A 115343-nucleotide genomic window follows, 5' to 3' on the forward strand; every position below is an offset into this window, starting at 1 on the left:
CCGGCCACCAGGAACAGCGCGATCGGCACCGCGGTCTTCTCGAAGAAGGGCGCGCCGATCGAGAGCTGCACGCCCATCGCCTGCGCCACCAGTGGATAGAGCGTGCCGATCAGCACCACGCCTAGGATCACGCTGAGCAGCAGATTGTTGAGCACCAGCGCCGCCTCGCGGCTGACCAGCTGGAAGGTCGCCCCTTGCGTCACCGTGCCGACGCGCGCGCCGAACAGCACCAGCGCACCACCGATATAGAGGCCGAGCAGCGCGAGCAGGAAGCTGCCCCGTGTCGGGTCGACCGCAAAGGAATGGACGCTCACCAGGATGCCCGAGCGGACCAGAAAGGTGCCGACCATCGACATCGAGAAGGCGACCACGGCCAGCATCAGCGTCCAGGCGCGCAGCCCGTCGCGCGTTGCCAGCACGTTGACCGAATGGAGCAAGGCCGTCGCCGCCAGCCAGGGCATCAGCGAGGCATTCTCCACTGGATCCCAGAACCACCAGCCGCCCCAGCCGAGCTCGTAATAGGCCCAGTAGCTGCCGGCGGTGATGCCGATCGTCAGGAAGATCCAGGCAGCCAGGACCCAGGGCCGCATCGCCTTGGCGAAGGCCGGGCCTACGTCGCGCATCAGCAAGGCGGCGACCGCGAAGCTGAACGCCACGGAAAGACCGACATAGCCGAGGTAGAGCGTCGGCGGGTGGAAGGCGAGGCCGGGATCCTGCAGCAGCGGGTTGAGCCCCTGCCCGTCCGCCGGCGCAGGGTTCAGCCGTGCGAACGGGTTGGAGGCGAAAGCGAGAAAGGCGTAGAAGCCGATCGCGATCGCGGCCTGTGCCGCGAGCGTGGCGGACAGCGTCTCGGCCACCAGTCGCCGCTCGAACAGCGCCACCCCGGCCCCTGCCACGGCCAGCACGGTCACCCAGAGCAGCATCGAGCCTTCATGGTTCCCCCAGGCGCCTGCGACCTTGTAGAGCATCGGCTTGAGCGAGTGGCTGTTCTCCGCCACCAGCAGCACCGACATGTCCGAGGTGACGAACAGCCAGATCAGGATCAGGAAGGCGACCAGCGCGAACAGCCCCTGGACCAGCGCGATCTTGCGTACCCCGGGCAGGATCGCCCCGGGATCGGCCGCACGCGCGGCGGCGGCGCCGAGCATCAGCTGCGCGACGGCAAAGGCAGTGGCGAGCCACAGCGCTGCAAGCCCGGCTTCGGCGATCATGGCTCCAGCGACTCGCTCTTGTGCATCTTCCCCGCCATCTGGGGCGGCATGTAGCGCTCGTCGTGCTTGGCGAGCAGATTGTCGGCGGCGAAGCTGCCGTCGGGCTGGAATTGCCCCTCGGCGACCACGCCCGATCCTTCGCGGAACAGGTCCGGCGTGACGCCACGAAAGCGCACCGGCACCACTGCCTTGCCGTCGGTAACCTTGAAAGCGATCGAAACGCCGTCCTTGGCGCGGGTGAGCGAGCCCTTCTCGACCATGCCGCCCAGCCGCACCGCCTTGCCGAGCGGTAACGGCTTTCCGGCAACGTCTCCGGGCGCGTAGAAGAACGCTGCCTGGTCCTTGAGTGCGGAGAGCGCGAGCAGTGCGGCGCCGAGGATGGCCGCGACTGCCAGCAATGCGAGCGTCAGGCGTTGATGCTTGGCCTTCACGAGCGACGCCCGAGCGCGTCTGCAGCGGCCTCGGCGCGGCGCATCGCCCACCAGCTTGCGGCAGCGAGACCGCCGGTGCCGAGGGCCGCCACTCCATAGGCGGCGGTCACGAACCACCAGTGGTTCACTGCGCCGCCCTCCGCCGCAGCCGCGCTTCGACCTTTTGCTGTGCAAGCAATGCGCGCATCCGCATCAGCACGATCGCGCCGAACAACAGGCTGAAGCCGGAAAGCGTGAACCACAACGGCCAGAGCATCGAGGCGTCGATGCTGCTGCGGGTGAGGCCGATGCTCTCCCCCTGGTGCAGCGTGTTCCACCACACCACCGAGTAGCGAATGACAGGCAACAGCACGGTTCCCGCGACGCCGAACAAGGCAGGAATGCGTCCATCGCCGCTGCGCTCGGCATCGGCGCGGGCAAGCGCGATCCAGGCGATGTAGACGAAGAAGAGGAGCAGCATGCTGGTCAGCCGCCCGTCCCATTCCCACCAGGTGCCCCAGGTCGGGCGGCCCCAGATCGATCCAGTGATGAGGCACAGCGCGACGAACACTGCGCCCGCCGGCGCAATCGCACGCGCGGCGACGATCGCCAGCGGATGCCGCCAGATCAGATAGCTGAGGCACGCGACCGCCAGACTGCTCCACCCGCCCATGCCGAGCCAGGCGGTCGGCACATGGATGTAGAGGATGCGCACGCTGTCCTTCTGCAGATAGTCCGCAGGCGTCTGGGTCAGGCCGCCCCATGCGCCGAACAGGGTCAGCGCGAGACCGACCCAGAACAGGGCCGGCGTCAGCGGCCGGGCGATCTTGAGGAAGCGCGCCGGATTGGCGAGGGCGTGAAGCATCGGCACGCGCAGAGGATTAGCCGGGTTTCTCCCCCGATTCCAAGCAGCGATTGCACCGGTCGCGCCTCCTTGGGCACAGGGTTGCAAGGCCGCGCAGGTTCGGCTACCCGGCGGCCGTCATCTGGGGAGTAGCCAGCCGGTGCCGCGCGCACCGGGCGCTTGCGTCAACATACTTGGTCGAGAGGCCATGGCGCAGGCGGAGCCGCAAGGTTCGGGCGAGACCAATGGCGTCGCATCTCCGCTCGTGCCGGGCGGGGAGATGCGATGTCGTTGGATTCGCATCCGCCCGGCCCCGGAGATTTTCTTGGAAGCCCTGCTTACCTCCACCGCGGTGGTCGCGCTCGCCGAAATCGGTGACAAGACCCAGCTGCTGGCGATCCTGCTCGCAACCCGCTTCAAGCGGCCGGTGCCGATCATCTGCGGCATCTTCGTCGCGACCATCGCCAATCATTTCCTCGCCGCGCTGGTGGGCGCGGAGGTTGCCGGGCTGCTGGACAGCGTGTGGTTCCGCTATGCGATCGCCGCCTCGTTCGTCGCGATGGGCCTGTGGACGCTGATCCCGGACAAGCTGGACGAGGACGAAGAGACCAAGCCCGCGCGGTTCGGCGCGTTCCTCACCACCGCGATCGCCTTCTTCCTGGTCGAAATGGGCGACAAGACCCAGGTCGCCACGGTTGCGCTCGGCGCGCGTTTCCACGCGGTCCTGCCCGTGACCGCCGGTACGACGCTGGGGATGATGCTCGCCAATGTGCCGGCGGTGTTCCTCGGCAAGGCGGTGATCGACCGCGTGCCGCTGACGACCGTCCACCGCATCGCCGCGCTGCTGTTCGTCGCGATCGGCCTGTGGCTCGCGGCGCAGACGGCAGGCTGGCTGTAATGGCAAAAGACCCTCCCCGGCAGGGGGAGGGTCTTTGAATCAGCGGCCGATGAGGCGCTGGGCGATCCGGTCGGCGACTTCGCTCGACGGATCGCCGGTCGCGGCGCTCTCGTCCCACACCTGGTTGAGACGCACCGGGATCTTCTCGACCCGCGCATCGACCTCGGAACGGTCGCCCTGCCCCAGATATTCGAGCGCGACGTTGATGATGCCGCCGGCGTTGATCACATAATCCGGCGCATAGACGATGCCCCGCGCGTGCAGGCGATGGCCGTCCTCGCGCGTGGCGAGCTGGTTGTTCGCGCCACCGGCGACGACGCGCACCTGCAATGCCTCGATCGACTGTTCGGTGAGGATCGCGCCCAGCGCACAAGGGCTCAGAATATCCGCCTCGTGGGTCAGGATCGCATCGGCGTCGATCGCTTCTGCGCCCAGCTCGGCGGCCAGCGCCTTCGCGCGGTCGCCATGCACGTCGGCCAGCGTCAGCTTGGCGCCGTCTGCCGCCAGCAGCCGGGCAAGCCCGCCGCCGACCGAACCGACGCCCTGGATCGCAACCCGGACACCCGACATCGAATCCACGCCCAGGCCACGCTTCGCCGCTGCCTTGACGCCGAGATAGACGCCGCGCGCCGTCACCGGGCCCGGATCGCCGCCCGCGCTGCCCGCTGCCACCGGCAGACCGGAGACATGCTTGGTCTGGGTCGCGACGACCTTCATGCGGGCTTCGGACATGCCGACATCCTCGGCCGTCACATAGCGGCCGTGAAGCGATTCGACCGCACGGCCGAACGCCTCGAGCTGTGCCTGGGTCACTTCCGCACCCGGCTTGTCGGCGAGGATCACGCCCTTGCCGCCGCCCATCGGCAGATCGGCCATCGCGTTCTTGTAGCTCATGCCCCGCGAAAGGCGGAGCGCATCGGTGATCGCGGCGCGATGATCGGCATAATGCCAGAAGCGCACGCCACCGGCAGCCGCACCCAGCGCCGTCGAGTGGACGGCGATGATCGCGCTAAGGCCCGAAGCCCGATCCGAGAAGAGGTGAACGCCCTCGTGGTCGTCGAAATCGGGAAAGCCCCAGTCGGTGATCATGGATGGATCCGCGCTGTTATGAAGGGGGAAAGTGGGGCGACCAACGGGGATCGAACCCGCAACCTCTGGTACCACAAACCAGCGCTCTAACCGATTGAGCTATGGTCGCCGTGAAGGAGTGCGCGCTTAGCGGGCTCCGAAGAGGAGCGCAAGATCATTACGCATCATCCTCGCGAAATTCTCACGGCCTCCTCCGGCGTCGTCACCCCGGTCCTCGCCAGCGCCCGCGCAGCGGACCCCAGATTGGGCGTGCTGATGAAGGCGTGTCGCGCGAGAATCGCCGCATCGCCGCCGTCGTTCACCAGCCGCCGAATCGTCGCGTCGCCGCGAATCGATTCGAAAACGCCGATCTGGCCGTCAAATCCGGTGCCCTCGCACGCCCCGCAGCCAGCAGCGGCATAGACGATCGCGCCGGGATCGAAGCCGAGCAGCGCCGATACCGATCCCGTGGCCTGGACCGGCTCGCGGCATTCGGCGCACAGGCGCCGCACGAGGCGCTGCGCGAGCACCAGGCTGAGCGCAGAGGCAAGGTGGAACGCCTCGACCCGCCAGTGCCGCATCTGCTGGATCGCCGCCACGGCGTCCCCGGCCTCGATGCCGGCCAGTACCAGCCGGCCCGCCTGCGCCGCCTGTACGGCGGCGGCGGCGCTGGCACGATCGTTCAGCGAGTCGATCATCAGCACGTCGAAATCCTGCTCGATCCCGGCGCGCAGCGTTTCACCGGCCGGCATGCCCCCTGCATCGGCCCAGGTCACCCCCAGCATGTCGGGCGTGGCGCCTGTCGTCACCGCCAGGCCCAGCCGGGTCCGGGACACGGCGAGCATCAGCAACGTGCGAAGCGCCGTGCTGCGACCATGGCCTGCCGGTGCGGCCACCAGCACCAATCCCGGGCGCTCCAGCACCATGCGTGCCTCGTTCGCCACCGCCGCACTCATCCCCAGCGCTTCGAGCTCACGGTGCCCGGCCTGGCGCGGCGAGCGGCGCAAAACGGCGCGGTTCCCCTGCACCACCGGCAGCAGGAACACGTCCACCACCTCGCCCGCCCAGCGCAGCGTGCCGCGCTGCGGCGTGCGCCCGGAAGACGATAGCCCGGCAGCGGCTGCGATTTGCGCGAGCAGCACATCGCCTTCCCCGCGCGGCAGTTCGCGAAACGGATGGATCAGCCCGGATGCGCGGAAGAAGATCGCGGCGCCGTGCGCGCCCGGCTCGACGTGGAGATGCGATGCTTCGAGCTGGGCCGCCTCTGCGAGCAGCGCATCCAGATGCAGCGCACCGCCTGTTCCCGCGCGCGGGGCTTCACCCGCCGTCCGGGCATGCTGTTCGACATCGATGGGCATTACCGGTCCCCCCTGCTGGACCCCGACGCGCTACGCAGGCTTTGTGACGATCGACCTGCAGATTTATGACGATCGCGCGTCACGCTGGCGCGGCCTGGAGCGTTTTGGCAGAAGCGCCGCCATGCAAGCGTCCATTCTCCCCTCGCTGGGCAGCGGCCACCCGTCCGAAGCGGTGGTAGAGCGTATCCTTTCCTTCCCCGGCGTACAGAAGGTGCCGAGCGCGAAAGTGACGCTGTTCATGGTCCGCAACTTTCTCGATGCGGCGCAGTGCCAGGCGCTGATGGCGCGAATCGACGAGCAGCGCCGGCCCTCCACCCTCGCCAATGCCGGCGACGATTACGCCTTCCGCACCAGCGAAACCTGCGACCTGGCGGCGGAAGACCCGCTGGCGATCGATCTCAAGGCGCGCGTCCTCGCTTTTATCGGCCTCGATCCGGCGCATGCCGAGCCGATGCAGGGGCAGCGCTATGCCGTCGGCCAGGAGTTCAAGGCGCACACCGACTATTTCGATCCGGGCAGCGCGGATTTCGACAAATATTGCAGTGTCGCCGGCCAGCGCACCTGGACGGTGATGCTGTATCTGAACGCCGTTGAAGCCGGCGGGGCAACGCGGTTCAAGGCGATCGACAAGATCGTTCAGCCCGAGGCGGGAAAGCTGCTCGCCTGGAACAACCTCCGCCCCGACGGCAGCGTCAATCCGGCAACGATCCACCACGCCATGAAGGTGCGCGCCGGGACCAAGTACGTCATCACCCAGTGGTTCCGCGAACGTCCCTGGGGATGGTGAGGGGGAGCTGACGAACGGGCCCGAGGCAGGAATGCCCAGGGCCCATCGTCACAACAGGCGGCAGGATCAGAAGGTCGTGCTCAGGCCAATGCTCAGGATGCGGCCCTGGATATAGCGATTGGCATAGACGATCTTGCCGCTGTCGAAGGTCTGCCGCTCGTTGAAGCGCGTGCGGGTCAGGTTCCGCCCCTCCAGCTTCAGTTCGAACGCGGCGCCGCCGATCTCGAAGCCCTGCCGCGCCACGATGTCGAAGCGGATGCCCGGCCGTTCGATGACGTCCGGCTGGAAACCGGTGCCCGACAGGTTCGAGGGACCACGGTTGGTCACCCGGTCGCTCGCATAGTTGAACAGGAAGGTAAGCTGCGAAAGCCGGGTCGTGTCCTCCAGGCTCAGCTGCAGGTTCACCAGGTGGTCCGACTGGCCGGTCAGCGGCGCACCGTCGCGGAATTGCAGCGAGGCCGGACCAAAGCCCGCCGGGCAGGCGCCGATCGTCTGGTTGAGGACGTTCGGCGCGCAGCTGCCGTCGGCGGTGATCTCCGAATGGGTGTAGGTATAGTTCGCAATCGCGGTGATCCGCCGATTGGCGAAGAAGTCGCCCTGCAACCCCTGCAGCGGAATGTGCTTCTGCACCTCCACCTCGCCGCCGTACAGCGTCGCCTTGGGCAGGTTGGTGAAGCCGGTCTGCAGCCGGTCGTCGGCGCCGGTGTAGAAGCCGACCTGCTCGATCGGGTTCAGGATGCGTTTGTAGAAGCCGGCCAGCGTGAAGCGCTGCTCGCGGGCGAAGAACCACTCGTAGCGCGCCTCGAAATTGTCGAGCTTGGAATCGCGCAGCAGCGGGTTGCCGAAGAACAGGCGATCGGAGTCAGGATCGCGGAACTGCTGCGGCGCCAGCTCGCGGAACTGGGGGCGCGAGATGGTCTTGGCGAAGCTGCCGCGCAGCTGCATGTCCGGCGCGAAGTTCCAGGTGAGCGTGAGCGCGGGCAGCCAGTAATCGTTGTTCAGACGAGTTCCCGTGGTGCCGACCGGCGTAACCGACTGCTTGGCCTTCTCGTAGCGAACGCCGCCAACGACCCGCAGGCTGTCGATCGCGCTGGTTTCTGCCTGCAGATAGCCCGCATGGATGCGCAGTGCGGCATCATAGGCATAGGCGCCGAGCGGCGTGTTGAACTGCAGCTGGATGGTGCACGCGCCGGTGCCGACCTGCGGGCAGGCGTTGTTCACCACGTCCGGGCTCAGCAAATAATCCGGGCGCAGCAGATTGTACGGATAGCCCGGCGCAGTGCCCCCGCCCACGCTGGTCTGGTAGTTGAACTGGAGGCGCCGCGAGAAGCGCTTGGTATCGGAGTAATAATAGCCGGTCGACAGCGTCACCGGGATCGCGTCGGGCGTGTAGGAAAGGTCGCCCTGCCCGTTCCACAGATTCTCGTTGAGATCAGAGAAGATGATCGAGGCGAAGGGCGAGAAGCGCTGCGTCACCTGATAGGCGCCGTCGCACTGGAACCCGGTCGCGCCGTTGCCGCCGTCATAGCGGATCGGCTGCCCAGTGGTGGTGCGGTTGGAGCAGAGATAGTCGAACTGCCGCTCATAGGGCGCGTTGCGCTTGGAATTGGCATAGGCGCCGCGCACGTCGAGCTTGAGGCCGTCCAGCGGGCGGAACTCGCCCACCGCCTGGGTCTCGAACAGCTCGCGCTGGAACCAGTTGGTGTTCTGCTGGAAGCGCAGGCCGCTGGCGTTGTTGTAGACCTCGGCCGCCGAGCCGCGCCCCTGCTTCAGGACGTCGCGAATATAGACGTTGGTGAGACGGATCGTGTTGTCGCCAAAGGCATAGCCGATCCCGAGCAGCGCGTTGCCGATCACCCGGTTGTCGGTCAGCAGCGTGCGATAGTCGTTGCGCAGGTCGCCTTGCGCGTTGACGCTGTCCTGCTGGGTGATCAGGCGCGTCCGCCACGTGTTGCTATAGCCCACAGAGGCAACAAGCCCCAATTGATCCGAGCCGAAATCGAGCGCGCCGCCGCCGCTGATCTCTGCCGACCAGTTCGCCGGAAGCTGCGAATTGCGCTGGAGCAGCGTCGTCGATGCGTTGGACAGCTGGAGCACCTGCTCGGCCGGGATGATCCCCGAACCGCCCGGCGCGTTGCGGATGAAGCCGGGCACCGAGCGCGTGCCGTCGTCAAAGCCCAGCCAGTCGTGCTTGCCGCCGTGATAGGTGTAGCCGAGCTCGCTCGTCGTCATGTCGTCGGCCGCCAGCGAGCCGCCGAAGGTCAGGAAATCCTTCTTCGGAATCGCCTTGGTCGTGAGGTTGATAACGCCGCCGCCGAACTCGCCCGGATAGTTCACCGAATAGGTCTTCTGGACAAGCGCCGAGCCGACGATCGTCGTCGGGAAAATGTCGAGCGGGACGGAGCGGCGCAGCGGCTCCGGGCTCGGCAGCGGCGATCCGTTGAGCAGCGACGAGGAGTAGCGGTCGCCGAGCCCGCGCACATAGACGAAGCCCCCGCCGACGACGCTGAGCCCCGTCACGCGGCTCAGCGCGCCGGCGATGTCGCCCTCGCCGGTCCGGGCGATATCGTCGCTCGACAGGACGGAGACGACCTGGGGCGTCGCTCGTACCACGTTGGGGATGTACCGGCCGGTGACGACGATGTCCGCCGGCACCTCGCTGTCGAAGCCCGGGGCCGAAACCTCGACCGGCGGCTGCGCGTCCTGCTGCTGGGCCCTGTCCTGCGCGGCGGGCGCGGGCGTGGCCGGCATCGGGGCGGCGTTGCTCTGGGCGAGCGCCGCGGCCGGCACCAGCTGGGACGTCAGAAGAAGAAGCGTGGCATAGGCGTGGCGTCGCTGCATGGCCGTGTCATCCAGTCAGAAGAAGGTGCAGTGCCGGGGCGATGGCGTGCACCGCCCCGGCAAGGGTTCGCGTCGGTCCGGCGTCAGCGGCCGTTGCAGGCGAAGAACACCGAGTTGAACACCGGCGGGCCCTGGTCCTGCAGCGCGTCGTTCTTGGCGCGAATGGTCGAGCGATCGGTGGCGCTCGTCTCGCCGGCGACCAGGTTAACGCAGGCGACGCCCGACGGCGACTTCACCACGCCGTTGACGAAGGTCATGTCCGCACCACCCCGCAGGCGAATTGCCGCCGGCGCGATGGCCGTCTGGATGAAGGTGAAGTTGGCGTAGCGGCCCCAGGTGCGCGGCAGCAGGTCCTCGGCGTTGTTCGAGTCGATCTCGGTCGAGAAGGAGTCGGCGGTCGCGCCGGAAACCTTCTGCGCCGCGATCATGAACTGCATGAAGCCGCGCCAGCCATTGTCGACATCGAAGCCGTCGTCGTCCGCGCCGGTCACGGCAATATACTTGATGTTCGCGGCGCCGCCGAAAATCTCGATGCCGTCATCGGCCGAGTTGTGGCTCTGGATGTGGTCGAGCACCGTACCCGAGCCGACGCCGCCCAGCGTCAGCCCCTGCAGCTCGTTGCCGTCGGAGATGGCGATGCCCGAATAGCGGATCTGAACATAGGACATCTGGCCGCTGTTGTCGGCGTCGTCGGTGCCGCCGTAGAAGCGGCCGGTGACGCCTTCGATCGCCTGCTGGCACGGCGTCGGGTTGGTGCCGCCGGTGCCGGTGGCGCACACCGCGGTGCGGGCACGGCCGAGCAGGATGATGCCGCCCCACTGGCCCTGGGTCGCATCGCTGACGCCGTTGTTCGCCAGGTTCTGCTGCGAGGTGAAGACGATCGGCGCGTCGCGGGTGCCGACGGCCTGGATCTTCGAGCCGCGGTTGACGAGCAGCAGATCGTTGGTCGATTCGCTCGAGTCCGCGGCGATGACAACCCCGGCCGCGATCGTCAGCGTGACACCGGCGCCGCCGGTCGCGCCCTGATCGGTGCCGACCTCGGTCTGGCCGCGCAGGCGATAGAAGACGCCCGCGATCTTCGGCAGCGAAAGATCGGTGGTGATCGCCGCAGGCAGGCGGCAGGCGCGGAAGGTCTGCACCAGGCCGTCATCGATGGTGCCGGTGGGGCAGGTCGCGGTCGAGCCGCCGGTGCCGACCGCCGGCACCGCGGTGCAGGCCGCGCCGGTGCCGCCGAAGTTCGCCGTGGTCGAGTTGCAGGTCCACTGCTGGAACGACGTGTCGGTGGGGCCGTTCAGCGCGCCGACATAGTTGGTGCTGGTGAAGAAACTGCCGAGTGACGAGGGATCGAGCGCGGTCGTCAGCGACGTCGCGGTCGCCGGGAACAGGCCGCTCAGGCCCGTGCTCGTGCCGTTCACATTGTTGTTGGTGCCGCCCTTCACCAGCGCAAGCTGCTCGTCCGCGGTGATCGAGATGCCGTTGACGGTGGTCTGGGCGGCGAACTGTGCCGCGGTGATGTCGGCCGTCGGCGCCGGGGTCGGCACGGGCGTCGGCGTCGGCGTCGGCGTGACGATCACGACGCTGCCCGCGCCCGGCGATGCCACATTGTCCGCGCCGTTGCAGGCGGAGAGAGCCGCAGTGGCGGCGGTCGTCAGGAACAGTTGGCCGTAGCGCTTGAAGCTCGCCATCGCGCAATATCTCCCGTCATTCGTTGCAATGCGGGCGCTTGGCGATGCGTTGCGATGCCCCTCTTGCGCCCGGCCCGGGCCCTAGACGGCGCAAATGACTCGATCATGCGGTTATCGTGAAGCAACGATGACGGTATTATGACAGTTTAGTGGCACCGCCCCACGCCGGGCCGCCGTTCCAGTTTCAGGCACTTAGAGCGGGAACGTCGCGCTTCCCTATAGCCCTGCGGTGAGTACCACCCCGATACAAACGGCCAGGCCGGCGATGGCCTGCCGCATGCTCAGTGCTTCGCGGAACAGGCGGTGCCCCGCTACCGCGGCGATTGGCATCTCGATCACGCCAAGCGACCGCACCGCCGCTGCCGGGGCAAGATTTAGCGCGAAGAACCAGCCCGAGGAAGCGAGCGCCCCGAAGAGGCCGGCACCCAGCGAGCCGCGCCAGCCGGCAATCACCGCGCGCAACGCGGCCGGATCGCGCCACAGCAGGAAGGCGACGAGGCCGATCGTCTGCACCGCCTGCACCAGCGTGACGCTGGTCATCGCGGCGAAGAAAGGATGCGTCGGCTCCAGCGCCAACCCCGCATGGCGGAAACCGTTGAGCGCAAGGCCGAAGAGCAGACCGGAAAGCGTGCCGAACACAAGGCCCGGCAGCAGCCGCCCCTCCCCGCCGATGTCGCGCGGCCAGACCAGCACCGCCAGGCCCGCCGTGGTGACCCCGACGCCCAGCCAGCCCAGCGGGCTGAGCGTGTCGCCGAACACCAGCAGCCCCGCCAGCGCCGCCAGCGGCACCGAGCTCTGCTGCAACGCCGTTCCTACCGCGAAGCCGGCATGGTGCATGGCCTGAAGCAGCGCCGCGGTTGCCAGCACCTGCGCCAGCGCGCCGAGCAGCGCCGGCCACCAGAACGCCCATCCCAGCTGCGGATGCAGCTGATCGGGCCCAACCGCGGCAATGGCGCCGAGCATCAAGGCAGTCGAGAAAGGCAGACCGAACAGGAAGCGCACCAGCGTCGCGCCCCAGGGGCCGCTCGATGCCATCATGCCGCGCTGGAACGCGTTGCGCGCCACCTGAAATGCCGCCGCCGCGACCGTCGCCCCTGCCCACAACATCGCTACCGTCTCCTCCGCGCCCCTGCACGGCGACCAGCGAGACCGGCAATCGGGATGCGCGTGCGCCTATCGCCCGCCCGCGCATCGGGCAACGAAAAAGCCCGCCGGACCCTGGGGTCCGGCGGGCTTCTCTACATGGTGGGCGCGGCTGGGATTGAACCAGCGACCCCTGCGGTGTGAACACAGTGCTCTACCACTGAGCTACGCGCCCATTGGCCTGTGGGTAAAACCCTGCGGCCGAAACGGGAAGCGGGCCTTTACGGTGCCGATGCGGGCCTGTCCAGCCCCGTTTCGCACCCCGCCCGCATTTTTTCGGTGCTTAGTTCACCGAATCCTTGAGGACCTTGCCGGGCTTGAACTTGGGCTGGTTCGACGCCTTGATGGTCATTTCCTCGCCGGTGCGCGGATTGCGGCCGGTGGATGCCTTGCGCTTGCTGACCGAGAAGGTGCCGAAGCCCACGAGACGGACTTCGTCGCCCTTCTTGAGCGCGCCGGTGATCACGTCGAAGACCGCTTCGACAGCCTTTACGGCGTCACCCTTGGCCAGGCCGGAAACATCGGCGACCTGACCGATCAGCTCTTGCTTGTTCATGCTGGTGCAAACCCCCTGAAACTGTGCGGGATACCGCGTTTGATATGATGGATAGCCGAATGAGTCGCGGCGGCTGCGCTGGCGTGCGAGTCAGCACGGGCGAGCCGCCGGAGTCAAAGCCTTTCGGACGGAATTGCGTCAGAAAAGTTACGGAATGTCAATGATGCAAAGCATCTCCGATCGCCGGCACGCCGGCGGGCGGTTGCGTCGCGAGTTCATCCGCATCCGACCAGTCGATTGCCGTGAGCGGCTCGGTAAGCGCAAGCCGCAAAACCTCGTCGACGTGCGAAACCGGGACAATCTCGAGCCCTTCGCGAATGTTCGCAGGGATTTCGGCGAGATCCTTCTCATTCTCCTCGGGGATCAGCACCATCTTGATGCCGCCCCGCAGTGCCGCGAGAAGCTTCTCCTTCAGGCCGCCGATTGGCAGCACGCGACCACGAAGGGTCACTTCGCCCGTCATCGCCACGTCCTTGCGGACCGCCACGCCGGTCAGCGTCGACACGATCGACGTGACCAGGCCGATGCCCGCCGACGGGCCATCCTTCGGCACCGCGCCTTCGGGCAGGTGGACGTGGATGTCCTTCCGCGCGAACAAGCTCGGCTTGATGCCGTAGCTCGGGCTGCGCGCGCGGACGAAGCTGAACGCGGCTTCCACCGATTCCTTCATCACGTCGCCCAGCTTGCCGGTCGTCTTGATCGCGCCCTTGCCGGGCACGGTGACGCTCTCGATGGTCAGCAGCTCGCCGCCCACTTCGGTCCAGGCGAGACCGGTAACCGCACCGATCTGATGCTCCTCCTCGCCCACGCCGAAGCGATACTTCCGCACGCCGGCATAGTCCGCCAGGTTCTCGGGCGTGACGGTGACCTGGGTCTCCTTGCCCTCCAGGATCTTGCGCAGGCTCTTGCGCGCAAGCTTGGCGATCTCGCGCTCCAGCGTGCGCACGCCAGCCTCCCGCGTGTAGTAGCGGATCAGGTCGCGCAGGCCCGCATTGGTGAGGACGAACTCGCCGTCCTTCAGGCCATGCGCGTCGACCTGCTTGGCTACGAGGTGGCGCTCGGCGATCTCGACCTTCTCGTCCTCGGTATAGCCTTCGAGCCGGATGATCTCCATGCGGTCGAGCAGCGGCTGCGGCAGGTTGAGCGAGTTGGCCGTGCACACGAACATCACGTCCGAAAGATCGATGTCGATCTCCAGATAATGGTCGTTGAACTTGCTGTTCTGCTCCGGATCCAGCACTTCCAGCAGCGCCGAGGCCGGATCACCGCGGAAATCCTGGCCCAGCTTGTCGATCTCGTCGAGCAGGAACAGCGGGTTCGAAGTGCCGGCCTTCTTGAGGTTCGACACGATCTTGCCCGGCAGCGAGCCGATGTACGTCCGGCGGTGGCCGCGGATCTCGGCCTCGTCGCGCACGCCGCCCAGCGACTGGCGGATGAACTCGCGGCCGGTCGCCTTCGCGATCGACTTGCCCAGTGAGGTCTTGCCCACGCCCGGCGGGCCGACGAGGCACAGGATCGGCCCCTTCAGCTTGTTGGTGCGCGCCTGGACCGCGAGATACTCGACGATCCGGTCCTTCACCTTCTCCAGAGCATAGTGATCCTGGTCGAGCACGCCCTGCGCCTCGGCAATGTCCTTCTTCAGCTTCGACTTCTTGCCCCACGGCAGGCCCAGCAGCACGTCCAGATAGTTGCGCACGACGGTGGCCTCGGCCGACATCGGCGCCATCGTCTTGAGCTTCTTCAGCTCGCCCTGCGCCTTGGCGCGGGCTTCCTTGGAGAGCTTGAGCGTCGCGATCTTCTGGGTGAGTTCGGCGACCTCGTCGCCCTCGCCCTCTTCGCCCTCATTGCCCAGCTCGCGCTGGATCGCCTTGAGCTGCTCGTTCAGGTAGTATTCGCGCTGCGTCTTCTCCATCTGGCGCTTGACGCGACTGCGGATCTTCTTCTCAACCTGCAGCACGCCCAGCTCGCCTTCCATGAAGGCGAACACCATTTCGAGGCGCTTCTGGGGATCGTTCTCGACCAGCAGGGCCTGCTTGTCGGCGACCTTAACCGAGATATTGGCGGCGACCGCGTCGGCCAGGCGCGACGGATCCTCCAGCTCGCCCAGCTGCACGGCGGTCTCGGCCGGCAGTTTGCGATTGAGCTTGGCGTAATTCTCGAACTGCTCGACGACCGAGCGCATCAGCGCCTTCAGCTCGGGGCTGAGGTCCTCGGGCTTGAGATTGGACACGGCCTCGTCGACGCCTTCCTGCGCCGCTTCGAGCGACGTGTCGCCCTGTTCCACCGGCTCGACATGGGCGGTAAGATAGGCGCCGGTCTCCTCGATGGAGAGGAGGTTGCCGCGCTCCTTGCCGGCGACCAGCACGCGCACGGTGCCGTCGGGCAGCTTGAGCAGCTGCAGCACTTCGGCGGAAACGCCGGTATCGTAGAGATCCTCGCGGCCGGGATCATCCTCGGCCGGATCGAGCTGCGCGACGAGGAAAATCTCCTTGTCGGCAGCCATCGCCGCTTCCAGCGCCGCGACCGACTTATCACGGCCGACGAACAGCGGCACGATCATGTGCGGGAAGACGACGATGTCGCGAAGCGGCAGGACGGGATAGGACTGCTTCATGAAAACTCCGGGTCGGCCCCCATCTGGGAGCACCATTGCCTTATATATGGGGCCTGGAACGAGCGCATCAATCGCGTGGGGGTATTAACCCAGATTGCGGTGGAAAACTCCAGCCCCTCCGTTCGGGCACGTCTTTGCTCGCCTCGCACTGCAGCAACGCTATCATGGCCGCTCAATGCGTCGATTCGGCCTGGAAACGGAGCGACGCGCAGCCTGGGGATGACGTTGAGCAGATCGACAATGGTACTTGCCCTGCTGGCGAGCGTGGCGACGACGACGGGTGCAGCCGCACAGAAGCGCGGCGAGCCACCGATCACGCCCACCACCCAGGCCTCGGGCGGCCAGATCGACCCCGCCCGCGCCGCACTCCACCTGGAACACGCCGATCTTGCGATCGAAGTGCTCCCGGCACTCTATGCGCTGCACGGCACGGCAACGCTCTCGCTCCGCACCAGCGCGCCGCAGACCGAATTGCAGATCGACCTGGACCGGAACCTGCCGGTCACCGCCGTGCGGATCGATGGCAAGCCGCTGAAGCCGGCGGCGTGGCGCAATCCCGAGGGGCGCCTGTTCATCACCCTGCCCCGCCCGCTCAAGGCAGGCGACCGCGTCACCGCCGAGATCGCCTATGGCGGCACGCCGCACGTTGCGGTGCGCGCGCCCTGGGACGACGGCCTGGTCTGGGCCACCACGCCCGGCGAGAAGAAGCCCTGGATCGCCACCACCACCGAAGGCTATGGCTGCGACCTGTTCTGGCCATGCCTCGACTTTCCGCAGGGCGAGCCCGAGCTGGTCGACCTGCACATCACGGTGCCGGCGGGGCTCAAGGCACCATCGAACGGCAAGCTGCTAAGGGTGGAAACGCTCGCTGACGGCCGCACCACCTGGCACTGGCGTGCGAAGAGCCCCAACCCGTACAACATCGCGCTCAACATCGCGCCCTATCAGGAGCTGACGGCCGAGTATAAGAGCCGCTTCGGCAACAGCTTCCCGCTGCACTATTGGTATCTGCCCGGCCGCGAGGCCAAGGCGAAGGCGCTGTTCGCAGAATTCGCGTCGACGGTCGACTTCTACGAACAGGTGATCGGCCCCTTCCCGTGGGGCGACGAGAAGCTCGGCGTGGTCGAGACCCCGCACATGGGCATGGAACACCAGACGATCAATGCGTATGGCAACAACTACCGCAAGACACCGTCGGGCTTCGACGAGATCTTCCAGCATGAACTCGGCCATGAATGGTTCGGCAACCAGCTGACCGCGGCCAACTGGGACGATTACTGGCTGCACGAGGGCTATACCCAATATATGCAGCCGCTCTACGGCCAGTGGCGCGAAGGCGACGCCCGCTACGCCACGATGATGGACGAGTTCCGCCGCGTCATCCGCAACAAGGCACCGGTCGTCTCCGGCAAGATCCGCACCGAGGAAGAGGTGTATGAGGAGGAGAAGGGCGGGCCCGGGCAGGACATCTACTACAAGGGCGCCTGGGTACTCCACACGCTGCGCTACCTGATCGGCGACGACCGTTTCTTCGAGGTGACTCGCCGCATCGTCTATGGCCGTCCGGATCCCAGGCCCGGCAACTTCAAGCCGCGCTTCGGCACCACGCCCGAGTATATCGGCATCGTCCGCCAGGTGACCGGCGAGGACCTGCGCTGGTTCTTCGAGGTCTACCTCTATGCCGCCGAGCTGCCGGAGCTGATCAGCGAGCGCACCGGGGACCGACTGACGCTGCGCTGGAAGACGCCCGGCGATCGCCCCTTCCCCTTGCCCGTCGACGTGTCGATCGACGGCAAGGTGCAGAAGGTCGCCATGCCCCGCGGCACCGCAACGCTCACCGTACCGGCTGGCGCGCATGTCGTGTTCGATCCGAACGCGCATGTGCTGCGCCGCGCCGAATCGGTGGAGGCACTCCAGCGCTGGTCGCAGCAGCGATGACCGCACTCATCGCGCCCTCACCCATCGGGACGCCTGCGCTAGCCGCGTTGTTCCTCGCACTGGTCGCCCTCTCCGCGGCGGTGCTTTGGGTCCGCTTCCGCCGCGGTCGCAGCGCAGAGGCCGGGGCACAGGCCGGCGGCCGATCCCGCCTCGGCATGGGGCTTCAGGCAGCCGGCTTCTTCGCGGTCGCCGTGGGACCGCTGCGCCCGACGCTGCAGGCGGGATCGGCGGCGGCCCTCGGCCAGGCGGTGCTTGTGGCGATGCTGGCGGGGGCCTGCATTGCCATGTTCCTGTCGGCGGCCATCGCGCTGGGCAGCAACTGGAGCTTCGCGGCCCGCACCCACCGTGATCATGATCTCGTGACCTGGGGCCCCTTCGCGACGATCCGTCATCCCATCTACACGGGGCTGTTCGCGATGCTGCTCGCGGTCGCGCTCGCCTTCGGGCACTGGCGGGGGCTGATCCTGGGCCTGCCGCTGTTCGCCTATGGCAGCTGGATCCGCGTGCAGTCGGAAGAGCGGCTGCTGCAGGCTCGGTTCGGCCGCGAATATGAAGCCTATGCAGCACGGGTGAAGCGGTTCCTGCCCGGCATCTTCTGACGCGCGCGGAGGGCGCATCGGCATGCCGCGGCTTGCATCGGCCGCGGCGCTCTGCGACGCTCCGGCCTCACGACGAGATGCAGAGATGTTGCTGGGGTGAGGAATGAACATGCTTCGCGGCCTGATGTTGGCCCCGGCCCTGTTGCTTGCTGCAGTACCGGCCGTGGCCCAGGAAGACCTGCAGGTCGATGGCGACTGGGTCCACGCGGCGAGCGGCATGGTCTTCCCGGAGCGGCTGGGCAATGCCCTGCGCACCCGCGTCCACGCCTATGACGCCGAACAGCTGGATGTGAGCGCCGGCTACGCCCTGCGCCGCGGCGGCGATCTCGGCTTCGTGACGCTGTACGTTTACCCCGCTGCCCCCGATCAGGATTGCGTGGCGAGCTTCGCGGAGATCGAGCGCAACGTTGCCCAGAACTATACCGATGTGACGCTGGTCGAAAGCGACCGCTGGCCCTCGCCTTCCGGTCGCACGCCGGACGCCGCCTATCATGCCCGCTTCACCATGACGGGCATGCTGGACGGCAAGGAGCAACCGCTTACCTCCGAAAGCTACCTGTTCTGCCCGGCAGGCGGCACCTGGCTGGTTGCAGCGCGGGCGAGCTGGGGACGCAACAAGGACCTGCGCCAGGCCTTTGTCGATCTGCTCCGTGGCCTTGCTTGGCCCACCAAGCTGGACACTGCCGCTCCGCCCAAATGAGGCGTCAGGCCGGCGGCCGCACCATCGACCAGAGCCGAGGCCCGTCCGGCACCCGCCATTCGGCGGTCACCGAAAAGCCGAAGCGCTGGTATAAGCCGATATTCGCTTCCGTCGGGGTTTCCAGATAGCAGGGCATACCGGGCTGCGCGGCGACCAGGCCGGCGCGGATAGCCGCACCGCCCAGCCCGCGCCCCTGCGCTGCGGGATCGCATCCGGCGATATGGAGATAGGTGAAAGGCTGCGCCGGAAACCGTCGCTCGACAGCGGCACTGGTCCGAAGCGCCCGGATCAACGAAGTGCCGAGCGCGTGAACCAGCGCCGGGCTGTTCCACAGCATCTCGAGCCAGCCGACCTTGGCCTGCCCGGGCGCGCGCCATAACGTCGCCGCCGCGCCTTCCTCCACGACGAACCCGCCCCCGCTCCGCAGATCGGATGCAATCAGCAACGAAAAGAGGCGCCGCAGCTGTCGCTGCCGCGCCTCCTGGTTCGGGAAGATGAAAGCGAAGACCGGGTCCTCGGCGAAAGCCCGCGCAAGCATCGGAGCGATGATCGCGCGGTCCTTCTCGGTCGCCAAGCGAACCGCGATCGCCCGCTCCACAGGATCAGGCGGCGCTGCCGGCCTTTTCCTTCTTGGCGTAGATGCGAACCGGCTCCTTGCGGCCCTCGACCACGTCCTTGTCGACCACCACTTCGTCGACGCCGTCCATGCTGGGCAGGTCGAACATCGTGTCGAGCAGGATGCCTTCGAGGATCGAGCGGAGGCCGCGCGCGCCGGTCTTGCGCTCGATCGCCTTCTTCGAGACGGCGGTGAGCGCGTCGTCGGTGAAGCCGAGCTTGACCGCCTCCATGTCGAACAGCTTCTGATACTGCTTGACCAGAGCGTTCTTCGGCTCGGTCAGGATCTTGATCAGCGCCTCGACGTCGAGATCTTCCAGCGTCGCGATCACCGGCAGACGGCCGACGAATTCGGGAATCAGGCCGAACTTGAGCAGATCTTCCGGCTCGGTCTGGCGGAGCAGCTCGCCGGTGCGGCGCTCGTCAGGGGCTGCGACATGCGCGCCGAAGCCGATCGACTTGCCCTGCAGGCGGTCGCCGATGATCTTCTCGAGACCCGAGAAGGCGCCGCCGCAGATGAACAGGATGTTGGTCGTGTCCACCTGCAGGAATTCCTGCTGCGGATGCTTGCGGCCACCCTGCGGCGGTACGCTCGCGGTGGTGCCTTCCATCAGCTTGAGCAGCGCCTGCTGCACGCCTTCGCCAGACACGTCACGCGTGATCGACGGGTTCTCGGCCTTGCGGCTGATCTTGTCGATCTCGTCGATATAGACGATGCCGCGCTGCGCCCGCTCGACGTTGTAGTCGGAGGCCTGGAGCAGCTTGAGGATGATGTTCTCCACGTCCTCGCCGACATAGCCAGCTTCGGTGAGCGTGGTGGCATCCGCCATGGTGAACGGCACGTCGAGGATGCGCGCCAGTGTCTGCGCCAGCAGCGTCTTGCCGCAGCCGGTGGGGCCGACGAGCAGGATGTTCGACTTGGCGAGCTCGACATCGGCACCCTTGGCGCCGTGGTTGAGCCGCTTGTAGTGGTTGTGCACCGCCACCGAGAGGACGCGCTTCGCCTTCTTCTGCCCGATGACGTAATCATCGAGAACGTCGCAGATTTCCTGCGGCGAAGGGACGCCACCGTCCTTCTTCGACACCAGCGAGGACTTGGTCTCCTCGCGGATAATGTCGTTGCACAGCTCGACGCACTCATCGCAGATGAACACGGTCGGGCCGGCGATGAGCTTGCGCACCTCGTGCTGGCTCTTGCCGCAGAAGGAGCAATAGAGCGTGCTCTTGGAGTCACCGCCGCTGAGCTTAGTCATTCAATCCATCCTTCGCGCCTCGGGCGCGCTACGCTCGCCTGCCATCCTACACGCAGGCGAAGTTCCGGCAATCCATAATCGCCCCGCCCGCCCGACGTTCCATGCACCGGGAATCGTCAGGCGGTCGAGGATAAGCATATAGTGTTAATTACCCGCTGCCGCATCCTCGGTCGGCACCGGACGCTTCTCATAGACCTCGTCGACGATGCCGAAGGCCTTGGCCTCCTCGGCTTCGAAGAACGAGTCGCGATCCATCGTCGTCTCGATCTTCTCGATCGGCTGGCCGGTATACTTCGAATACAGCGCGTTCATGCGCGCACGGATCCGCAGGATTTCCTTCGCCTGGATCTCGATGTCCGACGCCATGCCCTGGGCGCCGCCCGAGGGCTGGTGAAGCATGATGCGGGCGTTGGTCAGCGCCACGCGCAGGCCCGGCTCGCCCGAGGCCAGCAGGAACGAGCCCATCGACGCCGCCTGGCCGATGCACACCGTGCCGACGCGCGGACGGATATACTGCATCGTGTCGTGGATCGCCATGCCCGCCGTGACGACGCCGCCCGGCGAATTGATGTACATCCAGATGTCCTTCTTCGGATTTTCCGATTCGAGGAACAGCAGCTGGGCGGTGATCAGCGAGGCCATATGGTCTTCCACCTGGCCGGTGACGAAGACGATCCGCTCCCGCAGCAGGCGCGAATAGATGTCGAAGCTGCGTTCGCCACGGCTCGACTGCTCGATGACGATGGGAACGAGTGCGCCGGTAACGGGATCGATGGTCATCTGACCGGAAAGCGGATGCATGTGGGATGATCTCGTGGTTGTTGTATTGCCCGCGACTACATCGGCGCTCCGGCTGTCCAGCGCAAGAGGGCTTTGCCGGAGGTTACTGCTCAGGCGGATTGCAGCGCCTCCGCCGGTTCCGCCGCCAGCGCCAGGCGCTCGCGCACTTCGGGTGCCGCCGCAAAGTCTTGCAGCGCTGCCGTCAGCGCCGGCATGCGCTGGCTGGCCAGCGGCACGTGCGGCGGGCGAGCGGCGCGCCAGCCGAGGCTTGCGCCCGCAGCCGGCTGGACGCGCGCGGCCGGCAGTCCGCAGGCTTCCGCCACCGCGACGGCGAACGCCGCCCAGCTGAGCGCGCCCTGATTGGCGAGATGCACCGTGCCAGTGGTCCCGTCGATCAACTCGTCGAGCACCGCGTTGCACAGGTCGGGCACATAGGCGGGCGAGACGATCTGATCGCTCGCCGCGGCAACGTCGCGCCCGGCCGCCAGCGCCTCTACCACCTGCACTGCGAAATTGTGCGGGTCCCAGGGCGAGAAGAATGCCGCGGTGCGCACGATCAGGTGCCGCCCCGGCAATGCACCGATCGCAGCCTCCATCGTCGCCTTGCTGCGGCCATACGCGTTCAGCGGCGTGCAGGGGTCGGCTTCGCGATAGGGCCTGTCCAGCCTTCCGTCGAACACCAGGTCGCTTGAAAAGGCGACCGTCGGGATGCCCCGCTCGGAGGCCGCGATGGCCAGTTCGGTCGCGCCGATGCAGTTGGCGGCGAAACAGGCGGCCTCCGCATCTTCGGCATCGTCCACCCGTACCCAGCCGGCCGCGTTGATCACCGCCCAGGGCCGATATTCGTCGAGCGCAGCCGCGATCGAGGCCCCGTCGCCCAGGTCGAGCATCGTGCGGTCGGTCAGCACATGGGGAAGGCCGCGAACGGCACAGGTCCGGGCGAGCGCCCTGCCGAGCGTGCCCGTAGCGCCCGTGATCAGCAGCGGACGCGCGCGCTGCTCCTGTCCTTGCACCGGGGCGCCGGGCTCCGGGTGCGGATGACGATGGAACGGCACCCGCAGGTCGCGCCGCCACCAGCCCTCCCCCGCCAGCGCAGGGTGCGTGGGCGCCTCCCCGCGGACCAGGGCCTGCAGCAGCGGAACCATTGCGGTGGGCCGCGGGCCATATCCGCGCGCGTCGAACACGCCGGGTTCGTAGATGCCGGGCGCGGTGAGCAGGGTGTTCCACCCGGAGGCCCCGAACAGCGACCAGGCGGTAACGGCCTGCACCTCGATGCCGGCGTCGCGTGCCGCCTGCGCGTCCTCCCACGCGTCGCGCATCCACCGCATCTGTTCCTCGCGCGTGCAGCCGTTGTGCACTTCGGTGATCGCGATCGGGATGCGGTAGCGCTGCCACGCCTCGGCCAATGCATTGGCGAGCCCCTTCGGCGCGGGATCCAGCACCCGCACCGCCTCTGTATCGACATAGGCAACCTTGCCGTTGCCGCCCCGCATCCCCTCGGGATAGGCGGTGATCCGCTCGTCGAGGAAGCGATCGCTCGTAAGATAGTGGTTGATGCCGATCACGTCCGGCGGACACGGCGCCTGGGCAAGCGCCTCCAGCTTGGCGCCAAGATCAAAGCCGGTCAGCCGATCCCATAGTGGATGGCCGGGAACGACGCGGCCGCACAGCAGGTCCCACCCCATCCACCGGCGGTGATTGTCATAGGCGACCTGTTCCCGCGTTCCGGCCGTGCCATAGCTTTTGCCGAGGTCGTCGGTCTGGATCAGCCGCGCTCCCGGCCGAACCTGCCGGATCGCCGTCATGGCGTGTGCCACGCCTTCCACCTGGTGCACCAGCGCGCGCCAGAAGCTGCCCTCGTCGCGGGCATGGGGATACCAATGACCATAAAGCGCCGAGAAACGCGCGGTCGTCAGCGGCTCGTTGACCGGGGTCCAGTCCGTGATCCAGGGATAGCGCTCCGCCACCCGCGCGGCATAGTCGCCCAGCTTCGCCCCGAATTCCGGATCCAGCAGATGCGTGCGCCGCGGCCCGCTGCCATGATGGACCAGCCCGGCGATCGGCCGAACGCCGAGGTCGCGCAGCCGCGCCAGCCGGTCGTCGCTCCACGCCCAATCACAGCGATCGGGCGCCTCGGGTGCAATGCGTTCCCAGAGCAGCGGAAAGCGCAGCGCGCGCACGCCCAGCTCGGCGACTCGGTCCAGATCCTCCGGCCGGTCGTGATGGCCGGTTTCGATCGACTGATCGCGATACCGGTCGTGAACGCGATTCACGGTGCACTCGGCACCGCCCCAGAGTTCGAGTGGCGGCATATAGTCCCTCAAAGGCTGCGGCAGGTAGGAAAAGGCCCCGCACACGCGGCGCGAGATAAACCTGGATCAGGAAACGGACTCGGCTCGTCGCAAAAAGCAGCCGGACCCCTCCGATGAAGCGCGTAACGGGTACATCCGCAATTCACTTCTCCGCCTATAAAAACGAAATGGTTAGTGACGTTTATGGACAAAATCCGGCGAGGCCGGTGGCGGAGTGCGGAACGATGGTTGGGCGCTGGACAGAAACCGAAGCCAAGGCGTGGTTCGCACGCCAGCCCTGGGTGATGGGCTGCAACTTCACGCCTTCGAACGCGATCAACCAGCTGGAGATGTGGCAGGCGGAAACGTTCGACATCGAGTCGATCCGCGCCGAACTCAGCTTGGCGGCGGACGTCGGCATGAACGCGGTGCGCGTTTACCTCCACGATCTGCTCTGGGCCGAGGATCCGGACGGCTTTCTGGACCGAATCGACACGATGCTGACGGTGGCAGACAGCTACGGCATCCGCACGATGCTGGTGCTGTTCGATTCCTGCTGGCACCCCGATCCCGCGCTGGGCCCGCAGCCGGCGCCGAAGCCGGGCGTGCACAATTCGGGCTGGGTGCAATCGCCGGGCATTCCGGCGCTGCGCGACCTCAGTCAGCGGCCGCGGCTGGAAGGCTATATCAAGGGCGTGGTCGGCCGCTTCCGCAACGATCGTCGCGTGCTTGCCTGGGATATCTGGAACGAACCGGACAACGGCCCCGAGGTGTCGCTGTGCGACGCGGGCGAGCTGAACGCGAAGGCAGACCTTGTCCTGCCGCTGCTGGTCGAGGCCTTTGCCTGGGCGCGCAGCATGCGGCCGGTGCAACCGCTTACCAGCGGCATCTGGCTGGGCGACTGGTCGTCCCCCGACCTGCTGACGCCGCTGCAGCAAGCGCAGACCGGGCTTTCGGACGTGATCTCGTTCCACAACTACGGCACGGCCGAGGATTTCGCCCAGCGTATCGACTGGCTCGCAGTCTTCAATCGGCCGATGTGGTGCACCGAGTTCATGGCACGCCCGGCCGGCAGCACGTTCGAGGCGATCCTGCCCGTGGCCAAGGCAAAGAATGTCGGCGCCTTCTGCTGGGGCCTGGTGCGGGGCAAGACGCAGACGCACCTGCCCTGGGCAGCCTGGGAAAACCCGAACCTGGCGGGCCTGAAGGACAAGTGGTTCCATGACATCTTCGACGTCGGCGGCGTCCCGTATGACGACACTGAAGTCGAGTTCCTCCGCCTGCTTCGCACGCTGGACGACAAGGCGCCGCATTGGCCGATCATTGCGGTCGAGTCCGCCAAGACCGCCGGCATCGCGACGCCGGACGACGACGCAGAAGCTGCCTGAGCGTCTCACCCCTCCCGCAAGCGGGAGGGGTACCGGGCAACTCACTCCGCGAGCGCCGCCGCCTGCACGGGTGCGGCCTCGCGTTCCTCGGCGATATGGCGGCGGTAGGTGGCGAGCGCCTGTCCGACCACCTGGTCCATATTGTAGTAGCGATAGGTCGCGAGGCGGCCGACGAACAACACCCCCTTCTTGGCCTCCGCCAGCGCTTCATAACGCTTGAACAGCGCCTGGTTCTCCGGCCGCGGGATCGGGTAATAGGGGTCCCCTTCCGCGCTCGGATATTCGTAGGTCAGGCTGGTGTTCGATGCCTGCTGCCCCGTCAGGTGCTTGTACTCGGTCACGCGCGTGTACGGCACCGCCTCGTCGGGATAGTTCACCACCGCCACCGGCTGCGCCCACTCCCGGTCCTCATGGACATGCTCGAAGCGCAGCGAGCGGTAGGGCAGCTTGCCGAACCGGAAGTCGAAATACTCGTCGATCGGGCCGGTATAGACGATCTGGTCGAAGCTGAACCGGCGCTTCGCTTCCTCAAAGGTGACGCCCAGTTCGAGATCGATGTTGGGATGATCCAGCATGTTCGCGAACATCGCGGTGAAGCCGTCCCGCGGCATCGCCTGGAAACGATCGGTGAAGTAGCGATCGTCGGTGTTGGTCCGCGTAGGCACCCGCGCGGTGACGCTCTTGTCCAGCTCCGAAGGATCAATCCCCCACTGCTTGCGCGTATAGCCGCGGAAGAAGGTCTCGTAGAGCTCGCGGCCGACGGCCGAGATCACCACGTCCTCGGAGCTGCGGATCACCGTTACCGGTTCGGCACGCGCGGCGAGGAATTCGGCGGCCTCTTCTTCGGTTTCCAGCGACAGGTCGAACAGCTTGTTGAGCGTCGTCCGGTTGATGGGGATCGGCACCAGCTGCCCGCGCACCTCGGCGAGCACGCGGTGCTCATACTGCCGCCATTCGGTGAAGCGGGACAGATAGTCGAAGATGTCCGCGCTATTGGTGTGAAAGATGTGCGGACCATATTGATGGATCAGGATGCCCGCAGCATCCTTGTGGTCGAACGCATTGCCCGCGATGTGCGGACGCTTGTCGATCACCAGCACGCGCTTGCCGGCATCGGCGGCCAGTCGCTCGGCCATCACCGACCCGGCAAAGCCTGCGCCGACGACCAGATAATCGTAATGCGTGCTGCGAACCGGCTTGAGCAGCGGCTTGTCCGGTTCTGCGACCTGCAGGATCAGCCCCAGCATGCGCGCAGCCACCTGGTCCCAGCTCTGCTCCGCCAGCAGCGCATCGGCTTCCGCACGCCAGGCATCGCCCTGGGAGCGAAGCGCAAGCGCCTGATCGCACGCGTCCAGGAACGCTTCCGCGCCTTCGGCGACGAAAACACCGGCGACGTCGCCATAGTGGCGGATCACGTCGACGATCGGCGTCGAGACCACGGGCAGGCCCGCCGCGAGATATTCAGGCGTCTTGGTCGGGCTGATGAAGCGGGTCGCCTCGTTGATCGCGAAGGGCATCAACGCGACGTCCCAGCCGCCGGCATAGAGCGGCAACTCCGCATAGCCCTTTGCCCCCAGCCACACGATGTTGGAGCGCTGCGGCAGCTCGGCAGAGTCGATCTTCACCACGGGCCCGACCATCACGATGGTCCAGTCCGGCCGCGCGTCTGCGATGGCGGCGATCAGTGCCAGGTCCATCCGCTCATCGATGACGCCGTAGAAGCCGAGGCGCGGGCGCGGCAGGCCCGCCTGGTCCGCGGCATCCTGCACCAGCGCCCGCCCTTGCGCGAAATGCGCGGTGTCGACGCTCGACGGGAAGGGGTGGACCGAGCCATGGCTTTCGCGCTTGGCCTCGTACAGGCTGTAGCCACCGGTGAAGACCAGATCGGCCATTCCGAACAGCTCCTGCTCCAGCGGCATCAGCTCGGGAGGGGCGAAGCGGAAGTTCTTCAGCTCGTCCATGCAGTCGTAGACGGTGCACGACGCGTCGAGATGCCGCGAGAAAGGCAGCATCATCGGCGTATAGTACCAGCGGATGAGTCGTTCGCCGAGGCCCGCGACATGATCGTCGAGCAGCGCCCGCAGCGCCGCCTCCCTCGCCCCACCCTGGAGATCGCCGGACAAATGCGGCACTGCCACCGTCACCCCCGCGCCTTCCTCGCGCAGTTCCAGCCATGGCGTGGGACTGTCATCCTCGATCGGCTCCTCCCAGAACAGCACGTCCATGTTGCGGGCGAACCGCGTCATGAGATGCTGTGGTCGCTGGAAGACGAAGTTCCAGCGAAGATGCGAGAAGCAGATCAGCGCGAAGTTGCTGCTGGGGCGGTCGATGGCTGCGAGTAGGGTCAAGGATGGTTTCCCCGTTGCGTTCAACACCGGATAACCCGCGCAGGCTTCACCCCGTTCCATCAGGCGACTAACAATTCTTTTCTAATCAGCATGATACAAGTTAATGCGCCAGGATGACATTTGCGCATGCCTGAGCGGGCGGTGCGGGTGCACCGCCCGCCACCAGTTCAGGCCGCGTCGACCATCACGATTTCGCTGTCTTCGATTGCAGTGATCTTCACAACTTCCACGTCCTTGATCGCCGCGCCGTCGCGAGCATTTACCCGTGTGCCGTCGATCTCAACAACGCCGGTTGCGGGCACCAGATAGGCGCGGCGATCGCTGCCGAGCACGTATTCGGCGCTCTCGCCGGCGCGGAGCGTCGCACCGACAACCCGTGCGTCTGTCCGGATCGGCAGCGCGTCGCCGTCGCCCTGGAAGCCGCTTGCCAGCACCACGAACTGGCCGGCGCGATCGGTCTTCGGGAAGGGGCGCGTGCCCCAGCTCGGCTTTTCGCCACCGCGGGTCGGCTGAATCCAGATCTGGAAGATGCGGGTAGTCTCGTCCTCGCGATTATATTCGGAATGCGCGATACCCGTACCGGCCGACATCACCTGCACGTCACCGGCGATGGTGCGGCCGTGATTGCCAAGATTGTCCTGGTGCGTGATCGCGCCTTCGCGAACATAGGTAATGATCTCCATGTCGCGGTGCGGATGCGGCGGGAAGCCGGTCTGCGGCGCGATCGTGTCGTCGTTCCACACGCGCAGATTGCCCCAGCTGGTGCGCGCTGGATCATAATAATTGGCAAAGGAAAAATGGTGCTTGGCATCAAGCCAGCCATGGTTGGCGCCGCCGAGGCTGGAAAAAGGGCGAAGTTCGATCATCTTGGGTCTCCCTGTGGGGCGCGCCGGCTCTCGGCGCCGCTTCGATGACCGGGATGTAGGCGGGCTCGACTTCTCCAATCAGTGGGATAAATTGGACGGAAACGTTCCAGGAAATCGAAATGTCCAGCCCCGGCACCCCCACGTTCGACCAGCTCCGTATCTTCCTTGCCGTGGTGGACAGCGGCAGCTTCGCAGGCGCCGGGCGGCAGCTGAACCGCGCGGTTTCGGTGATCAGCTACGGCATCGCCAATCTGGAGGCGCAGCTGGGCGTTCTGCTGTTCGACCGCGAGGGTACCAAGAAGCCGCGGCTCACCACCGCCGGCGAGGCGGTACTGGCCGAGGCGCGCACGGTAGCGCAAGGCATCGACGGGCTCCGCGCCAAGGTGAAAGGGCTGCTCGACGGCCTCGAGGCGGAGGTGCACCTGGCCGTCGACGTCATGCTGCCGACACGGCGACTGGGCGAAGTGCTGCGCGCCTTTCGCGCCGAATTCCCCACCGTGACGCTGCGCCTGCATGTCGAGGCGCTGGGGGCAATCACCAGCCTGGTGCTGGAGGGCAAGGCGGTGCTCGGCATTTCCGGCCCGCTGGCGGCGGGCGTCAACGTCATCGAGTGCGAGTCGGCCGGATCCGTGCCAATGGTGCCTGTGGCGGCCCCCGACCATCCGCTCGGCCGGATGACGCCGATCCCGCCGGGCGCGGGTCGCGACTATGTCCAGCTGGTACTCTCGGATCGCTCGCCGCTCACCGCCGGCCGCGACTTTGCGGTGATGAGCCCGCGCACCTGGCGGCTTGCTGATCTCGGCGCCAAGCACGCCTTGCTCCGGGAAGGCATTGGCTGGGGCAACATGCCGTTGCCGCTGATCGAGCCGGACCTCGTCGCAGGAACACTCGTTCGGCTCGCCATGCCGGAGAGCCCCGGCGGCATGTATCGGTTCAGCGCGATCTGGCGGAGGGACGCGCCGCCCGGCCCAGCCGCGTCGTGGCTGCGCGCGCGGTTCGTCGATGCAGGGCAGGAGGACACGGATCTGGCGGAGTTGGGCGAGGTTTAAGTCGGACGAACCGGCGGAAAAATGGCACCATGAGACCATTGAACGCTACAAGGATCGGGAGAGGATGCAGGCATGCGGGGTTGGTTCGTCGTCGGTGCAGAACGGAAGGCAAACCTCATACGCCTTACGATGGGCGGCTTCTTCGACAGCGCGACGATCCAGCAGTTGCGGGCGGAACTGGTCGAGGCAGTGGCTTCCCTGTCCTGCCCGCCGAACGACCACGTCACGCTGTGCGACATCCGCCAGATGGACATCCAGAGCCAGGAGCGCGTGGGAGACTTCTCCAGGCTGGTAGGCAGCGAGGACCTTCGATCGCGCAAGCTCGCCTTCGTCACCGCGAAGAGCCTTGCCCGCCTGCAGGCGAAGCGGCTGACTTCGCGCGAGGGCGTCGATTTCTTCACCGACATCGACACAGCCCTCGCCTGGCTGACCAGCTGACATCGGGCGACGAGGATGCTCGCCCGCACGCATCTGCTCATGGCGCCCGCATCGGCAGCGTTCGCCCTGGCCTTGCCGCTGTCGCCACAGCAGCTGCATGACGCCCCCTCCCAGGCCGATGCCCGGAGCGAGGCCGATATCGTGGTCACCGCAACGCGCCTGCGCGCGACCAAGGTCGATTACCGGTTTCGCGGGGCCGCCATTGTCTATTGTGGCGCCAGAGACCGGCATCAGGATGCATCGTCAGTCGCGACGATCTGCGACATGCTTGCAGCCTGCGCGCTGGGCGGCGCTCGAAAGCCGGAGGCACTGTCGGACTGCGTGGAGGACAGGCTCGCGGCGCGAACGCGGCGGCGGGAGTAGCGTCCCGCCGGCACGTCAGAACAGCACCGCCCCGCCCGCAACGAGCCGGACGTCCGGCGAATGGTGGTTCAGCCCGGCCACCGCCAGCATGTCGAGCTGCAGCACCTTGGTCGGCTTCCACGCGGTCGATACCGCGGCCAGCGCATGCGTTTCGTGGCCTTCGGGATCATTGTCCCGCTCGAGCGACAGCTCGGCGGTGGTCGTCACCTGCTCGCTCAGCTTGTAGCGCAGGCTGGTGATGCCGCTGTACGCGAAGTGCCGCCCCTGACCGCTCTCGTTCGCGGCAGCGTCGGCCTCTCCGGTGAAGGAAACCGCCAGCTTTTCCGTCAGGTCATATTGGACCGGCACGATCGCACCGGCCGACCAGGTGCCGTCTCCGATCGGAGACTTGCCGGTAGGCGCCGTCACGAACCCCTCTACGCCCGCCGAAAACGGCTTGCCCTTCTCTCCCGCAAGATGCTCACGAACCGCGAAGCGCAGGTCGCCCGTGCCGTGGATGGTCTCGATTGCGCCGGTGGACCTGTCGCGGGTACGGTCGTGGCCATAGCCGGTCCAGCCGACCTGGACCTCCGTCCTGGAGGCCACGCCGACCCGGACCAGCAGATCTGCCGCGAGGATCTGGTCCTCGCGTTCGGTGGCGCGGTCATCGCGCTGCCAGTCGAGGAACGACGCTTCCACATGCACACGGCCCGGCTCGGTGGTGCAGCTCGAACCACCGATGCTCGGCCTGGTCGGGCAGAAGCGCGGGTCGTCCTCTTCGGCATGCGCCGTGCCCGCTGCGAGCAGTGCCGTCGCCGCCATGCCGATCATGCGCATGTTCCGTCGCATCGTATTCCCCCCAATGGATTGCGGGGAGCCAAACGTGGGGATGTCCGAATTGTTTCGGCGAACCCGGCATTCGGGCCAGCGCCCACAACCGCTGGGTGAGCCTGCTAGGTCGCGGGGTTCTGCGCGAGCAGCAGCGCCACCAGCGCCTTCATCTGCGTATCGCCCCGCGCCGCGACCTGGTGCAGCATCGCTGCCTGTTGTTCGGGCGCGCCTTCCAGCACCGGCTTGGGCGCACCTGCATTCATATAGGCGGAAAGGCGAGCCTCGAGTTGCTCGATCGTGACGGGGCCCACGCCCCGAACCGAAATCGTCATCATCAAGGCTCGCCTATACGTTGCTACTTGCCGGTATACCGCCAGATCAGCCCCGAGCGATGCAGCTGGTACAGGTTGTTGCCCGATGCAGCGATCCGGGACGAGGCCGGGTTGCCGTCCAGTTGCTTCCAGCCGGTCAGCGGCGGCGTCACATATTTCCAGATCGCGCCGGTGCGGTGGATCTGGAACAGCGTGCCGGTGCCGGCGGCGATCGCCTTGGTGTCCGGGTTGTTGTCCAGCTTGGTCCAGCCGGTATGCGGCACGCCGGTATAGCGCCAAACCTCGCCGGTGTTGTGCAGCTGGTACAGCTCGCCGCCCGAGGCGACGATGTCGACCGACCGCGGATTATTGTCGATCTCCTGCCAGCCGGTCATCGGCGGGCCGACATACTTCCAGATGTTGCCAGTGGAGTGGATCTGGTACAGCGCATCGCCCGCGGCGATCTTCATCGTGCGGGGATTGTTGTCCAGTTCCTTCCAGCCGGTCATCGGCGTGCCGGTGAACTTCCAGATGCGGCCATCCTTGTGCATCTGATACAGGTCATTGCCTGCCGCGACGATGTCCGAGGTTCGCGGATTGTTGTCGATCTCCTGCCAGCCGCTATGGGGCACGCCGGTATAGCGCCAGATCCGGCCGCTATTGTGCAGCTGGTACAAATGCCCGCCCGCAGCCGCGATCTTCACCGTGGCGGGATTGTTGTCCAGTTCCTGCCAGCCGGTGATCGGCGTGCCGGTATATTTCCAGATCCGGCCGTTATTGTGCAGTTGATACAGCCTGTCGCCGTCCGCCACGATCGATGCCGTGGCGGGATTGTTGTCGATCAGCTGCCAGTCGGCCCATTTGGGATAGACGGATGCGGCGAACTTGGCGTCCGACGCATCGATATCGGTGCCGCCCGGCACCGCCTTGCCGTCCTTCATGATCGAGGCAGGCAGCCAGTAGCACATGATCGAGTTCGGATCGGCCTCGGCTGTCGCGATCAGCGCGGACTTATCGAGCGGCGTCAGCACCTGGGCGATGACCTGGTCGCGCGACCAGCCCTGGGTCGCCATGAAATAGGCGATCGCCTTCTCGCGATCGATCCGCGCGATGATCTCGGCCCGCATATGCTCGTGCGGAAAGCCCAGCGTGTGCCCCGTCTCGTGCCGGACGACGCGGTGGAACTCGCTGTCCGACGTGTTCATCGTGAACGAATCGAGGTTCATCGTCGCGTCGTTCGGCCCGATCGCGAGAACGTCGGTGCCGAGATAGGACCAGTAGCCGCTGCCCGCCGCGCGGGCGATCCGCACCTGGCCGCCCTTGGCGGTCTCGACGAACTGCACGTTCGCCGTCGCGTTCCACGCGTTCATGTGACTGAGGATCCGCGCGCGCAGATCGGCCGGCGGATTGTCAAGGAAGCTGACCGTCAGCTTCACGCCGGTCTTTCCCCAATATTTGGAAGTCAGGATAGAGAGATGCTCGGGCGGCAAGATGCTGGCGACCAGCGCCGCCTGTGGCAGCCGCAATGCCGACCAGTTCGAGGGATTGATCTCGAGCGCGCGGCGGGATGCGTCCACCCATTGATGCTGCGGCAAGATCTTGATCGTGCAGCCTTCTGCGTGGACGTGCGGATCAGCATCACGAAGTTTCGGTTCGACTACAGAAGCCATGTTCAACCTCCAGGACAAGAAGATTTATCCGGAATATCGATCGTCTGGCCGCGCCGAAACCGGCCCGCGCCGGCAACGCAAAAACATGGCAGGCGCACGCACTGCCGCCTACTTCAAGTCGACTCGACGATCATCCATGTATATGCAGCGCCCCAGGACTCGACATACACGCGCGAACGAACGACTTCAACAAGACTCTACTTTGGGATTCGCGCAATCCACCTCCATCTCTACTGCACACCATCCTTGCTGCATTGCAAAACATGTTGTCGCAAGTGGCATGTGCTGAAGCAAAGTGGTCCGCCGCAGAGGCTATTGCGCAAGACTTTTCAACATTTCGTCCGGGGTTTGCCCGTCACCGTTCGCGAATGGCGTGCTCGAGATCCGCAGCATGGGCCGCCGCCGGCTCGGCCGGCGCGGCGGCATCTGCAAGCTCCGTTTCGACGCGCGCGCCGCCCGCCAGGGTGCGGTGCACCGGGCAGCGATCGGCGATCTCCAGCAGACGGGCGCGTTGCACGGAATCCAGTTCCCCTTCGATCTCGATGCGCCGGGTAAACAGGTCCGCCGGCACCGCCCCCGCCTCGCGCCGATGGCCCGCCAACGTGCGAATGCCGGTGACCGGCCAGCCCTTCTGCAGCGCATAGACACGCAGAGTCATGGTCGTGCATGCCGCCAGCGCCGAGGCCAGCATCTGATAGGGCGTGGGGCCGGAGCCAAGCCCGCCCACCGACGCCGGCTCGTCGAGCAACAGGGCCGCGCCGGCGACCTGCACCGCCACCTGGAACTTGCCCGCGCCGGTGTCCCGCGCGATCGCATCCAACGCCAGTTCCGTGCTCATGCCGTCTGCTCCGCCAATTGCGTTTCGATCGCGATACCCTGCTTGAGGGTGAGCGTCACCGGCGTGCGCTCCGCAATCTCGGCCAGGCGAGCGCGACCGGCGTCGTCCGGTCCGGAGAGGGTCAGGATGCGCAGGATGTGCCGCGCCTCGGGCGTGCCGAGGATGCGCAGGTCGACCTCCAGCGTGTCGATCCGCCAGCCCTTGCGATCGGCATACATGCGCAGCGTCATCGCCGTGCACGCGCCCAGCGCCGCGAGGAGCAGATCATAGGGGGCGGGCCCGGCATCACGGCCACCATTGCTGGCCGGCTCGTCGGCCAGCAGAGTATGGCGGCCGGCCTGAAGGCGCGTCTCGAGCAGTTCCGGGCCGATATGGGCGCTTGCATGTGTCATCGTCTTCGCGCCTCAGATCGCCAGCAGCGCGATCGCTTCGATCTGCGCGGGGTTGAAGCCATGGTCGGCGAGAACCGGGGCAAGGTCGGCGGCGGGCTTGCGCTGCCGCCGGGTGGTGCAGACAAACTGGCGGATCGCCTCCAGCCGCGGATCGGCGAGCGGCGTCGGCCGGCGGGATCCGAACAGCGTATCGGCGATACGGCCCAGCATGGAAGGACGCGCGGAGGCGGAAACGGCCACGCAGCCACACGCGGCGGCATCCTGAAATGCCACCGACACCGCGGCCCATTCGGTCTTGCTCAGTTCTGGCGTTGTGAGACGGTCCATCGAAACCTCCTGTGTTCAGCACCTGCTACCGCGACGCGCACGTTCGGATCAGCGGGATAGTCTTGACGATTTCGTTCGAGATTCCGGAAATGCCGCTTTTCTATTCCATCGAACGTTTCGAGCTGATTTATTCCACTGCCAGGGCACAGCCCGGAAGCGCATCTCTCCGGCACCAGGCGAGGCAGCATTGTCCCCGCCACCATCAGGAGACACGTCATGGCTACCGCACCCTTCCCCGCCGCCGCCACCCCTACCATGGTTCAATCGGCACTGCCGCTGGTTGGCCGGATCGGGATTGCCGCGATCTTTGTGCTGAGCGGCATCGCCAAGCTTGCCGCGCCCGGTGCGACCATCGGCTATATCGCCGCGTCCGGCCTGCCGCTGCCGCAACTGGGGTTTGCCATCGCACTGCTCGTGGAACTGGCGGGCGGCACCGCGCTGATCCTCGGCTATCGCACGCGGATGGTTGCAGGCATTCTCGCCGCCTTCTCGGTGGCGACTGCGCTCGCGTTCCACGGGGCGCTGGGCGACCAGAACCAGTTCATCCATTTCTTCAAGAACATCGCCATGGCGGGCGGCCTGCTGCAGGTGGTCGCGTTCGGCGCCGGCGCCTGGAGCCTCGACGCCCGGCGCTGAAACGCCCCGTCGCCCACCGGCAAGGGGCCGCAGCCGATGGCTGCGGCCCCTTTTCGCATCCCATCCGTACGTACAGGCGAAGCGCCTGCGCCGGGCTGCTAGGTCACGGGTCGAGGAGATCGCCATGACCCGCTGCACCCACATGAATGCCGAAACCGTCCGCGCGGTAACGCCGAGCGCGCAGGGATGCGAGGAATGCCTGAAGACCGGCAGCTGGTGGGTCCATCTGCGGCTGTGCCGGGAATGTGGCCATGTCGGCTGCTGCGACCAGTCGCCCAACCGCCATGCCACCGCGCATTTTCGCGAAACCGGCCATCCCATCATGGAGGGCTATGATCCGCCCGAAGGCTGGGGCTGGTGCTATGCCGACGGCATCGAAGTCGACCTGCCGGACCAGACGCCGCAGCGCGGACCGATCCCCCGCTTCTTCTGAAGGCCCGCGTGGACAGGCGCGTGGCGGCCGCTAAGACAGCGGCCATGCCTCTTGCCGCCATGCCCCGATGAGCGAAACGCCCATACCGGCGCCCCGCGCGGCCTTGCTGCTGTTCGGCGCCGGAGACTTCGCGTTCAATCTCTACTGGCAGGCGGTAAACCTCTACCTGCTGTTCTTCTACATCGACACGCTGCGCCTCGCACCGGCGCTGGCCGGCACGCTGTTCCTGATCGGCGCGGCATGGGACGGCGCGGCAGACTTCGTCGCCGGCGTGGTGGCGGAGCGGATGCGACGGCCCTATCGCTGGCTGATCGGCTGGGGTGCGCTGCCGCTGGGGCTGGGCTTCGTCGCGATGTTCGCCGCGCCGCCGGGCGCGTGGCAAGGGGCGCTGGCGGCCCAGCTCGGCTTCCGCACGCTCTACGCCTTCACCAACATACCCTATTCGGCCTGGACGACGCGGCTTGCCGGCACCAGCGCGGAGCGATCCCTGCTCGCGGGGCTGCGGATGATCTTCGGCGCCGTCGCCGCAACGTTCGTGGCCGGCACCTTCCCCCAGCTGGTGCGGATGCTCGGCGGCCATTCGGCAGCAAGCGCGCTTCTCGCGCTGCTGGCCGTGCCGCTGCTGCTGGCGATCGCCTGGAAAGTACCCGAACGGCGCCCACCGGTTGCCGCCAGGGCCGTCACCCAAATCGGCCCGGCGCTAGCCTTGCTGGCGCGCAACCGCGCATTCGTCGCGCTGAACCTCGCCGCAGCGGCAGGCGCTGCTGCGGCGGCGCTCACCACCCAGTCCGTCCTCTATTACTTCCGCTACGTGCTGGCGGACGATCCGGCCGGCCCGCGGGCGCTGGCGGCGATGGCCTTTGCCAGCCTGATCGCGACGCCGCTCTGGACGCTTGCAGCGCGCCGCGCGGGGGCGCGGGCAGCGTGGCTGGCTGCCTGCGGGCTGGCGCTCACCCTGCCCGCCATATTCGTGCTGATGCCGGCGCCGGGAGTCGCGGCAGCAACGCTGTTCCTGCTGGGCATGCAGGTTGCCTTTGCCGGATTCGGCCTGGCCGCCTGGACCTTGTTGCCGGACAGCGTCGACTGGGGCGCGGCACGCACCGGGGTGCGGGTGGAGGCGATTGCCTTCGGTGCCTTCGCGCTCGCCCAGAAAGCGGCGCTGGCAGCGGCCGGATTCGCGATCGGCGCAATCTATCAGGCAAGCGGGTTCGTCGCCGGCGCCCCGCAGGCCGCGACGAGCGTTGCCGCGATCCGCTGGCTGATGCTGGCCGGCCCCGCGCTGCTGTTACTGGCGGCACTGGCTGCGATCCTGGCCCTCCCCCTCCGGAGGGACACGCTGGTCAAACTGGCCGCCTAGCAGCCCCTGCCCACGAAGGGCAGAGGCCGCTATCGTTTTGCATTAGCCGTCAGATCAGCTCGAAACTGCCAGACACGCCCTCCGCTTCGGCGGACGGTGCGATCCACAGTTGGAAGCGCCCGGGCTCCACGACAGGCTTGAGCGCCTGGCCGACGAACAGCAGGTCCGCGCGGGTGAGCGTGAAGGTCACGCGCTTCCGCTCGCCGGGCTTGAGCGCCACGCGACGGAACGCCTTCAGCTCGCGCACCGGGCGGGTGACGCTCGCCGCGACGTCGCGGATGTAGAGCTGCACCACTTCCTCCGCGGCGTGCCTGCCGTTGTTGGCGATCGCCGCCGAGACGGTAAGCGTGCCATCGGCGTTGAGCTTGCCCCCGCCCAGATCCAGGTCGCCATAGACGATCTCGCCGTAGGTCAGGCCGTGGCCGAACGGGAACAGCGCCTGGTTCGGAAACTCGCGATAGTGCGTCTTGTATTCCTGGAGCGGCCCGGCCGGATTGGGGCGACCGGTGGGCTTGTGGTCGTAATGATAGGGTGCCTGTCCGGTTGCTTGCGGAAACGAGACCGGCAGCCGCGCGGACGGACCGACGGCGCCGAACAGCACGTTGGCGATGGCGGGACCGTCCTGCGAGCCGAGGAACCAGGTGACGAGGATCGCCGACGCCTTCAGCACCGCGCCTTCCAGCGCCAGCGCGCGGCCGGTGCGAAGGAGCACCACGATCGGCTTGCCCGTTGCGGCAACGGCTTCCGCCAGCGCCATCTGCGCAGGCGGCGCGACGATGGCGGACCGCGACTGCGCCTCGCCCGACATGCGGGCGTGCTCGCCGATCGCCAGCACCACCACGTCCGCCGCGCGCGCGGCCGCCACCGCCGCCTCGATCCCGCCAGGAACCGGCCCCTCAAGACCCGCGCCCTCGGTGACGGACACCAGCGCCGGATCCTGGACCAGCGCCTTGACGCCGGTCGCCAGATCCACAGCTTCGGCGTCGGTGCCATAGACGTTCCACGGCCCGATCTGATCGTGCAGGCCGCTCGCGAACGGGCCGATCAGCGCGATCTTCTTGCCCGAACGCGGCAGCGGCAACAGCTGCCCCTCGTTCTTCAGCATGACGATCGAACGCGATCCCGCCTCGCGGGCAAGCGCCAGATGCTCGCGGGTGCGGACCCGCGCCTTCTCCCGTGCGGGATCGATGCGCCGGAACGGGTCGTCGAATAGCCCCAGTTGCACCTTCAGTGCCAGCACCCGCCGCACGGCCTCGTCCAGTCGGGCCACCGGCACTTCGCCCTTCGCGACCAGATCCGGCAGGTGGCGCAGGTAGAAGCCGCTCTGCATGCTCATGTCGACGCCCGCCAGGAAGGCCAGCCTGGTCGCCTCGCGCGCATCAGCGGCGAAGCCATGGGCGATCAGTTCCTCGTCAGCGGTATAGTCGGAGACGACGACGCCCTCGAACCCCCATTCGCGGCGCAGCACCTCCGTCAGCAGCCATGCGTTGGCGGTCGCCGGGATGCCGGAAAGCTCGTTGAACGAGGCCATCACGGTCGGCGCACCGGCTGCAAGTGCCGACTGGAAGGGCGGGAAGTAGATTTCGCGGAGCGTGCGCTCGGAGATGTCGACGGTGTTATAGTCAAGCCCCGCCTCCACCGCACCATAGGCTGCGAAATGCTTGGCGCAGGCGGCTACGGCATCGGCCGCCTTCAGGCCTTTCGCCCCCTGAAAGCCGCGAACGCGCGCGGCGGCCATCAGCTTGCCGAGCAGCACGTCCTCGCCGGAACCCTCCACGCCGCGACCCCAGCGCGCGTCACGGGCGACGTCAACCATTGGCGCGAAGGTCCAGTCGATACCGGACGCCGCCGCCTCTACAGCGGCGACACGGGCCGTACGCTCGGCAAGTTCCGGGTCGAAGCTCGCGGCCTCGCCCATCGGGACCGGGAACACGGTACGGAAGCCGTGGATCACGTCGGCGGCGAACAGCAGCGGGATCTTGAGACGCGATTCGCGCACTGCGACGGTCTGCATCCGCTTGGCCATGGCCGCGCCGTTGCCGTTGAACACGCCCGTCAGGCGGCCTGCACGGACCTCCGCCAGCTGCCCTTCGAAGTTTGAGGAAGCACCCGCGGGATTGAGCGTTACCGCTGCCCCGCCCGACCAGGCCGCTGCCATCAGGGTGAGCTGGCCCGCCTTCTCCTCGACCGTCATCTTGGCGAGCAGCGACTCAACCGCCGCAGGCAGCTTTCGCGTTCCCGCTTGGAGCAGCATCGCCCGCGCCGGGCTCGCCGCCCATGCCGCCGCGGCGCTCGCCCCGATCAATACCGCACGCCTCGAAATTTGGCCGTCCTTCACGCGTTTCCTCCCTTGGCACCGACCGCGTACAGGCCGCCGCATCATCAAACTTGCAACCCGCTATTGCTTGATGTAACCGGTTACATCAAGAGGTTCAGGCAGCCAGCAACAAAACGAGCGGCTGCAACCGTGACGAAGGAGGGGACGAAACCACGCCATGCCGAACGCAACGATCCGTGATGTCGCGCGGGAAGCGTCGGTGTCCGTCGCGTCGGTTTCGCGGGCGCTGAACGGCGCCACCAACATCCGGCCCGAGCTGCGCGATCATATTCGCGACGTGGCGGCACGACTCGGCTATGTCCCCCACGCCGGTGCCCGGAATCTCAGCCTCGCCCGCTCGTCGACGATCGGCGTGGTCGTCCCCGATCTGCACGGCGAATTCTTCTCCGAACTGCTGCGCGGCATGGACCGTCAGGCGTCCGAGCTGGGCCTGCACCTGCTGCTGATGGTGATGCATGGTGAAGCCGATCGTGGCGTCACCGCGCTGCACGCGATGCGCGGCCGGGTGGACGGGCTGGTGGTGATGGCGCCGCAGATCACCTCGGACGAGCTGTTCGCGCACCTGCCGAATGCAATGCCCTCGGTGCTGGTCAACTGCGCCCCGCACGAAGGCGTACGCCCCGAGCTGCGCGTAGACAACGTTGGCGGAGCGGTGGCGGTGGTCGAGCACCTGGCAGCGGGAGGCTGCCGGCGGATCGTCCATATTGCCGGCCCGTACGAAAATATCGACGCACGCGAGCGTCTGCGCGGCACCCGAGATGCCTGCGCACGGCTGGGCCTGGAGCTGCGCGTGCTGCAGGGCGACTTCAACGAGGACTCCGGTACCGCCGCGATCGCGACGCTTCACTCCGAAGGCGCCGACTTCGATGCGGTCTTCGCGGCCAACGACATGATGGCAGTCGGTGCGCTGATGGCGTTGAAGCGCGCCGGCGTCGTCGTCCCCGATCAGGTCGCAGTGGCGGGGTTCGACAACATCCCGCTCACCCGCCTCATTTCGCCGGCGCTCACAACCGCCAGCATCGACATCGCCGAATTCGGCGCGCGCGCCGTGGTGCGCCTCGCCGGACTGATCGACGGCGCCGCCGACGACACGCTCGAATGGCGCGCGCCGATCGTCATCGCGCGGGAATCAACCCGCCAACCCACGATAATAACAACAGAAAACCCGATCCGCCGGGGAGATAGAGAGTAACCATGAACAAGCTAGTATTGCGTACCGCATTGCTGACGATGACCGTGCTGGGCAGTGGCGCCCTGCTCGCCCCTGCCCCTGCCATGGCCCAGGTGGGCCAGGCTTCGCTGCGCGGCACCATCACCGCGCCCGCGAACAACCCGGTCACCGAAGTGACCGCGATTGAAGTGTCGACCGGCATCCGCCGCAGCGCGACCGTCGGCGCGGACGGCAGCTACAATTTCGCGTCGCTGCGCCCGGGCACCTATCGCCTGGAGATCAAGCTGCAGAACGGCGTTCGCAATTCGGATGCGTTCACGCTGCGCGTCGGCCAGAACGCCGGCCTGGATCTCGACCTTTCGACGACGACCGCCACCCCGTCCGCCGATGCCGGTGTGACGCCGGAGAGCGGCGATACCGCTGCCACAGGTGGCGACGAGATCGTCGTGACCGGCAACCGCATTCGCTCGCTGGATGGCGGCCAGATCGGCATCAACATCACCCAGCGGCTGATCGAGCAGCTGCCGCAGAACAACCGCAACTTCCTTGCCTTCGCCGACCTCGCGCCGGGCGTGCGCTTCATCGAGGGCGCCAATGGCGAGTCGCGCATCCAGGGCGGCGCGCAGGCCAGCAATTCCGTCAACGTGTTCATCGACGGTGTGAGCCAGAAGGACTACGTCCTCAAGAACGGCATCACGGGCCAGGACAGCTCGGCGGGCAACCCGTTCCCGCAGCTCGCGATCGGTGAGTATCAGGTGCTCTCGTCCAACTACAAGGCCGAGTTCGACCAGGTCAGCTCGGTGGCGATCACCGCCGCCACCAAATCGGGCACGAACGAGTTCCACGGCGAAGCGTTCGTCGACTTCACGAATCAGGATCTGCGCGCGCGCCGTCCGACCGAGATCTATCCCTTCGAGCGGGACAAGGTGAACTCGAACAACAAGCAGTTCGGCGTCGCACTGGGCGGTCCGATCATTCAGGATCGCGCGCATTTCTTCGTGACGTACGAAGGCAAGCGGATCGACAGCCCCTATGACGTTCGGCCGGAAAACGGCGTCTCTCCGAGCGTGTTTCCGTCGCAGTACCAGCAGTATTTCGGCAGCTTCTCGCAGCGCTTCAACGAGGACCTTTATTTCGGCAAGATCGATATTGAGCCGACCGACAAGGACCTGGTGGAACTCACCGGCAAGTATCGCAAGGAATCGGGCTCGCAGATCCAGACCGGCATCAGCGCGTCAAGCACCGCGACGCTGAACAAGGTCGAAGAGAAACGCTTCATGCTCCGCTGGCAGCATAGCGAAGACAATTGGATCAATGACGCCCGCGTCTCCTACCAGGACACCAGATGGGCGCCGACCCCGGAATCCAGCGGCAACGCCTTCTTCTTCCAGGCATCGACGGTGAACAACGGGAACTTCACCCGCACCGATCTGCTGCGCTTCGGCGGCGGCGGCAGCCAGCAGGACAAGGGCCAGAAGGGCTGGACGCTGCAGGACGACTTCACCTGGACAGGCTTTGACGGCCACACCATCAAGGTCGGGACCAAGGCCAGCTTCATTCGCCTGCGCTCGCTCGAGCAGAACCGCGCCAACCCGCAGTTCACCTATGACATCAACGCGTTCAGCCCCACCGGCTTCAACGACCAGATTCCCTATCGGCTCGATTTCGGCGTGCCTACCGGCACCAGCCCGGTCGACATTCGTTCGAGCAACTTCCAGTTCGGCGTCTATGCGCAGGACGATTGGGACGTCACCTCCCACCTCACGCTGAACCTCGGCCTGCGCTGGGATTATGAGCGCACGCCCGCGTTCGTGAACTTCGTGACGACCCAGGAGAACCTGACGGCGGTCTCGCCCACCAATTATCCGAACCTGGTCAACGCCGACTACAACATCAACGACTTCATCTCGAACGGCCGCAATCGCAAGACCTTCACCGGTGCCTTCCAGCCGCGCCTGGGCTTCACCTATCGTATCGACGAAGCGGGCCGCTTCGCGGTGTTCGGCGGCTATGGTCGCTCCTATGATCGCAACCAGTTCGACTTCCTCCAGCAGGAAGTGAACCAGAGCGCCTACGCCGTCCGCAACTTCAACTTCATCGGCGCGGACTCAAACCCGAACAACGCTTGCCAGGGCGCGGACGCGACCACCTGCGTCACCTGGAACCCGATCTACTTGACGCCCGAAGGCCGTCAGCAGCTGCTTACCGGCGCCGTCGGGGGCGGACGCGAGTTCCGCTTTCTCAAGAACGACCTGAAGGTTCCCTATTCGGACCAGTTCAGCCTCGGTATCCGCGGCCGCTTCCAGCAGATCGGGCTCGAGCTCGGCTACAGCCACATCGCCAGCAAGAACGGCTTCGCCTTCCTGCTCGGCAATCGCCGACCGGACGGCAGCTTCTTCTTCAACGATCCAGCGAACGCGACCGACACGCCGGCGCCGCCGTTCGGCTTCTCGCCCCCCGGCTATCGCAGCATCATCCTCGGCACCAACGGGCTGAAGACCAATGCGGACTCGGTTTATTTCAAGGTCACCAAGAGCTACACCCAGGCCTCGCCGTGGAGCCTGGACGCCACCTACACCTATACCGAAGCGAGCGAGAACCAGCTCGGCGACACCTATCTGCTCGATTTCCCCTCGCTCGCAGATTATCCGATGCTGCGTTCGTCGAGGGTGCCGCGGCACCGGCTGGTGATGGCCGGCAGCGTCGATCTGCCGCTGGGCTTCTCGCTCTCCTCCAAGTTCCAGGTAGAATCGGCCGCCTATCAAAAGGCGCTGCTGAACCAGTCCAACCCGTTCCAGAACGTTGTCGTCGGCCGCGAAACCGATGGTTCGGGCGGTGGCTGGGGCCGGCGCCAGCTCGACATGGCGCTTACCAAGTATCTGCCGATCCACTTCATCAGCGATCAGACCCGCCTGCGCTTCCGCGTCGACGTGCTGAACGTGTTCAACGACTATAACTACATCACCTTCAACAACGACCCGGCCTCCACCAACTGGGGCGCGCGGAGCAGCTACGATGTGGGCGGCAACCCGCCGCGCACGGTGAAGCTGTCGGTCGGCTACTCCTTCTGATCCCCCCTCGGGGGCGGGGCGCGTCACTGCCCCGCCCCTGCTTTTTGTTCAGGACTTCATCATGATCGATCGCAGGCAACTGCTCGGCTCCGGCGCGGTGGCGCTGGCGGGCCTCGCCGGCGCGTGCACCACCCCCGGCGCGCGCATCGGTGGCGTGAGCGCTGCGCCGGGCACGGACCCGCTGATCCGCGACCTGCAGGAACGCACCTTCCGCTATTTCTGGGATACCACCGATCCCGCGACCGGCCTCGCGCCCGACCGCTGGCCGACGCCTTCCTTCGCCTCGATCGCCGCGGTCGGCTTCGCGCTCACCGCCTATCCGATCGGCGTGACCAACGGCTGGATCACCCGCGAGCAGGCGCGCACGCGCACCCTCGCGACGCTGCGCTTCTTCGCCACCGCGCCGCAGGGCGACGGGCAGAGCGACGCCAGCGGCTACAAGGGCTTCTTCTACCACTTCCTCGGCGTCACCAAGGGCCGCCGCTTCGCGCGCGCCGAACTGTCGACGATCGATACCGCGCTGCTGCTGGGCGGGGTGCTGTTCGCGCAAAGCTGGTTCGATGCCGACGATCCGCAGGAAGCGGAGATCCGCAGCCTGGCGGACCAGCTCTACGCCGCAGTCGACTGGACCTGGATCACGCCGCGCCCGCCCTTCGTCTCGATGGGCTGGCACCCCGAAAGCGGCTTCATCCCGTCGGACTGGAACATCTACAACGAAGGGCTGCTGCTCTACGTGCTCGCGCTGGGATCTCCCAGCCACCCGCTGGCGCCCGAGACCTGGGACGCCTGGACCGCGCGCTTCGACGCGCAGTGGAGCGACACATGGGGCGAGCCGCACCTCCATTTCGCGCCCTTGTTCATCCACCAGTACAGCCATTGCTGGATCGATTTCCGCGGCATTCGCGATCGCTACATGGCGGCCAGGGACATCGATTATTTCGAGAACAGCCGACGCGCGGTGCGGGCGCAGCGCGCCTATGCCATCGCCAACCCCGGCGGCTGGGCGGGCTATGGGGAGGATGTCTGGGGCCTGACCGCGTGCGACGGCCCGGGAGACTTCCGGCAGCGCATCGGCGGGCGCGAGCGCCAATTCTTCAGCTATTCGGCACGTGGGCCTGATGATCGCGACGACGGCACGCTGGCGCCGACGGCTGCGGCAGCCTCCATTGCCTTTGAGCCCGAACTGGCGGGTCGGGCGATCACGGCCATGCACGCGCGCTATGGACGGGGCATCTATGGCCGATACGGGTTCCTCGACAGCTTCAACCCCACGCTGACCCGCGCGGCCGCCCCGCTGAAGCACGGCAAAATCGTGCCCGGAATCGGCTGGGTCGATGGCGATCATCTCGGCATCGATCAGGGACCGATCCTGGTGATGATCGAGAATCTGCGCAGCGGGCTGGTATGGAACGTGATGCGCCGCAACCCGCATATCCGTCGCGGGCTGCAGCGCGCTGGGTTCAAGGGCGGCTGGCTCTAGGACGGCCGAGCGCTAGTCGTCCTGCCGCTCGGTCTTCTTCGGGCTGACCCAAACATGGACCGGCACCACAACCTTGCCGGGCGCGGGCTTGCCGATGTCGACGCGGCTGGCCTGGACCAGCTCGCCATTGGAGAGGGTGAAGGAAGCCCAGGGCTTGGGCATGCGGCCGAACGTCATCTTCTGAATGGGTTCGCCGGTGTTCGAATTCATGATGGTAGCAACAACTGGCATGCGCCTGCCGCTATTCGGGCGAGTGCCGGGCTGTCCAGCGGGGGTGCCGACGAATCTGTGGATAGCGCCCCTTCCCTGCCACACGATCGGCGCTAAAGCCGCGAGCACCATAGCGGCAGAAGGAAATCGACCATGATCATCCGCAGCGACGAGACGATGGATGTCGACGTGCCCGGCACCGGCGCGATGCGGATGCATCTGTTCCGCCCGGCAGTGGAAGGCCGCTTCCCCGGCGTGCTGCTCTTCTCCGAGATCTATCAGGTCACCGCGCCGATCCGGCGGCTGGCGGCGATGCTCGCGGGCAACGGGCTGCTCGTCGCGGTGCCCGAAGTCTATCATGAATATGAGCCGGCTGGCACGGTGCTCGCATATGACCCCGCCGGCACGGATCGCGGCAATGCGCTGAAGTTCACCAAGCCGGTTGCCGCCTTCGATGCGGACGCCGCCGCCGCACTGACCGCACTGGCCGAGCATCCCGCCTGCACGGGCAAGCTCGGCACGTTCGGCGTGTGCCTGGGCGGCCACCTTGCCTATCGCGCCGCCCTCGATCCGCGAGTTTCGGCAGCCGCCTGCTTCTACCCGACCGACATCCATTCGGGTACGCTCGGCGAAGGCCGCAGCGACGACAGTCTGGCGCGCATGGCCGAACTGAAGGCGAAGCTGCTGCTCGTCTGGGGCCGGCAGGACCCGCACATTCCCTTTGGCGGCCGCGAGGCAATCCGCGCCCGCCTCGAGGAAGTCGGCGCCGCCTATGCATGGCACGAGTTCAACGCCCAGCACGCCTTCCTCCGCGACGAGGGCCCACGCTACGATCCCGCGCTGTTCCTCCAGGCAATGCAGCTGACGCTCGACTTCTATCGCCGCACGCTTGCCTGATCGGGCGCAACGGCGGCGCGCTTTGACCTTTGCCGCGACATTGCGCACAACCCCGTTCGATGCCGGATCCGTTGCGCAGCGTCGCCTTTGAGGGCGTGGGGAAATCCTATCCCAAGGGCGTTCGGGCGGTGGACGGCGTTTCGCTGGAGATCGACGGCGGCAGCTTCGTGGCGCTGGTCGGCGCCTCGGGTTCGGGCAAGTCCACCCTGCTCAAGATGGTCAACCGGCTGATCGAGCCTAGCGAAGGCCGGGTGACGATCGACGGCAAGCCCGTGGACGCCCAGCCGCCCCACCTGCTCCGTCGGCGCATCGGCTATGTCTTCCAGAATGTCGGGCTGTTCCCGCATCTGACCGGGGGGGAGAATGTCGCGATCGGCCTGAAGCTGGCCGGTGAGCGCGACCGATCGGGGCGCGTCGCCGAATTGCTACGGCTGGTCGATCTGCCCGAGGCGGTGGCCGCGCGCATGCCCGATGCCCTTTCGGGCGGGCAGCGCCAGCGGGTGGGCGTCGCCCGTGCACTGGCAACCGCGCCGAAGCTGCTGCTGATGGACGAACCCTTCGGCGCACTCGATCCGGTGACCCGCGACGCGCTGGGCAAGGCGATCCGCGCGCTGCACGAGGCGATGGACCTCACCACCATCCTGGTCACGCACGACATGGCCGAGGCGCTGCTCCTCGCCGATCGCATCCTGGTGATGGACGCAGGCCGGCTGGTGGGCGATGCCTCCCCGCGCGACCTGCTGGCGGGCAAGGGCGGCGCGGCCGCCGATGCGCTTGTCGCCGTGCCGCGCGAGCAGGCCGAACGGCTGGCGGCGCTGGCCCGATGAACGCTGCCTTTGCCCGCGTGCCCGAACTGCTGGCGCAGCATCTACTGCTCGCCTTCGCCGCCCTGCTGCTGGGGATCGCGATCAGCCTGCCGCTGGCGGTGTTCTCCGCCCGCCACCGCGGCGTCGCTCGCGCTGCGCTGGGGCTGGCGAGCCTGATCCAGACCATCCCCAGCCTGGCGCTGCTGGCGCTCTTCTACCCGCTGCTGCTGTCGCTCTCCGCGCTGGTCGGCGGGGGCATTCCGGCGCTGGGCTTCTTGCCGTCGCTCCTCGCGCTCACGCTCTACGCGCTGCTGCCGATCCTGCGCAACGCAGTGACCGGGCTTGTGACGCTGGACCCGGCGGTGCGGGAAGCGGCCGACGGCGTCGGCATGACCCGGTGGCAGAAGCTGCGGCTGGTCGAGGCGCCGCTGGTGGCGCCGATGGTGATGGCGGGCATCCGCACCGCCGCCGTCTGGACGATCGGCGCGGCGACGCTTTCCACGACGGTGGGCCAGCCGAGCCTGGGCGACCTGATCTTCGCCGGGCTCCAGACGCAGAACTGGGCGCTGGTGCTGGCGGGCTGCATCGCCGCCGCCGCGCTGGCGCTGGCAGTCGATGCGCTGCTGGGGCTGGCGGAATGGGGGATCGCCCGTCGCCGGCGGGTGCTGGTATGGCTGAGCCTAGGCCTGCTCGCCGCCGCCGCGCTGACGGCGCTTGCACCGGCGCTACCCGGCACGCGCGGAGTTGTCACGATCGGCGCCAAGGGCTTCTCCGAGCAATATATTCTCGCCCGGCTGATCGGCGCCCGACTGGAGGCGGCGGGCTATACCGTGCGCTACCGCGAGGGCCTGGGCTCGGGCGTCGCCTATGGTGCGCTGGCGAGCGATGCGATCGACGTCTATGTCGACTATTCGGGCACGATCTGGACCAACCAGATGCACCGCAGCGATGTGCCGCCACGCGCCGCGATCGTGCGCGGTGTCGCGGACTGGGCCAAGCGCACGAACAACGTGACGCTGCTCGGCGCCCTGGGCTTCGAGAATGCCTATGCCTTCGTGATGCGCGGCGACGATGCCCGGCGCCGCGGCATCGCGACGATCGCGGACCTGGCGCGGGTGGCGCCCTCGCTCAAGCTCGCGACCGATATCGAGTTTCTCGAACGCTCGGAGTGGAAGGCGGTGCAGCGCGCCTACGGCCTGCGCTTCGCCGAGGCGCACCCCTATCAGCCAACCTTCATGTACCGTGCGCTGACCAGCGGCACTGCCGATGTGATCCCCGCCTTCTCCTCCGATGGGCGGATCGCCGCGCAGGGCCTGGCGGTGCTAAAGGACCCCAAGGGTGCAATCCCCGGCTATGACGCGGTGCTGCTGCTTGCGCCGGGGCGGGCGAACGACCAGCGCCTCCAGGCCGCGCTCCGCCCGCTGATCGGCGCCATTCCCGTCGAACGGATGCGCGAGGCCAATTACCGGGTCGACCGCGACACCGACAAGCAGAGCCCGGATGCCGCCGCCCGCTGGCTGGCGGCGCGGCTGGGCCGCTGATCCAAGGCCCGTGCGCCGCGGCGGATTACAGGCAGCGCGGATCGCGAACCGGCGCGTCGCTACCGCGGGTCAGCCAGCGACCGTCGGGCGCACGATATTTCTCGCCCGGCGCGGTGCGCAGGATCAGGTTGCAGCCGGTGACGAATGCCATCTGCTCCACCGTCGAGCTGGCCGCCCCCTGCTCCGTGTACTGGCGCTTGCGCTGGATGTTGATGTTGTTGACGATCGCCCGCAGCTCCGGCGTCGCCGAACCGACGATGCCGAGATAGCCGTCCGGCTGCTCGCCGACGAGTCCCTGCTGCCGGGCGGCCTGATAGGCCGGGTCACGCTGGGCGAAGGCCGGTGCGATCACGCCGGCCGCGATCGCAGCCGCCATGCCGAAGGTGGAAAGCAACTGTCGCATCAGAAAATCCCCGGATTGTCCTGGATGATGGCCTTCGCCTTGTTGTCGAGGCGATAGACCACTTCCTGGGTGATCGAAATATTGAGGTTGATGACGATCGGCTTGTCCGGCGCGTTCACCGTCACGCAGCCGCCCAGCAGCGCCAGCGGCGCGATCCCGCAGGCACCCAGCCGAAATGTCGAACCTTGCTTCATGCTTCCAAGCTCATAGACATGCCTTTCATGGACGAGGAGTGCTTTCGGCGGGCTGAACGGTTGCCTTGCCCGCTTCCTCTGCACGTTTCTGCTCCTCGATCAACGCCGGCAGGTTGCGCTCGATCAGGCGGCGCGGATCGTACCAGGATTGCACCGAGTCCAGCAGCTGCCGGAAGGGCGCGTTGATCCGTACGTTGAACACCAGCGGCAGCCGCGCCAGGCGGCGTATCAGGAAGTTCGACGTGGTGCCCTGCCCTTGGCTAAGACCCGAAAAGCTGATGTCGGTGATCATCTCGCCGGCCAGCGGACCATTCATCCGGATCGCGAGGTTGCGATAGTCGAGCGACTTGAGCGCCTGGAACGCCATGTTGCCCCAAGTTCCCAGATTCTCGCGCGAAACCTCGCCGACATAGGCGATGTGGCCCCCCGCCCGAGCCCGAAGCTCGCCGCCCTCGATCCTGCCGCCCTTCGCATCGAAGATCATCGGCAGGGTGCCGTCGAACGTGCCGGTGGCGTCCAGATTGTCGAACGCCATTTCCTTCAGGAACAAGGCGGCGTCGACTCCCTTCACATGGAAGGTCATGCGGCGCTCTCCGGCCTCGTTGAAGTCGAGCGTCGTGGGGTCGAGGACGAGTTCGCCGCCCGCGAAGGGCCAGCGCGCGCCTTCCACCTGCACCCTGCGGCTGTCGAGCAGCTGGTACTGGAAAACCCCGTCGCGCACCGGCACGCCAGGGTTGATCTCCGCAACGCGCGCGACTTGCCCGGGCGCAGTCCGTGCCGCAAGCAGGTCGCTGAAATCCAGCTGCGTGGTAAGCCCCTGCACCGGACCGAATGCTGCCGCCAATGCCACATTGGTCGCGGTGAACCGGCCCGTGCTGGTCACCGCCTCTCCCGACCAGGCGATCCTGCCGGTGCCGGAAACGAGGCCATCGACGTCGGCGATCACGCCCAGCGTCAGTGGGGTCAGGTCGGTGGGCTGCAATCCGTTCAGCTGGAAGCGGAGTCCGGGTACATCGAGCAGCGCCTGCCCCGCGCCCGCACCCAGATCATGCGTGATCGACACCTTCGCGACCTCCAACGGCCGCTTGGTGCCGAGCAGCGTCGCCTGCGCCTCGATCCGGTTGCCCGAGAGCCGCAGCTGCCCGTTCGGCGCAACCAGCGGCTCGAAGCGGGGCGTCGCCTCGGCATCGGCGAGCCGGAAACTGCCGAGCAGCGCAAGGCCCCCTTCGGACAGGTGCCAGCTGCCCTTGCCCTGCGACAGTAGCAACGGCACCGCGCCGATCTGCCCGCCCAGGCCCTGGAAGCTGCCGCCCGGCGTTGCTGCGAACGCGCCCTGCAGCTGCCCGATGTCCAGCCGTGTCGGGCGATCCGCGCCCATGCGGACCGCAACGCTATCGAGCGCAAAGGCGCGCCGCGCCAGATCGACCCGCGCCGCGTCCGCCGCAAGCTGCAGCGGATTGCTCCCCACGCTGCCGGCCAGCGTCATCCGGGATGTTTGAATGCCGCCCGAGAGGCGCTGGCCGCGCCAGGCGAGCATCGCCGGCCCCACCGGGCAGAGACGCTGACGGTGGCCGCGCAGCACCATGCCGGACGCCGCGATCCGCGCGAAGCCGAGGGTTTCGCAGCCGGGGTTCACCAGGAGGTCGCCGCCGTTCCACTGCGCCAACAGCGGCATCGTCAGATCCTCCACCCGTCCCCCGCCCAACCGGCCGGACAGCGTCGCCACCGTGTTCGCGGCACCTGATCGCCCGCGCACCCGGAAGTAGAGATCCGCGAGCGCGAGCCGTGCGCCATCGGCCGCATAGGGACGCAGCGTGCCGGTTCCCTGCAGCTGGTCGCTGCCGGGCCGGCGCAAAAGGTCGAGCGTGAGGTCGGGCAAGCCGCCCCCGCCCAGCGAAAGGCTGCCCGCCAGGGCGAGGGCGCCATCCGGCAGGTCCAGCACCGCCCCCCCTTGCCCACCGAACCGCAGGTGCCCGCCGGAGCGCGCGGCGAGATCCAGGCGCTGCACGCGGACCGTCGCTCCGCCCCAGCGCGTCGCGACGCCGATTGCGGCCGAGCCGTCGAAGCGCCGCCCCGCCGCCTCGGCCGCCGTGACCAGCTTCGCGGCGAGCGGCGCGATCGGCGTGCCCAGCCCCAGCGTCCGGTAGCCGCCCAGACGCTGGAGCAACGGTCGACCCACCGCCGCGTCCCGCACGGCGATGGTGCCGTCGAAAGCCGTCGCCTCGCCGATCGTGTACCTGCCCGATATCGTCGCGGAGCCCGCCGTGGCAGCCCCGCTCGCAACGGCAGCACCGCGCAGGTCGAGCGTCCCCGCCGTCCGCGTCCGGTCTCCCGCGAAGTCCACGCGTCCCGCAGCACCGTCCATGCTGCCATAGGCGGAAGTGAGGGACGCCCACGCAAGGTCCGCCGAACCCTGCCACGCCTGGAACGCCGCATCGAGCGTGACCTGCAGGTCCCCGCGCGGCTGCACGGCGCGCGTGTCGGCGCATGCCAGAAGCTGCGCGGACAAGGGCCCGGTCAGGCTCGGTGCTCCGCGGCGGATGCGGACCTGGAGGTCGCTGCGCACGCCGCGCAGCGCGCAGCTGCCGACTTGCAGCTTGGCGGACGCTGCCGACAGAGTGCCCTCGAACCCGTTGGTCAGCAGTCCCTTGCCGCGCATGCCGAGGAAGACGAGGCCCGCGCCGCTATCCAGCCGCAGCTGCGCGTCGGCCACGTCCACGCTGAGCCGTGGCAGGGAAAAGGGCTTGCCGGAAGGCGGCGGCATCAGCCGGTCGAGGGATCCCAGCGACAGGCTGCCGTCGACCAGCCGCCCCTTCGCGCGCACCCTGCCCGCCTTCACCACCAGCACCTCGGCGCGCCACGGGCTGAGCGCGGTGCGCAGCTCGATCCAGTCGGCGGTAAGGTCCGGGTTGCGCGGGTCGCCGATGGCGACGTTGGTCAGCCGCTGCCGCCAGGGGGATAGCTGCTCGATCGTGTAGCGGGCCGGCACGCCGCGCCGGGCAAGTTCGCGGTCGACAAAGCCGTGCGCAATGGTTCGCCGCTGCAGCCATGCCGTGGCAACCGTTGCCGACACCAGCGCGAGCAACGCCACGGCCAGGCGACGCCGTCGCCTGGCCCGCGCGCGTGCATGGCGCGAGCGCGCATCGCCGTCGGTGTCGTCTTCGCTCCGGTTCACGCCCGCTCCAGCCGCCTGACCGTGCGGCCCCTAGCCATACCCGTCCGGGGAGGCAAAGGTTCCTTGAGCGCTTCGGTTGTTCCCCTTGTTCAAGCAATGCGCCCATGGGGCATCATGGAAGATCCCGCGCCATCTCCACCATGGCCCGCGGCCGCAGCCCCAGCCAGCGCCGTGCGCCCGGCAGGTGCACCAGCACCAGCCGCTCCACCGCCAGCACCAGCAGCAGGCTGATCCCCATCAGCGGCAGCAACAGCCCGAGCGCGATCACCAGGGCGAAAAATGCCAGTGCGGCGGGCTGCGGCATGTCCGCTCGCGGCGCCCCCAGCACGCCCTCCGGCCTTCGTCGCCACCACAGCACCACGCTGCTCACCGCCAGCAGGATCAACCCCAGCGCGGTCAGCAGGTTGAGCAGCTGGTTGAGCCAGCCGAATGCCTGCCCCTCGTGGATTGCGACGCCGTAGCCGACCACCCGGTCCACCAGCCGCCGTTGGGCGAAGTCCTTGCGCGACAGCAGCCGGCCGGTTTCCCCGTCGAGCGTCAGGTCGGTCCGAAGCGGCCGGTTGGCCGCGTCCGACTTGGCCGTCCAGGGCTGGCCCGGGCCGGTGGGCGGCGACACCAGCACCGGCGTCGCCAGCCGCAAGGGCCCCAGCGTCGCGAGAATGCGGTCGAGCGGCACGGTGGAAACCGCCGGATGCGCCATCGCCATGCCGTGATGCTCGGCATGCTCTCCCATCATCGCCCGCGTGCCCGCATCGGCGGCGGCGCGCTGGCGCAGTTCGTCGGCGCGGCCGGTGGTCCAGTCCTGCTGGACCGGATGACCCTCCACCACCCCGCGTACCGCCTTCAGATAGCCGCCCCAGCTCTTCGCCCAGGGGAGGCCCGAGACGAGCAGGAACAGGGCGAAGGCCGATATCCAGAAGCCGGTGACGGCGTGCAGGTCCCGCCAGAAACGCCGGCCCCCGGCATGCAGCCGCGGATAGACCACGCCAGCCAGGCCGCCGCGCCGCGGCCACCAGAGGAACAGGCCGGACAGCAGCATCACGATCGTCCAGGAAGCGGCCAGCTCCACCAGATAGGATCCGGGCGTGCCCGCCAGCAGCTCGCCGTGCAGGCGGAAGATCACCCGCATCAGGCGCTGGTCCTCATCCACGGCCTTGAGCACGGCCAGCGTCTCGGGGTGGACGTAGACGCGGGTCTCCTGCGCGCCCTTGCCGACGATGATCTGCACCGCTTCCCGGTCGGTTGCCGGCATCTGATAGCGGTGGAGTACCGATCCCGGTACCGCCCGAACCGCCGCCGCCGCCTGGTCCGCCGCCGAAGCGCGCGGGCCCGCTACGGGCAAATTGGCATAGGGCGCATCGATCAGCGCCTCCACCTGCGGGCGGAACAGATAGATCGAGCCGGTGATCGCCAGCCACAGCACGAACGGTATGCAGAACAGGCCGGCGTAGAAATGCCAGCGCCATATGGTTGCGGTGCCGGGCCAGCGGCGATGATGGGCGTGCTGCATCGTCCCCTCCCCCTTCAGAACCGCGCCTTGACGCCGGCATAGACCGTGCGCGGCTGTCCGGCGTAGACCGCGCCGGTGGTGTTGGCGAGCACCGACACCGGGTTCTCCACCCCCGTTCCGGCAAGACTGTTCGCGATGACCGAAGCGGACCCGACATAGGTGACGTCGAACAGGTTCTGCACCGCGGCATAGAAGCTGAGGCGCGACAGCGGCCCGCTGCCCCGCGGCGGATCATAATGCAGGTTCAGGTTCACCAGCGTTGCCGCGGGCATCGCGAGCAGGTTGCTGTTGTCGACGAAGAAGCGGTCGCGGTGCGAAAGCTCGGCAAAGCCGCCGAGGCCGCGCAGCGGGCCGGCCGGCTGGTCATAGCCCGCGCGCACGTTCACGAAATGCGGGATCACGCCGGGGATCGCCTTGCCATTCCGATCGAGCACGCGCGACACCGCCCCGACCGTCAGCCGCTCCTGGAAGTCGGTGTAATATTGGTCGTTGTAGCTGTAGCTCGCATCCAGCTTGACGCCGGGCAGCGGCTGCCAATGCATCCCCAGCTCGATGCCACGATGCACCGAATGCGGCACGTTCGAGGTATAGGCGAGCAGGTTCACCCCCGCCGACTGGCTGACCAGCTCGTTGCTGAACCACTCGGTATAGCCGGTCAGTTCGGCCTTGAAGGTGCTGCCGAGCGCGACTTCCGCGCCAAGATCGACCCCGGTGTTGCGCTGCGCTTTCAGGCTGGCATTGTTGCCCGCCACGCCGGCGGCGGTGACAAACAGGTTGCCTGCCTGCGGGATGCCATAGCCGGTGCCCACGCGCGCGTGCAGCCGCACCGCGTCCATCGCCTGCCAGAACAGGGCGGCTTCGGGCGCGACATTGGTGAAATGGCGATTGGCCGGGATCAGGCTGAGGACGGGATCGCCCCCCACAGGATAGGTATAAGCGGTCTGGCGCATGTCCAGGATCGAGCGCTCGGCGCCGATGCCGCCGATCAGCTGCAGGCGACCGGTTAGCTGCAGCTCTTCCCGGGCCCGCACCCCCAGGTTGCGCACGTCGCCGAATACCGTCTGCGTCAGCGCGCCGAAGCCGTTGCGACCTGCCGGCGTCTTGTTGAAGCTGAAACTCTGGTTGTCGAGGTAATTGTAGAAAATCCCAAGGAAACTGGTGGCCGCCATGCCGGCGATCCGGCCGTGATGCGTGACATCCGAGGTGAGATTGTAGCTGTCCAGCGTGCCCTTGAACGGCGTTGCACTGGTAGGCTGATTGACGACGCGGCTGTCGAAGGTCGCCTGGGTGCGCCAGGTCGTGTTCGGGCCCAGATCATGTTCGTAGCGCGTGCCGACGATGGTCCGGCGGTCGTTGCGGGCAAGATCTCCCTCGCCGGCCGTCTGCGCGATCCGCGTGCCGTTGACGCCGTTGACCAGCACCGAAATGGTCCCGCACCCCGGCGCCGCGCCCGCCGCCGTCCGGCAGCCCTGCTGGTAGGGGTTGGCGAGATACTGGTTGTACGAGAGCCGCGTGGAAAGGCGGAACTCGCCTTCATTGTAGATCAGCTTCACTGCAACGCGGTCACGGCTGCCGAGCTCGAACCGCGCCAGCGCATTGAGCGTGCCCGTCTCGTAGCCGGTATGTCCAGTTGCCCCGTCACCGCGAACATAGCTGCCGAACACGGCGACGTCGCGATCCGCATTGCCTTGCCCGATCGTGGCGTAGAGATTGGCAAAGCCGTCGCCGCCGACGTCGAACCCCGCCTCCACGCCGTCAATCTCCCGCCCCGAGCGCGTGCGGAAGTTAATCGCGCCGCCCAATGCATAATTGCCGTAGCGGGCCGAGGAAGGCCCGCGCACCACGTCCACCGCGCCATAGGCATGCGGGTCCGTCAGGTCGAAACGAGCGAGCCCATCGGGCTGGGTGACCGGAAAATCGTCCTCGAACACCTGCAGGTTGCGCGCGCCGAAGCCATTGCGGGCATTGGAACCCCGCACCGACACGCTCACGTCGCGCGGCCCGTTGCCCTGCGTGACCGCGACACCCGGGGAGAGGCGAACGATGTCGGCAATCGTCGTGGCAGGGGTATTGCGAAACAGCGCGGCATCCACCGTGGTGACCGTCTGCCCGCTGACGCGTGTGGTCAGCGACAGCGCCTTTCCGGTGACGAGGATTTCCTGGCCCGCATCCGCCGACACTGCCGCCGGCCGTGCGGGCCGAGGAGGCGGCGCGGCGCTATCGAGCGTGGCGAGTTCCGCGTCGATCGCGGCGCGCTGGCGGAGCAGTTCGGCACGGCGCGCGGCACCATCGGTCTGCGCGGACGCGGCAGATGCGCAAAAAACGGCCGCGGTGGCCGCCGAAAACAATAGCTTGGACATGAATACTTCCTGATCCGTGTGCGTCTGCGCCGGGGGCACGAACGCACGAAGTGGGGACAATGGATCAGGCGGGGCGTGGCGGTCCGCGCAGGGGCGGCCGCAGATAGATGCGGGCGATTGTCGGGATCGCCGCAGCGATACGGATCGCGCGCTCGAGCACGAAGGCGATCGCCAGTACCAGCAGCGCCGGATCGACCGCGGCCACGCCCGGCATCGCCAGGCCCGCGAAGGCGCAGGGCATCGCGCTACCGGAGCTATGCTCGTCCGAACTGGAGCGATCCTCGCGGTCGGGAATGGTCACCGCGATCGTCTTCGGGCCGTAGCCAGAGCAGAAGCCCAGCACGAGCGTGCCGCCGGCATGTACCGGCATGAAGCCCGCCGGCAGCACTGCCTTCATCAACAGCGCGGCAGCGATCAGCCAGCCGCACAGCAGGCGATGCTCCAGCAAAAGGCGACGAAGGGCGAACACGCGGCGGGCCTACGCAGGCTGCCGCGTATTGTCGAACGCTTCTGTACGCCCGGCGTCTTTTACCATGCCCTCGGCCGTTCAATCACAGGCATGCGCACCTCCAAGGATCGGCAGGAGCGCATTGCGTGCCATCGTCGCCGCGGCTGCCGGCGAGGCATGGAGATTGGCGACGTAATAAGCGGCGAGTTCGCGTTCCGCCGCCATCGCGTCTGCCGCGGTGACGCCCTTGCGGGTCGGCAGCGGCTTGGCCTTCGCTGCGGGGGCCGAGCCCAGGCGGGCGCGATCCACGTCACTGTTGAAGGCGCTATAGATGGCGAAGCGGATCGTGCCTTCGCATTCCGGCCAATGGGCGTTGAGCTTCTTGACCAGCGCGTCGAGCGACGGCAGCGGCGGCAGGCTGTCGCTGCAATCATTGCGGAAGACGAAATTGTCCATCGTCGATCCGAACACCGGCCCCGTGGCGGCCAGCAGCTTGGGGTGCCGGACGATTGCCGCACAGGGCAGGTCGCGCGGCATCCCGACCAGCTTCGGCTCGTCGAGATAGGGGCCCAGCACGTTGAGAAAGGCCGCGAAGTGTCGTTCCGAACGGAACAGGTCGTCGGTTGTTCGCACCGCGATGCCGTCGCTCCCCGGATCGGACAGGATGGAATTTCCGAACGACTGGTCCGCGTTGGTCTGCAAGGCGGTAAGGTAGGGCTTCAGCAGCGCCGCGATCCGGGCACGGCTTCGCGCACGTTCCGGGGCGGACCAGTTCGCATCCGCCGGTGCCTCCGACCAGAGCTGCACCGCCTCCAGGATCGGCGCGAAAGCCGGATCGCTCGCGCGCAGCACCGGGAGCGCCGTTGCCGGCGCGGCCAGGAGCGACGCGATCGCCAGCTCCTGATTGCGGACGGCATAGCTGTCCTTGAGGCAGGCGGCGAGCGGCTCCGTCGCGCGCGGGGCGGCACAGGCGCGCATGCCCTGCAAGGCGGTGCGCTGCGCGGCCAGCTGGTTGGAGGCGCCGCTGCCGAAGGCGCCCTGCTTCGCGATCGCGAAGAGCTGCGCCATCGCGCGGTCCTGCGCGGCCAGCGTCGGATCGGCGCAGATCGCCTTCTCCATCGCCGTCGTGGCCGATGCGCAGGGAAAGCTCGGCCCGGCCGCAGACTGCAGCGCCACCGGCGCAGCGGGTGCGATCGGAGCAGGCAAGAGTGCAGTCAGAGCGAACGGGATCAACGCTAAGGAAATCAAGACTTTCTCCATTTCCCGCTTGGAGCGGACGCCCGCCTTACGCGATCGCGCCGATGCGTTCGAGATAGTTTCGATGCGGCTCCGCCAGCGCCAGCGCCCGCCCGAGCGCCTCCCGCATCCGCGCGAACGCACCTTCCAGCTCACCGTCCGTGAAATGATCCGCAAGCGGATCGTAGCGCTGCGGCAGCAGGTCGAACCCCGCATACATGGACAGCCAGCTTGGATCGCGGAAGGATTCCCACTCGTACCTGGCGAACACGCCGCGGCTGCGGAACATCCGCACCTTGTGCGCGAGCTCGTCCGGCAGCGGCGTCGCGCGGCATGCATCCCACAGCGGCTCGCCGTTGCGCCCGTTCGCCCAGTAATGCAGCTGCAAAAAATCGCGAATCCGGGCATATTCGAGCGCGGTGATGCGGTTGAACTCGTCCGCCAGTTCGGGCGCGAAGCCACGGTCGGGCATCAGGTTGCCCAGCCGCTCCACCCCCGACTGGATCAGCGTGAGGCTGGTCGATTCCAGCGGCTCGAGAAAGCCCGCAGAGAGGCCGAGTGCGACGACATTCTTCTCCCAGACCCGCGCCCGGTGGCCCGTCGTGAACCGCAGGAAGTTCGGCTCCGCCAGCGGCTCCCCTTCCAGCCGCCCGCGCAGCACCGCCTGGGCCTCGTCGTCGGAGAGGTGCGCGCTGGCATAGACATAGCCGTTGCCAACGCGGTGCTGGAGCGGGATGCGCCATTGCCAACCCGCCGCGAGCGCAGTGCTGCGCGTATAGGGCGTGAAACCATCCCCATGCGCACAGGGCATCGCCACCGCCCGGTCGCACGGCAGCAGATGGCTCCAGTCGACATAGGGCACCGCCAATGTGCCGCCGAGCAGCAGACCGCGAAAGCCGGTACAGTCGAGGAACAAGTCCGCTTCCATCCGGCTGCCGTCCTGCAGCGTCACGCCGGTTAGGAAGCCGCTCTCGCCGTCCTGCTGGACGCTCGCGACAGTGCCCTCGACGTGGCGCACGCCACGCGCCGTGGCAATACGGGCGAGGAATCGGGCGAACAGCCCCGCATCGAAATGCACCGCCCAGTCGAAGATGCCGAGGTCGTTGGGCGGATTTTCGGCCGGCGGCATGATCAGCCCCCGAAGCGCCATCTGGGTAGCCAGGCAATAGTCGGCGATCGGAGTGGCGTCGCCGGCGGCGCGGCGCTTCAGCCAGTAATGATGAAAGCCGATGCCGCGCGACGCGATCCCGTACAGCCCGAAGGGATGGAAGAAGCTTTCGCCCGGGCGTGCCCAGTCGCGGAATTCAATGCCGAGCTTTGCCGTGCCCTTTGCCTCACGCAGCACCTCCGCCTCGCTCACGCCGATCGCGCGGAAGTAGTCACGGATCGCCGGCACCGTTGCTTCGCCGACGCCGACGGTGCGGATGTCCGGGCTTTCCAGCAGAGTGATCGCGACGGGCTGGCGATCGAACAGCCGCTCGAGCAGGGCGGCCGCCATCCAGCCGGCGGTCCCGCCGCCGACGATCAGGATAGAACGGATGGGTTGTCCTGCTGCGCGCATGTCCTGTTCCTAGGGCCAAGCCGCGATCGGTGGAAGCACTCGGAAAATGCGGCGCCCCGATCCGCAAGGGACCGAGGCGCCAGGGAGAGGTGCCTCAGAACTTCGCGCGGACACCTGCCATGAAGCGGCGTTCGTAGATGTTGTTGTAAGCGCGCTCATTCGGATAGACGATGTAGTATTTCTCGTATTCGCCAGTCAGGTTTTGACCCTGTCCGTAGATCGTGAAGTTGGGCGTGACATCGTAACTGATCGACGCGTCCACATAGTTGGTGGGCGCCTGGTACAGTTCCGATCCCGTCAGGCCGTTGACGAAGTTGGACTGGACGGCACGCTTCGACCGGTAGTTCCACGCAACGCGTGCCTGGAGTCCGTGCGCCTGGTAGTAGAGCGCGGCATTCGCCTGGTACTTGGAATTGTCCTGGAACGGAATTTCCTGGCCCGCCAGATCCCGGTCGCCCGTTGAGGAAGGCGAATAGGTGAAGTTCAGGTCATAGCCGAAGTCGCGGAGGAAGGTCGGCATGAAGCCGATATCGCCCAGCGACTGCTTCCACGACGCTTCGATGCCCTTCAGCGTGCCGCCTCCGCCCTGCACCAGCGTGTTGATCGGCACAGTGCGGTTGCGCACCACACCGTCATTGTCGGGCAGGTCGCTGCGGTAGATGATGCCGTTCTGAATGAAGCTCTGGACGTCGATGTAGAAGGCCGCAAGGCTGATCATCGAGGCGCGACCGATATAATATTCGACGGACGCATCGAGATTGTCCGCACGCCACGGATCGAGCTGCGGATTGCCCGCCTGGCTGCCACCGGTGACGCGGAACAGGCCAGTCGAGGTGTCGATCGCATAGCCCGGGGTCAAGCCGCCGCCCCACTGGTCGAGGTTGAGCAGCGTCATCGTGCGCGCATAGGCGAGCCGCAGGCGCAGCTTTGGCGTGAAGTCGAAGGCGAGGTTGAACGCCGGAAGGAAGTCGGTGAAGTTGCGCTGCGTGCGCAGGTCGCCGCCGTCCTGGTTCGACAACCCATAGGGCAGCGGTCCGCCTACGACGTTCTGGCGGATATCGAGCTTGGTGTTGATCACCCGCAGGCCGCCATTCCCGCGCACGGAAATGCCGCCCAGTTCCAGCTCCTTGAAGTTGAGCTGGAAATAGCCGGACCATTGCTTGATCCCGACGTCATAGGACGCACCCGGGTTCAGATGCTCCTGCTCGTTCGGGTAGAAGCCGTTCTGGAACGCTGCGGCATTGTCCATCGTGTGCGGATCTAGAACATAAACCGCGGGCAGGCCGCTGCCCGGCAGGTTGTACGGCTTCACCTGGCCGTTGAACACCGGATCGGTCGCCTTGCGCGTGAGACCCGCGGTGTAGAAGCGCGTGCCGTCGCCGGCCGAACAGGTCTTGTCGTTGACCGAGACGTCGAACGCCTTCCACTTGACCAGGCAGCCGGCGGCATTGCTCGCCCCCTGCCCCGCATAGACCGGCGCCACGCGCTCGAACTGGTAATTGTCGACCGATCGATCGCTATAACGGACGCCTCCGGTAATGTTGAATGTGTCGCTGACGTCATATTCGGCGTCGAAGCGACCGACCTTGAGGTCCGCGCGGCGCCGGTAATTGTCCTCGGACGACATCGTCTTGAGCGCGTAATTGGCCGCGTTGCCGAGCAGCGAGGTAAGCTGGGTCGGCAGGGTGAAGCTGGGCTCGTCGCCGGTATAGTCCACCGTCGCGCGAAGCGAGTTCACGCCAGCCAGCGTGTTGACCGTGTAGCCGCCGGGGTTGAAGGCACGCCCCCCCCCCAGCGCTGCCGGGTAATGGCCGATGCCCCCGGGCTGCCACTGGATGCCATTGCTTACGCTGAACTGAAGGTAGCTTTGGTCCTGGTTCTGCGTGGCCTTGCCATAGAGGCCGCGCAGCGTCGCGCGGAACTTGCCGCCGTTATCGAAGCGCAGCTCGGCATTGTAGTTCTGCGATTCCGACTTCCACTTGTAGGTCTCGGAATAGGAATCGAAGTTGCCGAGATCATATTGATACACCTGCGTCGTGTTGACGTGATAGCCGCCCGAGGTCGCGCCCGTGTCCTGCGATTTCAGCGGGACGAACTCCGCCGCCTGCCAGTTCACGTTCTGCATCTGGATGCCAGCGGTGCGGTTATACTGCGTCTGGCGGGTATAGAAGCCGTCGGCGGTGAAGCTCAGCGCGTCGTTGAGCTTGGCCTGGAACGAACCATTGACGCCAAGGCGCTGCCGCTGGGTGATGCGGTTCCAGGCGGTGAAGCCCTGCGGCACGATGAACGTGTCGTTCGCGTCGCCGTCGCCGTTGACGTCGATCCCGCCGGCGACCGGCGTACCGCGCGGCCGCGTGGCGGCGGTGCAGCCGGGCGCCTGGGGCGAGAAGCCGCCGCAGCTCGTGGCATCCGCCAGCCCCTCGTTATGCAGCGCGGCGCCATAGCCTTCCTGGATGCCGTTGTGCGAGTTGGACAGGTTGAGGTCCGAATAGGCGGCCGAGACGATGAAGCCGACGCGGTCGTTCTGCCAGCCGATCAGGCCGTTGACGTTGGGATCCCAGCTCTTGGTCTTGTCGCCGTAGGACGCTTCCGCCGTCGCCGCGAGCGTAAGGCCGCGCTTCAGGTCGAACGGGCGACGGGTGCGCAGGTTCACCGTGCCGGTGATACCGGCGTTGAGCAGATCCGCCGTCGTCGACTTGATCACGTCCGCGCCCGAGAAGAGCTGCGACGGGATGTCGTTGAAGTTGGGCTGGATCGTCGTGATCGAATTGGCGCCGAGATAGGCTTCGCCGTTGAGCAGCGTGGTCACCTGCGGAAGGCCGCGGATATTGATCGCGGCACCCTCGCCCGCGTCGCGGCGGATCTGCACGCCGGTGATGCGCTGGAGCGAGTCCGAGATCGTCACGTCGGGCAGCTTGCCGATGTCTTCCGCCGAGATCGCGTCGACCACCGAGGATGCATCGCGCTTCACTTCGATGGCGCGGGCCTGCGACGCGCGAATGCCGGTGACGACGATCTCGCCGTCCTGTCCGGCAGCGCTGTCAGCCGCTGGAGCGCTGTCCTGCGCGAACGCAACGCCGCTCGTGCCCAAACAGAGAAGGGAGACTGCACAAAGCAGATTGCTGCGGCGGCGGCGGAACGACTGCACCATGTCTCAAAACTCCCAAGCGATGAGAGGCAGTCGTGGTGCGCCTTTTGCAGGTGCGCATCTTCTCCCCTCCCGGACTAGCGGCTTTTTGCCGTCTTGGCGTCATGTAGAGATCAAAGCGCCGAAATGGTCAACTTAAATAATTCAACTTTCCTTTCTCATCTTGCGAAGATGAGCAAGTATCGTTCCAGGCGCCTCTACAGCGTGTCGTGGAGGGCACAGGCAGCCGGTGGCGCAGCGTCGACGGCGCGCATTCCCTGTGCATCGAACAGCACTTCCTGCGGCCGCCGCGCGGTGTAACGCGGCCAGGCGGCGGGATCCGGCGCGCCTGTCTGCGCAAATCGAACCCAGAGGCGCTGCAGCAGCGCAGGCTGGCCGGCGACGGCGAGCCCGTCGAACAGATAGGGCAGCTCGGATCCATGGCTGCTCCGGCCTCCATCTCGGGCAAGATCGAAGCGATAGCGCCAGATCGGCCAGTCGCGGCCGGCGAGCAGCGTCGCCAGACGTTCGGTCGGGCAGCCGAAGATCAGATCGGTGGAAAGCGCCAGCAACGGCCCGCCGCGCCTGGGATCGGGCGCCCGGTAGCGGTCCGCGAGACTGGCAGCCTGCGCGCCGAACGCCGCGCGCAGCGCATCTGCGAGCGCGATCGATCCTTCCGCCGGGCCGAACTCGGCGACGCTGGTGCCGAGGATCACCGGCCGCGGCGGCGCTTCCTGGAGCAGCAGGCGCGGCGACCGGGGAAGCACCAGCCCGTCAATCTGGGTGCGCAGCCACACCATGTCGTCGTTCCACACGGCATGGGCGCGCGCAATCACGGGATCGTGCAGCTGTCGGTCTGCGGCCAGCAGGCTCGCCGCAGGAGCATGGCGCAAACCGGCGATGCCCCGTGTGCCGACCAGCCGCTCCGCCTGGTCGCCCAGCGCGAAGCCTTCCGCGCGCGAGCGGAACGGCATGCCGAACCCCGGCGTCCCGCTCTCCAGAATTGCCTTGGCGAAAAGCCCGCGCGTCGCCGGTGCGGCGAGCAGCAGCGATACATCCTGCGACCCCGCGCTCTCGCCGAAAATCGTGACGTTGGCGGGATCCCCGCCGAACTTCGCGATGTTTGCGCGCACCCAGTGCAGCGCCGCAATCTGGTCCAACAGGCCGTAGTTGCCGGCATGCCCCCGCGCCTCTGCAGCCGCGCCGCGATGGGCAAGGAACCCGAAGATGCCAAGACGATACTGGACGGCAACCAGCACGACGCCGTTCGTCGTAAGCCGGGAGTCCACCGTGCCTCGGGCCGATCCCGCGCGGTTCGAGCCGCCGTGGATCCAAACCATGACCGGCCGCCTGCCCTGCTTCCCGGGCGTGCGGACGTCGAGGGTGAGGCAATCCTCGCTGGCATGGGCTGCGTCGCCCTTGTTCCAGCCGGCGTCGTTCTGGAGACATGCCGGTGCGGGCGCCGCCGCCAGGCGCGTACCGCGCCACGGCCTGACGGGCTGCGGCGCCTTCCAGCGGTTCCCCGCAAGCGGTGGGGCGGCATAGGGAATGCCGCGGAAGACGAGCGCGCCGTCGTCGGCCCGGCGCCCCTCTATCACACCGCCGGTCACCGCTATTCGGGGTTCCGGCGCCGCGGCAGCGGACAGCAGCAGCATGGAAAGCGGGGCCAGCAACAGCTTCATCTTGTTCGATCCTCCCCGCAGGGCCTCTCGCTTCGGACCCGTGGACCGCGGGATTTTATTCAGCAAATTTAGCAATTCAACGGCCTTCGGGTGGTCCTTGCTTGCACCGCGTCTGCAAATCGATTGTTATCGCAGGCCGAAGCGGCGCATCGATCGGAAATGGTCAGCGCACGAGCATGAGACGGGAAGAGGGTTCCAGCATGGCAACAGGCACGCAAAGCAGGATTGCCGTGGCAGCCGCCCTGGCCGGATTATTGTTCGGTTTCGATACCGCCGTCGTCTCCGGGGTCACCACCCCGATCACGCATGCCTTCGCGTTAAGCGCCACGGGTACCGGAATCGCCGTGTCCGCCGCGCTCGTCGGCACGTTGATCGCCGCGCTCGGCGCCGGCATGCCAGGGGACCGATACGGCGCCCGCGCGGTACTGCGCTGGGTCGGCATCGCCTTCATCCTCTCCGCGCTGGGATGTGCGCTGTCCTGGGATCTGGCAAGCTTTGTGCTGTTCCGCTTCATCGGCGGGCTGGCGATCGGCGGCGCCTCCGTGCTGGCGCCGGTGTTCATCGCCGAAATCAGCCCGGCGTCGCGCCGCGGAGCGCTGGTCGGACTGTTCCAGCTTTCGATCGTAAGCGGCATCCTCGCGGCCTATTGCAGCAATGCCGTAGTCACGGCGCTGCTGGAGGACGGCAGCGGCTGGCGCTGGAAGCTGGGGGTCATGATCGTCCCCGGCCTGATCTTCCTGGCCGCGATGTTCACCATCCCGCAAAGCCCGCGCTGGCTCGCCGCGCGCGGCCGGGAAAGCGAGGCGCTGGACGTCGCCGCCCAGATCGGCCTGACCGACTGGACGCTGACCGCGCCGGATGCGGAAGCAGCGGTGGAGGAACGGCTTTCCTGGGCGCTCCATCGCAAGCCGATCCTGCTTGCCATCGCAATTGCCAGCTTCAACCAGCTGACCGGCATCAATGCGATCCTCTACTATCTGAACGACATCTTCGCCGCCGCCGGCTTCAGCCAGGTTTCCGCCGACGTGCAGGCCGTCTCGATCGGCGCGGCGAACCTGCTGGCGACGCTGCTGGCAATGACGCTGATCGACCGTGTCGGCCGGCGCACGCTGCTGCTGGTCGGCGCAGCAGGCACCGCCGTCGCACTGGCGGGCGTGGCGGGCGTGTATTCCGGCACCGGCCGGGAAGCGCTGCTGCTGCCGCTCCTGGTCCTGTTCATCGCCTTTTTCGCCGTATCGCAGGGTGCAGTGATCTGGGTCTATCTCTCGGAGATATTCCCCACCCGCGTGCGGGCCCGCGGCCAGGCACTGGGAAGCGCAACCCACTGGATCTGGGCGGCCGTGCTGAGCTTCGGCTTCCCGGTCCTCGCCCGCGAATTCGATCGCAGCCTGCCCTTCTGGTTCTTTGCGGCGGCCACCCTGGTCCAGCTCGTGGTCGTCTGGCGCTTCTTCCCGGAGACGAAGGGGGTCCGGCTGGAGCGGATGGAAGAAGCGCTGCGGGGCAAGCGCTGATCCGGAAGCGGCGCGTACGCCTCGCGGATGCCAGCTGGCTGGTGCCGGCGGCGTGCGAAGGCAGCGACGCGTCTTCAATCGATCGAAGGCTGCCGTGGAAGGCAGCAAGGGGCTGTCTTTACTGAGTGATTTCTTGACCTTCAGCCGCACGCGCGGACATTTTCCGGTGGAGCCTCGGCGAGAAACCGCGGTAAGACGCGCCAGCCCCTCCTGCCGGGAGGGAGCCGGTTTCCCAAAGCCGCACAAGAAAGCCGCACAAGGATGTCGATGATGCTGCGTTCGCTCGCCCTTCTGCTTGCCCTGCCGGTGGCCGCACCTGCCCAGGATTCAAAGGAGCTTGCCCGCGCACTCGCCGGCGAGGCGCCTTCCGCGCGCCAGCGTCTGGTGCTGGCCGACCTGCCGAAACCAACCGGCAAGGCGATTGCGCTGTTCGACGGCAAATCGCTTCGAGGTTGGCAGCCCTGGCTTGGCTATGCGGATCCTGCCGTCACCTATCGGGGCGAACCGGGCGCAGCGCCGCTGGGTACCTCGCGCGATACGGGCGAGGACTTCGCCGTGCGGAGGATCGATGGAGGCCCGGCAATCTGGGTGAAGGGCCAGACCTGGGGCAGCCTCGTGCACCGCGCGGACCTGCGCGATTATCATCTGCGGCTGCAGTTCAAATGGGGCGCCAAGCGCTGGGCGCCGCGCGAGAGCCAGGCGCCAAATAACGGCCTGCTCTACCATACGCACGGCCGCGCCGGCGAGGTGTTCGGCACCTGGCAGCCCTCGGTGGAGTTCGAGATCATGAAGGGATCCACGGGCATGCTGGTGATGGTGGGCAAGCAACTGCGCGCCCACACCACCGCCGCCTTCGACCCGGCGCTGATCGCACCGCACCTCCGCTTCCGCACCGACGGCCGGATGGTCGACATGATCAACGGTACGCCAACCTGGAACGTCGAAGCCGCGACCGACGCGGAAAAGGCGGAAGGAGAATGGAACACACTCGATCTCTACGTCGTCGGGGATCGTGCGATACACGTCGTCAACGGGGTTCCGGTCGCCGAGGCACGGGACCTTGCGGTGATCGGCCCGGATGGCAAGCGCACGCCCCTGACGCACGGGCACATCCAGCTCCAGTCCGAAGGTGCGGAAACCTGGTTTCGGCGGATCACCGTGGAGCCGATCCAGCGCCTGCCCCGCATCATCGCGATGCGTGACTGACGATCGACCGGATCATGGCCGCCTAAGTGCGGTTCCGAAGCACGTTCTCGGCAGAGAAGCCGTCAAAATCACGTGGCTTCACCAAACAGAGGGCTGCCATGGTTGAAACCGCAGACGTCCAGTCCAGCATCCGCTCCACGAACACAGCCCGCGTATTAACATAGATCATCTACTTCCCTATTTAAGCATTGCACGCCCTCCCACCGCCACGCTAGCCTCCTTCCATTCGGGGAGGCTAACGGAATGACCCAAAAAGACTGCGGAACTTCCGTGCAAACCTTGTCAGAGCTGCGCCGGCAGGCACGGGTACTGACGAGCGGCGTCTTCGGGATGCGCGGCGACGCCGAACTGTCCTGCATCGTCGAACAGGCTGCAACCGAAACTGGCTTCCCCTTTGCCGCCGTCTCCATCGTCGACCGGTCCCGGCTTTGGCTTGCCGTCGCCTACGGTTTCGATCCCCGGGAGTTCACCCGGCCCGACAGCTTCTGCGATGCCGCGATCCAGATACCCGGCTTTGCGCCACTCTGCGTGGCCGATGCCTGGCGCGAGCCCCGGTTCAAGTTCGCGCCGGCGGTGATCGAGATGAACGTGCGCGCCTATTACGCGGCGCCGCTGGTGACGAGCGACGGCTATGCGCTGGGCACCTTGTGCCTTCTGGACCAGAAGCCCCGCACGGTGAATGCAGCCGGGCTGGCGCGGCTGGTTGCGCTTGCCGGCAATGCCTCGACCGTCATCAACCGCGTACCCAATGCGGTAGCGCATGCCGAATATGCCATCGACGAGTTGTGCACCCGGATGCGCTTCGCGATCGCGGATGAGGATGACGAAGCGGTGGCGGTGCTCGATCAGGAACTCCGCCTGTTCGAAGCCAAGCTGGAACTCCACTGGCAAGCCGCGCCGTCCTGACGCCCGGCGCCCTTATCGCAAGGATAGCCCCTGCTCCCCGATCCGCACGCGCGCCGGATCGATCCCCAGCAATGCGCGCAGATACGTGCCGCCGGCAGCCTTGAGCGCTGCGGCGCGCTCTGCGCTGGGCTGTTCCTTCAGCGCCTCGCGCGTGGCCGCAAGGTAGGTGGCAAGGATCGCGATGGTGACGCGGCCCTGCGCGTCGTCCCCAGCCGCAGCAGGCTGGGCAGGTAGGCGGCGCATCTGGGCATACAGCGCGCGAAAGGCGGTGTCGCTGACGTCTGAATCGGCGAACGCCATGTAGCTGGCGGCCGTCAGCGAAGCGACCCCGCCGGCCGGATCCCCCGCGGTGATGCCGAGATGCCGCTCGAGCTGCCCGTAGCGCCGATACAGATCCGCGAACGATGCCGCCGCTCTGCCGCGTTGCTCCGGGGGGAAACCGGACGCGAGTTCGGCGGCCACCCGCTGCACCACCGTTGGCGCAACAGCCGGCCGTGCCGTCCGCGGCACCGACGTCGCGGGGCGCCGCAGTGATTCCTCGACGCTTTCGCCGAAAATCTGCTGGTGCGAACGCCGTAGGATGTCGTTGGCTTGGGAGTTGAAGATTGCGCTGTCAAACCCGCCTAGGCCGAACCATCCGCCCTCCTGCGCCGAAGCGGGTGCAGCGGCCAGCATGGCGATGACGGTGACGATCCTGAACATTGGCACGCGCCCCTCCCCGGTTGTCCGCCCAGCATAAGGGACGCGACTTCCCGATGGAGGCCCCGGGCCACGACACCCATCCCGTTCGCCACACGCCCGGGCGCGCCCGAGTTGCTGGCCGCATGGTCGTGCTAGTTCGCCACCGGCCAGCCATCGGCCGTCCAGCTGAGCGGCTGGATCTGGAGCGTGGGGGCGCCGTTCTGCAGCCGGTCATAGGCGTGATAGACGATGTAGTCCCCGTCTGCCTGTTGCAGGATGGACGCCCCGCCGCGCCCGACGAAGCGGCTCCCGTCTGCCTGCCCGTTGGAAAGCACGGGCGTCCCGCCCCCCTGCAGCATGGGCTTGCCGTCGCGATCGACATAAGGGCCGTCGGGTGCGGACGATCGGCCGACAACGGTGTTGTAGGTGCTCGCCGCGCCTTGGCAGCAGGAATCGAACGAGACGAACAGGTAGTAATAGGCCCCGCGTCGGATGATGAAGGGCGCCTCTACCGCACCCGGCGCCGGGCGCTGGGCCAGCGCCCGGGGCGCTGCATTGCCGGCAAGCTGCAGGCCGGTGGCCGGATCTATCCGGATCAGCTTGATGCCCGTCCAGAAACTGCCGAACACCAGCCACGACCGGCCGTCCGCATCACTGAACGCCATGGGATCGATCGCGTTGAAATCGTCGCCCGTCCGCGACTGGACCACCGCCCCCCGATCGACCCAATTGGCCGCCGGTGCCGCCGGATCGATGCTGGTCGCCGTGGCGAGGCCGATCGCCGACTGGTTGCTGCCGAAGGTGGAGATTGAATAATAGAGCCGGTACTGGCCCCCGACCTTCGAGATATCAGGCGCCCACATCCCTGTGGCCCCCGGCACGGTCGTTCGGGTCCAGGCAGGCAGGGCCGTGTAGCTGCCGCCGCGCAGCGTCCAGGTCCGCAGGTCGCTCGAGGTTCGCAGCGCCAGCAGGCCCTGCGGATCGCCGGCATTGCCGGTAGTGAACAGGTAATAGGTGTCTCCGTCCTTCAGAATTGAAGGATCATGCACCGGACTGATCGCCCCGCTCAGCGGAATGGAGGCCGCCACCGGGCTCGCCACAGGCGACGGCGCAGGTGCGGGCGTCGGGGTCGGGGTCGGAGCTGCGGCGACCGAAGCAGGCGGCGCGGGATTGCCGCCGCCACCGCACGCCGAGGCGAGCAGCAGCAGCACCAGGGAAGAGGAACGTTTCACGTCAGGGGTTCTCCCGAAAAGAAAGCGGGCGGACCGATCGGCCCGCCCGCTGGCAATCAGTTGAAGCTGTATCGTGCGCCGATCGCGAAGGTCCGCGGGATCAGCACCGTGCCCAGGTTGAAGCGATCCTTGTCGCCCACATCCCCGAACCGGTAATATTCCTGCTGCTTGGTGCGCGTCAGGTTCACCGCGTCGAAGGTCAGGCCCAGGCGATCGGTAATCCGGGCGGTCAGCTGGAAATCCAGGCTCGCCTCGGCCCGGCGCCACACGCCGAGCGGGTTGGCGAACAGCCGCGCCTCGTTCCGCACCTGCCAGGCATTGCGGTAGACATAGGAAAGTCGCGCGCCGAAGGGGCCATGGTCATAGGCGAGCGTGGCGTTGTACGAGAGGTCGGACACGCCGAAGAAGCCGGACTGCTGCTCGCCCACCTGCTTGCCGGCATTGTCGTAGATCGGCACATTCTGGCTGGAGTCCAGCACGGTCAGGCTGCCTTGGAAGCCGAGACCGTCGAGGAAGGACGGCAGGTAGGTCGGGAAATAGGTAAGCCCCACTTCAAGGCCCTTCAGCACGCCGTCGGAGGCATTGGCCGGGCGGCTGATCACGAAGTTGTTGGTGGCACCCGCGACGATCCCGTTATTCGGGATGACCTCCAGCTGGCTCACCGGCACGACCAGCCCCTGGATGTCGCGGCGGAAGGCGGTGACGGTGATCGCGCTGTTGCGAGCGAAATACCATTCCAGCGCTGCGTCATAGTTCTTCGACGTGGTCGGCTGGAGGCTGGCGGTACCCGCCGACCCCGTGCCGTAACCAACATTGGTAAGATCGCCGGTCAGCGAGAAATTCGGGTTGATGTCGCCGAAGTTCGGGCGACGGAGCGTCTCGCCATAATTGAGGCGGGCGCGCAGCTTCGGCGTGATCTCGTAGCGCGCGGTGACGCTGCTGAGGAAGCGGTCCGAACCCGGCGAGGCGCGCGTGATCGCGCCATTGTTGAAGCGGTCGACGAACACCGCGTCGGTGTCCACCGCGACATAGCGCACGCCGCCCTGCACCTTCAGCGGGCGGCCGAAGATCGACAACTCGCCATCGGCCTGGACATAGGCGGCGGTGGTACGCTCCTGGACGTCGAACACCCGCGTCAGCGTCAGCTTGTCGGAGGTCTTCAGGCCATAGAGCCGGCGGATGTCGTCGGCATGGGCGTAGTTGTAATAGCCGTTGGCGTTGACCCAGCTGGTCGGCACGTCGCCGCGGCCTTCGAAGAAGTTGGAGTTGGTGAAGGTGGCACCCGACGGCAGGCTGGAAAGCGGCCGGTTCAGCGCGCCCGCATCGGCGGTGCGCACGTCGCTCGACGCGCGACGATCGTCGAAGCGGAACCCGGCCTTGATCTGCCGGAGGAAGCCCGAATCCCAGCCATAATGTCCGTCGAGTGTTGCGGTGAACGCGCTGCCCTTGTCGCGGCTGGCATTGTCGTAGAGCTGAGCCACGTTCCACGTGCTCGGGTCGGCCAGCGCAGCATCATTGTCGAAATGGTAGGACGGGATACCGCCACCAGCGTTGAAGTTCGTGGTGATCCGGTTGGCGACGCGATCGCTGCGCATCGCGAAGAACGCGGTCTTGTACTTGCTCGTCTGATAGGCAGCATCGGCGACGATCCCGCCGCGGCTGCCCAGATCCCACTTGCCATTCAAGGCATAGACGAAGCTGTCGGTCTGGCTGCGGGTGTAGTCGCCGCTGTTGAAGCCATAGACGCTGTTCGCCACGCGCGACTTCACGATGTTGGTACCGTCATACAGCGTCGGCGCCTGCGGATTTGCCCAGAAATCGACGAAGCTGAACTGCAGGCTGTTATAGGTTTCACCGCGGAAGCCCGCGTAGAAAACCTCCGCCGTGTAGACCGAGCTGCTGTTGGGCGCCCACTGGAACGCCACATTGGCGGAGGGGCGCTCGCGCTTGCCGTAAAGGTCGGAGCTGAACACCGCATCGCGCGACAGCCAATAGGGCGTGGCGATACCGTTGACCGGCAGGGTCGATCCGGCGGCGGTGGGCAGGCCGGTCTCAGAACCGACCTTCCAGTTGCCCACTGCGGGCCCGGAAAGGAACGCGCCCGTCTTCGGATCGGTCGCCGCCGGGAAGATGCGCTGGAAGCCGGTAAGCCCGGTGCCCGCCGGCGGCGTCAGCGTGGCGAACGGCACGAAGGCGCCGGCCGTGGTCGACATGGTGCGGAACTTCGATCGGGTGTAGCTGCCGTTTACCAGCAGGCCGACATCGCCGATGCCGGTTTCCCAGCGATCGCTGAGCAGCAGCGCCGCGTTCGGGTTGATCTTGTCGGCTTCCTGGTCGTAGATCCCGCGCACCAGCGCCGAGACGGCAAAGCCCTTGAAGTCGAACGGGCGGCGGGTGACCACATCCACCTGGCCGGCAAGACCGGTCTCGATCTGGTCGGCCGCGCGCGTCTTGAACACGTCGACGCGCTTTACGAGGTTCGCGGATACATCCTGCAGCGTGAAGGCCTGGCCGGCAGCGGTGAAGACGTTGCGGCCGTTCAGCGTGGTCAGCGCATCGGGAAGCCCGCGGATCTGGATGCCGGCGGCCTCGCCCTGCCCGCGGTCGGTCACCTGGATGCCGGTGACGCGCTGGAGCGCTTCTACCACGTTGTTGTCAGGCAATTTGCCGACGTCTTCGGCCACGATCGAGTCGACGATCTGCGTCGAGTCGCGACGAAGATTCAGCGCACCGATGATCGATGCACGCACGCCGGTGACGACGATTTCGTCATTCACCTGCTCCGCGGATCCGCCCCCCTGCTGCTGCGCGTCTGCGCCGGCAGCAGGTGAAACCTGTGCATTTGCCTGCCCGCCAAGGGCGATGGACGCCACGGAGACCGAAGCAAGAAACAGCAATTTCGACACCATCTGGTATCCTCCCCACGACAAAAGGTTCAAGAGACGGCGCTTTGGTGGCGCTCATTACTCAGACTTATCCGTATCACGAAAGGCGGGGACTGCAAGCCGCGCTATTGCTGCGGCGGCTGCGCCCAGTCGAATTTCTCGGAGCGTTGCAAAATCGGCACAAGCGCGGACGGAGCGTTCGCTCCACGCGAAAAGGCGCGGGAGTGATCGACTCCCGTCACTACGCGCTGCGATGTCGGCAAAGCGCCCCGCGGCCGCAGGATCGGCCAGCGAGGCGCCTCACATCAGCGATTGCGGAGCGGTCCGTTCGCCACCGGCGCGCCGAACACCGGCGTTCCATCCGCCGCGTAGCGAAAATACTGCATGCGGGTGTGCCGGTTGGGATCGAACAGGGGATCCCCATTGATCTCGGCATAGTCGCGCGCGTGATAGACCAGCACGTCGCGCCCACGCTCGTCCACGGTGAAGCTGTTGTGACCGGGACCGAAAATCTTGTGCTCAGCCGACGTCTTGAACACGGGCTCCGGCGACTTCGTCCAGGCAGCGGCGTCCATGATGTCCGCGTCGGCGCGGGCGGTGAGCATGCCCATGCAGTAGCGGGCGTCGGTCGCGCTCGCCGAATAGGTCATGAACAGCTTGCCGTTACGGGCGAGCAATGCCGGCGCCTCGTTGACCTTGAACCCCTGGATTTCCCAGTCGAGCGTCGGCACGGACAGGCGCACCGGCTTTGCCGCGAGCGTCAGCGCCGTGGCGAGCGGCGCGAGATACAGGTTTGAGTTGGTCTCGATCCCCGGCTCGCGCTGGGCCCAGGCAAGATAGCGCTGGCCCTTGTGGACGAAACTGGTCGAGTCGAGGTTGAAGCTGTCCCACGGGGTCTGGAGCTGGCCCAGCACCGACCAGGTGCCGGTCATCGGATCAGCCCCGTCGCACACCACTGCATAGGTGCGGATGCGGAACACGTCCTCGCCGCCGCCGCTGGGGCCCGCGGCGAAGTACATCACCCACTTCCCATCCACGAGATGCAACTCGGGCGCCCAGAGGAAGCCCGACATCGGCCCGCTTGCCTGATGCCGCCACAGCACCCGCTCCTTCGCCGTCGCCAGGCCGGCAAGCGTTCTGGAACGGCGCAGGACCAGACGATCATATTCGGGCACCGAACCGGTCAGGTAGTACCAGCCGTCGGTATGGCGGAATACCTGCGCATCGGCGCGCTGCCGCACTACCGGATTCACGATCGCGGGGGATGGTGCCCTTGCCAGGGCGGGCGCTGCCGAAGCAGCTGCGGCACCGGCCAGAAAGAAGCGTCGAGTAAGCATCAGGTCCTCCGCCTTGGGTTCGCCGCCTGCGATCCGGGAGGGCGTGAGAGCGGCCGAACGAACGACCGATTCCCTCCCCTTGCCCGTTCTCGGCGGATATTTTCGGCGGTTTAGTCTGACATATTTCCACGGTCGTCAACTCCTGCGAAGAAGGCGGAGCGTGACGCAAGGTTGGCGGTGGTGTCCGGTGCTCGGGTGATGGTCTCGCTTGGGAAGCCACGCAACGAAAAGGGTCCCGGCGAGGATCGCCGGGGCCCTTCTGCATTCCTTCGAATGGATTGGTCAGAAATTGCCGCGAAGGATGAAGGAGAAGCGGCGATCGTTCATGAAGTAGGATCGCGGCGCCAGATCCTTCGGGTCCCCCGTATAGGCTTGGGTCGTCTTGGTCACCGTGTTCGTGAGGTTCACGCCCTGCACGCCCAGCTTGATGTCCTTCGTCAGGTTCACGAAGACCGAGGCATCAAGTGTCCCCACCGGCTCGTTGAAGATCGAGAAATAGGGGAAGATGACGTCCGACGCGGTGAGCAGGAAGCGCGAGCGCCAGTTATAGGCGGCGCGCACCGATATGCCGCCCTGCTCGTAGAAGATCGCCGCGTTGACGTTGTGCTTGGAGAGCTGCTCGAGCGGCAGATTGCCCGACGGCTTCACGGTCGACACGTTGGACGGCGAACCACCGTTCAGGAAGCTGTTCGGCAGGCCCGAGCTGTCGATGAAGGTGTAGTTGGCCGAAATGCCGAGCCCCTTCAGCGGCCCCGGCAGGAAGTCGTAGGTCTGCTGATAGGCAAGCTCGAACCCCTTGATCTTGCCGGTGCCTTCGTAGTTGGCCGGTCCGCGGACGAACACGTCCTTGGTGACGCCGTTGCTGGTGATCGACCGGTTGGTAACCTGCTGGTAGAAGAAGCCGTCGATCGCCTTGTAGAAGCCGTTCAGCGTGAGCGAGCCGACGCGCGCGAAATACCATTCGAGGCTCGCGTCGAACTGCCATGCCGTCGCTGGCCTCAGATAGGGATTGCCGGTCGTTGCCGTCAGTTCGCCGCTGGTTCCCAGGCCGATGCTCAGGAAGTTGCGGATATTGGCATTGTCCGGGCGCGTCAGCACCTTGGAGCCGGCCAGGCGCACCAACAGGCTGTCCGACAAACCAAACTTCAGGTTCAGGCTCGGCAGGAAGTAGCTGTAGCTGGTCTTGGCGGCGTTGTAGAGGTCGAAGCCGGCGCCGGCGAACTGCTGGAGCTGGGCATAGCCCGTCGGCCCCAGGGTACAGGCCCCGCCCTGCGGCTGCGGCAGCGTGCCCGGGGGCGCGCCCGGCGGCACGACCGGGACGCATCGTTCCGCATAGGGCCGCGCGATGCTGAGCTCGGCCTGGCTCGGCACGCCGATCCGGCCTTCCGAGCGGATGTTGCTGCGCACCCAGCGCAGCCCGACATTGCCGGAGAACCGCACCCGCCCGAACAGCGTGTCCGATCCGAAGCTCGCCATGCCGTATGCCGCACTGTCCAGCTGGCTGACCGGCTGGATTTCGGCCGGCAGATAGGGCGTGCCCGCGATTGCGCGCGCGCGGCCCGAAGCCGGCACCCAGGTGGGCACCGCACCCAGGCCGGTGGCAATGGCCTGGATCGACTTGAAGTCCTTTACCGCGCCCGCATAGTCGCGGATCATGTCGCCGGCATAATAATAGGCGCCCGGAGGTGCGCTGGTCTGCCCGCGGAAGAAGTTGGGGAAGTTATAACGGGTCATCAGACCCGCCGGCGTATCAGCGAAGTTGACCGGACGCGATCCCGACCAGGTTTCGCTCAACATGCCCCAGTTGTAGGTGGAATAGCGCACCGTCTGGTCGCGGTCCTGATAGCGCGCGCCGAACTTCACACGGCGCAGGAAGGATTCCTCGTCGAATTTGTATTCCAGGTCGCCCTGGAACGCATATTGCGTACCGGTGCTGTCCTCCAGATGGTCCATCGCCGCGCGCCAGAACTGGAAGCGCGGATCATTGAAATATTGCGCGTCCGTGGCGCTGGCGAGCGCCGCATTGGGGGTCGACCAGGTATAGCCGAGATATTGCGGCTTGTGCGGGGTTACCACCGGCAGCTTGCCCGAAATGTCGAGCTCCTGATCGGCAAAGCTGGAGCCGAACACCGAGATGTCGAGCTGCTCGCGATGCGACTTCGCAACCTGCCCGTCGAGCGTGATGGTAAGGCGATCGGTGAGCTGGCTCCGCAGCCGGAGGCTCCAGTCCTGGTTCAGCGTTTCCTCGCGCGACTGGCGGCGCGCCAGCGACTGCTGCAGGCCGCCGATCGGCACATAATAGTTCGGCTGGTTCGGGTCCCCGCGCCAGCCATTGCTGGTGTTGACGATATAGCCCGACTGGAACAGCCCATTGGCATTGTAGACGAAGTCCTGGAACTTGCCGACGGGGCACTGGGCACGCGACGTCGCCGAGCCGTCGCTACGATCGGCAGGGATCGTCAGCGGACCATCCGAATTCTGCAGGCAGCCTTTCGGATAGGTGGTGTATTCGGCCAGATCCGGCGCAGTCTCGAAGGTATATTCGCTCCATTCCTGCGTGGTGTGGGAGCGGACATATTCCGCGGTGATCGTCGTCCGGTGGTCAATCGATTCGAACTGCGCCGCGAGCGACATGCCGTCGCGCTTGCGGTCGAACTCCTGGGTGCGGAACTGGCCGCCGGCCGGCGCGACGCGCAGGGCGGCATAGTCGGCGAAGCCGTCGGCGCCCGCCGTCCCGTTGTTGCCGCAGGTGTAGGCGGCCGCCGGCAGGGTGCGGCTGTCGCTGGAAGAGGGCAGCGGATTGCGACAGACCAGCGTACCGTTGGTATTGGCGGCATTGACGAGCGTATTGTCGCGCGTCTGATAGTTCGCGACCTGGATGCCGTCCGAACGGGACTTGATCCGCGAATAGGCACCGCTGGCCAACAGGCCGAACCGGCCGATGCCGGTATCCCAGGTGTTCGAGATCAGCCCGGAAATGGTGGGCGTCCATTTCTTGCGCATGTCGCCATAGTTCGCCTCGAGGCTGAGGGCGCCGTGCAGGCCCGGCCGGTCGAACGGCTTGCGGGTGTTGAGGTTGACCGTTCCGGCGAGACCGCCTTCGATCATGTCTGCCGTCGTGTTCTTCGCGACGATGACCGACCCGAGCAGTTCGGACGGAACGTCGGCGAAGTTCAGGGCCTGCCCGCCCACGCCTGCAGCAAAGGCGGTACGACCGTTGAACTCCGACCGGACGAAGGTAAGGCCGCGCACCGCAACGCCCGAACCTTCGACTGAAAAATGGTCCGGATCGTTCGAGCCGGCGAAGCGGTTGATCGAGACACCGGGCACGCGCTGCAGCGCTTCGGTGACCGATCGGTCCGGCAGCGAGCCGATGTCCTGCGAGGTGATCGCATCGACCACCGTGTCCGAATCGCGCTTGATCGATTGCGCCGTAGCAAGGCTGGCGCGGATGCCGGTGACGACGATCTGGTCGCTTTGTTCCTGGCTCACCTGGCCGCCGCCAGCGGCCGCCTGCGCCTCGGCCGACTCCGTCTGCGCCTGCGCGGAACCCATCATCCCGGCGACGCACAGCGCCGTCACGGAAGCGCCGCGCAGGAAAGATCCGAAGCTGTGAATAGTGCGCAGACGCGCATGCGACGACGACGACCGCATCATCCCCTCCTCCCATTTTTCCCGTGACTCGTTGGCCACGACAAGGTTGTCAGCGTTTTACATCAGATCCGGAAACATTTGGCAATGCGAACGCTAACATTTTCTGGCACGTTTCCACGCACTGTCACCCAGTTGCAACATCGAAGCGCGCGCCGCGCTGCGACATTTACACAAGAGGGGTTTGACAGAGCGCCCGAAAATGCTGGTAATCCCCCGTATCTGGAGAGGATGAAGCGATGGCCGGGCAGCCGAGTCTACGCGTGATAATCGTCGGAGGGGGCACGTCAGGCTGGATGACGGCCGCCGCGCTTGCGCGATTGTTGCCGAATCGTTGCAGGGTGCATGTGGTCGAATCCGAGGCGATCGGCGTCATCGGCGTGGGCGAGGCTACCCTGCCTCACATCCGCGGGTTCATCGAAAAACTGGGCATCCGCGAGGCCGATTTCATGGCCTGGACGCGCGGCACGTTCAAACTGGGCATCGAGTTTCGCAACTGGGGAAATGTCGGCGACAGCTACATCCACCCCTTCGGCACCTTCGGGCGCGGCAAGGGCGATGTGGACTTTCATCATTACTGGACGCGGCTGCGCAGCGCGGGGGTCGACCTGCCGCCGCTCGAGCAGTTCTCCTATGGCTGCATGCTCGCCCGGGCCAATCGCTTCGACCTGCCCGCGAGCGACCCAGCACAGCTCGCCTCCACCTATGGCTATGCCTATCAGTTCGATGCCCTGCTCTTCGCCCCCTATCTGCGCAGCATCGCCGAGCGGCTGGGCACGCGCCGCACGGAGGGCAAGGTGGTGGAGGTGCTGCGGGACGGCCTGACCGGCAACATCTCTGCTATCCGGCTGGAGGACGGGCAGGTTCTCGACGGCGATCTGTTCGTCGACTGCTCGGGCTTCCGGTCGCTGCTGCTGGGAGAAGCGCTCGAAGAGCCGTTCGAGGACTGGAACCACTGGCTGCCCGCGGATCGTGCGGTGGCGATGCCGTGCCGGACCGAGACCCCGGTGACCCCCTATACCAGCGCCATCGCCATGCCGGCGGGCTGGCGATGGCGGATCCCCCTGCAGCACCGAACCGGCAACGGCTATGTCTATGCCAGCGCGTTCACGTCCGCAGACGCCGCCGCCGAGGCGCTGACCCGCGCGGTGGAAGGCGCGCCGCTTGCCGATCCTCGCATGCTGCGGTTCCGCGCGGGGCGGCGGCGGCGCAGCTGGGTGGGCAATTGCGTCGCGATCGGCCTGGCGAGCGGCTTTCTGGAGCCGCTGGAATCGACCAGCATCTACCTTGTTCAACAGGCGATCACGGCGCTGGTCGAGCTTTTCCCCGACACGCCCGACTCCTCCGTTGAACGGGACGAATTCAACCGGCTGATCGACCTGGAATATGATCGCATCCGCGACTTCCTGATCCTGCATTATCACGCGACCAACCGCTCGGATTCGGCGTTCTGGAACTATGTCCGCACCATGGCCGTGCCGGACAGCCTGGCCGAAAAGATCGAGCTGTTCCGCCGCGCCGGGCGCGTGGTGAAATATCGCGAAGGCGTATTCCTCGATGCGAGTTGGATCGCCGTCTATGTCGGACAGGGGATCGTGCCGGAAGGCCATGACCCCCGTGCCGACGCGCCCGATACCGCAACGCTGGTGCAGGCCATGAAGGCGCTACACACCGAGATCGCGACCACGGTAACGCGTGTACCGGAGCACCTCCGCTATATCGACGGCTATTGCGCGATGGCGGCCGCGGCATGAGCCTGAAGCGGGTTCTGGTTGCGGGCGGCGGGCTGACCGGATGGTCGATGGCAGCGGCGCTCAAGCGGCGTGTGCCGATGCTGGAGGTGATCATCCTTCCGCTGAAGACTCCGCCCAGCGCTTTGGCCGATCATATCGCCAACACCCTGCCCTCGATCCTCGGCTTCCACGCAGATCTGGGGATCGGCCTTGGCGACGGCGTCGTGCGTACCGGCAGCGTGTATCGCCTCGGCACGCTGTTCCGCGGCTGGGTTGAGGGGCTGGCCGACTATGTCCATGCCTATGGGCCCCATGGCACGGCGATCGACGGCGTTTCCTTCCACCCTCTCTGGGCGCGGTCCGCCCGGGAGGGCAAGGTGGCCGCGTTCGATGCCTTCTCCGCGGGGGCGGCGATGGCGCGGGCGGGCCGGTTCGTGCTGCCGACGGATAATGGCCTGCTGGCGACCCATGGCTTTGGCCTGACGCTCGACGTGCCGCGCTACCGGGCCATGCTAACCGCCTTCGCCCGCCATGTCGGCGTGCGCGAGCAGGCCGGGACGCTGGCGGGCGTGGAGAAAGGCGCCGAGGGCGGAATCGGCGCGCTGGTGCTGGACGATGGCAGCCGCGTGTCGGCGGACCTGTACTGCGATTGCACGGGTCCCCAGGCACTGCTGCACGGCGCAATGGAGGTACCCCGCGAGGACTGGCGGCGTTGGCTGCCGTGCGATCGCCTCGTGCTGACGGATGTGGCGCCCGATCCTGATCCCTCACCGCTTGATCGTGTCACCGCCGCGGCGAGCGGCTGGCACTGGACCAGCGCCTCGCAGCGCGGAACCGTCTATAGCGAAACACATGGAGAAAGCGACGACGAACCAATCCGGTTCGAACCAGGCGCTACCATCGAGCCGTGGAAGCACAATGTGGTCGCCATCGGCGACGCGGCCGTAACGCTGGAGCCGCTCGAATGGGGCAATCTCCATCTTGTCCACAGCGCGATCGACCGGCTCATCACCATGCTGCCGGCAGGCGATCCCCACCCCCTGGAAGCGGCCGAATATAACCGACAGGCGCTGGCGGAGGCGCGGCGCGTGCGCGACTTCGTGCTGCTCCACTATGTCACCTCGCGGCGCGACGGCGCCTTCTGGCACGACGTGGCAAGCATGGCGCCCCCGGAATCGCTCGCCCACACGCTCCGCCTGTTCCGCGAACGCGGCCGCCTTCCCTACCATGAGGAGGAGACATTCGACCGCGACAGCTGGCTGGCAGTCCTCTTCGGCCAGGGCGTGCTCCCGCGGCAGACCGATCCGCTTGCCGACACCGTTTCACCCGATGTCGCGGATGCCGCGATGGCACGGTTCGGCGCCGGGATCGCCCAGGCGGTCCAGCCCCTTCCCACCCTCGCCGCCTTCCACGCTGCGCAATCGAGGCACCTGCATGAACGAGCATAGTATCCGCGAGGTCGTCATCGTCGGCGGCGGCACCGCCGGCTGGATGGCCGCCGCGGCGTTTTCGCGCTTCCTCAACAACGGCTATACCCGCATCACGCTGATCGAGTCCGACGAGATCGGCACGGTCGGCGTCGGCGAGGCGACAATCCCGCCGATCCTGCGCTTCAACCAGATGATCGGGCTGGACGAGAACGAGTTCCTCGCGGCCACCGGCGGCACGTTCAAGCTGGGCATCGAATTCGTCGACTGGGGCGGGCTGGGCGAGCGCTATTTCCACCCGTTCGGCAATTTTGCCCAGGATCTGCAGGGCGTCCACTTCCATCAGCTCTATCTGCGCGAGCGGGCGCGGCGGCCCATACCGGACATTGCCGAGTGGTCGATGAGCGCAGTGGCCGCGGCGCACGGCAAGTTCGGGCGGCCCTCCCCCAATGCCCGCACCCCGGTGCGCGAGCTGTTCTACGCCTTCCATTTCGATGCGGGTCTCTATGCGCAATTGCTTCGGCGCCTCTCGGAAGCGCGCGGCATCGTCCGCGTCGAGGGGAAGATCTCCGACGTCACCCTTCGCCCGGAGGACGGCTTCGTCCAGTCGGTGACGCTGGCGGACGGCCGTACGGTCGCCGGAGACCTGTTCATCGACTGCTCCGGTTTTCGCGGCCTGCTGATCGAGGAAGCGCTGCAGACCGGCTATGAGGACTGGCGCCACTGGCTGCCCTGCGATCGCGCCGTCGCGGTGCCGTCCGCCAATAGCGGTGCACCCGACCCGTTCACCCGCTCCACCGCGCGGACGGCGGGTTGGCAGTGGCGCATCCCCCTGCAGCACCGCACCGGCAACGGCCTCGTTTATTGCAGCGACTATCTGGAAGACGCCGCCGCCGAGCAGCAGTTGCTGGGCGCGCTGGAAGGCCCAGCGCTGGCCGATCCCCGTCGGCTCCGCTTCACCACCGGACGGCGGCGCGAGAGCTGGTCGCGCAACGTCGTCGCGCTCGGCCTGTCCAGCGGGTTCCTGGAACCGCTGGAATCGACCAGCATCCACCTGATCCAGAGCGGTATCGCCCGCCTGATCGCACTGTTCCCGGACAAGCGCTTCGATCCGATCGAGCGTATCGAATATAACCGCCAGATGCGCGACCTCTACGAGGACATCCGCGACTTCATCATCCTGCATTACAAGGCGACGACCCGCACCGACTCCCCCTTCTGGAACCGCGTCCGCACGATGGAGGTACCGGAGAGCCTGGCGCACAAAATGGCGCTGTTCGAGCACAAGGGCCGGCTGTTCCGCGAAGGGAACGAGCTGTTCACCACCACCAGCTGGGTGGCGGTGTGCCTGGGCCAGCACATCGTGCCGCGCGCGCATGAACCCGCAGCCGACGCGCTGGACGAGCGCCTGGTGGCCGAAGCACTCGAACAGATGCGCCACGGCTATCTTGAAACGGCCCAGCAGATGCCGACGCATGCCGAGTTCCTGGCCCGCATCGCCCCGCAGCCAGCGCCGCCGCCCGCGATGCCGGCTGCGGACGCGCTGCCGGTATTCTCCTTCGCCGAGGAAGCGCCGTTCGGCCAGCCGGGCGCGCCGGTATGAGGGCAGACCGGCTGCGGCGCATCGTCATCGTCGGCGGTGGCACCGCCGGCTGGATGGCCGCCGCGGCGATCAGCAAGCTGGTCGGCCGGATGCCCGAGCTCAGCATCGAACTGATCGAGTCCGAGGAGATCGGCACCGTCGGCGTGGGCGAGGCGACGATCCCGCAGATCGTGCTGTTCAACACGATGCTGGGCATCGACGAGGCGACGTTCGTCCGCGAGACCAATGCCACCTACAAGCTGGGCATCGAATTCGTCGACTGGCGGCGGATCGGCCACCGCTATGTCCATCCCTTCGGCTTCTATGGGATCGACATGCTGGGGGTGGAATTTCACCATTTCTGGCTCAAGGCACGAAACCTCGGCGACACGACGCCGCTCGACACCTACTCGCTCGCGGCGGTGGCCGGCCTGCGCGGCCGCTTCGCTCATCCACGGCCCGACCAGCCCAATTCGCCGCTTGCGAAGCTTGGCTATGCCTTCCAGTTCGATGCGGCGCTCTATGCCCGCTATCTCCGCTCACTGGCGGAGGCCGCCGGTGTGCGGCGGACCGACGGGCGCATCGTGTCGGTCCGTCGCGACGGTGAAAGCGGCCATGTCGCCGCCGTGCAGCTCCAATCGGGGGACGAGATTGCGGGCGATCTGTTCGTCGACTGCACGGGCTTTCGCGGACTGCTGATCGAAGGTGCGATGGGCAGCGGCTTTACCGACTGGACCGATTGGCTGCCCTGTGACCGCGCGGTGGCGGTGCCCTGCGCGCTGGGCGGCGACCGCGTGCCGCTGACCCGCTCCACCGCGCGCAGTGCCGGGTGGCAGTGGCGCATTCCGCTTCAGCACCGCATCGGCAACGGCTATGTCTATGCGAGCGCACACCTCTCCGACGATGAGGCGACGGCGACGCTGCTCGCCCATCTCGACGGTGCGCCGCTCGCGGAGCCGCGCCAGCTTCGTTTCCGCGCCGGCCACCGCAATCGCGCCTGGATCGGCAATGTGGTTGCTCTCGGCCTGGCCGGAGGGTTCCTGGAACCGCTGGAATCGACCAGCATCCATCTCGTGCAGTCGGGCATCGCCAGGCTGATGGCATTCTTCCCGACGCGCGGCTTCGACCAGGCGGAAATCGATCGGTTCAACCGCGACACGGCGCAGGAATATGTCGATATCCGCGACTTCCTGGTGCTGCACTACAAGGCTACCGAGCGCGACGACAGCGCCTTCTGGCGCTATTGCCGCACCTTGGCTCCGCCCGACGGGCTTCGCGACAAGCTGGAGATGTTCCGCAGCAACGGCCGGGTCGTGCGGGAGCACCAGGAACTGTTCACCGAAACCAGCTGGCTTTCGGTGATGCACTGCCAGGGGATCGAACCGCGGGGCTACCATCCTGTCGCCGATCTGCTATCCGACGAAGAGACGCTCCAGCGCCTGAGGCACATCACCCAAGTGATTGATCAGACAGCCGACACCATGCCCATGCAGGACGATTATCTTCGCGAGATCGGTTGCAACCCGGCGCCTACGCGGCGCGCGTCGTGACCCCCCTTGCCCATCCGCGCCCGGTGCGCGAAGCGGGTGCGATCGATCGCCATCGCTTCGATTCCGAGATCAGGCCCGCGCGCGAACCCGTAGTGCTGCGGGGCCTCGCCGCCGACTGGCCGGCGGTACAGGCGGGCCGCGGAGGCGCAGCGGCGATCGTCGCCTATTGCAAACGCTTCAGCCATGACCGCCCGGTCAGCGCAATCGTCGGCGATCCGGCGATCCACGGCCGCTTCTTCTACAATGACGACCTGACCGGCATGAATTTCGTGCGCGGCGTCTCTCCGCTCGACCCGTTTCTCGATCGGCTGCTGCGTGAATGTGAGCGACCGACCGGCTATGCCATGGCGGTCCAGTCCATCCCCGCGCCCGAACTGCTTCCGGGCTTCACGGCTGAAAACGCGATCGAACTGGTCGATGACGCGGTCGCTCCTCGCCTGTGGCTCGGCAACAAGCTGCAGGTGGCGACGCATTACGATCTGATGGAGAATGTCGGCATCGTCGTCGCCGGACGCCGCCGCTTCACGCTGTTTCCGCCCGACCAGGTCGCGAACCTCTATATGGGCCCGCTCGAATTCACGCCCGCGGGCACGCCCACAAGCTTTGTCGACGTCACTGCGCCGGATCTCGAGCGGTTCCCGCGCTATGCGGAGGCCGCGCAGCATGCGCAGGCGGCAGTGCTGGAACCCGGCGACGCGCTCTACATCCCCTTTCGTTGGTGGCACGCGGTAGAGTCGCTCGACGAAGTGAACCTGTTCGCCAACTATTGGTGGACGCCGCCCCAGCCACCCATGCTCAACCCGCATGATGCGCTGCTGCATGCCCTGTTCTCGCTGCGGCTGCTTCCGGAGGACCAGCGGCTGGCGTGGCGGGCGATGTTCGACCATCTGGTGTTCCAGATCCACGGCGACCCGGTTGCCCATATCCCGGAGGCCGCGCGCGGCGTGCTCGGCACGGCAACCCCGGAAAAGGTCCGCGATGCCCGTGATGCGCTCCGCCACGCACTGGACATGCGGCGCTAGCCATTCGCTCGCTGCGACGCTCAGGCGAGCGCGGACACCGTGAAGTTGCGCACCCGCAGATGGCTGGCGGTGGTGCGCAGCGCGAAATGGCCTGTGCGGTAGGGCACGGGATCGTGGAATGCGAACAGAGTCCGGCCGTCGCGCGCGAAGCTGATCCGTTCGCCCTCGGCCGTCATCCGCAGATGCTGCCAGGCATTGGCAACCAGCAGATCCTCCGCAGCGCGTCGATCGTTCTCGGGCAGCAGCGGCCGATCCCCCGGCCGTCCGGTGTAGCGCCGGAAGCGCGTGGTGCTGTTGGTGTTGCCGCCGAGCCCCACATAATAGGTCTCCAGCGTGTCATAGGACTCGAAGCGGCCGTCGCGCGGGCGGGCAAGCGGGTTGCCCTCCGGCGCGGCTGGGTCGCGGGCCATCCAGAAGCAGTTGGCGTCGCTCACCCGGTCGAACCGTCCGCCGGTCGATACCGCCTGCACGTCATAGTCGATCGCGATCGGGCCGGTCAGGCGCGGACGGAACCAGAGAGTCAGTCCGGCAGGCGCCACGATGTCCAGCACCCCGCCCCGGGCGGTGACCGAGGCGGGTTGCTCCGCCTCGATTGCCCATTGGCCGAGTCCGTGCCGGAAATCATCGCGGGCAAGAATGCGGGCGCGCGCTTCCGCCCTCCCCACGCGCGCGCCGGCCAGTGCGGCGACTCCCGCCAGGACCTCGCGGCGCACCGGCATCACAGCTTCGCCCGCACGCCGAAATAAAGGCGGCGCCCATAGGTCTCGATCACGTTGCGCCGATAGATGCTGCTGGCATTTTCGATGCGAGTAGAGTCGGTCAGGTTCACGCCCTCCAGAAACAGCGACCAGTGCTTGCCGACCGCGATGCTGGCCGAGGCATCGAACTGGCCGAATGCTTCGCCAAAGGCCGGATTGTTGCCACGGTCCACCGCCGCGATCAAATAGCGACTGCGCCAGTTGTACGAGCCGCGGACCGCAAAACGCCCGTCGTCGTAGAACAGCGACGCATTATAGCTGTCGTGCGACACGCCCGGGAAGGGCAGCACGGCGCCGGTGAAATAGTCGCGCCCCTGATAGCCGCTGTCCTTCATGTAGGTGTAGTTGGCGGTCGCGCCGAAGCTGCGCAGCAGCCCTGGCAGGAAATCGAAGGTGGCCTGCACGCCGGCCTCGATCCCCTGGATCGTCACATGCTGGGTTCCGTTCACCGGCAAGGTGATGGTGTAGGTCTGCCCGTTGATCTCCTCCACCTGATTGCGGTTTTCGATGAACGACTTGATGTCCTTCCGGAAGCCGGTGACCGAGACATAGGAGGTGCGGCTGAGATAATATTCCGCGCCCAGATCATATTGCCAGGCGCGATACGGCTTCAGCCCCGGATTGCCGCGCGAGCCGGTGAGTCCGACCACGTCCAGCCGTACGTTGGGCGCCATTTGCGATGGTGCCGGGCGGGCGAGCACGTCGGTGGCGGTGGCGCGCAGCACCAGCTTGTCCGGAATGACCGCCGCCCGCAGATTGGCCGAAGGCAGCAGCACTGTGTAGCTTCCGGCATAGCGCACGGGCGTGATCACGTTGTTCGCGCTCTGGCTGCCGGTGGCGACGGTTTCGGTATGGACCAGCCGCGCGCCGAACACGCCTGACAATGGCACGCCCGGATCGGCCCGCAGCGCCGCCTGCACATAGCCGGCGAGGTTCGATTCCTTCACCCGATAGGTATCTAGCGGCGAGGTCGCGCCATAGGGATCGGGCACGCCAACCGCGTCGGCCAGGTCCTGCCCCAGGCTCAGCCATTGCCGGCCGCCGCCGAAGCCCAGGTCGCCGGTGGTGAAGAACGTGCCATCGGTCAGCCGGCCATGCTGGCCGAGCAGCGTCTGGATCTGCGATCGGATCGCCGCTGTCGTCGACGTGCCCAGGATCTGCGTGCCGGTGACACCCGATTGCGTGCGGGTGATCTGCCCGCTCACCCCGTTCAGCGTGTAGACCGCATTGTTGAACGTGCTGCTCGAGATCAGGTCGCGCTTCTCGATCCCGGCCTTCAAAGACGTCAGCAGGCCATTCTCGTCAGGCCGATACTCCGCATCGACCTTCCCGCCGATTTCGCGCTGGCGATTGACGCGCGGACGCGCCTCCACCGCGAGCGTGTTGACCGGCTGGATGCTGCTCGTGCTGAACGGCAGCAGGATATTCGGCGCGTTCTGGCTGTTGCCGTAATCGATCGTGATCCAGGGCAGCACGTCCTTGCCGGTAACGCCCGCGGTTACGTCCACCTCGTCGTTGAACACCTTGGACTTGGCATAGGTCGCGCGGGCCGAGAGCCGCACCTTGCCGACCTGCCATTCAGCGCCGGTGATCGCGTTGATCGTGTTACGATACAGCCCCCCGAGCACGCTGCGATAGTTGACGCTCATCCCCGAAGGCGCATTCAGGCCGTTGACGAAGGTCACCTTGCGCGCCGTCTCGTCGGCAATCGTCACGCTGCCCGGGTCGATGCCGCCCCCGGCCACCGCCTGGGCGGTGCTGATCTGCAGATACTGGTCGTCCGACCTCGTGTTGCTGCGGGTATAGGTTCCCTCGAGATAGGCCTTGAAGCGATCGCTCGGCCGCCACTCCACGATACCGTTCAGGGCATAGCGCCGGGTAGGCTCGGTCGCGGTGATATAGCGCGGGATATCCGGGTAGAAGTCGCCGAAGCCGCTCTTGTCGAGATCGACGCAGCGCGCCTGGTTGCGGCCGCTGAGGCAGTTCTGCGCGGCAGGCGTTGCCGGCTGCGTCGTCTCCACCTGGCGCCAGCCGGTGGTGCGGGCCTGATCGTAGCGGATCGTCCGCTTCTCATAGGTGCCGGAGACCAGCACGCCCAGCGTTTCGTGCGCGAACAGCTTGCTGCCGATCAGCGCGAACTTGGGGTCCACCTTGCCCGCCAGCTCGTTGTAGATGCCCTGCGCCGAACCGGCGAGATAGCCGCCCTTAGTATCGAACGGACGGCGGGTGCGCACGCGCACCGTCCCGCCCAGCCCGCCCTCGGTCATCTCGGCGGTCGCGGACTTCACCACCTCGACGCGGGAGATGAATTCGGCCGGCATGTCACGAAAGTCGACCTGGCGGTTGCTGCCATTGCCGGTGCCGGCAGAGATGCTGGTCGAAAGCGCCGTCTGGCCGTTGATCTCCACCCGGTTGAGCGAAGCGTCGGCGCCGCGGATGGTGATGCTCTGCCCCTCGCCGCCGCCGCGCGTCAGTTGCACCCCGGTGACGCGCTGCAGGGCCTCGGCGACGTTCTTGTCGGGGAATTTGCCGGCATCCTCCGCGGAGATCGCATCCAGTACCTGTGCGGAATCGCGCTTCGCGGCCAGTGCGTCGGCAAGGCTCCGCCGAATGCCGGTGACGACGATTTCCCCATCGCCGGCCGGCGCCGGCTGCACCTGTGCCGGACGGGCAGGCGTCTGCGCCAGCGCCGAACTGCTGGCCAGAAGGATCGTAACGAACGCGGCAGTACGAACATGCGGCATCAATGCGCCCCCAATTGTCAGATTAATGGCCGGTGGAGGAGGCGTAATTCCCATCTGATTAGTAGGCAAAAAAGAAAAACTAAGTGGGCGCCGTGGGAAGTCTGCGGTGAAGCCTATGGCCGGCCAAGCCATGTCCCAGATGCGCCCCTCCAAATCGTATAATTTATTTGACGGAATGATGCTTCCCGTGTTGCATATGCGCGACTCAAAAAAAGGGGGGTGCGGATAATGCGCAATATTCTTTCGATTCGAGCAGAGGTGGCGTTGGGTGCTGTGGCCATGGCCCTGCTCTCTGCGAGCGCTCACGCGCAGCAGGCGAACACCGGCAGCGCAACGGCAGAGGCCGAAGCGTCCACCGAAATCACCGTCACCGGCACGCGCATTCGCCGCCCCGACCTCGAGAGCAACAGCCCGCTGACCAGCCTCGGCGAACAGGAAGTCCGCTATCAGGGCGCGGTAAATGCCGAAGCGATGCTCGCGCGGCTCCCCCAGTTCACCGCCGACGCCAATGAGAACGCCTCCAACGGCGCGGATGGCTCGGCGCAGATCAATCTGCGCAATCTCGGCTCCAACCGGGTGCTGACCCTGATCAACGGGCAGCGCATCCTTTCCTCGCAGGCAACCGACATCAACTTCGTGCCGACCGCGCTGATCGAGCGGGTCGACGTGGTCACCGGCGGCGCCTCGGCCGTCTATGGTTCCGATGCCATGTCGGGCGTGGTCAATTTCATCCTGCGCGACCATCTCGACGGCCTGCGTCTCGATGCGCAGACCAGCTTCGCCCAGCACACCAACGACAACGCCTATGTTCGGGGCCTGGTCACCGCCAGGGGCTATCAGCTGGCGCCGCGCAACGTGTTCGACGGCGGCAAGCAGGACGTGAACGGCGCGTTCGGCAAGAATTTCGCCGACGGCCGCGGCAACGTGACCATCTATGGCGGCTACCGCCATACCGCGCCGGTGCTGCAGGCGACGCGCGACTATTCCTCCTGCGCGCTCAACGCATCGGGGCCCAGCGCGCTTGTCTGCGGCGGGTCGAGCAACACCACCTACGGCACCTTCGCGCCGCTGGACGGCCCCAGCAAGGACCTGGGCTATCTCACCAACGCACGCGACGGCTCGAAAAGCTGGGTGCCGTATGTCGACAGCTACGCCTATAACTATTCACCGACCAACTACATCCAGCGCGCGGACGAGCGCTATACCGGCGGCGGCAGCGCGTCGTTCGAGATTGCACCCGCCGCCAAGCTGTACGGCAGCTTCATGTGGATGAAGGATCATACCTTCTCGCAGGTGGCGCCCTCGGCGCTGTTCCTCGGCACCACCTTCACCGTGCCGTGCAACAATCCGCTGATGAGCGCCGGCCAGCAGGCTGCGCTCTGCGGCCCTGCCGCGGGCACGGCAGCGACGATGGACACGCTCATCGGCTACCGATTGAACGGCGCCTATTCACGCCGCGACGACCTTCGCCACCAGGACTATCGCTACAATGGCGGGGTGAGGGGCGATATCGGCCACGGCTTCAGCTATGACGTGGGCTATCTGTACGCGCTGTCGCGCTACAACGAGACCTATCTCAACAACGTCGACAATGTGAAGGCGCAGCGTGCGCTGGACGTGGTGTCGGTGGCCGGCGTGCCGACCTGCCGTTCGAAGGTCGACGGCACCGATCCCACCTGCGTGCCGATCGACGTCTTCCGTGCCGACGGCATCAGCACCGATCAAGCACAATATCTGTTCAGCCCGTCGAACACCGCCGCGCGCAACACGCTGGAGGTCTTCTCCGGATCGCTGAGCGGCGATCTCGGTACCTTCGGTATCCAGAGCCCCTGGGCGAAGCGCGGCGCCGGTCTGGCACTCGGTCTGGAGCGTCGCCGCGAGACGCGAAACTTCACCGCCGACGCCGTCGCGAAGCAGGGCGGCACCGCCGATATCGACGGCTCGATCACCGTCAACGAAGCCTATGGCGAGCTTGAACTGCCGCTCGTCGCCGACGTCCCCTTCATCCACGACCTGACCGTGAATGGCGGCCTTCGCTATTCAGACTATACCAACCGCCAGGGGTCGACCGGCACCGAGTCCCACTACAAGGCCTGGACCTACAAGGGCGAGCTCACCTGGTCGCCGGTCGACGGCGCCCGCTTCCGCGCCAGCTACAATCGCGCGATCCGCGCTCCGAACATCGAAGAACTGTTCGGCGCGCGCGGCATCGGCAACGTATCGCTGACCGACCCGTGCGCCGGGGCCGCGCCGGATGCCCCCCTCTCCGCCTGCAAGCTGACCGGCGTGAGCGACGCGCAATATGGCCATATCATCCAATGCCCGGCGGACACCTGCTCGCAATCCTTTGGCGGCAACCCGGCGGTGAAGCCGGAAGTGGGCGACACCTACACCTTCGGCGTGGTGCTGACGCCGAAGCAACTGCGCGGCTTCTCGCTTTCGGTCGATTATTACCACATCAAGGTGAAGGGCTATATCAGCTCGATCGACCCCTCGCTCGTGGTCAGCCAGTGCACTACCACCGGCGATCCCTATTACTGCGGGCTGTTCCACCGCGACCAGCGGTCCGGCGCGCTGTTCGGCACGAACGGCTATGTCGTCGGCAGCACCCTCAACACCGGCTATCTGCTGACCTCCGGCATCGACATCGCCGCCGCCTATGCGACGCGGATCGGCAGCCTTGGCAAGCTCGACGCGAACGTCGTCGGCACCCGGCTGAAGGAGCAGACCAAGCAGCCGCAGCCGGGCCTGGGCAGCTATGACTGCAAAGGCTTTTACGGCTATAGCTGCGGCCAGCCGAACCCGACCTGGCGCCATGTCGCGCGGCTGACCTGGAGCGTGCCGGGCGACAAGGCGACGCTGTCGCTCGCATGGCGCCATTTTGCAGGAACCCGCCTCGCGACTTCCTCGTCGAACGAATTCCTCAAGAAAGCCGGCCCGATCAGCATCATCAACGCGCGGATCCCGGCCTATGACTATTTCGACCTCGCGACGACGGTGACGGTGGCGAAGCAGCTGCAGTTCCGCGCCGGCATCAACAACCTTACCGACAAGGCACCGCCGGCGATCGCCTCGGGCGTGCTCGCCAGCTTCGGCAACGGCAACACCTATCCGGGCGTGTACGATCCGATGGGCCGCACGATGTTCTTTGGCGCGACGCTCACCTTCTAACGACGCTATCCCTTGCCCCGGGGCCGGCCGCGCAAGCGCCGGCCCCACCCCTTTCCGACGTCCGGAGCTTCGCATGCGTTTGTCCCTTCTCGCCGCCCTGCTGGCCACGGCGGTATCGCCGCTGGCCCAGGGTGCTGCCCCCGCGCCCATGCAGACGGCGCCGGCTACCGTGCCGGACCGGCTCGCGCTGTTCTTCCCCGAAGCGCCCGATTATCCCGGTATCCGCCTGCTGACGTTCCAGCGCGTCGCCGACGGCAGCATCAGCGGCAGCCTGACGAGCGACTGGTACGGCACCATCCCGATGCAGAACCCGGTCGTGCAGGGGAACCGGATCGCCTTCGACACGCGCAACCTCAACGACAAGGATCGCCCTGTCCGTCACTGGACGATAACCGTATCGGCCGATGGCGGTGCGCTGCTCGACGGCGGCATCTGGCATGCGGACCTCCACCAGCAGGGCCGCCCGGCCACGGCTGCCGAGCTGGCCGCGCATCGCTTCGTCCCCGTGGCGCTGCCGCCGATGGGCAGCCTCGCGCCGGATGGACTGGCGAAGACGCCGCCGATGGGGTGGAGCAGCTGGAACAAGTTCGCCGAGAAGATCGACGACCAGACGGTGCGCGCGATCGCCGACGCAATGGTCGCCACCGGCCTGCGCGACGCCGGCTATCGCTACGTCAACATCGACGATGGCTGGCAGGGCACGCGCGGGGCCGACGGGCGGCTGCGCCCCAACGCCAAGTTCCCGGACATGAAGGCGCTGGCGGACTATGTCCACGCCCGCGGGTTGAAGCTGGGCATCTACTCCTCGCCGGGGCCCCGCACCTGCGCCGGTTTCGAGGGCAGCTATGGCCATGTCCGGCAGGATGCGCAGACCTTCGCCGAGTGGGGCGTGGACTATCTGAAATATGATCTCTGCTCGGGCGAATGGTTCTACGCCGATGCCGATACGGTGATGCGCAGCTACCATGAGATGGGTGCCGCACTGCGCGAAACCGGGCGGCCGATCCTCTATTCGCTGTGCGAATATGGCCGGTTCGACGTCGGCAGCTGGGGCCGCCGCGTGGGCGGCCACCTCTGGCGCACGACCGGCGACATCACCGACGACTATCCCACCATGGCCAGGATCGGCTTCGATCACAACGGCAAGCCCGGCGACGCCGGGCCCGGCGGCTGGAACGACCCGGACATTCTGGAGATCGGCAATGGCGGCATGGGCGAGGACGCCTATCGCACGCACCTCACGCTGTGGGCGATGTCCGCCGCGCCGCTGATGATGGGGCATGACGTGCGCCAGACCAGCCCCGCTGCGCTGGCCTTGCTGCGCAACCGTGCGCTGATCGCGCTCGACCAGGATCCGCGCGGCGTCCAGGGCGCTGCGATCCGGCGCGAGGGCAACCGCGAAGTGTGGCGCAAGCCGCTCGCCGATGGATCGGTGGCGCTGGCGCTGTTCAACCGCGGCGATGCGCCGACGGTCATCGCCTATGGCCCGGCCGATGCGGGCTGGCAGCACTTTCAGGCCGTGCGGGACCTCTGGACGGGCAAGGCCGTAGCGAAGGACCAGCGCGCGGTGACCGTCCCGGCACAGGGCGTGGTGCTGCTGAAGCTGCGGGGGCGCTGAGGCCTGGGAGGGGGCCGGGGCATCCGGCGGGCCGATCCCTTCGAATGCAGAGGCAGCTCCTTAGTCGCAGCGGGCGGACGCCGCCGGCGCAGGTGGGGTTTGCGGCGCGACGACCGACTTGGGCGACAGCACTTCCCATTCCTCGATTCCGAACGCCGCAAAGGTCTTGCCGTCAGTCGATGCGTCGAGCACCAGTCGGAGACACCGGGTGGTGACCGGCTTGAAGCGAAGCGCCACCGGCGCGTCCGTGGTAGCGGCAGGGACCACCGGCGCGGCGAGCCGACGCCAATTCCCACCCTCCCCCACTTCCAGATGCCAGCCGCGCGGCGGGGCCACGCCCTCGCCTGATCCGGCGGGGCGGTCGCCCCAGAATTTCACGCGCACGCCGCTGATCGTGACAGGCCGGTCCCAGCGATATTGCACCCAGCCCTGCGCCACATCGCCGCGCCCGTTCCAGGTGCCCCACATGTCGGGCGGCAAGGGGGCGGGATAGACCTTGCCGTCGTTCAGCGCGGCCAGCCGATATTGCAGTGGAATCGGCATGTTGAACGCGGTGGGGTGCGCGACGCGGGCAACGTTGGGCGTAGGCGTGCTGTCGGCCGGCGCGCGGGTCTGCACCACCTTGCGGATTGCGGCGGGCGAGACACTGTCATCCCACTCCACGCGGTCGACGGCGACGCTGCGGCGGAAATGGCCGCCCAGCTTCGCGTCGGCGGTGTGATAGGCCATCCACCACTGACCCTTGAACGGCACCATGCCCTGGTGCGACGTGGTCGAGGAGACGGGATCCAGGACTACGCCGCGATAGGTCCAGGGGCCGAGCGGCGTCGGCGCGGTGCCATAGGCCTGGCAGGCATGGTAGACCGCCTGGGTGCAAGGCGAACTGGGCCCGGCATGGTTGGCAGCATAGACCATGTACCAGGTGCCCTTGCGCTCGAAGAGCCACGGCGCCTCGAAGAAGCCGGTCAGCGTCGTCACCGTCACCGGCGCGCCCACCGTCTTCATGTCGGCACCCAGCCGCGCCCCGCGCAGCTGGCCGAACGTGCCCCAGTAGATATACGCCGCGCCGTCAGGCCCCACCGCCACGGTCGGGTCGATATTCTGGATGTTGTTTTCCACCGGCAGGCGCTGCGACAGGATCGGCCCTTCCGGGTGCCAGTCGCGCCAGGGGCCAAGCGGGCTGTCGGCAACCGCGACGCCGATGCCCATGCAGTCGCGATCCCTGCAGTCGCGCTGCTCGACGGGGGCGTAGAGATAGAAGCGCTTGTCTGCGCCCTGCACCATCTGCGCGGCCCAGGCGGCACTGTCGCTCGCCCAGGCGAAGAGCTGGTCGGGGCGCAGGAAATGCGGATGGAGCTTCCAGTTGCCTGATGCGGGATCCTTGCTCGTCAGCAGCGCCCATTCGTGCATCACGAAGCCGGCTTCGTCGCGCCGCGCCTCGTCCCGACCGGTGAGGATGTAGAAGGTGTCCCCCACCACCAGCGGCGCGGGATCGGCCGAATAGAGACTGCCGTCCGCGACGATCGGGTTCGCCTTCGCGTGCACGGCGATCGGTGCGGCAGCCCCCTGCTGCGCCTTCGCGGCCGGGGAGACGAGGGCGGCGGCGGTGAGCAGCCCGGCTTTGGTCGAGAAATGCAGCATCGCGGATCCTGAAAGCAAAAATTCCCGGGGAACGGCAAGGCCGCTCCCCGGGCAGTCGTGGGTCTCAGAAGCGGACGCGGGTGCTGAGCTGGATGGTCCGCGCCTGCTCGCGCACGCCCACCGGCAGCGACTGGAATGCGCCGAAATAGGAATAGGTGTTGTTCTTCAGCAGGTTCGTCGCCTCGAGGCTGAACGTGACGAACTTGAACGGCGTGACGTTCACCGCCGCGTCCAGCCGCGACGTCGCCTTGTTGTAGACCGAATAACCGGGATCCACATAGTTGATGTTGGTCTTGAAGCTCGACCGGTAATTATAGGCCACGCGCGCGCTGAGCACCGGCGTGTCGTAGATCAGCGCGATATTGCCGGTATATTTGGAGGTGTAGGGCGGCTGGAACACGCCGGGCACGTCCGGCACCTGATCGTCCGGATAGAGGTGCAGCTGGCCGACCGGGATATAGGTTCCGTTGGCATTAATGCCGAAATGCTTGGCGATACCGGGCAGGAAGTCGAAGAAGACGTTTACCTGTCCCTCAAGGCCGAAGATCTTGCCCGGTCCGGCGTTGCGTGGCTTCTCTACAGGATGAACACCACCTACTTCCGGCACATATTCATTGCTACGCGTGTTGTAGATAAACCCGGTCTGGTTCTTGAGGAAGGCACCAAGCGACACCATGCCGCTTTTGCCAAAATAGTATTCGAGCGACGCGTCGTAGTTGTTTTCCTGGGTCGCCTTCAGGTCCGGATTACCGGCATAGACCGGTCCGGTCGGACTGCTCACCGCATCCCGCAGCTCCTTGAAGTTGCGCATGTCGAAGAAGCTGGGGCGCTGCACATTGTGGGTGTAGGACAGTCGTAACTGCAGCTTGTTGGAGAAGTGCAGGATCGCCGTCGCACTGGGCAGCAGGTCGATATAGTTCGCCTTGCTAGGCACCTGCTTCATCACCAGCGTATAGCTGGGATCGATCTTGCCGTCCGCGCCGAGCAGCCAGTTATATTGCGTGCTGGCCGCCTCGCCCCAGGTGTTGACATAGCGCAGGCCGAGCGCACCATCGACCGGGAAGCCGACGTCGAAGCCGTAATTGGCCTCGCCATAGGCAGCAAAAGTTCGCTCGGTCTCGGCAAAGCCCTGGCCGGGATCGTTGCCGCCGGGCGCCGCAGTCGTCCAGTCGCGGCCCTGCAGGTCGGCGCCGCTGGTCAGCAGATACTGGCGCACCGCACCGAACCGGTCGAAATATTGCGCACTGTCGAAGTGATTCCAGGTCGGGACCTGCCCCGCACCGCGCGTGTCCGGCCGGGTGGTCGCCAGCCCGATGCCGAGCGCCGAGCCTACCGACTGGAGCGTCGGCGCGTTGGCGATGTTGAAGTAGAAGGCGTCGCGATAGCCGTAGACAAAGTTCATCGTGCGCTTGGTGAAGCGCGTGCCGAAGCGGAAGCTGCGCAGCGGCCCGGTGGTGCTGGCTTCGACGGTGAAATCCACCTTGCCGGCGAACAGGGTATCATGATTGTCGCCGTTCTGGTCATGCACCTGGAACAGCTTGTAGTTCGCGGCATTGGCGATATCCAGGCCCGGATAGCTCACGAACGGTCCGCCGCCGGGGATATTGGGCGAGTTGAAGTCGACGTTCACCGCCGTCGCGCCGTTCAGCCGATATTGCTGCTGGACGAAATAGTTGGTCGAATCGCTCCAGTTATACTGCGCGCCGAAGTCGATGCGCACGTGCCCGCCGTTCCAGTGCGTCTCGAAATTGGTGTTGTAGGTGTCGCTGTCGCGCTCGGTGTAGATCGAGAGCGGGCCGCCGTTCACGCCGTTTGCATTGTTAGACGTCAGCGATCGGATCGTGCCGTCGCTGTTGGTGACCACGTTGGAATAGGTGCCGCCGCGGTCGTTGGTGACGATCTTCAGATAATCCTGGTTCGCCGTTTCGCGCGCGCCGAGATAGGCGCCCTCCAGCACGAAATCGAGCTTGTCGCTGGCCCGCCACTGCCAGGCGGCGTTGAGCGAGGGCCGCTTGATCGCGCCGGATTCGACGCCGTAGGTCACCGCATAGGGGATGATCGTGCCCTGCAGCGCGGCGGGCAGGCTGCGTCCCGCCGTGGTGTCCGCCGGCACCGCATAGGGCGATTCCGCCGCGATGAAGTTCTCGTTGTAGTTGTTGCGCGTGTAGGACCCGTTGAGCAGCAGGCCCATCTCGCCGATCGGCGTATCGAACCGCTTGCCGACGAGCACGCTGGCATAGGGACTCTTGGTGTTGCCGATGTCCGAGAAGGTCTCGCGGAAGCTGCCGGCCAGCGTCCAGCCCTTGCGCAGGTCGAGCGGGCGCCGCAGTTCCACGTTCACCGTGCCCGCGATGCCGCCTTCGGGCTGGTCCACGCTGCGGGTCTTGTAGACTTCCACGGACTTGAGCAGTTCGGCCGGGATGTCCGACAGGCTCAGCGCGCGCGAGCCGGCCGAGCCGGCCTCGGTGCCGTTGATCGTGGTCTGCACGTCTCCAAGGCCGCGAATGGTGACGCTGGAGCCCTCGCCATGCGCACGGTCGATCTGCACGCCGGGCACGCGCGCCAGCGCTTCGGGCACATTGTTGTCGGGCAGCTTGCCCACATCCTCGGCCACCACCGAATCGACGATCTGCTTGGCCTTGCGCTTCCGGTTCCGCGCATCGGTGATGCTCCCGCGCACGCCGGTGATGACAACCTGGTCGTCCTTCCTGGACTGGACGCCTTCCTCTGCCCCGTCGCGATCTTGCGCCAACGCAGGCGATGCCAAGGCGACGAGCGGCACCGCCAGTACCAACGCCAAGCCACTAGCCCGACAATATAATCCGCACTTGCGCATTTCGATCGCCCCCAGAAGCGGCCTCAGGTCCATTCCCCCGGCCTTCCAGGACGTTCTTATATCGTATACCGTATGTGTCGCAAGTTTGTAATGCTCCGTCCAACAAACCTGCATCTTGGTTGCGCACGATCGCCTAGAGGGTGTAGCCAAGTTGCAACGGCCGCCTCGCCGGCCGTGCCCATGCAGAAACGGCAAGGACAGCTTTCCCTGCCCTTGCCGCCTGTGCTTCGCCTATTGCCGCAGCGCGCCATCATTCCTCGTCGGGATAAGGCCCCTTGCCGCCCTCGCGGATGAACTGGTCGGTGCGCTGGTCGATCACCGTCAGCGGCACCGATCCCAGCTGGAGCATCGCATCGTGCCAGGCGCGGATGTTGAACTTCGGCCCCAGCGCCTTTTCAGCCCGGGTGCGCGCGTCGAGAAAGGCCAGCTCGCCCATATAGTAGCTGAGCGCCTGGCCCGGCCAGGCGATGTAGCGATCGACCTCGGTCTCGATCTCGTGGTTGCTGAGCGCGGTGTTGTCGCGAAGGAAGGCCTGGGCCTGTTCTCGGGTCCAGCCCATCGCGTGGATGCCGGTATCCACCACCAGCCGCGCCGCGCGCCACATCTGGTAGCTGAGCATCCCGAACTGGTCATAGGGCGTGTCGTACATCCCCATCTCGACGCCCAGCTTTTCCGAATAGAGCGCCCAGCCCTCCCCATAGGCGGAAAGGTAGGTATCGCGGCGGAAGGGCGGCAGATCCTTGTTCTCGTTCGCCAGCGGCATCTGGAAGGCATGGCCGGGCGCGCTTTCGTGCAGCGTCAGCGCAGTCAGCTGGTAGAAGGGCCGCGACTTCAGGTCGTAGGTGTTGACCAGATAGACGCCCGGGCCGCCGCGGCCGCCGGTGTAGAAGGGCGCGAGATCGTCCGGCACCGGCACGACGGCGAAGCGCCGGCGCGGCAGCCGGCCGAAATACTGCCCCGCCTTCCCGTCGAACTGCTTGGCCGCCCAGGCGGCGTGGTACAGCAGCTCCTGCGGGGTCTTGGCGTAGAATTGCGGATCGGTGCGCAGGAAGTTGAGGAAGGCGGGGAGATCGCCCTTGAACTTGGCCTCGGCCATCACCTGCAGCATCTCGGCACGGATCTTCGCCACTTCGCGCACGCCCACGGCGTGGACCTGCTCTGCGGTCATGTCGCGCGTCACATATTCGCGGATCTTCGACTGGTAATAGGCCTTGCCGTCGGGCAACTCGATCGCCGCCAGCGCGGTGCGCGCGCCGGGGATATAATCCTTGCGCAGGAAATCGAGCAGCTTGCGATGCGCCGGGACCACGGCCTCGCGGATCGCCGCCGCTCCCTCGCGGCGCAGCTCCGCCTGCACCGCGGCCGGAATAGAACCGGGAAACTTCTTGAACGGCGTGTAGAACAGGTTTTCCTCGAGCGGCGCGTCCACCACCTGCGCCACGCCGATGTCGCGGCCGGTGAGCGTCACCTTGGGCGGCGTGAAGCCGCGGGCGAGGCCGGCGCGCATATTGGCGATGTTCTGGTCGAAATAGCGGGGCACGTCGCGCAGGGTCTTGATATAGGCGCGGTACTGGTCTTCGCGGACAAAGGCGTCGCGGCCCGAACCGGCAATATCGCTCCAGAAGCTGGTGTCGGCGGTGAGCGGCTTCTCATAATCGCGATAGCGCTGTTCGGCGAGCAGCGCGTCGATCTGGCCCTTGTAGACGAGATAGTCGATCCGCCCCCTGGGCGTGAGCTTTGCCGGATCGATCGCTGCAAGCTGGCGCGACACCGCCGTCCAGCGCGCCAGCCGCGCGGCCTGTGCCGCCGGGCCGACATCGGGCAGCCCGCCCTGGGCGGCCGGGTTGTCCTCGCCCGGCCCCTGCTGGGTGGTGCGCCATGCATATTCCACGTCGATGATCGCCTTGAGCTTCGCATCGGCGCTGATCGGACGGGCCGGCTTCGGCGCGGGTGCGGCGGCGGTGGCGAGCAGGGCGGCGGAGAGGAGGAGGATCGGTTTCATGCGGTAAGGCTCGCTTCCAGCGCCAGGATATCGGCATAGAGGGTTTCGGGGATGCGCACGCCCGCGACAAGGCTGCGGACACGCGCGGCATAGCGGCGGGAGGAGGGCAGCCGCGCGCCCTGTGCCTCGATCGCGGCGAACATCGCTTCGGCCCCAGCAAGGTGCTCGGCGACCATGTCGCCCAGAAAACCCGCGGGATCGATGGCAACGATCAGTTCGCCGCCCAGCGGCGATGCCCCCGCCCCGCCATCGACTGCAATCGATTCGGCGCTGGTGCGGTCGCCGATCAGCGGCCCGGCCACCAGCTCAACCATTGCCGCCAGCGCCGAACCCTTGTGCCCGCCAAAGGTGCGCATCGCGCCCTCCAGGATAGCGGCCGGATCGGTGGTCGGTCGCCCCTCGGCATCGATGCCCCAGTCGTCCGGCACAGGACGGCCGGCGCGGCGATGCAGTTCAATCTCGCCGCGCGCGACCATGCTGGTGGCGAAATCGAAGACGAAGGGCCGGTTCGGCGCGGGGCGCGGCCAGCCGAAGGCGATCGGATTGGTGCCGAATACCGGCCGGGTGCCCCCGGCGGGCGCCACCCAGGCATGGCTGGGCGTGAAGGCCAGCGCCACCAGCCCTTCTTCGGCCAGCGCCTCCACTTCGGGCCAGAGCGCGGCGAAGTGTACGACGTTATTCAGCGCCAGCGCGGCGATGCCGCATGTCTGCGCCTTGGCGATCAGCGCCGGCTTGCCCGTTTCGAACGCAAGCTGCGCAAAGCCGCCGCCGCCGTCCACCTTGGCCAGCGCCTGAGCAGGTTCGGTGAGCACCGGCACGGCATCGCGCACCACCTTTCCCTTGGCGATCGTGTTTGCGGCGACGAGCAGCCGGTAGATGCCGTGCGAGGCGCAACCGTCCCGCTCGCCAGCCACCATCGTCTCGGCAACCGCATCGGCATGATCGCCGGCGAGCCCGGCGGCGCGGAGCACCCGCCGGGCGAGTGTGCCCACCTCGTCCAGCGTCAGCGCGACGCCCTGCTGCCCGACGCCTTCGCTCACGGCTTGGCGGTGAACAGCACAACGCCGAACACCGGCCCAGCAGTGTTACGGTCATGCGGCACGAAGCGAACGCGAACGCTCTTCTTACCCTTGGTGAGCGCCTCCGGCAGCGCATATTCCACATCGAAAAATTTGCCGGGCCGGTCATTCTCGCTCAGATGCTGGGTAGCGACCCTCACCCCGTCGACGAGGATGTCGAAGTCCCGCTCGCGCTCGCCGCCCCAATAGGTCGCCTGCAACACCAGCGGCCCTTCGCGCGTCTTGAGCGTGAACTCGAACCAGCCGCCCGAGCGCGCGTCGCGCCCCTGCCGCCCGCGATAGGACACGGGGTAGGAGATCGCGGATTGCAGATCGTGGTCGCGCTCCGGCTGCATCTCGCCCAGATGCATCACATCCACCGAACGCGCGGCAACGTCCTTCAACCGTGCCTGGTCGGCCAGGAAGGTAGCCTCTTCGGTCTTCCACTGCCCTTCGGTGAAGCGCTTGAAGTAGACGGCACTGCGCCGCTCATATTGCCGGTAGAAGGGGACGAAGCGCATGTCGCCGGGGCGGACCACGCCCTTGGTCGCATAGACCGCGGGCGCCGCGGTGGGCGCAAAGGCCGCAAGCAGGTCCTGCCCGACCAACGCCGGATCGGCGCCGTTCCAGGGCTCTGGCGCATTCGGGCCCATGTCGGCTGCCAGCACCATCGGGCCGCGCAGCACCGCGACGACGCTGTCGTCACCCGGCGTCGCTTCCAGCCGAAGTGCCATGGGCAGCGTGATGGCCACGGCGTCACCGGCCTTCCAGCTGCGCGTGACGATCGCATAGCCGCGGTCGAAGGCCGCGCCCGCCGGCTTGCCGTTCACCGTCACGATCGCCTTGCCCGCCGCCCAGCCGGGCACGCGCAGCGCCAGCGGGAAGCGGCCAGGCTTGGCCAGGCTCGTCAGCGTCAGCGTGGCCGTGCCTTCGAACGGATAAGCGGTCTCGAGCACCAGCTTCGCACCGCGCGGCTTCCAGCTGATTTCCGCCGGAATGTAGAGATTGACGAGGAAGGCCCCGTCGCCTTCCCAGAACGCCGCCTCGCCATGCTTTGCGTGGCTTTCCATGCCCGACCCCACACAGCACCAGAAGGCATCGTCGTCCGTCGTGGAATAGCCGCGCTCGGCGCCGCTCATCAGCGGAGTCATGTAGGTGAAGCCGCCGGTCTTCGGGTTCTGCGCCGCCATCACATGGTTCAGGTGCGCGCGCTCGTAATAGTCGAACAGCGCGCCGTCCGGCTGCCAGGCGAACAGGTGGCTGGTCAGCTTGAGCATGTTGTAGGTGTTGCAATGCTCGCACGTCTGGTCGGTGATGTGCTGGGCGATGCTGTCCGGCGCCGTGAAATATTCGCGATCGGCATTGCCGCCGATCACGAAGCTGTGGTGCTGCGTCACCCGCTCCCAGAAAAAGCGGGCGGCGGTCGCATCGGCGGGGTCGCCGGTCAGTTCGTGGATGCGCGCCAGCCCGATCAGCTTCGGCACCTGGGTGTTGGCGTGGAAATTGGCGAGCTTGTCCTCGCGCGCCTTCAGCGGATCGAGCACGCGGTTGTCGTACAGCCGCTTGGCGACCACCATCCAGCGCGCATCGCGGGTACGGGCATACAGCTCCGCGTAGCTTTCATTGAGGCCGCCATATTCGCAGCCGAGCATCTGCTGCATCTGCGCATCGTCCAGCGCGGCAAACACCTTCTCGAAATAGGCGGCGAGCCCCAGCGTCACCTGCAGCGCCTGCGCATTGCCCCAGCCGGCATGGACGTCGAGCAGCCCGGCGAACAGCTTGTGCACCGTGTACAGCGGCGACCAGGAACCGTTGAGATCGAAGCCGCCCGACTTGATCTCGCCGCGCATGATCTCCGGGAAGATCGCCTCGCCGTCGACGATCTTGCCGTCCGCCGCCTTGCGGCCCAGTGCGCCGACATAGCCGGTGCCGCGCTTCGCCTGCGCCTCGGCCAGCTCGGCGACGATATAGTCGGCGCGGCGGCGCATCTCGGCGTCGCCCGTCTGCTGCCAGGTCAGCACCAGGCCGGACAGATAGTGGCCAAGCGTGTGACCGGCGATCGTGTCGCTCTCCCACCCGCCATACAGCGCGCCCTTGGGCTCCAGCCCGGCATATCCGCGGAAGTTGTGGAGCAGGCGATCCGGATCAAGGCGCAGCAGGTAGCGATGGTTGACCTGCATCGCGGTTGCATAGTCCGAGGGGCGCAACCGGATCGCGGTGAGCGGCAGCGGCTCGGGCTTTCGCGGCAACGCACCCGCATCTGCCGCCCGCGCCAAGGTCGGTGCGGCGCCTGCCGCCAACAATACGCTGCCGGCGCTTGCCAGAATTTCCCGACGTGTACGACGCATGATGTTCCCCTCGAGCAATCGTATACGATCTACGAAGGCTCTGCCCACCGGTCAAGCGACCAATGCGACTACCAGGATCATTATATACCGTATAATATTCTTGACGCTCCGCGATCCGCATGGTCTATCGGCGACGCAAGGGGGATTGCACATGCTTGTATCGTACGGGACCGGCAGCACCAGAGGGCGCATGCGGAAAGTGCGCGCCCTGCGCCTCGGCATGGCGGCCGCGGCGCTGGTGGTGCCGCTCCCCGCAACCGCACAGACGAGCACGGCGTCAGCCGGCACCGCGCCGGTCGACACCATCGAGGCGCGCTATGCGGTGGCGGATCGGTATCTTGGCGACGGGCTGGCAAAGCTGATCGTCGATCGCAATCTGCGTGCTACCTTCACCACTAACGGCGCAGGCATTGTCTATCGCCATGGCCGCGAGGGCGAGCGGACCGTGGCCTATTTCGATGCCGCCACTGCCCAGTCCCAGTCCATCGCGCCGGAAGCCGCCATCGCGGCGGCGCTTGCAAAGGTGACGGGCAAGCCGCTCAAGCCCGCCGCACTGCCGATCGAAGATCCGAAGATCGAAGGCGCCGCCCTAACCTTCAGTGCGTTCGGCAAACGCTGGACCTGGTCCGCCGAGGGCGCCCTGGCCCCTGCCGAGAAAGGCGCGGCGGACGGCGAGGAAGCCCTTTCGCCGGACGGCCGCTTTCGAATCATCGCCCGTGATTTCAACCTGTACGCGGTGGAAGTGCGCACCGGCCGCGAAGTCGCGCTGACCGAGGACGGCACCCGCGACCAGCCCTATGGCCGCGGCATTCCCCAGCTTGCCGACATCCTGGCGCAAGGGACCGAGGATCCGACCATGCCGGTCTCGATCCGCTGGTCGCCGGACAGCAAGCGCATCCTCACCTGGCGGCTCGACACGCGCGACGTGATCCGGCTGGGCATCGTCCAGGCGACCCCGCCCGGCAGCATCTATCCGCGCACCTTCCGCTATATCTACCCCCTTGCCGGCGCGGAGAAGCTGCCCCAGGCGACCCGCTATGTCGTCGACGTCGAGGAGGCGCTGCGCCGTCGCAAGGCGCGCCCGGTGAAGCTGGACATCCCGAGCGAATCCATCCTCTACCCCGCCGATCCGGACCTCAACTGGGTAAACGGCAAGGTGCGCGCGCAGTGGACCGAGCGCGGTTACAAGCAGCTTGCCGTCTACCACGCCGATCCGGAGACCGGTGCTGCCACCGTCGTGGCGCGTGAGGCGCTGACGCCAAACGTCTCTGTCGTTTCCAGCTTCCTCCAGCCCGCACCCGAACTCGGCGGCGAACTCTCAGTCTCGGAGCGGAGCGGCTGGGCGCAGCTCTATCTGGTCCGCCCCGATGCACCCGAAGGCGGCATTCCGCTGACGCGCGGCGACTGGGAGGTGATCGGCATCCAGCATGTCGATGCCGCGGCAGGCGCGATTCTGGTGACCGGCGTCGGCCGCGAGAAGGATCGCAACCCCTATTACACCGCGCTTTACCGGATCGGCACGCACGGCGAGCAGCCGGTGCTGCTGACGCCCGAGCCGATGAACCACGACGTCCAGGTCTCGCCGGACGGCAAGATCTTCCTTGATGCCATGTCGACTCCCGCCCAGCCGACGCGCACGGTGGTTCGCAGCACGCTTGACGGGCGCATCCTCACCGAGCTGGGCCGCGCCGATCCTGCCGCGCTGCTCGCCACGGGCTATCGCATGCCGGAGCCGTTCCAGGGCGTGGCGGCGGACGGCAAAACGCCGATCTACGGCATGGTTTATCGGCCCGCATCGTTCGATCCCAACCGCCGCTACCCGGTGATCGACAATGTCTATACCGGCCCCACCACCACCCAGGTGCCGGAATGCTGGAACGTCGCGGTCGGTTCGGCCGGCTCCAGCGTCGCCCAGCTCGGCGCGATCGTGGTGATGATCGACGGGCGCGGCACCTCGCGCCGGGGCCGTGATTTCCGCATGCACGCCTATCAGAATCTCGGCGAGATCGGGCTGGACGATCATATCGCGCTAATCCGCCAGATGGCCGAACGCTATCCGCAGTTCGATCTCGCGCGCGTCGGCGTGTTCGGCGGTTCGGCCGGCGGCTATGATGCAGCGCGGTTCGTCATCCGCCGGCCGGGCTTCTTCAAGGTGGGTGTGGCGTCGTCGGGCAACCATGATCTGCGGCTCGACAAGGCCTGGTGGCCCGAAGTGACGATGGGTCCGGCGAGCCCCGATGACTGGGCACGCAACTCGAACATGGTCGCTGCGCCGAACCTCGGCTCGAAGCTGCTGCTGATCCATGGCGACATCGACGACAATGTGCCGATCACCGAAAGCTTCCAGCTCGCCACCGCGCTGATCTGGGCCGGCCGCGACGTCGACATGGTGGTGCTGCCCAACACCACCCACGCGGTCTACCAGCCCTTCTTCTGGCGCAAGTTCCGCGACTATTTCGTCCGCAATCTGCTCGGCGAGGCGCCGCCTGCCGACGTGAGCTTCGCTACGCCCGCCTGGCACGAAGAGCTGCCGGTACTGCGCCCCGAACAATGAGGTCCCCGATGCGTCCTGCCCGCCTGATCCTCGCTGCCGCGGCGCTTGCCGGCGTGAGTGCCCTTCCCTTCGCCGCGCCGCTGATCGCGCAGGAACAATCTGCGGCCAAGCCGGTCTATCCGCCGATCCGCACCACACCGGTGCGCGTCGGCGCGTTCCTGCTCGCGCTGCGCAGCGATACCGGCACGCTGGCCCGGCTGTCGCCCACCGCCGATCCGGCGTTCGACTTCGTCCCCGGCGGCCGGGAAGCGGAACGGCAAGGCGACGGCTATAATCATGTCGGCGACCTCAATCTGCGCCTGCGCACTGCCGGGGGCGCGTGGCGCGACTTCGCCTCCGCCCGCGTCCGCAAGCCGATCCAGGCGCTGCCGCTGACCCCCGGCGTGTTCGCCGCCGCGGACATCACTGCGAGCATGGGCGACGGCATCCCGCTGCGCGTCGAGCGGCGCTGGGTGGACGCGGCGGGTGTTCCGGCGCTGCGTTTCCGGCTGGTCAACACGTCGAGCGCGCCGGTCGAGATCGGCGGCCTCGGCATGCCGATGGTGTTCGACAACATCATCCAGAATCGCACGCTGGAAACGGCGCATGCCGAGGCAAGCTTCGTCGATCCCTATATCGGCCGCGACGCCGGCTATCTCCAGGTCACCCGGCTGAACGGGAAGGGCCCCGCGCTGCTGGTCCTGCCCGACGGCAGGACGCCGCTGGAGAATTACGCCCCGCTGAAGAACCCGCGCGAGCCGCTGGCGATCTTCACCGACAAGAGCCAGCGCAGCCAGGTCTCGGAAGGCTTTTACGACTGGACGGTCGCCTCCAAGGGCTTTGTCGAGCAGGAATGGAGCAAGGCGGGCGAGCAGTGGAACCCTGCCACCAGCTTCACCCTGGCGCCCGGCGAGGCGCGCACCATCGGCGTGCGGCTGGTGCAGGCACCGTCGATCCGCGGCATCGAGTCGACGCTTGCCGCTCAGGGGCGGCCGGTGGCGCTCGGCGTGCCCGGCTATGTCGTGCCGAACGACCTGGAGGCTTCGCTCTTCCTGAAATATGCTCGGCCCGTGGCGAAGATCGACGTCTCGCCTGCCGGTGCGCTGACCGTCCAGGCGGCGGGCGTCGTCAACGGCTGGCGGCGCTATGCGGTGCGAGGCGCCGGCTGGGGCCGCGCCCGCGTCACCATCACCTATGCCGACGGCACGGCACAGACGGTGCAGTATTTCGTCACCAAGCCGCTCGAGCAGACCATGGCCGATCTCGGCCGCTTCACCACCACGAAGCAATGGTATGACGATGCCAAGGATCCGTTCGGCCGCTCGCCCGCGATCCTCAGCTATGACCGCGAGGCGGGCAAGATCCTGACCCAGGAGCCGCGCGTCTGGATCGCGGGCATGAGCGACGAGGGCGGCGCCGGCGGCTGGATCGCCGCGATCATGAAGCAGCTCGACAATCCCGATCCCGCCGAAATCGAGCGGCTGGAAACGCTGGTCGACAAGACGATCTTCGGCACGCTCCAGGTCGCAAACGGCGAGCATATCGGCGCGGTGAAGAAGAGCCTGTTCTACTATGATCCGGAAGGCCTGCCCGGCTATTACGATGCCGACGCCAACTGGAAGAGCTGGACCAGCTGGTCGAAGAAGGACGCGGGCGATCTCGGCCGCTCGTTCAACTATCCGCACGTCGCGCTCGGCTACTGGACGCTCTATCGGCTGGCGCGCAACCATCCCGGGCTGGTCACCCACCACGACTGGCGCTGGTATCTGGATCATGCGCGGCTGACGATCGTCGCGATGATGCGCGACGCGCCCTATTACACCCAGTTCGGCCAGATGGAGGGCGAGGTCTTCGTCGACATCCTGGAAGACCTGAAGCGCGAGGGCATCACCGACGGCGCAGCCCAGATCGAGGCGCTGATGAAGAGCCGCGCGGATCACTGGCACAGCCTGCCCTATCCGTTCGGCAGCGAGATGGCGTGGGATTCCACCGGCCAGCCCGAAGTCTATTCCTGGCTGCGCTATTTCGGCCATGGCAAGCAGGCGGCGGAGACGGTGGAGGTGATCCTCGGCTATGACCCGCTGATCCCGCACTGGGGCTATAACGGCAATGCCCGGCGCTATTGGGACTTCCTCTATGGCGGCAAATATCCGCGCATCGAGCGGCAGATCCACCATTACGGCTCGACCAACAATGCGCTGCCGCTGTTCGAGGCATTCCGCGCGAACCCGAGCGACCTCCACCTGCTGCGTGTCGCCTATGGCGGGCTGATGGGCGGCATCACCAATATCGACCGCGACGGCTTCGGCTCCGCCGCCTTCCACAGCTGGCCCGACCGGATGGCGTGGGATCCCTATACCGGCGATTATGGCTCGGGCTATTTTGCCCATGCCTATGGCGCCGCGACCTATCTGGTGAAGGACCCGACCTTCGGCTGGCTTGGCTATGGCGGCAACGTGCGCGTCGGGGCCGAGGCAGTGACCATCGCGCCCAGGGACGGCGCACGGAGCCGGCTGTTCATCGCCCCGGCAGGCCTCTGGATCACGCTGGAGGCGGGCAAGATCGCCTCCGCGCGCTACGCCCCGGTCACGGGCATGGTCACGCTGACGCTCGATGCGCGCACCGCGATGACGCCCCAGGCGCGAATCCGGCTGGAAAAGACCACCACGACCGGGCGCCAATATCGCATCGAGAGCGGGACGTCCGAACGCGGTGCGACGACCGTACCGCTTGGTGAAAGCACGGTCACCGTTCGCCTGCTTCTGGCGTAACGCCGGAGCGGCTCCTCGCCGAAGGGGCCGCTCCGCGCATCTCCGGGCCGGCCATGGCACGCGGATACCCATCGAGGGGGGCGCAGGTGAACCAGCAATGCCGAGGCCCTGCCGGAAGTATCGGTCAGGAAAGACAGTCGTTCATGGTGATCGCCCTGCCGCTCCTCAATAGTCCGCTACGGGCCAGCCATCCGCACCCCACCGCACCGGGGCGATGCGCAGCGTCGGCGCGCCATTCTTTTCGCGATCATAAGCGTGATAGACGACGTAGTCGCGACCATCCTTGTCGTGCAGCCAGCCGGCATGGCCCGGACCACGGAACCGCTGCTTTTCCTGCAGATCGGCACGCAGGAAGATGGTGCCACCGCCTTCCATCAGCTTGCTGCCATCCTTGCCGAGATAAGGACCGGTGATGCTTTCTGACCGCCCGATGACGGTGTAATAGGTGCTGTTTACGCCCTTGCAGCAATAGTCATAGGACACGAGCAGGTAGTAGAAGCCGCCATGCGGGATGATGAAGGGCGCTTCTACGGGTGCCGGCCCGCCTGCAGGTGCCGGACGTCGCGCGATGGAATAAGGCTTGGCCTTGGGATCCGCCGGCTTGCCCGTGTTGCGGTCCAGTTCGAACAGCTTGATGCCGGTCCAGAAGCTGCCCAACGCCAGCCAATGCCGCCCTTGGGCGTCCACCACGAAGTTCGGGTCGATTGCATTGAAGTCGTCCGACGGCATGGACTGCACCACCAGTCCCTCGTCGCGCCAGCGAAACGCAGGCGACGCCGGATCCAGCGTGGCGTTGGTCGCCATGCCGATGGCAGAGCGGTTCGATCCGAAGGTCGATACCGAATAATAAAGCCGCCAGCGCCCGTTCACGAAACTGATGTCTGGTGCCCACATGCCTCCCGTGCCCGGCACGGCCTTGGGCGCCCAGTCCGGCATCCGAGTGAAGACCGGCGGGCCCGCGGTCCAATGGAGCAGGTCCTTCGAGCTCTTGGTCTCCACCAGACGGTCGCCGTGCCCGGTGGAGAAGACATAGTATGTATCGCCGTCACGCGCGATCACGGGATCGTGGGTCGGCACCAAGTCGCCCGTGAGCTGCGCAGGAGGCGAGGATTCGGAAGGTGTCACCACCTGCGCGTGCGTAGCACTTGTAAGCGCCGCCAGGGCCACGGCGGACATCAGGCCTAAGGATCTCATCATAAGCTCTCTCGGGAACTGGAAACTACAGAACGACCCCAACCCGTCTGGATGGAGCCGGGCGACTGGGAAGCAAGGCTCGCCTCCCCAAAAACGCTTCATCGGCGCTCCGCAGGAGCCGGCGGTCACGCCCAACTCGACGTTCGTGGAGCGGTCAGAAAGCGACATAATAATCTTTCGAAAACATCTCTCCTGAAAACGCTTTCCTGGTAGTCCAAGGGAGCGGCCTCGCCGTCCAGTAAGCATGATCCGCTGGCAGCCCCAGGGCAAGCAGGCTTTCCGAAACGAGGTACATGCTTCCGGCGTTGGAGTATGAGTCCCCCAGCGACGGCTGCCGGCCTGCAAAGCCAATGGTGAGGAAACCGCGATCGTCGAAGTTGGTGGGGTTCCGGAAAATCGCGCGCTGCGCCGCCATGGTCGCAGCCCGAACTTGCCCTTCCGGCAAGGACTTGGGGAGCTTACCTCGCCATGCAAGCAATCCGAGCGGCTGGAAAGTGGCGGTGCGATAGGTGAGCGATCTGCCGATAGGCGGATAGCTGCCGTCGGCGCCGATCATTCGCTCCAACTGCTCACCATAGCGCTGCATGCGTTTGTAAGCCTGCTCGAGCGATGCCGCCATGTCCGTGTTCGCGATCCTGGCCCCGGTCGCGACAAGCATCTCCAGGATCTCCACCAGCATGGGGTGGATGACGTAGGATCCGTAGTAATCGAAGTGGAAACGCGTTCCATCCGAATACCACCCATCACCGACATACCATTCGTTCATCTTGCGGATCGCCAGGTCAACGCGAAGCGGGTCCCAATCTTCCCCTGCCATGAGCAGAAAGACTTCGTTCATCGCTGCGAACAACAACCAGTTGCTGTACGGCGGGGACACACGTCGAAGCCCCTTTACCTCCGCAACGACCCTTTTCTTGGTCGTGGCGTCCAGCGGTTCCCATAGCTGCTTTGGCGCCCGAATGAGTGCATTGGTGAAAAACGCGGAATCGACGAGCGGCTGTCCCTCGCTGCGCCAGAGCAGATAGTCCGGGCTCTCGGGATCGACCGAATGCCCGAAGCTCGCCAAGGCAAGTCGCCGCAGGTTCGCCCGCAGTCTGCCTTCCGCGTCGTTGCTCTCGGGAAGCGCCAGCCACGGGGCAATCCCCGCCATCAGCCGGCCGAATGCCTCGAGATAGCCGACTTTCCGATCGCGCCCGTCCCATGACGGACTGACATCGGGAGTCCACGTGGCTTGTAGCCGACCTTTGGACATCGGATCCAGGATCGGCCTCGCCATCCTTTCGAGAAGCTCGACCATGTACCGCCTGTCGGTCGCGCCGTCGGGAAGCACCGATCGCTGCGTACCCGCTACTGCAGAGGAGGTACCCATGGCGGCGACTGTGCCGGTGCCCAGCACCGCGCCGAGGAAGTTTCGTCGTTCCATGCCTGTATCCGAATCTGGAGGAGAGGACGTCAGCGCCTGCCGGCCGGGTCGGAATTCACGGGTTCAGCGGCTGCGGTACGGTCCCACGCAGCGCGATCGTGCACCTGGTCCTGTCCAAGGCTCCATCCGGAGCCGGAATAGTAGACGAAAGGTGCTCCGGCGCGGACCTTGAGCAGAACGAGATGATTGTCGGCGTCCTGCCGGATGTCCGAGATCATCTTGGGATCGACCCGGATTGCGATCATCATGCGTCCGTGGTGCCCATCATTTGGTCCCCACCAGGAGAGCAGGCCGCGCTCCCGGTCGATCGTGACCTCGCCACCTTCGCCGGTGGTCCGCTTGCCGATGCCGATGCCTACGGTGAGCACGCCCGGTTTGTCAGAGTGGATCGTCGACACCATCCGCGTGAAATGCGTGCCTAGCGGAAGCGTAAAGCGACGCGTTTCCCAAACCTTCCGCGCGATGCCCACAGGCCAGGGCGCATATTCCACCTCGAAATCGGCGACGTCCGGTCCGCTTTTCAGGACTTTATAGCGTCGGTAGTTCCGCGAGACCCACAGCTTGTTGTCGTGCCAGATGCCGAGGCCCCCTGCGCCCCGCCCGGTGCCAACATTGTAGAAATCGAGACCCTCGCCGTGATACGCATGTTGATCTCCGCTGCGCAGTTGGCGGTCCATATAGGGCCACGCAACGTTCTTGCCCCAGCTGTCGATACCCGATCCAGATGGCGGCTCGGCGGCTTCAAGTGCGTGACCGTAAATCCGGTGGGCGGTCTTATCATTTTCCCAAAGCAGATCGTCATAGCGATAGTCGGCCAGCACGACTGCGGCGCGCGGTGTCTTGTCCTCAGCCGGCGGGAGCGGCTTTTCAACCGGCGGCAGGACGGAAGATTGTTGCGCAAGGAGAGGCGCTGTCACCAGCCCCATCGCTGCCACGACGACGGACACTCGGTTCATTGCAGCGCTCCCACGGCTGCGGGCGCAGCCGAAGCAGGTACCGTGCCGTGTCCACGAAACGGGATCAGGCGAAAGGCGTAGCTGCGCGGGGCAAACGGAATGCGATAGCGGGCGAGCGGGCGTCCCCCCGCGTACCACGCATTGTCACCGCCGACCCCAGCCTGAACCGCGTCGATCATCAGAGAGACCTCCTTTCGTGCAACGATATCGCTGCTGCGCCGGCTTCCCGGCTCCCACCGAGACAGATCAGCGTAGGGAAATGCGAGGGCGTTCATGGAGAGCGGGACGTCTCCGACGATCCGGAGCCCGCCCGTGTTCGCCTGCAGCAACTCCATCCAGCGAACGTCCACCTTGTTACCGCTTTCCTGGGGGCGCATGTAATCATGATACTGCTCGGAGATCCGGCCTCGCCATAGCCCGAGCGGCGCGCCGGTCCGCCGATCCTGATAGCTCTCCTGGGCCCCCCGCCCATACCATTCGAGCGTGTCGATCGTGTCCGGCATCGTGAACGACAATCCGATCCGAAGAGGATCTGGGAGGCCGGATTGCGCCGGCGTGAAAGCAGCGTGCACGAGCACCGATCCATCGGCGTTCATTCGGTACCGCGTCACGAACTTTGCCGCCCGCTCTCCAACGGAAGAGCGCACCGTCACCTCGGCGCCCTGCAGCCCCAGGTCCCTCACCTCGGCTGCCTCGAGGGTGCGGCGCTCCGAGGCCGCCTTCCAGACCCCGTGCGTTTTCTCGATGCCGGTGCCAATGTCGTTGTCCGTCAGGGCCCGGTAGAAATTCGGCGCGCCACCGTGGAGCAGCAGCATGCCATTCGCAGCGTAGCGCCCGATCAAGCCGGTCTTCCGACTGACGACCAACTCCGCCGTACCGGCCGAGGGCCGCAGATCGTCGCCACGGGTTTCCGCGCTCACGGTACCGCGTGTCGGCTCTGCGGTTTCCGGTTCTCGGCCAATCAGAAACTGCTCCCAGCCGACGACAGTCTCGGCCGCGACTGCGGGGATTGCGGCCGCTTTTGCCTTGGCCGTCACCCTCAGCACATATTCAGCGCCCGGCCGGCGCGGGAATTGCGGTAGATCCAGCCTTATCTTCTCGCGTGCGTGCGGAGCCGTGCGCAGGGACGGCAAATTACCGCGCGCGATCGCTACACCATTCTCCAGCACTTCAAAGGCGAAGTCATACTTCGCCAGATCCTGGAAGTCATAGCGGTTGATGACCGTGAGGGACCCTGCCCCCATCACGAAGTCGCTGAATTGAATCGGGGCGTACACCTTGCGCAGCTCAAAAAGCTGCGGGTTCGGCGTGCGGTCGGATTGGTACAGGCCGTCGCCAAATTCTATATCCCCACCAGGGTTCGCCCCATACTCGCCGCCGGTTCCCCAGTAACGCCGGCCGTCCGCTGTGTGGCGAAGCATGGACTGGTCCACCCACCACACGAAACCTCCCTGCAGCTTGTCCGGATGCGCATAGATCGCTTCCCAGTATTCTTGCAGGTTGCCGCCGGAATTGCCTTGCATATGGGCATATTCGCACTGGATCATGGGCTGTCGAAACGCCCAGTTCTCCGCATAATCCACCATCTTCTGCACGCTGTCGTACATCGGAGCGTAGATATCGGCATAGTCGTTGGGGCGATGGTCGGAAGTGCCGGGCCAGGCCCCCCAGCCCAGATAGCTGACGAGCCTGGAAGGATCCCGCGCTTTGGCTGCGGCAGCTGCCTTGTTGAACGTGGGCCCTATGCCCGCCTCGTTGCCGAGTGACCAGAAAATGATCGACGGATGGTTTTTGTCGCGTTCGATCATGTTCGTCACGCGGCTGATATGGGCATCCTCCCATGCAGGATCGAAGCCAAGCTGGTACCTGCCGCGGAGTTCGGGGTGCTTGTTCGCCCAATCCATGTACCTGTGGCTCTCGATATTGGCCTCGTCCATGACGTACAGCCCGTATCGGTCCGCAAGCTCGTACAGCCTGGGGTCGTTCGGGTAATGCGAGGTTCGCAGCGCGTTGACGTTTGCCCGCTTCATCAGCTGGATGTCGCGCTCCATTGATTCCAGCGAGACGACGTGAAAGCTCTCCGGATCATGCTCGTGGCGATTGACACCGCGGATGGTTACCGGCTTGCCGTTTACGGTGACGAGCCCGTTTCGGATCTCAACAGTCCGGAAGCCGATCCGGCTCCAGGTCGACTGAATAATCCTTCCGCGTCGGTTGTAGAGCTCGACCAGAAGCAGGTAGAGGTTCGGGGTCTCTGCGGTCCACGGCTTCACGTCCGGGACAGATCCGGCGAGGGTGACGGTCCGTTCGGAGGCTCCCGCCGACACGGCTTTCGACGTTTCCAGAACTCGTCGATCGCCATCGAGGAGAAGGATCTTGGCCGTGCTTGCCTCGTGAGCCGGCGTTACCGCGACATCGACGGCCAACCTCCCATCGCGATATCCGCTGTCGAGGCCGGCGTGCACGAAGAAGTCGCGGACGCGGGTCGTGGGCGCAGCCATCAGATAGACTTCACGCTCTATTCCCGAACCGCGCCCGAAATCCTGATCCTCAAGGTAGGAGCCGTCCGACCATCGGAATACCTGGATGGCTATAACGTTACGGCCAGGCGCAACGTACCGCGTTACGTCGAACTCCGAAGGAAGCTTCGAATCTTCCGAATATCCGACCTTATGGCCATTCACCCACACGTAGTAGGCGGAGCCCGCCGCGCCGATGTGGAGCACGACGTCGGCCCCACCCCAATGCGCAGGCAGTTCCACCTCCCGACGATAGGATCCCACCGGATTGGATGCATGCGGGATCAGCGGCCGGTTGGCAGGAAACGGGTAGGTGATGTTGTTGTACTTGGGCTGGTCATAGCCTTCTGCCTGCCATTCCGCCGGAACAGAGATCTCCTTCCAGCCGGACACCTCGTACGCAGGCAGTTCGAAGCCGTTCGGAAGCCGGTCAGCGTCGTGCGAGAATGCGAACTTCCATTTCCCCGACAGCAACATGAACCGGTTCGACTTTGTTCGATGTCCGGCCAGGGCCCTTGCCCTGCTCTCGAAAGGGAAACCGGTCGCCCGCGCCGGCTCCTTGTTGATCGCGTATATCGCGGGATTCTCCCACTCGGGCCGTTCGGCAGATATCTGCGGCTGCAAAGGCGGGGCAGGCTCCTGCGCGCCGACGGTCGAGGGCACTCCGGCGAGCAGGATAGCCGTCATCACGCGAGCCTTCTGCATAATCCTCTTCCCCCTCCGGTCTCGCGCCGGATCGACTAGCGTGGTTGATGATGATACGACCCCAGGATCCGGAGATTAGTATGACAAGTCAAGCCAAGGCTGCAAAAATCGACCCCGACCGCTACACCGATGAAAGGGCAAGAGCCGGGTCGCTCACCGATGAACTCTGCGCAAAACTTGAGGCGCAGATCCGATCTGCGGAGCTGCCTGCCGGGTCGCGGCTCCCACCGCAGAAGGAAATCGCGCTCGCCTACAACGTCAGCCGCACGGTGGTGCGAGAGGCCGTAGCACGGCTGTCTGCGCGCGGATTGACCGT

Annotated in this window: 81 protein-coding genes, 2 tRNA genes, 1 pseudogene and 1 riboswitch (2 of these 85 running past the window's edge); of the genes and pseudogenes, 31 read left to right on the top strand and 53 right to left on the bottom strand. The window is 66.5% G+C overall.

Annotated features, from left to right (window positions below):
• The 4 genes in view from V7E00_RS08925 to ccmC are tightly spaced (each overlapping or abutting the next) and all read right to left on the bottom strand, a layout consistent with a single transcriptional unit that may run on beyond the window.
• Nucleotides 1-1211, bottom strand: partial view of a heme lyase CcmF/NrfE family subunit gene (locus V7E00_RS08925; RefSeq protein WP_333572266.1) — the 5' portion only. It extends 718 nt beyond the left edge of the window; 1211 of the gene's 1929 nt are visible here — the first part of the coding sequence; it begins with the start codon at nt 1209-1211; the stop codon falls past the left edge of the window.
• The gene (ccmE, locus tag V7E00_RS08930) at nt 1208-1642 is read right to left on the bottom strand and encodes a cytochrome c maturation protein CcmE (protein ID WP_333572267.1); all 435 of its coding nucleotides are present in this window, start codon (nt 1640-1642) and stop codon (nt 1208-1210) included. Before ccmE ends, V7E00_RS08925 begins: the two co-directional genes overlap by 4 nt.
• The gene (ccmD, locus tag V7E00_RS08935; protein WP_333572268.1) at nt 1639-1770 is read right to left on the bottom strand and encodes a heme exporter protein CcmD; all 132 of its coding nucleotides are present in this window, start codon (nt 1768-1770) and stop codon (nt 1639-1641) included. Before ccmD ends, ccmE begins: the two co-directional genes overlap by 4 nt.
• Nucleotides 1767-2486 (bottom strand): heme ABC transporter permease CcmC, encoded by a 720-nt coding sequence (gene ccmC / locus V7E00_RS08940; protein ID WP_333572414.1) that lies wholly within the window; start codon nt 2484-2486, stop codon nt 1767-1769. The genes ccmD and ccmC overlap by 4 nt, the downstream gene beginning before the upstream one ends.
• A 110-nt stretch (nt 2487-2596) precedes the next feature.
• A riboswitch (yybP-ykoY riboswitch) is annotated at nt 2597-2780 on the top strand.
• 10 nt (nt 2781-2790) lie between these two features.
• Here ccmC and V7E00_RS08945 point away from each other — a divergent pair.
• Complete coding sequence (locus V7E00_RS08945) at nt 2791-3363, top strand: TMEM165/GDT1 family protein (RefSeq protein WP_333572269.1); 573 nt, start codon at nt 2791-2793, stop codon at nt 3361-3363.
• 39 nt (nt 3364-3402) lie between these two features.
• Here the strand turns inward: V7E00_RS08945 and V7E00_RS08950 are convergent, their stop codons facing one another.
• The 3 genes from V7E00_RS08950 to V7E00_RS08960 all read right to left on the bottom strand — a co-directional run bounded on the left by V7E00_RS08950 (nt 3403) and on the right by V7E00_RS08960 (nt 5789).
• Complete coding sequence (locus V7E00_RS08950) at nt 3403-4452, bottom strand: Glu/Leu/Phe/Val family dehydrogenase (RefSeq protein ID WP_333572270.1); 1050 nt, start codon at nt 4450-4452, stop codon at nt 3403-3405.
• Nucleotides 4453-4484: 32 nt separating this feature from the next.
• Nucleotides 4485-4561, bottom strand: a tRNA-His gene (locus tag V7E00_RS08955).
• 55 nt (nt 4562-4616) lie between these two features.
• Entirely contained in the window at nt 4617-5789 is a 1173-nt protein-coding gene (locus V7E00_RS08960; RefSeq protein ID WP_333572271.1) for a GspE/PulE family protein, read from the bottom strand.
• 121 nt (nt 5790-5910) lie between these two features.
• Here V7E00_RS08960 and V7E00_RS08965 point away from each other — a divergent pair, with 121 nt between their 5' ends.
• Complete coding sequence (locus V7E00_RS08965) at nt 5911-6576, top strand: prolyl hydroxylase family protein (RefSeq protein ID WP_333572415.1); 666 nt, start codon at nt 5911-5913, stop codon at nt 6574-6576.
• 66 nt (nt 6577-6642) lie between these two features.
• On the opposite strand, the gene V7E00_RS08970 is transcribed toward V7E00_RS08965, so the two are convergent.
• From V7E00_RS08970 to lon, 6 genes are all read right to left on the bottom strand, one after another.
• Complete coding sequence (locus V7E00_RS08970) at nt 6643-9417, bottom strand: TonB-dependent receptor domain-containing protein (RefSeq protein ID WP_333572272.1); 2775 nt, start codon at nt 9415-9417, stop codon at nt 6643-6645.
• An 83-nt stretch (nt 9418-9500) separates the two neighbouring features.
• Nucleotides 9501-11102, bottom strand: coding sequence for a hypothetical protein (locus tag V7E00_RS08975; RefSeq protein ID WP_333572273.1), 1602 nt, complete (start codon nt 11100-11102; stop codon nt 9501-9503).
• 216 nt (nt 11103-11318) lie between these two features.
• Nucleotides 11319-12209, bottom strand: coding sequence for a DMT family transporter (locus tag V7E00_RS08980; protein ID WP_333572274.1), 891 nt, complete (start codon nt 12207-12209; stop codon nt 11319-11321).
• Between the two features lie 136 nt (nt 12210-12345).
• A tRNA-Val gene (locus V7E00_RS08985) sits at nt 12346-12420 on the bottom strand.
• 108 nt (nt 12421-12528) lie between these two features.
• Complete coding sequence (locus V7E00_RS08990) at nt 12529-12801, bottom strand: HU family DNA-binding protein (RefSeq protein WP_064311555.1); 273 nt, start codon at nt 12799-12801, stop codon at nt 12529-12531.
• Between the two features lie 157 nt (nt 12802-12958).
• The gene (gene lon / locus V7E00_RS08995; RefSeq protein ID WP_333572275.1) at nt 12959-15415 is read right to left on the bottom strand and encodes an endopeptidase La; all 2457 of its coding nucleotides are present in this window, start codon (nt 15413-15415) and stop codon (nt 12959-12961) included.
• Nucleotides 15416-15655: 240 nt separating this feature from the next.
• On the opposite strand from lon, the gene V7E00_RS09000 reads away from it, so the two are divergent.
• From V7E00_RS09000 to V7E00_RS09010, 3 genes are all read left to right on the top strand, one after another.
• On the top strand, nt 15656-17353 hold the full coding sequence (locus V7E00_RS09000; RefSeq protein ID WP_333572276.1) for a M1 family metallopeptidase: 1698 nt from the start codon (nt 15656-15658) through the stop codon (nt 17351-17353).
• Nucleotides 17350-17952 (top strand): methyltransferase family protein, encoded by a 603-nt coding sequence (locus tag V7E00_RS09005; protein WP_333572277.1) that lies wholly within the window; start codon nt 17350-17352, stop codon nt 17950-17952. The genes V7E00_RS09000 and V7E00_RS09005 overlap by 4 nt, the downstream gene beginning before the upstream one ends.
• A 103-nt stretch (nt 17953-18055) precedes the next feature.
• A complete protein-coding gene (locus V7E00_RS09010) occupies nt 18056-18652 on the top strand; it encodes a hypothetical protein (protein WP_333572278.1) in 597 nt (198 codons plus the stop codon).
• Nucleotides 18653-18656: 4 nt separating this feature from the next.
• Here the strand turns inward: V7E00_RS09010 and V7E00_RS09015 are convergent, their stop codons facing one another.
• From V7E00_RS09015 to V7E00_RS09030, 4 genes are all read right to left on the bottom strand, one after another.
• Nucleotides 18657-19226: a GNAT family N-acetyltransferase gene (locus V7E00_RS09015; protein WP_333572279.1), complete on the bottom strand. Its 570-nt coding sequence runs from the start codon at nt 19224-19226 to the stop codon at nt 18657-18659.
• Nucleotides 19227-19254: 28 nt separating this feature from the next.
• Complete coding sequence (gene clpX, locus V7E00_RS09020) at nt 19255-20520, bottom strand: ATP-dependent Clp protease ATP-binding subunit ClpX (RefSeq protein WP_064311561.1); 1266 nt, start codon at nt 20518-20520, stop codon at nt 19255-19257.
• A gap of 144 nt (nt 20521-20664) precedes the next feature.
• Complete coding sequence (locus tag V7E00_RS09025; RefSeq protein WP_026008864.1) at nt 20665-21321, bottom strand: ATP-dependent Clp protease proteolytic subunit; 657 nt, start codon at nt 21319-21321, stop codon at nt 20665-20667.
• 89 nt (nt 21322-21410) lie between these two features.
• Nucleotides 21411-23612: a family 1 glycosylhydrolase gene (locus tag V7E00_RS09030; RefSeq protein WP_333572280.1), complete on the bottom strand. Its 2202-nt coding sequence runs from the start codon at nt 23610-23612 to the stop codon at nt 21411-21413.
• A gap of 167 nt (nt 23613-23779) precedes the next feature.
• On the opposite strand from V7E00_RS09030, the gene V7E00_RS09035 reads away from it, so the two are divergent.
• On the top strand, nt 23780-24979 hold the full coding sequence (locus tag V7E00_RS09035) for a cellulase family glycosylhydrolase (protein WP_333572281.1): 1200 nt from the start codon (nt 23780-23782) through the stop codon (nt 24977-24979).
• Nucleotides 24980-25020: 41 nt separating this feature from the next.
• On the opposite strand, the gene glf is transcribed toward V7E00_RS09035, so the two are convergent.
• Both glf and V7E00_RS09045 read right to left on the bottom strand, forming a co-directional pair.
• Complete coding sequence (gene glf, locus V7E00_RS09040; protein WP_443019178.1) at nt 25021-27225, bottom strand: UDP-galactopyranose mutase; 2205 nt, start codon at nt 27223-27225, stop codon at nt 25021-25023.
• Between the two features lie 269 nt (nt 27226-27494).
• Nucleotides 27495-28193, bottom strand: a complete 699-nt coding sequence (locus V7E00_RS09045; RefSeq protein ID WP_333572283.1) for a pirin family protein — start codon at nt 28191-28193, stop codon at nt 27495-27497.
• Nucleotides 28194-28312: 119 nt separating this feature from the next.
• Between V7E00_RS09045 and V7E00_RS09050 the strand changes: the two genes are divergently transcribed.
• The 3 genes from V7E00_RS09050 to V7E00_RS09060 all read left to right on the top strand — a co-directional run bounded on the left by V7E00_RS09050 (nt 28313) and on the right by V7E00_RS09060 (nt 30043).
• Nucleotides 28313-29242: a LysR family transcriptional regulator gene (locus tag V7E00_RS09050; RefSeq protein WP_333572284.1), complete on the top strand. Its 930-nt coding sequence runs from the start codon at nt 28313-28315 to the stop codon at nt 29240-29242.
• Between the two features lie 72 nt (nt 29243-29314).
• Nucleotides 29315-29680 (top strand): hypothetical protein, encoded by a 366-nt coding sequence (locus V7E00_RS09055; protein ID WP_333572285.1) that lies wholly within the window; start codon nt 29315-29317, stop codon nt 29678-29680.
• 15 nt (nt 29681-29695) lie between these two features.
• On the top strand, nt 29696-30043 hold the full coding sequence (locus tag V7E00_RS09060; RefSeq protein ID WP_333572286.1) for a hypothetical protein: 348 nt from the start codon (nt 29696-29698) through the stop codon (nt 30041-30043).
• Nucleotides 30044-30058: 15 nt separating this feature from the next.
• Here the strand turns inward: V7E00_RS09060 and V7E00_RS09065 are convergent, their stop codons facing one another.
• The 6 genes from V7E00_RS09065 to V7E00_RS09090 form a co-directional block, all read right to left on the bottom strand.
• Nucleotides 30059-30871, bottom strand: coding sequence for a transporter (locus V7E00_RS09065; RefSeq protein ID WP_333572287.1), 813 nt, complete (start codon nt 30869-30871; stop codon nt 30059-30061).
• A gap of 104 nt (nt 30872-30975) precedes the next feature.
• Nucleotides 30976-31188 carry a hypothetical protein gene (locus V7E00_RS09070; RefSeq protein WP_333572288.1) on the bottom strand — a complete coding sequence of 71 codons (213 nt, stop codon included), beginning with the start codon at nt 31186-31188 and terminating at the stop codon, nt 30976-30978.
• A gap of 20 nt (nt 31189-31208) precedes the next feature.
• Nucleotides 31209-32834 carry a M12 family metallopeptidase gene (locus V7E00_RS09075; RefSeq protein WP_333572289.1) on the bottom strand — a complete coding sequence of 542 codons (1626 nt, stop codon included), beginning with the start codon at nt 32832-32834 and terminating at the stop codon, nt 31209-31211.
• A 355-nt stretch (nt 32835-33189) separates the two neighbouring features.
• On the bottom strand, nt 33190-33672 hold the full coding sequence (locus V7E00_RS09080) for an OsmC family protein (RefSeq protein WP_333572290.1): 483 nt from the start codon (nt 33670-33672) through the stop codon (nt 33190-33192).
• On the bottom strand, nt 33669-34064 hold the full coding sequence (locus tag V7E00_RS09085; protein ID WP_333572291.1) for an OsmC family protein: 396 nt from the start codon (nt 34062-34064) through the stop codon (nt 33669-33671). Before V7E00_RS09085 ends, V7E00_RS09080 begins: the two co-directional genes overlap by 4 nt.
• Nucleotides 34065-34076: 12 nt before the next feature.
• Nucleotides 34077-34391: a hypothetical protein gene (locus V7E00_RS09090; RefSeq protein WP_333572292.1), complete on the bottom strand. Its 315-nt coding sequence runs from the start codon at nt 34389-34391 to the stop codon at nt 34077-34079.
• Nucleotides 34392-34607: 216 nt separating this feature from the next.
• Here V7E00_RS09090 and V7E00_RS09095 point away from each other — a divergent pair, with 216 nt between their 5' ends.
• The 3 genes from V7E00_RS09095 (at nt 34608) to V7E00_RS09105 (ending at nt 36817) form a co-directional block, all read left to right on the top strand.
• A complete protein-coding gene (locus V7E00_RS09095; protein ID WP_333572293.1) occupies nt 34608-35027 on the top strand; it encodes a DoxX family protein in 420 nt (139 codons plus the stop codon).
• A 124-nt stretch (nt 35028-35151) separates the two neighbouring features.
• Nucleotides 35152-35460, top strand: a complete 309-nt coding sequence (locus tag V7E00_RS09100; RefSeq protein ID WP_333572294.1) for a UBP-type zinc finger domain-containing protein — start codon at nt 35152-35154, stop codon at nt 35458-35460.
• 67 nt (nt 35461-35527) lie between these two features.
• Nucleotides 35528-36817, top strand: a complete 1290-nt coding sequence (locus V7E00_RS09105) for an MFS transporter (RefSeq protein WP_333572295.1) — start codon at nt 35528-35530, stop codon at nt 36815-36817.
• A gap of 49 nt (nt 36818-36866) precedes the next feature.
• Here the strand turns inward: V7E00_RS09105 and bglX are convergent, their stop codons facing one another.
• Nucleotides 36867-39197 (bottom strand): beta-glucosidase BglX, encoded by a 2331-nt coding sequence (gene bglX / locus V7E00_RS09110; protein WP_443019179.1) that lies wholly within the window; start codon nt 39195-39197, stop codon nt 36867-36869.
• 115 nt (nt 39198-39312) lie between these two features.
• Here bglX and V7E00_RS09115 point away from each other — a divergent pair, with 115 nt between their 5' ends.
• From V7E00_RS09115 to V7E00_RS09125, 3 genes are all read left to right on the top strand, one after another.
• Entirely contained in the window at nt 39313-40347 is a 1035-nt protein-coding gene (locus tag V7E00_RS09115; RefSeq protein WP_333572297.1) for a LacI family DNA-binding transcriptional regulator, read from the top strand.
• A gap of 2 nt (nt 40348-40349) precedes the next feature.
• Nucleotides 40350-43397 carry a TonB-dependent receptor gene (locus V7E00_RS09120; RefSeq protein ID WP_333572298.1) on the top strand — a complete coding sequence of 1016 codons (3048 nt, stop codon included), beginning with the start codon at nt 40350-40352 and terminating at the stop codon, nt 43395-43397.
• A gap of 61 nt (nt 43398-43458) precedes the next feature.
• A complete protein-coding gene (locus tag V7E00_RS09125; RefSeq protein ID WP_333572299.1) occupies nt 43459-44877 on the top strand; it encodes a glucoamylase family protein in 1419 nt (472 codons plus the stop codon).
• Nucleotides 44878-44889: 12 nt separating this feature from the next.
• Here V7E00_RS09125 and V7E00_RS09130 read toward each other — a convergent pair whose 3' ends face one another.
• Nucleotides 44890-45108, bottom strand: a complete 219-nt coding sequence (locus V7E00_RS09130) for a hypothetical protein (RefSeq protein ID WP_083836026.1) — start codon at nt 45106-45108, stop codon at nt 44890-44892.
• A 132-nt stretch (nt 45109-45240) separates the two neighbouring features.
• Here V7E00_RS09130 and V7E00_RS09135 point away from each other — a divergent pair, with 132 nt between their 5' ends.
• The 3 genes from V7E00_RS09135 to V7E00_RS09145 are packed head-to-tail and all read left to right on the top strand — an operon-like array spanning nt 45241 to nt 48331.
• Nucleotides 45241-45984 (top strand): dienelactone hydrolase family protein, encoded by a 744-nt coding sequence (locus V7E00_RS09135; RefSeq protein ID WP_333572300.1) that lies wholly within the window; start codon nt 45241-45243, stop codon nt 45982-45984.
• Between the two features lie 59 nt (nt 45985-46043).
• Complete coding sequence (locus V7E00_RS09140) at nt 46044-46811, top strand: ATP-binding cassette domain-containing protein (RefSeq protein ID WP_333572301.1); 768 nt, start codon at nt 46044-46046, stop codon at nt 46809-46811.
• Entirely contained in the window at nt 46808-48331 is a 1524-nt protein-coding gene (locus V7E00_RS09145) for an ABC transporter permease/substrate-binding protein (protein ID WP_333572302.1), read from the top strand. The genes V7E00_RS09140 and V7E00_RS09145 overlap by 4 nt, the downstream gene beginning before the upstream one ends.
• A 25-nt stretch (nt 48332-48356) precedes the next feature.
• Here V7E00_RS09145 and V7E00_RS09150 read toward each other — a convergent pair whose 3' ends face one another.
• The 10 genes from V7E00_RS09150 to V7E00_RS09195 all read right to left on the bottom strand — a co-directional run bounded on the left by V7E00_RS09150 (nt 48357) and on the right by V7E00_RS09195 (nt 64027).
• Complete coding sequence (locus V7E00_RS09150) at nt 48357-48734, bottom strand: YdbL family protein (RefSeq protein WP_333572303.1); 378 nt, start codon at nt 48732-48734, stop codon at nt 48357-48359.
• Nucleotides 48734-48928: a YnbE family lipoprotein gene (locus V7E00_RS09155; RefSeq protein WP_333572304.1), complete on the bottom strand. Its 195-nt coding sequence runs from the start codon at nt 48926-48928 to the stop codon at nt 48734-48736. The genes V7E00_RS09150 and V7E00_RS09155 overlap by 1 nt, the downstream gene beginning before the upstream one ends.
• A gap of 25 nt (nt 48929-48953) precedes the next feature.
• A complete protein-coding gene (locus V7E00_RS09160) occupies nt 48954-52103 on the bottom strand; it encodes a YdbH domain-containing protein (RefSeq protein WP_333572305.1) in 3150 nt (1049 codons plus the stop codon).
• A gap of 112 nt (nt 52104-52215) precedes the next feature.
• Nucleotides 52216-53613 (bottom strand): PepSY-associated TM helix domain-containing protein, encoded by a 1398-nt coding sequence (locus tag V7E00_RS09165; protein ID WP_333572306.1) that lies wholly within the window; start codon nt 53611-53613, stop codon nt 52216-52218.
• Between the two features lie 14 nt (nt 53614-53627).
• Nucleotides 53628-55973 carry a TonB-dependent receptor family protein gene (locus V7E00_RS09170; RefSeq protein WP_333572307.1) on the bottom strand — a complete coding sequence of 782 codons (2346 nt, stop codon included), beginning with the start codon at nt 55971-55973 and terminating at the stop codon, nt 53628-53630.
• A gap of 64 nt (nt 55974-56037) precedes the next feature.
• Nucleotides 56038-56442, bottom strand: coding sequence for a DUF2946 family protein (locus tag V7E00_RS09175; protein WP_333572308.1), 405 nt, complete (start codon nt 56440-56442; stop codon nt 56038-56040).
• Nucleotides 56443-56520: 78 nt separating this feature from the next.
• The gene (locus tag V7E00_RS09180; RefSeq protein WP_333572309.1) at nt 56521-57654 is read right to left on the bottom strand and encodes a lysozyme inhibitor LprI family protein; all 1134 of its coding nucleotides are present in this window, start codon (nt 57652-57654) and stop codon (nt 56521-56523) included.
• Nucleotides 57655-57706: 52 nt separating this feature from the next.
• The gene (locus V7E00_RS09185) at nt 57707-59218 is read right to left on the bottom strand and encodes a tryptophan halogenase family protein (protein ID WP_333572310.1); all 1512 of its coding nucleotides are present in this window, start codon (nt 59216-59218) and stop codon (nt 57707-57709) included.
• Nucleotides 59219-59312: 94 nt separating this feature from the next.
• On the bottom strand, nt 59313-62369 hold the full coding sequence (locus V7E00_RS09190) for a TonB-dependent receptor (protein WP_333572311.1): 3057 nt from the start codon (nt 62367-62369) through the stop codon (nt 59313-59315).
• Between the two features lie 194 nt (nt 62370-62563).
• Nucleotides 62564-64027 (bottom strand): carboxylesterase/lipase family protein, encoded by a 1464-nt coding sequence (locus V7E00_RS09195; RefSeq protein WP_333572312.1) that lies wholly within the window; start codon nt 64025-64027, stop codon nt 62564-62566.
• 200 nt (nt 64028-64227) lie between these two features.
• Between V7E00_RS09195 and V7E00_RS09200 the strand changes: the two genes are divergently transcribed.
• The 3 genes from V7E00_RS09200 to V7E00_RS09210 all read left to right on the top strand — a co-directional run bounded on the left by V7E00_RS09200 (nt 64228) and on the right by V7E00_RS09210 (nt 67650).
• Nucleotides 64228-65538, top strand: coding sequence for a sugar porter family MFS transporter (locus V7E00_RS09200; protein WP_333572313.1), 1311 nt, complete (start codon nt 64228-64230; stop codon nt 65536-65538).
• 267 nt (nt 65539-65805) lie between these two features.
• Entirely contained in the window at nt 65806-66744 is a 939-nt protein-coding gene (locus V7E00_RS09205) for a 3-keto-disaccharide hydrolase (RefSeq protein WP_333572314.1), read from the top strand.
• A gap of 270 nt (nt 66745-67014) precedes the next feature.
• Nucleotides 67015-67650, top strand: coding sequence for a GAF domain-containing protein (locus tag V7E00_RS09210; protein WP_333572315.1), 636 nt, complete (start codon nt 67015-67017; stop codon nt 67648-67650).
• Between the two features lie 12 nt (nt 67651-67662).
• On the opposite strand, the gene V7E00_RS09215 is transcribed toward V7E00_RS09210, so the two are convergent.
• The 5 genes and pseudogenes from V7E00_RS09215 to V7E00_RS09235 all read right to left on the bottom strand — a co-directional run bounded on the left by V7E00_RS09215 (nt 67663) and on the right by V7E00_RS09235 (nt 77343).
• Nucleotides 67663-68352 (bottom strand): DUF6683 family protein, encoded by a 690-nt coding sequence (locus tag V7E00_RS09215; RefSeq protein ID WP_333572416.1) that lies wholly within the window; start codon nt 68350-68352, stop codon nt 67663-67665.
• A 131-nt stretch (nt 68353-68483) separates the two neighbouring features.
• A complete protein-coding gene (locus tag V7E00_RS09220; RefSeq protein ID WP_333572316.1) occupies nt 68484-69563 on the bottom strand; it encodes an arabinan endo-1,5-alpha-L-arabinosidase in 1080 nt (359 codons plus the stop codon).
• Between the two features lie 56 nt (nt 69564-69619).
• Nucleotides 69620-72472, bottom strand: coding sequence for a TonB-dependent receptor (locus tag V7E00_RS09225; RefSeq protein ID WP_333572317.1), 2853 nt, complete (start codon nt 72470-72472; stop codon nt 69620-69622).
• A gap of 284 nt (nt 72473-72756) precedes the next feature.
• Nucleotides 72757-73785, bottom strand: a pseudogene (locus tag V7E00_RS09230) (glycoside hydrolase family 43 protein); the annotation flags it as partial.
• A 282-nt stretch (nt 73786-74067) separates the two neighbouring features.
• Entirely contained in the window at nt 74068-77343 is a 3276-nt protein-coding gene (locus V7E00_RS09235) for a TonB-dependent receptor (protein ID WP_443019180.1), read from the bottom strand.
• 332 nt (nt 77344-77675) lie between these two features.
• Between V7E00_RS09235 and V7E00_RS09240 the strand changes: the two genes are divergently transcribed.
• The 5 genes from V7E00_RS09240 to V7E00_RS09260 are packed head-to-tail and all read left to right on the top strand — an operon-like array spanning nt 77676 to nt 84750.
• Complete coding sequence (locus tag V7E00_RS09240) at nt 77676-79190, top strand: tryptophan halogenase family protein (protein ID WP_333572319.1); 1515 nt, start codon at nt 77676-77678, stop codon at nt 79188-79190.
• On the top strand, nt 79187-80617 hold the full coding sequence (locus tag V7E00_RS09245) for a tryptophan 7-halogenase (protein WP_333572320.1): 1431 nt from the start codon (nt 79187-79189) through the stop codon (nt 80615-80617). Before V7E00_RS09240 ends, V7E00_RS09245 begins: the two co-directional genes overlap by 4 nt.
• Entirely contained in the window at nt 80604-82199 is a 1596-nt protein-coding gene (locus tag V7E00_RS09250) for a tryptophan halogenase family protein (protein ID WP_333572321.1), read from the top strand. Before V7E00_RS09245 ends, V7E00_RS09250 begins: the two co-directional genes overlap by 14 nt.
• On the top strand, nt 82196-83728 hold the full coding sequence (locus tag V7E00_RS09255) for a tryptophan halogenase family protein (RefSeq protein WP_333572322.1): 1533 nt from the start codon (nt 82196-82198) through the stop codon (nt 83726-83728). The genes V7E00_RS09250 and V7E00_RS09255 overlap by 4 nt, the downstream gene beginning before the upstream one ends.
• The gene (locus V7E00_RS09260) at nt 83725-84750 is read left to right on the top strand and encodes a cupin-like domain-containing protein (protein WP_333572323.1); all 1026 of its coding nucleotides are present in this window, start codon (nt 83725-83727) and stop codon (nt 84748-84750) included. Before V7E00_RS09255 ends, V7E00_RS09260 begins: the two co-directional genes overlap by 4 nt.
• 20 nt (nt 84751-84770) lie before the next feature.
• On the opposite strand, the gene V7E00_RS09265 is transcribed toward V7E00_RS09260, so the two are convergent.
• Nucleotides 84771-85469 (bottom strand): DUF6250 domain-containing protein, encoded by a 699-nt coding sequence (locus tag V7E00_RS09265; RefSeq protein ID WP_333572324.1) that lies wholly within the window; start codon nt 85467-85469, stop codon nt 84771-84773.
• Complete coding sequence (locus V7E00_RS09270; protein WP_333572325.1) at nt 85469-88252, bottom strand: TonB-dependent receptor; 2784 nt, start codon at nt 88250-88252, stop codon at nt 85469-85471. The genes V7E00_RS09265 and V7E00_RS09270 overlap by 1 nt, the downstream gene beginning before the upstream one ends.
• 279 nt (nt 88253-88531) lie before the next feature.
• Here V7E00_RS09270 and V7E00_RS09275 point away from each other — a divergent pair, with 279 nt between their 5' ends.
• A complete protein-coding gene (locus tag V7E00_RS09275; RefSeq protein ID WP_333572326.1) occupies nt 88532-91423 on the top strand; it encodes a TonB-dependent receptor domain-containing protein in 2892 nt (963 codons plus the stop codon).
• Nucleotides 91424-91496: 73 nt separating this feature from the next.
• Complete coding sequence (locus V7E00_RS09280) at nt 91497-93041, top strand: glycoside hydrolase family 27 protein (protein WP_333572327.1); 1545 nt, start codon at nt 91497-91499, stop codon at nt 93039-93041.
• A 60-nt stretch (nt 93042-93101) separates the two neighbouring features.
• Here the strand turns inward: V7E00_RS09280 and V7E00_RS09285 are convergent, their stop codons facing one another.
• From V7E00_RS09285 to V7E00_RS09305, 5 genes are all read right to left on the bottom strand, one after another.
• Entirely contained in the window at nt 93102-94682 is a 1581-nt protein-coding gene (locus V7E00_RS09285) for a family 43 glycosylhydrolase (RefSeq protein ID WP_333572328.1), read from the bottom strand.
• A 64-nt stretch (nt 94683-94746) separates the two neighbouring features.
• Entirely contained in the window at nt 94747-97482 is a 2736-nt protein-coding gene (locus tag V7E00_RS09290) for a TonB-dependent receptor (RefSeq protein ID WP_333572329.1), read from the bottom strand.
• 286 nt (nt 97483-97768) lie between these two features.
• Complete coding sequence (locus V7E00_RS09295; protein ID WP_333572330.1) at nt 97769-99520, bottom strand: DUF885 domain-containing protein; 1752 nt, start codon at nt 99518-99520, stop codon at nt 97769-97771.
• Nucleotides 99517-100560 (bottom strand): Ldh family oxidoreductase, encoded by a 1044-nt coding sequence (locus V7E00_RS09300; RefSeq protein ID WP_333572331.1) that lies wholly within the window; start codon nt 100558-100560, stop codon nt 99517-99519. The genes V7E00_RS09295 and V7E00_RS09300 overlap by 4 nt, the downstream gene beginning before the upstream one ends.
• Nucleotides 100557-102926 carry a glycoside hydrolase family 127 protein gene (locus V7E00_RS09305; RefSeq protein ID WP_333572332.1) on the bottom strand — a complete coding sequence of 790 codons (2370 nt, stop codon included), beginning with the start codon at nt 102924-102926 and terminating at the stop codon, nt 100557-100559. The genes V7E00_RS09300 and V7E00_RS09305 overlap by 4 nt, the downstream gene beginning before the upstream one ends.
• 190 nt (nt 102927-103116) lie before the next feature.
• Between V7E00_RS09305 and V7E00_RS09310 the strand changes: the two genes are divergently transcribed.
• Together V7E00_RS09310 and V7E00_RS09315 are read left to right on the top strand one after the other, a co-directional pair.
• A complete protein-coding gene (locus V7E00_RS09310; RefSeq protein ID WP_333572333.1) occupies nt 103117-105480 on the top strand; it encodes a S9 family peptidase in 2364 nt (787 codons plus the stop codon).
• 8 nt (nt 105481-105488) lie between these two features.
• Nucleotides 105489-108230 carry a DUF5695 domain-containing protein gene (locus V7E00_RS09315; RefSeq protein ID WP_333572334.1) on the top strand — a complete coding sequence of 914 codons (2742 nt, stop codon included), beginning with the start codon at nt 105489-105491 and terminating at the stop codon, nt 108228-108230.
• A gap of 165 nt (nt 108231-108395) precedes the next feature.
• On the opposite strand, the gene V7E00_RS09320 is transcribed toward V7E00_RS09315, so the two are convergent.
• The 4 genes from V7E00_RS09320 to V7E00_RS09335 all read right to left on the bottom strand — a co-directional run bounded on the left by V7E00_RS09320 (nt 108396) and on the right by V7E00_RS09335 (nt 115027).
• On the bottom strand, nt 108396-109406 hold the full coding sequence (locus tag V7E00_RS09320; RefSeq protein WP_443019166.1) for an arabinan endo-1,5-alpha-L-arabinosidase: 1011 nt from the start codon (nt 109404-109406) through the stop codon (nt 108396-108398).
• Nucleotides 109407-109578: 172 nt separating this feature from the next.
• The gene (locus tag V7E00_RS09325) at nt 109579-110847 is read right to left on the bottom strand and encodes a DUF2264 domain-containing protein (RefSeq protein ID WP_333572336.1); all 1269 of its coding nucleotides are present in this window, start codon (nt 110845-110847) and stop codon (nt 109579-109581) included.
• Nucleotides 110848-110876: 29 nt separating this feature from the next.
• Nucleotides 110877-111803 carry a DUF4861 family protein gene (locus V7E00_RS09330; protein ID WP_333572337.1) on the bottom strand — a complete coding sequence of 309 codons (927 nt, stop codon included), beginning with the start codon at nt 111801-111803 and terminating at the stop codon, nt 110877-110879.
• Nucleotides 111800-115027 carry a glycoside hydrolase family 2 TIM barrel-domain containing protein gene (locus tag V7E00_RS09335; protein ID WP_333572338.1) on the bottom strand — a complete coding sequence of 1076 codons (3228 nt, stop codon included), beginning with the start codon at nt 115025-115027 and terminating at the stop codon, nt 111800-111802. The genes V7E00_RS09330 and V7E00_RS09335 overlap by 4 nt, the downstream gene beginning before the upstream one ends.
• Nucleotides 115028-115107: 80 nt before the next feature.
• Between V7E00_RS09335 and V7E00_RS09340 the strand changes: the two genes are divergently transcribed.
• Nucleotides 115108-115343, top strand: the start of a protein-coding gene (locus V7E00_RS09340) for a FadR/GntR family transcriptional regulator (RefSeq protein ID WP_333572339.1). It continues 556 nt past the right edge of the window; the window shows 236 of its 792 coding nt (coding positions 1-236); the start codon lies at nt 115108-115110; its stop codon lies off the right edge, out of view.

It is taken from the genome of Sphingomonas sp. (genome assembly GCF_036731925.1).
Classification (GTDB): Bacteria; Pseudomonadota; Alphaproteobacteria; order Sphingomonadales; family Sphingomonadaceae; genus Sphingomonas.

Bases quoted from the DNA above. Each gene is read 5' to 3' on its own strand.
- V7E00_RS08965 (WP_333572415.1), top strand. From the start codon at position 5,911: ATGCAAGCGTCCATTCTCCCCTCGCTGGGCAGCGGCCACCCGTCCGAA.
- lon (WP_333572275.1), bottom strand. From the start codon at position 15,415: ATGAAGCAGTCCTATCCCGTCCTGCCGCTTCGCGACATCGTCGTCTTC.
- V7E00_RS09275 (WP_333572326.1), top strand. From the start codon at position 88,532: ATGGCCCTGCTCTCTGCGAGCGCTCACGCGCAGCAGGCGAACACCGGC.
- V7E00_RS09170 (WP_333572307.1), bottom strand. From the start codon at position 55,973: ATGTCCAAGCTATTGTTTTCGGCGGCCACCGCGGCCGTTTTTTGCGCA.
- V7E00_RS09150 (WP_333572303.1), bottom strand. From the start codon at position 48,734: ATGCGACAGTTGCTTTCCACCTTCGGCATGGCGGCTGCGATCGCGGCC.
- V7E00_RS09205 (WP_333572314.1), top strand. From the start codon at position 65,806: ATGATGCTGCGTTCGCTCGCCCTTCTGCTTGCCCTGCCGGTGGCCGCA.
- V7E00_RS09235 (WP_443019180.1), bottom strand. From the start codon at position 77,343: ATGATGGGTTCCGCGCAGGCGCAGACGGAGTCGGCCGAGGCGCAGGCG.
- V7E00_RS09315 (WP_333572334.1), top strand. From the start codon at position 105,489: ATGCGTCCTGCCCGCCTGATCCTCGCTGCCGCGGCGCTTGCCGGCGTG.
- V7E00_RS09145 (WP_333572302.1), top strand. From the start codon at position 46,808: ATGAACGCTGCCTTTGCCCGCGTGCCCGAACTGCTGGCGCAGCATCTA.
- bglX (WP_443019179.1), bottom strand. From the start codon at position 39,197: ATGCGGCGGCCTGTACGCGGTCGGTGCCAAGGGAGGAAACGCGTGAAG.
- V7E00_RS09140 (WP_333572301.1), top strand. From the start codon at position 46,044: ATGCCGGATCCGTTGCGCAGCGTCGCCTTTGAGGGCGTGGGGAAATCC.
- V7E00_RS09195 (WP_333572312.1), bottom strand. From the start codon at position 64,027: ATGAAGCTGTTGCTGGCCCCGCTTTCCATGCTGCTGCTGTCCGCTGCC.
- V7E00_RS09135 (WP_333572300.1), top strand. From the start codon at position 45,241: ATGATCATCCGCAGCGACGAGACGATGGATGTCGACGTGCCCGGCACC.
- V7E00_RS08950 (WP_333572270.1), bottom strand. From the start codon at position 4,452: ATGATCACCGACTGGGGCTTTCCCGATTTCGACGACCACGAGGGCGTT.
- V7E00_RS09070 (WP_333572288.1), bottom strand. From the start codon at position 31,188: ATGATGACGATTTCGGTTCGGGGCGTGGGCCCCGTCACGATCGAGCAA.
- V7E00_RS09335 (WP_333572338.1), bottom strand. From the start codon at position 115,027: ATGCAGAAGGCTCGCGTGATGACGGCTATCCTGCTCGCCGGAGTGCCC.
- V7E00_RS09085 (WP_333572291.1), bottom strand. From the start codon at position 34,064: ATGACACATGCAAGCGCCCATATCGGCCCGGAACTGCTCGAGACGCGC.
- V7E00_RS09305 (WP_333572332.1), bottom strand. From the start codon at position 102,926: ATGCGTCGTACACGTCGGGAAATTCTGGCAAGCGCCGGCAGCGTATTG.
- V7E00_RS09130 (WP_083836026.1), bottom strand. From the start codon at position 45,108: ATGCCAGTTGTTGCTACCATCATGAATTCGAACACCGGCGAACCCATT.
- V7E00_RS09165 (WP_333572306.1), bottom strand. From the start codon at position 53,613: ATGCAGCACGCCCATCATCGCCGCTGGCCCGGCACCGCAACCATATGG.
- V7E00_RS09120 (WP_333572298.1), top strand. From the start codon at position 40,350: ATGAACAAGCTAGTATTGCGTACCGCATTGCTGACGATGACCGTGCTG.
- V7E00_RS09030 (WP_333572280.1), bottom strand. From the start codon at position 23,612: ATGCCGCCACTCGAACTCTGGGGCGGTGCCGAGTGCACCGTGAATCGC.
- V7E00_RS09125 (WP_333572299.1), top strand. From the start codon at position 43,459: ATGATCGATCGCAGGCAACTGCTCGGCTCCGGCGCGGTGGCGCTGGCG.
- V7E00_RS09010 (WP_333572278.1), top strand. From the start codon at position 18,056: ATGAACATGCTTCGCGGCCTGATGTTGGCCCCGGCCCTGTTGCTTGCT.
- V7E00_RS09265 (WP_333572324.1), bottom strand. From the start codon at position 85,469: ATGCCGGTGCGCCGCGAGGTCCTGGCGGGAGTCGCCGCACTGGCCGGC.
- V7E00_RS09105 (WP_333572295.1), top strand. From the start codon at position 35,528: ATGAGCGAAACGCCCATACCGGCGCCCCGCGCGGCCTTGCTGCTGTTC.
- V7E00_RS09005 (WP_333572277.1), top strand. From the start codon at position 17,350: ATGACCGCACTCATCGCGCCCTCACCCATCGGGACGCCTGCGCTAGCC.
- V7E00_RS09225 (WP_333572317.1), bottom strand. From the start codon at position 72,472: ATGGTGTCGAAATTGCTGTTTCTTGCTTCGGTCTCCGTGGCGTCCATC.
- V7E00_RS09285 (WP_333572328.1), bottom strand. From the start codon at position 94,682: ATGCTGCATTTCTCGACCAAAGCCGGGCTGCTCACCGCCGCCGCCCTC.
- V7E00_RS08990 (WP_064311555.1), bottom strand. From the start codon at position 12,801: ATGAACAAGCAAGAGCTGATCGGTCAGGTCGCCGATGTTTCCGGCCTG.
- V7E00_RS09065 (WP_333572287.1), bottom strand. From the start codon at position 30,871: ATGCGACGGAACATGCGCATGATCGGCATGGCGGCGACGGCACTGCTC.
- ccmC (WP_333572414.1), bottom strand. From the start codon at position 2,486: ATGCTTCACGCCCTCGCCAATCCGGCGCGCTTCCTCAAGATCGCCCGG.
- V7E00_RS09215 (WP_333572416.1), bottom strand. From the start codon at position 68,352: ATGTTCAGGATCGTCACCGTCATCGCCATGCTGGCCGCTGCACCCGCT.
- V7E00_RS09060 (WP_333572286.1), top strand. From the start codon at position 29,696: ATGCTCGCCCGCACGCATCTGCTCATGGCGCCCGCATCGGCAGCGTTC.
- V7E00_RS09250 (WP_333572321.1), top strand. From the start codon at position 80,604: ATGAACGAGCATAGTATCCGCGAGGTCGTCATCGTCGGCGGCGGCACC.
- V7E00_RS09310 (WP_333572333.1), top strand. From the start codon at position 103,117: ATGCGGAAAGTGCGCGCCCTGCGCCTCGGCATGGCGGCCGCGGCGCTG.
- V7E00_RS09240 (WP_333572319.1), top strand. From the start codon at position 77,676: ATGGCCGGGCAGCCGAGTCTACGCGTGATAATCGTCGGAGGGGGCACG.
- V7E00_RS09100 (WP_333572294.1), top strand. From the start codon at position 35,152: ATGACCCGCTGCACCCACATGAATGCCGAAACCGTCCGCGCGGTAACG.
- V7E00_RS09185 (WP_333572310.1), bottom strand. From the start codon at position 59,218: ATGCGCGCAGCAGGACAACCCATCCGTTCTATCCTGATCGTCGGCGGC.
- V7E00_RS09155 (WP_333572304.1), bottom strand. From the start codon at position 48,928: ATGAAGCAAGGTTCGACATTTCGGCTGGGTGCCTGCGGGATCGCGCCG.
- V7E00_RS09320 (WP_443019166.1), bottom strand. From the start codon at position 109,406: ATGTCCGCCGTGGCCCTGGCGGCGCTTACAAGTGCTACGCACGCGCAG.
- V7E00_RS09200 (WP_333572313.1), top strand. From the start codon at position 64,228: ATGGCAACAGGCACGCAAAGCAGGATTGCCGTGGCAGCCGCCCTGGCC.
- glf (WP_443019178.1), bottom strand. From the start codon at position 27,225: ATGACGCGGTTCGCCCGCAACATGGACGTGCTGTTCTGGGAGGAGCCG.
- V7E00_RS08980 (WP_333572274.1), bottom strand. From the start codon at position 12,209: ATGTTGTGGGCAGGGGCGACGGTCGCGGCGGCGGCATTTCAGGTGGCG.
- V7E00_RS08970 (WP_333572272.1), bottom strand. From the start codon at position 9,417: ATGCAGCGACGCCACGCCTATGCCACGCTTCTTCTTCTGACGTCCCAG.
- V7E00_RS09295 (WP_333572330.1), bottom strand. From the start codon at position 99,520: ATGAAACCGATCCTCCTCCTCTCCGCCGCCCTGCTCGCCACCGCCGCC.
- V7E00_RS09190 (WP_333572311.1), bottom strand. From the start codon at position 62,369: ATGGTGCAGTCGTTCCGCCGCCGCCGCAGCAATCTGCTTTGTGCAGTC.
- V7E00_RS09045 (WP_333572283.1), bottom strand. From the start codon at position 28,193: ATGATCGAACTTCGCCCTTTTTCCAGCCTCGGCGGCGCCAACCATGGC.
- V7E00_RS09035 (WP_333572281.1), top strand. From the start codon at position 23,780: ATGGTTAGTGACGTTTATGGACAAAATCCGGCGAGGCCGGTGGCGGAG.
- V7E00_RS08960 (WP_333572271.1), bottom strand. From the start codon at position 5,789: ATGCCCATCGATGTCGAACAGCATGCCCGGACGGCGGGTGAAGCCCCG.
- V7E00_RS09025 (WP_026008864.1), bottom strand. From the start codon at position 21,321: ATGCATCCGCTTTCCGGTCAGATGACCATCGATCCCGTTACCGGCGCA.
- V7E00_RS09270 (WP_333572325.1), bottom strand. From the start codon at position 88,252: ATGCCGCATGTTCGTACTGCCGCGTTCGTTACGATCCTTCTGGCCAGC.
- clpX (WP_064311561.1), bottom strand. From the start codon at position 20,520: ATGACTAAGCTCAGCGGCGGTGACTCCAAGAGCACGCTCTATTGCTCC.
- V7E00_RS09280 (WP_333572327.1), top strand. From the start codon at position 91,497: ATGCGTTTGTCCCTTCTCGCCGCCCTGCTGGCCACGGCGGTATCGCCG.
- V7E00_RS09090 (WP_333572292.1), bottom strand. From the start codon at position 34,391: ATGGACCGTCTCACAACGCCAGAACTGAGCAAGACCGAATGGGCCGCG.
- V7E00_RS09325 (WP_333572336.1), bottom strand. From the start codon at position 110,847: ATGGAACGACGAAACTTCCTCGGCGCGGTGCTGGGCACCGGCACAGTC.
- V7E00_RS09115 (WP_333572297.1), top strand. From the start codon at position 39,313: ATGCCGAACGCAACGATCCGTGATGTCGCGCGGGAAGCGTCGGTGTCC.
- V7E00_RS08975 (WP_333572273.1), bottom strand. From the start codon at position 11,102: ATGGCGAGCTTCAAGCGCTACGGCCAACTGTTCCTGACGACCGCCGCC.
- V7E00_RS09055 (WP_333572285.1), top strand. From the start codon at position 29,315: ATGCGGGGTTGGTTCGTCGTCGGTGCAGAACGGAAGGCAAACCTCATA.
- V7E00_RS09000 (WP_333572276.1), top strand. From the start codon at position 15,656: ATGGTACTTGCCCTGCTGGCGAGCGTGGCGACGACGACGGGTGCAGCC.
- V7E00_RS09095 (WP_333572293.1), top strand. From the start codon at position 34,608: ATGGCTACCGCACCCTTCCCCGCCGCCGCCACCCCTACCATGGTTCAA.
- V7E00_RS09255 (WP_333572322.1), top strand. From the start codon at position 82,196: ATGAGGGCAGACCGGCTGCGGCGCATCGTCATCGTCGGCGGTGGCACC.
- V7E00_RS09050 (WP_333572284.1), top strand. From the start codon at position 28,313: ATGTCCAGCCCCGGCACCCCCACGTTCGACCAGCTCCGTATCTTCCTT.
- V7E00_RS09080 (WP_333572290.1), bottom strand. From the start codon at position 33,672: ATGAGCACGGAACTGGCGTTGGATGCGATCGCGCGGGACACCGGCGCG.
- V7E00_RS09075 (WP_333572289.1), bottom strand. From the start codon at position 32,834: ATGGCTTCTGTAGTCGAACCGAAACTTCGTGATGCTGATCCGCACGTC.
- V7E00_RS09330 (WP_333572337.1), bottom strand. From the start codon at position 111,803: ATGAACCGAGTGTCCGTCGTCGTGGCAGCGATGGGGCTGGTGACAGCG.
- V7E00_RS09245 (WP_333572320.1), top strand. From the start codon at position 79,187: ATGAGCCTGAAGCGGGTTCTGGTTGCGGGCGGCGGGCTGACCGGATGG.